Below are 86349 nucleotides of genomic sequence, written 5' to 3' on the forward strand. Positions count from 1 at the left end.
GGGACACACCGAGACGACCGAGATGGCCGTCATGATCGACACGTTCCGCCCGCTCGACCTCGGCCAGGCCGCCCTCGCGTGCGAGGACACCGACTACGCGTGGACGTGGGCGCGATGAGCTTCGGGCTCGACAACCTGCCGTACGGGGTGTTCTCCCGGCCCGGCGAGCCCCGCAGGGTCGGCGTCCGGGTCGGGGACCAGGTCCTCGACCTGGCGGCGGCCCTCGGCGGGGACGTCTACGCGGCGCCCAGCCTCAACCCGCTGCTGGCCCTGGGCCGTGCGGCCTGGCAGGAGACGCGGGCGCGGGCACGCGAGGCGGCGGCCACGGGCGACCACCTGATCCCGCTGGCGGAGGTGACCCTGCACCTGCCGGTCGAGGTGGCCGACTACGTGGACTTCTACGCCTCGCTTGAGCACGCGTCGAACCTCGGGCGGATCTTCCGCCCGGACGACGAGCCGCTGAAGCCGAACTGGCGGCACCTGCCCGTCGGCTACCACGGTCGGGCGGGCACCGTCGTCGTCTCGGGGACGCCGATCAGGCGGCCGTGCGGGCAGCGGCCGTCGTTCGGCCCCTCGCAGCGGCTCGACATCGAGGCGGAGGTCGGCTTCGTCGTCGGGACGCCGACGCGGCTCGGCGAGCGCGCCGGCGCGTTCGACGACCACGTGTTCGGGGTGACGCTCGTCAACGACTGGAGCGCGCGCGACATCCAGGCGTGGGAGTACGTCCCGCTCGGGCCGTTCCTTGGCAAGTCGTTCGCCACCTCGATGTCCGCGTGGATCACGCCCCTCGAAGCGCTGGAGCAGGCCAGGGTCGAGGGCCGGTCGCAGGAGCCCGAGCCGCCCGCCTACCTTCGCCGGCAGGCGCCCTGGGGGCTCGACCTCACCCTCCACGTCGAGCTGAACGGCGAGGCGGTCTCGACGCCGTCGTTCCGCGACATGTACTGGACGCCCGACCAGATGCTCGCCCACATGACCGTGAACGGCGCCTCGCTGCGCACGGGCGACCTGTTCGCGAGCGGGACGGTGTCGTCGGTCGGGCAGCCCGGCTCGCTCATCGAGCTGACCTGGAACGGCGCGGACCCGCTCAAGCTGCCCGGCGAGACCCGGACCTTCCTGGAGGACGGCGACACCGTCACGATCACCGCCTGGACCTCGCACGGGATCAGCCTCGGCGAGGTCTCGGGGAAGGTCCTTCCGGCGACTTAGCGTATTTCTGTCGTCACCCCTCGCTATCTTGGGTGCCCGTGAAGCCACGCACCCTGCCTCCCGCCGCCCGCGCCCTGCTCGCGGTGCTGCTCGTGGCCTGTCCCGCGCTCGCCGCGGGCTGCGCCGTACGCGTGCCGCCCGCGCCGCGCATCACGATGAGCCCGGCCTCCGGCGCGGCGGCGGTCCCGCCGGACGCGGGACTGGTCGTCAGGGCGGATGGCGGCAGGCTGACCAGCGTGCTGGCGTTCGCGGGACGCGACCCGGTGCCCGGCGCGTTCGATCCGGCCCACACGGTGTGGCGGTCGTCGTGGACGCTGCGTCCGGGCACCCAATATGTCGTCAACGCCGTCGCGACCGGGCCCCAGAGTGTCACCGCCCAGGTCGCGGGCCGGTTCCGCACGCTCACCCCGCGCCATGAGCTCGCCGTGGCCTCGGTCGTCCCGTCCGACGGGGAGACCGTCGGGGTCGGCATGCCGGTCATCGTGACGTTCACCGGTCCGGTCGAGGACCGCGCGGCGGTCGAGCGGGCGCTGGAGGTCCGGGGCCCGGCCGAGGGCGCCTGGCACTGGGCGAGCTCCACCCAGGTCGTCTACCGGCCGCGGAAGTGGTGGCCGGCCGGTGGCGAGGTGCGCGTCACCGCCCATCTCGCCGGCGTCCGCGCCGCCCCCGGCACGTACGGCTCCGCGGACCGGACCGTGGCCTTCACCGTGGGGCGGGCCATGGTCAGCACCGTCGACACCCGCACCCACCAGATGGTGGTGCGGCAGGACGGGAAGCCGGCCCAGCACATACCGATCAGTGCGGGCAGGGCGACCACCAGGGAATACACGACCACGAGCGGGATCCACCTGACGATGGACAAGGGCAACCCCGTCCGCATGGTCTCGCCGGGCCGCCGCAAGGGCGACCCCGGCTACTACGACAAGCTCATCGACTACGCCGTGCGGATCTCCAACAGCGGGGAGTACGTCCACGCGCTGGACAACGTGTGGGCGCAGGGCCGGGCGAACGTCAGCCACGGCTGCGTGAACGTCCGTCCCGACCAGGCACGGTGGTTCTACGACCACGCGCTGCGCGGCGATCCCGTCATCGTCACCGGCACCACACGCGAGCTGGAGTGGAACAACGGCTGGGGCTACTGGCAGCTCTCCTGGCCCCGATGGCTGGCCGGCAGCGCCCTCCGGCACGAGGGCGCCACGACCCCTTCCGCCGCCTCTTGACAGAGGTGGCCGCATTCAAGTCAGCGTTCTGCATTACGGTCGAGTCATGGCAGTAGCAATCGATCTGACCCTTTACTGCGAGAACGCGCGGCTCGTCGCCGAGTTCTGGAAGACGGCGCTCGGCTACGTCGACGAGATCCCGGCAGCCGGGCACGCGACCGGTGAGGAGTCGTTCGCGCTGCCGGCCGGCGGCGCGGAGGACGACGGCGCCTGCCTCCGCGACCCCGAGGGGGCCGGTCCCCGGCTCTCCATCTTCCGCGTCCCGGAGCGGAAGACGGCGGAGAACCGGCTCCACATCGACGTCCGCGTGCCGGGGGACGGCACGGCCGCCGACCGGTGGGAGCGGATCAGAGCGGAGGCCGCCCGGCTGGTGCGCGCCGGCGGCACGATTCTGGAGGCGTTCGACGACCACATCCTGATGGCCGACCCCGAGGACAACGAGTTCCGCGTCACCGCTTCCCCTGCGTGAGGCTCCGAGTCCCCTGGGTGAGGCCCGGCCTCTGGGACAACGCGACCTAACGCGTTAGGTTTGAGGAGGAACCCCACCCGAGCGGTGTTCGTTCATCGCTATGGAGGCGGCAATGGACCCGTGGATCATTTGGCTCATCCTGGCGGCGGCGCTGGGCGTGGCGGAGATCTTCACGCTGACCGCGTCATTGGGGCTGCTGTCCATCGCGGCGCTGCTCACGACCGCCGTCGCGGCCGTCGGGCTGCCGCCCGCGCTCCAGCTGGCCGTGTTCGTCATCGCCTCCGCCGCCGGCCTCGCCGGAGTGCGCCCGATCGCGCTCCGGCACATCAAGCAGCCGCCGCTGAAGCGCTTCGGGGTGTCCGCCCTCGTCGGCAAGTCCGCGTACGTGACCAAGGAGGTCACCGGCAGGGACGGCCGGGTGCAGATCGGCAGCGAGGAGTGGTCGGCCCGTGCCTACGACGAGACGCTCGTGATCCCACCGGGGGCCACGGTCGACGTCATAGAGATCGAGGGCGCCACCGCCCTCGTATATCCCCGGGAGTGAGCAATGGACGCTGCACTGATCGCCGGAATCGTCATCGCCTTCGTCGCGATCCTGACGGTGCTGCGAGCGGTCCGGATCGTGCCCCAGGCCAGAGCCGGCAACGTCGAGCGCCTGGGCAGGTACTACCGCACGCTGGGCCCTGGCCTGAACTTCGTCATCCCCTACATCGACCGGGTCCGCCCGCTGCTGGACCTGCGCGAGCAGGTGGTGTCGTTCAAGCCGCAGCCGGTCATCACCGAGGACAACCTCGTCGTGGACATCGACACGGTGCTGTATTTCCAGGTCACCGATCCCCGGGCGGCGGAGTACGAGATCGCGAACTTCATCCAGGGCGTCGAGCAGCTCACCGTGACGACGCTGCGCAACGTCGTCGGCGGCATGGATCTGGAGAAGACGCTCACCTCTCGTGACATGATCAACAGCCAGCTGCGCGGCGTGCTGGACGATGCCACCGGCAAGTGGGGCATCCGGGTCAACCGGGTCGAGATCAAGGCGATCGACCCGCCGAAGACCATCAAGGACGCCATGGAGAAGCAGATGCGCGCCGAGCGGGACAAGCGAGCGGCGATCCTCACCGCCGAAGGCCAGCGGCAGTCGCAGATCCTCACCGCCGAGGGCGACAAGCAGAGCGCGATCCTGCGCGCCGAGGGCGAGCGCACCTCCCAGATCCTCAAGGCCCAGGGTCAGTCGCAGGCGATCGACGAGGTGTTCCAGGCCGTGCACCGCAACGACCCCGACCCCAAGCTGCTCGCCTACCAGTACCTCCAGGTGCTGCCCCAGCTCGCCCAGGGCCAGGGCAACACGATGTGGGTGATCCCGAGTGAGGTCACCTCGGCGCTCAACACGTTGTCCAAGGCGTTCACCGAGTCGCTGCCCGCGAGCCGGGCCACCGTGACGGACGCCAGGGAGCACGAGCGGAGGACGGCGGGCAACGAGGCGGTCGCCGAGGCCGAGCGCGCCGCCGCCGAGGCAAAGGCGGCGGCCGAGGACAGCGAGCTGGGACCGCGCCAGATCGAGGCGGGCCGCCCCTCCCTCGGCACGGACGGCGTGCCCAACCCCGACCCGGCCCACGCCGTACGCCCGGACGAGCGGCCGTAGCTCCCGGACGGCTCGCCCCCTGCCCGGCCGCGGCTTCCCGGCCCCCGGGCGGGGCGCCGCCCCGGCTGTGCACGACCGGTCCGCAGCCCGGCGTCAGACCATGGCCAGGTAGGCGGCGAGCTCCTCGTTCGAGGACGTGGAGACTCCGACGTATCCGTCCGGGCGCACGAGGGTGTGCCGCTCGCCGCCGTACGGCTCGGCCGGCGCGTACGCGCGCACCTCGGGACCGCCGGGGACGTGCGGAGCGGGGTTGGGGGACAGCAGGGTGAAGTGCGGGCCCCGCAGCAGGTCGAACATGCGGGCCCGCGTCCCGCCCGCGAGCGTCAGCGGGCCGTCCGGCACCCGGTCGCCGCCGCGCCGGGCGAGCGAGCCGCCCCGATAGCTCAGCGAGAGCTGGTAGGTCTCCTCTCCGCGTTTGTAGGACTTCTTGCCGGCGAGATCCACGCTGAGGCCGAGCACCCGGGCGGCGACGGGCCTGCGCTCCTCCTCGTAGGTGTCCAGCAGCGCCTCCGGCGCTCCCGCGAGCACCCTGGCGAGCTTCCAGCCCAGGTTGTAGGCGTCCTGGACGCCGGTGTTCAGCCCCTGCCCGCCCGCCGGCGGGTGCACGTGGACGGCGTCCCCGGCCAGGAAGACCCGGCCGGACCGATAGCGGTCGGCGAGGCGGATGTTCACCCGATAGAGGGAGGACCACAGCAGCTCGGTCAGGCGCACCCCGCGCAGCATGGACCTCTCGGCGAGGATCCGCTGATACGCGGGCAACGTCTGCTCCGGCGCGGCCCCCGGCCTCAGCGAGGCGATCATCTGGAAGGTGTCGGCGCCGGCCATCGGGTAGAGCGCCACCATCCCCCTGCCCGGCCGCACCCAGACGTGGATGTGGTCCCGGTCGATCCCCTCGGCTCGTACGTCGCCGAGGGCCATCCGCTCCTCCTCGCGGGTCTCGCCGGTGAAGCCGATGCCGAGGGCCTTGCGCACCGGGCTCCTGCCGCCGTCCGCCGCGACCAGGTAACGCGCCCGCAGGCACTCTCCCGTGCCGAGCCCGGCGGTCACCCCGTCCGCGTCCTGCTCGAAGCCGGTCAACGCGCTGCCCTGCTCCACCTCCCCGCCCAGCTCGGCCAGGCGCTCGCGCAGCACCGCCTCGGTGCGCCACTGCGGATGCATCAGCACCGTCGGGTACGGCACGGCGTCCGTGGCCGCGGCGGACCTGTGCATGCGGGCCCGCCAGATCGGCACCGCGCCCATCCTGACCCGCAACGGCGGGTAGGGCGTCGCCGCGGCCAGGATCGGGCCGATCACCCCGAGGTCGTCGAAGACCTCCTGCGTACGCGGTTGCAGGCCCTTGCCCTTGGAGCCGGCCGCGGGCTCGGGCGCCTGGTCGACGATGCGGAAGGCGACGCCCCGGCGGGCCAGGTCCACCGCGAGGGTGAGCCCGGTGGGACCGGCCCCGGCGATCAGTACGTCCGTGTTCTCAGGCATGTCCCGACCGTGACAGGCCGCTCTGCCAAATCCCTGTCAGGCACCTGCCACGCCCTGCCGCCGCGTCGCCCCACCAAATTCCCGTGACGACTGTCGTCGCTGTAGGTGAGGAGGGAGTTGGCGGGTACCCGGTCAGGGGGACTACTGCTGCCGGACACATGGGGGAACGCTTTGACCGGGTGCGTGGACATCTCCGGGGAGGGTGAGCGGTTCCCCGCTGCTTCGCCGAGACGAGGTGCGCGCACCGGTGCCTGACCGGGTCAGCAGCGAGGTCCCCGCAGGTGGGACGCCCGGCAGGCAGGGGCAGCAGGTCGCCGACCCCCGCCGCTGGAAGGCGCTGACCGTCTGCCTGATCGCCGGTTTCGTCACCTGGCTGGACATCAGCATCGTCAACGTGGCGCTGCCCTCCATCCGCATCGCACTGAACGCCCCGCCGAGCGACCTGCAGTGGGTGGTGTCGGGATACGCGTTCGCCTTCGGGCTGCTGCTGGTGCCCGCCGGGCGATTCGGTGACACGCACGGCCGGCGCAACGTGTTCCTCTTCGGCGCGGCCCTGTTCACCCTGGCCAGCGCCGCAGCGGGAGCCGCCCCCGAATCGAGTTGGCTGATCGTGGCACGGGTCGCCCAGGGGGCGGCAGCCGGAGTGATCGCTCCGCAGGTCACCGGTCTGATCCAGCAGCTTTTCCAGGACGCGGAGCGCGGCCGGGCGTTCGGCCTGCTGGGTGCCACGATGAGCATCTCGACCGCGGTCGGCCCGCTGCTCGGCGGCCTGCTTATCCGGTTCAGCGGTGAGCGGGAGGGGTGGCGCCACGTCCTGCACGTCAGCATCCCCATCAGCCTCATCGCCATGATCTTGGCGTACCTGTACATCCCCGGGCGGCCGGCTGGGAAGCGGCGGCGGCGGGAAAGCATGGACCCTGTGGGAGTGCTGCTCCTGGCCGCCGGCGTCCTGCTGCTGATCCTTCCGCTCGTGGAGGGGCGCGCATGGCCGGGACCGAGCAAGTGGCTGCTGATACTGGCCGGGGCCGTCGTGCTCACCGGCTTCGTGGGCTGGGAGCGCTGGTACGGGAAGCGCCACGACCCGATAGTCGATCTCTCTTTGTTCCGCCGAGGCTCGTATGCCCTCGGAACCCTGCTCGCGCTGCTCTACTTCGGCGGATTCACCGCGATCTTCTTCATCATCACCCAGTATCTGCAGGAGGGCCTGCACTACTCCGCGCTGCGAGCGGGCTGGGTGAGCGCGGCGTTCGCGCTGGGATCGGCACTCAGCGCCGCGTTCGGCGGCCGGGTCGTCGTCCGGTTCGGCCGCCCGCTGGTCGTGTTCGGGCTGGTGCTGGTCACCCTCGGATTGGCCGCCACCGAACCCGCCATGCGGCTGGTTTCCGGCCAGAACGCGGCCTGGGCGGTCGCGGCGCCATTGTTCGTCGCCGGGGTGGGTAACGGGCTGATCGTCTCGCCCAACCAGACGCTGACCTTGTCGGCTGTGCCTGTCGCCGAGGCAGGGGTTGCCGCCGGCATGTTGCAGATGGGACAGCGCATCGGCGCCTCCATCGGTATCGCGGCGGTGGGCTCGGCTCACGGCATCTATGCGGCGTCGTTCCAGCAAGCACTGCTGGTCAACATCGTGTTCGTGCTGGCCGCCCTGGCCGCCGGGGTCGCCGACGTGTTCGTCGAGCGCCGCGCCGACCGGCAGCCCGGATGAAGCATTCGGGCAGGACGGCCCGTGGATAACCGGACGGACCATTGACCGGACAGGGCTTGTCCGCCTGTCCAACCGGACCATAGCGTCGTGAATATGTCGCCTCGTCGCTCGGTAGGCCGCCATGGACGCGCGTGCGGGTAGCCCCACGTCGAACGAACAGCCGGCGCTGATCGAGAGGGCACGGCGGATCTCGCTGCTGCTCGCCCGCATCGGCCTGGGCACCGTCTTCATCGCGAACGGGTGGGAGAAGTTCGCGATGTCCGGCATCGGCGGCACGGCGGCATTCTTCAAATCTCAGGGCGTGCCCTTCCCGTGGGTGTCGGCCCTGGGGATCGCGACCTTGGAGCTGGCCGGAGGCATCGCACTGGTGCTCGGGCTGCTGCTGCCGGTGGTCGGCACGCTGCTCACGCTCGACATGCTGGGAGCGATCGTCTTCGTTCACGGCAGCAAGGGCTTCTTCATCGCCGACGACGGCGTCGAGTTCGTCCTGGGTCTCGCGGCGGCCAGCCTCGCCATCGCCTTCAGCGGAGGAGGCGCCCTCGCCGCCGACAACCTGTGGCAGGGGCGCAGGGCGAAGGTCATGGAACACACGTCCCGATGACGCCCGTACGACGTGCCGAGGCTTGACGACGCTCGGGCTCACCGGCACCACCGCACGCCTACGGAAAGGAAGGCGACGTCGTGACCGAGCCCGTCTACCACAGGACCACGCCTGAGATCGCGAAGTGGCGCAGGCAACTCGCCCCGGACATTCACGAGGCGTTCGACGACTTCGGCCGTGCCGTGTTCGCCGACGGTGCGCTGCCGGAGAAGACGAAGCAGCTGATCGCGGTGGCGGTCGCGCACGTCACGCAGTGCCCGTACTGCATAGACGGGCACACCCGTCTGGCCCGTCGCAAGGGGGCCAGTCCGGAGGAGATCATGGAGGCGATCTGGGTGGCCGCGGAGATGCGCGCCGGCGGCGCCTACGCGCACTCCACCCTTGCCCTGCACGCGATGAGCGAAGCCGCGCCGGACAAGGGTGACTCCTCCGCCCGCTGAAGGGTCAGGAGGTGGCACGGGCGATGCGATCGGCGAAACGGGCGTAACGCGCCAGCTCGTCGCGTGTCGGTGCGACGATCAGCTCCCCGGCGACCTGTGCGATGCCGGCGCGCAACGCCTTGGCGGCTCTGCGGGCCCTGCGCCGCCCTCCGGCCCAGGCGAACACCCGGCACAGCGCGGCGATCACCACCCCCGCCAGCGCGCCGCCCAGCAGGAGCACCGTCGGCCACGGCGCGCGGCCGACCGTGGGGGTGGGAAGCCCGGGCAGCATGAGATAGTCCAGCGCGAAGCGCACGAGAAGCCAGAGCGCGCCGGCGACCATCGCGGCGACGGTCAGCCACTGCGCCGTCCCCGCCACACGCCACCACCGAGGGGCACCGGAGACACGGCCCGAAGTCGCCGCCGCGACCGTGCGGTCCAGGGCGTCCGTCAGCTCCTCCGACCGCGACCGCGCCGCGTGCCGTACGGCCGTCGCCCACGGCTCGGGCACCGTGGCCGAGGCGGCGGCCCCGACGTCGCGCAGGGCGGTGTCCACGGCCGAGACCTCCACGGCGGTGGCCGCGGGCAGCGAGGAACGGGCGCCCTTGGCCAGGTGGAGACGGCGCAGCGGGTCGGGCCGCAGCCTGCGCAGCCAGCGCGTCACCGGCCAGCCCGTCGCGGCGATCGAGCGGTGCCGATGCGACTTCGCGACCGCCTCGACCACGGCGGGCACCCCCGCCGCCCGGGCCAGCGCCCGCGTCAGCGCCCTGCTCACGGCGACCTCCGGCACCGCGACCTGTCCCGGCGCGGGCGGCGTGCCGGCCGCCTCCGGCTCCCGCGCGGCCGGCAGGGCGCCCGGAGGCTGCGCGTCCAGCGAGAGGGCGTCCGGGAGCTGCGCGTGCGGGGGCTGCGCGTGCGGGGGCTGCGCGTGTGGGGGCTGCGTGTCCGGGGAGAGGGCGTCCGGAGGCCGGGCGCCGGCCCATAGCGCGGCGGCGGCCGAGGCCACGTCGGCGGCGAGCCGGGACGACCAGGCGCGGCGGCGGGAGACCTGCCGGTCGAGCAGCGCCCGCAGCTCGGGGACGCCCTCGCCGGTGCGGGCGGAGACGCCGAGCACCGGCACCCCCTCGAGCCCGTCGGCCGCGAGCAGGCCGCGCAGGTCGTCGAGGCAGCGCTTGACCGACCGCTCCGGCAGCCGGTCGACCTGGTTGAGCACGACGACCATGACGTCGCGATGCCGGGCGAGCGGGCGCAGGTAGCGCTCGTGCACGGCCGCGTCGGCGTACTTCTGCGGGTCGAGGACCCAGACCAGCAGGTCGACCGCGGCGACCAGGCGGTCGACCTCCCTGCGGTGGGACAGCTCGATGGAGTCGTGGTCGGGCAGGTCGAGCAGGATCAGCCCCGACGCGTCGCCCTCGACCGTGTGACGCAGCGGGACGTCGAGCCAGTCGAGCAGCGGTCCCGAGCCGCCGGCGCCCCACAGGGCCGCCTGCGCCTTGGCCGTCGTCGGCCGGGTCACCCCCACCGTCGCCAGCTCGGTTCCCGAAAGGGTGTTGAACAGCGACGACTTGCCGCTCCCCGTCGCCCCGGCGAGGGCGACCGCGGTGTGCTCGACCGACAGGCCGCGCCGTACGCCGGCCCGGGCGACCACGGCGCGCGCGTGGTCCACGGCCTCCTGGCCGAGCCGGCCCTCCGCCAGGTCGCCGGCCTCCGCGAGCGCCTCCAGCCGGTCGTCCAGCGACACCTCCGTCTTCCTGCCCAGGAGCTTCACAGGAGGCCCCTCTCCTGCACGGCCTTGGCGGCCTCCCGCAGCCGGGCCGCCGTCTCCGGGGCCGGGCCCAGCCCCTCCACGAGGGAGATGAAGCGGGCGCGTTCCTCGTCGAGCAGCGCGCGGACGCGCCGCCGCAGGTCCTCGCGGGCCTCCTGGGTCAGCGTGCGCACGGCCTGGTCGCCGAAGACGGCTTCGAGCAGCTTCTGGCTGAGCACGCCGGTGCCACCGGCGATGCCCAGCTCGATGCCGGTGATCCCGCCGGTCGTGGAGAACACCGCCAGCATGATCAGCACGCCGAGGCTGTTCACGCCGAACGACGCCGCCCGGGCGAGCGTGCGCCGGTCGGCGCCCTCGGAGCGGACGAGGTCGAGCACGTGCCCCTGCCAGGCGCGTACGGCCGTGCCGGCCCGGCCGGGCAGGTCGGCGGACGCGCGGCCGAGCCGCCCGGAGACGGCGACGCCCGACTTCTCCAGCAGGTCGCGCCCGGCGGGAAGGGCCAGCCACGCCTCCACGGCCCGCTCCGCGGCGGCGTCGGCGGTGGCGCGGATCAGCGACTCCACCCCGCTTTCCAGCGCGATCCGCAGCTCCCTGTCCGGCGCGGGACGGCCCCGGAACGCGGCGACGAGGCGGTCGCGCAGCCAGCCGATGCGGGACTCCAGGGCCCGCATGAGGTCGCCGGTGCCGACGAAGTCCTGCCAGCGGGCCAGCACCTCGCCGCGCAGCAGCCTGCCGTCGCGCATCCCCTCGTCGAACGCCGACATCGCCACGTCGTACGCCCTGCCCGCGATGTCGCGCAGCTCGGCGATCCCCGCCCGCTGGCGCTCCACCCGGTCGGCCAAGTCGGGCACCCGGGTGCCGAGGCTGTCCAGTGCGCCGGTCAGGGTCCGCCGTACGACCTCGGCCCGCGCCTTGGCGTCCACGGTCAGATCGGCGAGCCAGGTCGCGATCGGCTGCACGACGTGGGCGGGCAGCCGGGCGCGCTCCGACGGCAGCTCCAGCTCGGGGACGGCGAACAGCGGTGTGCCGCCCAGGCCGTTCTCGTGCAGGAGCCGGGTCAGGTCGGCGGCCACGGGCTCGCGTGCCTCGGCCGGGACCCGCTGGAGGATCACCGCGAGCGCCGTGCTCCGCTCCCGGGCCAGGCGCAGAAAGCTCCACGGCACCTCGTCGGCGTACCGCGCGGCGGTCGTGACGAACAGCCAGAGGTCGGCCGCGGCGAGCAGCTGCGCGGCCAGTTCGCGGTTGGCCGTCACGACCGAGTCGATGTCGGGGGCGTCGAGCAGCGCCAGCCCTGGAGGCAGCGCGTCCACGGGGGCGATCCGCAGGGTGCCCGGCTCGCCGCGTCCCGCGCAGGCCGCCCCGCCCGTCACCCTGGCCAGCCCGGGCAGGACGGTGGCCGAGGTGAACCAGGCGACGTCGGCGGGGCTGCACACCAGGGTCGGCGCGAGCGTGGTGGGACGCAGCACCCCGGGCTCGGTCACGATCACACCGGCCAGCGAGTTGACCAGGGTGGACTTGCCCGCCCCCGTGGAGCCGCCGACCACGGCGAGCAGCGGCGCGTCGATGGCCGACAGGCGGGGCAGCAGGTAGTCGTCGAGCTGCCCGCGCAACTCTCCCAGGACGCGCCGGTCGGCCGCGGCGTCCCCGATTGCCAGGGGGAACAGGTCCTGATCGAGGTGACGCCGCAGGCTCTCCAGGGCGGCCCGCAGCCTGTCGTTCCCCGCCATACTTGCGACCTTCCCTGTGGAAGGCCGCCGAATCAACCGCTCCGGCTAGCTCCGGGTGGCTCCGGCCGATCTCGGGGTCAGCCGGTGGGCGCGGCTGTGGGCGTCGGGAGCAGCACCTTGCACTTGTCGTACGCCTTGGCCACCTTGGGGTCCGCCGTGGCCAGGCCGCGTACGCGCCCGTCGGCGGGCAGTTCGGCGCCGTTGTCCTTCATGCAGGTGCGGAACGCCTGCATGGCCTGGGGGTCGGCGCCGCGCCGGCCGCCGAACCCGCCCCGGCCGCCTTGCGGCATCAGGGAACGGCACGCCTCGAACGCCTTGCTCATGGCGGGGTCCATCGACCGGAACCCGCCGAATCCGCCGCTGGGCCGCCCGCTCGGCCAGGCGCTGGGCCTGCCGCTCGGCCGTCCGTCCGGCCCCCGGGAAGGACGCCCGGTGGGCAGCGTGACGCCGTTCTTGCGCAGGCACTCGGTGAACGCGGCCCGGGGGTCGGCGCTCGAACCACCGCCGGCGGCGGCCTGCGTGGTGGTCGTGGCGGCGGTGTCGTCACCGCCGCCGCAGCCGGTCACCGTGAGCGCCAGGGCCGCCGCGGCGACGGCGATGGACAGGTATCGCAAGGGGGATCACCCTAGCCTTTCGTCGGAGCCTCTTGTCGAGGGGTCTGTCTTCGAGGAGGGCACGCGGGGAGGCGGACGCGGAACACCGCGCCGCGGCCGGGCTCGCTGTCGGCCGTGATGGTGCCGCCGTGGGCATGCACGAGAGCGGCGGCGATGGACAGCCCGAGCCCCGTGCCGCCGGAGTGCGACCGGCTACGTGAGGGATCGGCGCGGTAGAACCTCTCGAAGACGCGCTCGGCGTCGCCGGGGCCCAGGCCGGGCCCGTCGTCGGCCACCTCGATCAGGACCTGCGATCCGGACACGATCCCCACACCGACGCGGAACGCGGTGCCCGCGGGGGTGTGCCTCAGGGCGTTGCCGACGAGGTTGCCGACGACCTGGCGCAGCCGCGCCTCGTCTCCGAGCACCCGCACCGGTTCGTCCGAGTCGTCCAGCCGCAGCAGGTCGATCTCCCGGTCCGGCGCGAGGGTCTGCGCGTCGAGCACCGCCCCCGCCGCGAGGCTGAGCACGTCGACCGGGCGGCGTTCGAGGGGGCGCTGCTGGTCGAGCCGGGCGAGCAGCAGCAGGTCGTCCACCAGCAGGCCCATGCGTACGGCCTGGTCCTCGATGCGGCGCAGCAGCAGGACGGGGTCCTGCGAATTCTGCTGCCGGTACAGCTCGGCGAAGCCGCGGATCGAGGTGAGCGGGGTGCGCAGTTCGTGGGAGGCGTCGGCCATGAACCGGCGCATCCGCTCCTGCGACGCCTCCCGCTCCCGGAAGGCCGTCTCGATCTGGGCGAGCATGCCGTTGATCGACCGGCCGAGACGGCCCATCTCCGTGCGCCGGTGCCGGAGCGGGACGCGCCGCGACAGGTCGCCCGCCGCGATCGCCTCCGCCGTCCGTTCGATCTCCCCCAGCGGGCGCAGGCTTCGCCGTACGAGCCAGTAGCAGGCGACCCCGAGCGCGACGAGCACCGCCAGGCCGACCCCGAGGACGATCACCGCCAACCGGGAGACCGTGCCGTCGATGTCGGCCAGGCTGATGGCCGCGACGCGGAAGCGGGTGCCGTCCTCCTCGCGTACGGCGATCGCCCGCCACAGCGCTCCCGAAGGGTCCTCGACCGTGAACAGCCACTGCCTGCGGTCCTGCCGGGGGGTGGGCAGCGCGGGCAGCGGGTCGGCGTTCGGCGGCTCCTGGACGGTGCGGACGACGGTGCCGTCCCGGTCGAGCAGGACGATGTAGAACGAGCCGAACTGCCGCGGCGGCCGGAACGCGTTGCCCATGACCTGGGGCGGAGGCAGTTCCGTCGGGCGCCGGCCGACGGCCGTGAGCTGCGCGTCGACCCGGTCCACCAGGTAGCCCCGCAGGAGCTGTACGGCGAAGCCGCCGGTGAGCGCGATCGCGAGAGTCACGAGCAGCAGCGTCCCCGCCACGAGCCGCAGCCACAGCGGGGTCCTCGCGGCCCGCCGCCGCAGCTCGCGGATGCTCAGCAGGCGCAGCACCTCGGCCACGCGCGGCAGCCGGGGCCACCGGCGGGCGCGCCCGGACTCACCGGCCTCCGCACTGTCCGCCGCTCCGGCTTTCGCGCCGGCCTCCGCACCGGCCTCCGCGCCGGCGTCGCCGGCCGGCCTACGGGCGTGGAGCAGGTCACTGACGCGGCGCACGGAGGACATAGCCCACGCCGCGGAGCGTGTGGATCAGTTTGGGCTCGGCGGTGTCGATCTTGCGCCGGAGATAGGAGACGTACGACTCGACCACGTTGTGGTCGCCGCCGAAGTCGTAGTGCCAGACGTGGTCGAGGATCTGCGCCTTCGACACCACCCGGCCCTGGTTGACCATGAAGTAGTGCAGCAGCTTGAACTCGGTGGGCGACAGCCGTACGGGGGCGCCCTCCCGCCAGACCTGGTGGGATTCCTCGTCGAGCTCCAGATCGCCGACGCGCAGCCGGGCGGGGGCGGCGTCGCCGCGTGTGCGCCGCAGCACGGCCCGGATCCGCGCGAGCAACTCCTCCAGGCTGAACGGCTTGGTGACGTAGTCGTCGCCGCAGCCGAGCCCGATGATCTTGTCCTCGTTCGCGTCTCTGGCGGTGAGGAACAGCACAGGGATCCGCCGCCCGGAGGCGTGGAGCCGGTCGGAGACGGCGAAGCCGTCCAGATCGGGCAGCATGACGTCGAGCACGATCAGGTCGGGGCGCACCTTGCCGGCGATCTGGACCGCGTCGCGGCCGGAGGACGCGGTGATCACCTCGAACCCGGCGTAGCGCAGGCTCGCCGACAGCAACTCCCTGATGTCGGGCTCGTCGTCGACGACCAGCAGACGGCCTTCCCCGATCACGACCCCGCCCTCCGGCCCATGGCCGCGCCCTCGGTGACGGACGTCGCCGCCACCTGGCCCTCCGCGTCGGCGGTCCCCGCGGCGGTGACGAAGCTGCCCGGCTTGAGGTCGGAGACCTTCCCCGAGCGGGTGACCCGCACCTTGGTGCCGCCCGAGGTCGTCACCGTGACCACGCCGCCGTTCACGGTCTGAACGTAGATCTTGTCGCCGTCGACCAGCTTGACCGTGCCGAAGGTCATGCCACCGGGCCCCGCTCCTGCCCCTGTGCCTGCCCCTGTGCCCGCTCCGCCACCGGCACGCCCGGCGCCACCGCCCGCGAAGCCTCCGGCCCCGCCCGCGCCCCGGGCGTACCCGCCGCCCGGTCCGCCGCCTCCCGCGGCCTGACCGGCGCCCGCGTACGCACCGGCGCCGGCCGCGCGGGACGGGAACCGGCCCGCCGTGGAGCCGCCCAGGAGCTTCTGCACCTGGATGCCGAGGAGCAGCCCGGCCACGAGCAGGACGCCTCCGGCCAGGGCCAGCGTCAGCTTCGACCCGCCCGCCCGGGCGGGACGCGCCCCCAGCACCTCCTGGAGGTCGTCGTCGTACGGCGAGGTCTCCAGAAGCTCCTCGGTGTCGCTCCTGCTCACATCCATCTCCCTTCCATGGGTCCGGCCATCACTCGAAGCGGAGGGCTTCGATCGGCCGCAGCCCGGCGGCACGGTTGGCGGGATAACTGCCGAAGAACAGGCCGATCGCGACCGAGACGCCGAGCGCCAGCACGATCGACGTGGGGACGATCACCGGCTGCACGCCCGCGATGGTGAACTGGGCGCCGACCACGGCGATCAGCACGCCCAGCAGGCCGCCGACGAGGCTGAGCATCGTCGCCTCGGCGAGGAACTGGCCGAGGATCGCGCCCTTGGGCGCGCCGATCGCCTTGCGGATGCCGATCTCCCTGGTCCGCTCGGTGACCGTGACGAGCATGATGTTGGTGATGCCGATGCCGCCGACGAGCAGGCTGATCGCGGCCACCGCGCCGAGCAGGACCGTGAACGTCCCGGTCGCCGCGCTGACCGTCTCCTGCAGGGTCGCCTGGTTGAGGATGCGATAGTCGGCGCTCGCCGAGCCGGTGATGCCGTGCCGCTGGTTGAGCACCTCGGTGACCTCGGTCTGCGCGGCGTCCACCGCCTCGGCGCTCTTGGCCTGGACGAGGATCTGTCCCAGCGGCCCGAATCCGGTCAGGCTCTGCTGCACGGCGGGCAGCGGGGCGATCGCCACGTCGTCGGCGTCCTGGAATCCGGACGAACCGGCCTCCTTGAGCACTCCCACGACGGTGAACGGCACGCCCGACACGGTGATCTGCTTGCCGAGGGGATCGACCGTGCCGAACAGGTCGTCGGCCACCGTCTGCCCGATCACCACGACCTTGCGCGCGGCGAGCACGTCGTCGTTGTAGAAGTACGCGCCCTTGGCCACCGGCTTGTTGGACGCCTCGAAGTAGCTCGGGTAGGCGCCCACGAGCTGGCTGATCGCGTGGCTCGCCCCCTCGTACGTCGCGGTCTGGGACTGGGCCGTCACGACGGGCGTGACGCTCTTGACCGAGGGGGCGTTCACCGGGTCGGCCAGCGCACGCGCGTCCTCGACGGTCAGGTTCTTCGCCTGGGTGCGCGGGCCGCTGTTCTGCCGTCCGGCCTGGCCGCCGCCTCCCCCGCCGAAGGCGCGGGCGAACCCGCCGCCGGGGCCGCCCCCGCCACCCGAGGTGGAGGGCGTGATGGTCAGCGAGTTGGCCCCGAGCCTCTGGATGTTCTGCTGGATCTGCCGGGAGGACCCCTCGCCGATGGCGACCAGCAGGATCACCGCGGCGACGCCGATCAGGATGCCGAGCATGGTGAGCGCGCTGCGCATCTTGTTGGCGGACAGGCCGCGCAGGGCGAACCTCAGCACCTCCACCGCGTTCACGAGGCCACCCCCGCGAGCCGCGGAGGCAGCCCGCCGACCGGCGTGGTGCGCACGTCCTCCACGATCCGGCCGTCCATGAGGCGGACGACCCGTTTGGCGTGCGCGGCGACCTCCTCCTCGTGCGTGATGACGACCAGGGTCCGGCCGCTCGCACTGAGGCGGTCGAAGATGTTCATGACGTCCTCGCTGGACTTGCTGTCGAGAGCGCCCGTGGGCTCGTCGGCCAGCAGCAGGGTCGGCGCGGTGACGAGCGCGCGGGCCACCGCCACCCGCTGCTGCTGGCCTCCGGACAGCTCGTTGGGCTGGTGGTGGACGCGGTCGGCGAGCCCGACCCGGTCGAGCGCGGCCAGCGCCCTGCGGCGCCGCTCCGCGGCCTTGACCCCGCCGTACGCCAGGGGAAGCTCGACGTTGGTGAGCGCGCTCATCCGGGGGATGAGGTTGAAGGACTGGAAGACGAAGCCGAGTTTGCGGTTGCGGACGATCGCGAGCCGCCGTTCGTCGAGCCCGCCGACGTCGGTGCCGTCGAGGTGGTAGGTCCCGCCGGACGGGACGTCGAGGCAGCCGATGATGTTCATCAGCGTGGACTTGCCGGAGCCGGAAGCGCCCATGATCGCCACGTAGTCGCCGCGCTCCACCCTGAGCGACACGCCGCGCAGCGCGCGCACCGCGGTCTCGCCCTCGCCGTACACCTTGGTGACGTGGTCCAGATCGAGCACAGGGGGGTCGAACACAGGGAGGCCATGAGCAGCGGGGCCGGGAACAGCGCGGCCGGGCACCGGCGGCGGGCCGGCCCTCATCGGCTGCCTCCGCGGCCGCCGCCACCACCGCCACCGCCGCCGCCGAAGCCGCGGCCGAACCCGCCTCCGCCGCCGGGGAACTGGATGCCGCCGCCTTCGCCGGTCGTCGACGCCTGTGGCCGCACCACCTGGTCGCCCTCCTGGAGTCCCGACTTGATCTCGGTGGTGGTGTCGCCCTTCAGGCCGACCTCCACCCGCTTCACGACCTGCCTGCCGTTCTCCAGCACGGTCACCGTGGTCTGGCCGCCCGCCGTCGTGACCGCCGAGGAGGCCACCGTGAGCACGTCGTCGGCCTTGCCCACGGCCACCTGGGCCGTGGCCGTCTGCCCGAGCCGTACGGTGGACGGCACGTCGGTCAGCGAGATCGTCACGGCGTACTGGACGACGTTGTTGTTCGTCTGCGGCTGCGGGTCGACCACCGTCACCTTGCCGGCGGCGGTGACCCCGGGGAGAGCGTCGAAGGACACGGTCGCCGCCTGGCCGACCTTGATCCTGCCGACGTCGGCCTCGGTGAAGTTCCCCACGATCCGCAGGTGGGCGGGGTCGGCGATCTCGATGAAGCCGCTGGACTTGCCGGTGCCGCCGGAGGCCGCGGAGCCGCTCTGCGACTGCCCCTGGCCGCCCTGGGAGGACCCGCCGGATCCGCCGGACGCGCCCGAGGAGCCGCCCACGGCTCCGTTGACCGCCGTAACGACCGCGGCGAAGGGCGCCTTGATCACCGTGCCCGCCAGCGCCCGCTTGGCCGATCGGTAGGCGTTCCTCGCGTTGATGTACTGCGAGTAGCCCGAGGCGGTCGAGGTGTCCGCCTCCTCGGCGGCGTCCAGGCTCGCCTGGGCCGCCTCCAGGCTCTCCCTGGCGGCCGTGTCGTCGATGCGCGCGAGCACCTGACCCTTCTTGACCTTGTCGCCGCTCTCGACCAGGACGGACTCGACGGTGCCGTTCGCGGCGAAATCGAGGGCGCGCGTCCTGGCGCTCTCGACGGAACCGGAGGCCGATACCGAGGCGAGCACGGTCCCGCGGGTCACCCGGGTCGTCAGCGGCGCGGCGCCGTCCCGGGAGGAGTCGCCTCCCACGGACGCCCAGGCCGCCGCGATCCCGCCGAGCAGCAGTACCACCAGGACACCGTTGATGATCAGTGTCCTGCGCTTCGTCGACAGCTTCACGACGTCGAACCATGGCAAACCCCGCTTCGGGCAACCTAGGCCGATGCTGAGGGTTTGCTGACAGTCCTCGTCAGGACCCGCATTTACAGACAACTCTCAGGTACGGCCAAGCCACCGGTCACGTGACGTCAGCAGGATGTCCGCCATGAGACCGAGCACTCCCCTCAGCGTCGGAGGGCTCGCGCTGGCGGGGATCGTCATCGCGAGCGTCGCCGTGATCTCCGCCACCGGCGGCGACACCTCCGTGGCCGACCGGATAGCGCTCGCCTCGGTCAAGCGGGGCACGGTCGAGTCGTACGTCTCGGCCGCCGGCAACACGATCGACACCGGAGTGCGCGATCTCGCGTTCGGAGCGGAGGGCACGGTCGAGAAGGTCTACGTCAAGGTGGGCCAGAAGGTCCGCCGCGGCAAGGTCCTCGCCCGGATCGACGACACCATCGCCACGGAGAACTACGAGGCCGCGAAGGCCGCCCTCGCCGCCGCCAAAGAGACCCTCGACGACGTCCAGAACGGCACCGCCGCCGGGAGCGGAGCCGCGGCCCCGAGCGCGGGTGGCTCCGGAGCCCGCACCTCAGGCGGGTCAGGCGGCTCAGGCGCGGGCGCGTCCACCGGCGGCGGGGCCCGGAACCCCGGCGGCGCGACGGGCGCGGGGGCGGGAAACGCGAATGGGGCCAGGGGCGGCTCCGGAGCGGGGAACGCCGGTGGAACCGGCTCGGGCCACGCGGGCGGCTCAGGCGGCGGAACCGGCTCGGGCCACGTGGGCGGGATTGGCGGCGGCGGCCCTGTCTCGTGCCCGACCCCCTCCGTCCGGCCTTCCGGACAGGGGTCCACGCGCCCCTCCTCGCAGCCCTCGTCGCGGCCTTCCCCGACCGCCCGGCCTTCGAATTGGCCGGCGGACGCCGCGGTGAACAAGGGTGCGAGCGCGGCGAGCATCGCGCTCGTGGCGTACCGGGGTGGTGCCCACAGCGGCCCCACGCCGCAGCCCAGTCCGGCCCCGACGGCCACGGCACGCCCGCACCCGCATCTACATCCGCATCCGTCCAAGACACACCGTCCGGCCCCCACGGACGGCGCGAGCGCGCCGAACCCCGAGGTGAGCGTCTCGATCCCGCCCTCGCCACCGGCGCCGCAGCCGTCCGCCACGCCGAGCCCCTCCTCCAGCGGTTCCTCCGCCTGCGCACCCGGCCAGGGCGGTCAGGGACAGAACCAGGGACAGAACTCGCAGGGACAGCCCGGGCAGGGGCAGGGCGGCGGCACGCAGGGACGTGCAGGGTTCGGCGGCGCGCAAGGACGTGCGGGCTTCGGTGGCCAGGCGGGTCAGGGCGCTCAGGGCCGCCAGGGGGGCGGCGCCCGGCTCACCGAGGCACAGGCCGAGGCACAGGTCAGCCAGGCGACGACCGAACTGGCCGAGGCCAAGGAGGCGCTCGACGGTGTGAGGATCAAGGCTCCGGCGGACGGCACGATCCTGTCCGTCGCGGGGACCGCCGGCTCCCGTTACACGTCGGGCACGTTCATCACCCTCGGCGACCTCGACGACCTGCAGGTGCAGGCGATGTTCACCGAGTCGGACATCCGCTTCCTCAAGGTCGGTCAGGCGGCCACCGTGACGCTGCCCGCACAACCGGGGCAGGAGTATCCGGGAACGGTCGCGCACATCGACCCGACCGCGACCACCAGCAACCGCCTGGTGCGTTACGGCGTGACGATCGTCCTGAACAAACGCCCCGCCCGGCTGCTGCTGGGCCAGAGCGCCACCGTGCGGGTGACGACCGGCGAGGCGGCCGGCGCGCTCTACGTTCCCTCCCAGGCCGTACGCGCCCAGGGCGACGGCACGGCCGTGGTCACGGTGGCCGACGGGGGGACCCAGTCCCGGCGGACGGTCCAGGTCGGCGTACGCGGCGACAGTTACGTGGAGATCACCGGCGGCCTCTCGGAAGGCGACCAGGTCGTGTTGCCCGGCGCCTCCACCGCCTTCCCCGACGAAGGCTTCCCCGCCGCCCGCTGAAAGTGAGGGTTCGAAGTGGCGCTGCCTAGAGTGTGGTCGTCTTCCACATCGGCACGCAGCGACATGAGCCGATATCGCGACGAACATAGGATCCCAAAGTGGAGCCGGAACACGGTAAACGCATTCCCGTAGCTCTCAGCGCATCCACGATGTTCCCGGCGGCCACCTCGTTGAGCTTGCCGTTGAAACATGCACGGGCCAGGAGCCAGATAGTGCCGTGGACCTCCAACCCGTGGGCCCTGCCTACCGCGACGGCTTCACGGTCGTCGGTGATGGCGACGCCCTGAAACAGGTCCGCCGCCGCGAACACACTGGCCTCCCCCCAGTCGCGTTCCGAACAGCCGATGCGCTGCGTCCATTTCGCGAAGCACCTGATCTCATCGATCGAATCGAGTCGCGCCAGGCCGAGCCAATCCGTGTCCAGCACCGTCCTCAGCAGGGGGTGCTCCTGCACCCCGGCGCGTAGTTCCTCCCTTACCACCTGAGTGGTCAGAGAGGTGTCGTCCGTCAGAAGGTCACGTAGCACGTCCAGGCGTTCCGCGCGGGCGAAGTGGTTGAGGCACATGGCATCGAACACGAAGACGCATGCCGACTCAGCGCTGCTCAAAGCTCGATATCCGCATCGTCTCGCAGCGGGAGGTCAGCCGGCACAATCTGGCCTCGCATGAGTTCGACGGCGCGGGACGCCGTGATGAGTGACCTCTTGTAGCACTCCACCACCGCATGGGCATAGCCGGGAGGCACCCGGACCGTTTCGAGATCGGGTTGTGGTGCCCAGCCGACCGCCTCCATCAGCTCCGCTCGCGTCGGATTCCTCCTGCGCATCTCTTTCGCGGCGCCACCGTCTACGGCTCCGGCCTCTACGGCCTGCCGGACCGTCAACGACCACGAGGTACGGAAACGCGCGGCGAGAATCACCAGGTCCTCTCGCCTCATCCTTTCGCCCGGACGACCGGTTGCGCGGAACGCCTCGACCGGGAGAAGAAGCTCCGCGGCGAAGGCGTCGATCATCGCCTCTCTGTCGTCGCGTGATAGGTGAACACCTATGTCCGTGGAGTACTCGTCGCCGAGAATGAGGTGCCCCAGCTCGTGGGCTGCAGTCGCGCGGCGGCGCCCAGGATCACCTCTCCTGCTCACGACCGCCACGGCAAGGTCGCCTTCGATCAGTGAAGCGCCCTCACCGGGCGCTTCGACCACCGCGACGAGTTGCCCCAGCCGCTCGCACACGCTCATGAGCGAGTCGATCGGCCCGGGTCCGAGGCCGAGGTGCTCCCTGACCCAGTGAGCCGCACGTCGAGCGCTCGGCCCGTCCTGAATCGCATCTGGATATCGCTCGGCTATCCGCGGGTGAAACATTCCCATGCCGATGAGCTGCCGAATATCGGCCAGCCAGGTGGTAAGAGCGACTTCCAGATGATAGGACTGCCGCGCCGCGTCGGTGAGGGTGTCGTCGGCCAGTTCGGTACGACGGGACACCACTTGCGGCGACGAGCTGAGGAAGTAGGTCAGAGGCACCTTGAACACCGAGGACAGCTTGGCGAGCTCAAGCGCGTCCACTCGACGCACTCCCCGTTCGATCTTGGCGATCATCGTCCGGTCGAGCCTCAGCGCCGCCGCCAACTGCTCCTGGGACATCTCCGCCGCCAAACGGCATTCGCGTACGCGCTCGCCAATATCCGCCCACTCCTCAGGCCCTCTCATGGTGCGATAATCGCACAGCGCCTCTCGTAAGGCGAGGTGACGAAGCTCATTCTAGGTAATCGTTATCTCAATTCACCTTTGTCCGCAGTGGCCGTTTCTCCAGGTCGCAGGCCTGCCTGACCAACTTCTGCAGGACCAGACGCCCTGGGCTTGAGGGCGAGGGGAAGGGGGCCGCGGAAGACGCCACCGGTAGGCGACGCCGTCGACCGTGATGAGCCGTGAACCCTTCCGGGGAATCGCCATGCGCACCTCCCGCCCCCCAAGCTCCACCGCCGAGGGCGCGTGCGTCAAACGGAAAACAGCGGTCAGGTGCGGGTTTCCGGGGCGAGGGGGAGGGTGACCCGGAAGGTGGCGCCGGCGCCGGGGGCCGTCTTCACGCCGACCTCGCCGCCGTGGGCCCGGACGAGGGACTCCACGATCGCGAGCCCGAGGCCGCTGCCGCCGGCCGGCCTCGTACGGGAGGGGTCGGCACGGTAGAACCGCTCGAAGACCCGGGCCGCCTGCTCGGGTGTGAGACCGGGCCCCTTGTCGGCCACCTCGATGAACGCCGCGCCGTCCAGGCTGCCGGCGCGCACGGTGATCGGCGTTCCCTCGGGCGTGTGGGTCGTGGCGTTGCTCATCAGGTTGCCCAGGACCTGCCTCAGCCGCACCTCGTCTCCCGAGACGATCAGCGCCACGTCCCCCTCGACCACCAGCGACACGTCGCGGTCGGGACAGAGGGTCCTGGCGTCGTGCACCGCGTCGGCCGCCAGGGCCAGCAGGTCCACGGGCTGCGTACGCAGCGGGCGCTGCTGGTCGAGCCGGGCGAGCAGCAGGAGGTCGTCCACCAGCAGGCCCATGCGGGCCGCCTCGCTCTCGATGCGCGACAGCAGGCGCGTGGCGTCGGCGTCCGGCACCTGCCGGTGGAACTCGGCGAAGCCCCTGATCGAGGTGAGCGGCGTACGCAGTTCGTGCGAGGCGTCGGCCACGAAGCGGCGCATGCGCGCCTCCGACTCCCTGGCCGCGGCCTCGGACGCCGCCCGGGCCTCGAACGCCGCCTCGATCTGGGCGAGCATGCCGTTCAGCGAACGGGCGAGCCGCCCGACTTCGGTGCGCGGGTCGCGGTCGGGGACCCGGCTGCCGAGGTTCCCCCGGGCGATGGCCTCCGCGGTCGCCTCGATTTCCGCCAGGGGCCGCAGGCTGCGCCGTACGATCACGACGCCGACGACGGCGAGCAGGACCATCAGGGCGCCGCCGACCAGCGCCTCGATGAGAGCGAGCCGGCCGGTGATCTGCCCGACCGAGGCCATGTCCACCGCGACGACGACCGTGCCGAAGCCCTCCACGGGCACCACCCGGGCCCGCCACTTTCCGTCACCCGACAGCGCCGGCACCGTCACGGGGGCGCGGGAGGTCACGGCGCCGGGCCCCGGCAGGGACTCCACGCTTACGCCCGCCTGCGCGAGCAACGTCCTGCCGGCGCCGTCGCGGATCTCGACCCGGCCCTCGGGCAGCACCCTGAGCTGCGGGAACGCCCCCGGGCCCCGGTCGAGCCGTCTTTCCGCCTCGTGTGCCAGCACGGCGACCTTCCAGTCGACCCGGGTGACCAGGTAGTCGCGCAGCACCGAGACGCTGCCCACGCCGATGACCGCGAGGGCGACCGCGACCAGCGCGAGCATGGCCGCGCTGAGCCGGATCCGCAGCGGCGTGCGCCCCGACACGGCTCAGGCGCCGCTGGGTGGTGTCCGCATGACGTAGCCGACGCCGCGCAGCGTGTGGATGAGCCGGGGGTGACGCCGGGAGTGGGCGTTGTCGAGCTTGCGGCGCAACACCGAGACGTACGACTCGACGATCCCGGCGTCGCCGCGGAAGTCGTAGTCCCACACGTGGTCGAGGATCTGGGCCTTGGACAGCACCCGGCCGGCGTTGCACATGAAATAACGCAGCAGCTTGAACTCCGTCGGCGACAGGGGTACGGCCCGGCCGCCGCGCCAGACCTCGTGGGACTCCTCGTCCAGTTCGATGTCGGCGAAGGTCAGCCGCGGCGGGGTGATCATCGGGTCTCCGGCGGTGCGGCGCAGCACGGCCCGGATCCGGGCGACGACCTCCTCGAGGCTGAACGGCTTGGTCACGTAGTCGTCGCCGCCGAGCGTCAGGCCCCGGATCTTGTCCTCGGTGGCGTCCCGCGCGGTGAGGAAGACCACAGGGGTGAGGGTTCCACCGCTGCGCAGCCTGCGCAGGATGTCGAACCCGTCCATGTCGGGCAGCATGACGTCGAGCACGATCAGGTCCGGCCGGTGCCGCTGAGCCGCGGCCACCGCTTCGCCGCCGTTGGATGCGGTGTGGACCTCGAATCCGGCATACCGCAGGCTGGCCGCGAGCAGCTCGAGGATGTTCGGCTCGTCCTCGACGATCAGCAGCCGGGCTTCGGGAGATTCAACGACCATGGCGGCAGCACTCTAGACCTAGAAAGTTAAGGGAACCGTTAAAGCGATGTGCCGCGCGATCGCCAGGCTGCTCGTCGCCGCAGGCGAGGGCGCGTTCCGCACCAGCACGATCCGCCCGCGGACGTCGATGACGAAGTCGTCGAGCAGCCTGCCGTCCCGCGCCACGGCCTGGGCCCGCACGCCGCCCTGGGCGCGTACGAGGTCGGCCGGGGCCAGCTCGGGCACATACCGCCGGGCGGCGGCCACGAAGGCCCGCTTGACCAGCGAGCCGTAGACCTCACGCAGGCCGGTGCGCCAGTGCTCGGCCGCCATGCGCCGGGCGCCCGGCCAGGCGACGATCCGCCGCAGGTCGCGCAGCGACGCCGACCGCCAGGAGTAGCCCTCCAGGGCGAGCGCGGGCACGGCGTTGGGCCCGACCAGCACCTCCCCGTCGATCCTGCGGGTCAGGTGAACGCCGAGGAAGGGGTAGCGGGGGTCGGGCACGGGATAGATGAGCCCTTTCACCAGGCCGCGTGCCGGGCCGGCGAGCCGGTAGTACTCACCGCGGAACGGGACGATCCGCACGTCGCCCCCGGCTCGCGCCAGGTCCGCCACGTGGTCGGTGCCGAGGCCGGCGCAGGAGACCAGCCGGTCGAAGGTGAGCCTCTCCGGCCCGGCCGCCACCGCCACGCCGTCGGTGGTCTGCCTGATCGCGCGCACGGGACGCGAGAGCCGTACGGACCCGCCGGCCTCGGCCAGGTCGGCGGCGAGGCGGCGCGCGACGGCGGAGAAGTCGGTGATCGCGGTGTGCGGTGAGTGGACGGCGGCGACCCCGACCGCGTGCGGCTCCACCTCCCGCAGGCCGATCGCGTCGAGCTCGGCGATGCCGGGCACGCCGTTCTCCCTGGCCCGCTCGGCGATGCGGCGCAGTCCGGGCAGTTCGGCCCGGGTGGAGGCCACGACGAGCTTGCCCGCCTCGTCGTACGGCAGGCCGTGCTCGGCGCAGTACTCGCGCAGCATGGCGGCGCCCTCCCGGCACAGGGTCGCCTTGAGCGAGCCGGGCTGGTAGTAGATCCCGGCGTGCACGACCCCGCTGTTGTGCCCGGTCTGGTGGGCGGCGATCCGGGACTCCTTCTCCAGGACGGTCACCTCGGCACCCGCCCGCGCCATCTGCCGGGCCACGGCCAGACCGAGGATCCCGGCGCCGACGATCCCGATCCTCATGTCCGCGTGGTTGTCGACAGCATGCCGGACATTGTCTCAGCCGGAGCCGCTCCACGGTGATCGAACCTGTGTTCGGTACGATGGCGGCGTGTACGTGCCACCCGGCTGGCCACCGGAGGTGCGCCCTCCTGGCAGCCCCGACTGGGAGGTCTCGGCCGTGTCGTGGCTGCTCGACGCGGTGCCCCCCGACTACCGCGCGTACGGCGTGCTGCGCCGGCACCCGCTCGCGCTCGCCCGGATGGCCCGCCAGCAGGTGGCGGCGTCGATCCAGGCGGCCAGGGAGGGATACCGGGGGGCGGCGGTGGACCTGAAGGAGCACCTGCCCCCGCACGCGATCGAGGCCGTCCTGGACGCCTACCGCCAGGAAGGCCCCCGGCTCGTACGGCTGGCCGAGTCGGTCGCGCTCGTGGAGCGGGCCCTGCGCGGCGAGCACTTCCTCCCTCGCCTGCGACCACGCTCTTAAATCCGGACATATGGGGCATATCACTCATAAAGAGGGAATCGGGGGTTAGCCATGACCACAGAAGGAGCGATGAAAACCGCCGGCCAGGTCATGCACGAGGGCGCCGAGTGCATCGGCGAGCACGAGAGCCTGCGCAGGGCCGCGGAGATGATGCGGGACATGAGCGTCGGCGCCCTTCCCATCTGCGGGGACGACGACCGGCTCAAGGGCATCATCACCGACCGCGACATCGTGATCAAGTGCTGCGCCGAGGGCAGAGATCTCGACCAGACCACGGCGAGCGAGCTCGCCCGCGGCCTCGTCTGGGTCGACGCCGGCGCCAGCGTCGAGGACGCCCTGGCGAAGATGGAGGAGCACCAGATCAAGCGCATGCCGGTGATCGACAACCATCGCATCGTCGGGATGATCACCGAGGCCGACCTGGCCAAGGAGCTACCCGACAGCAAGCTCGCGGAGTTCGTGCACCGCATCTACGCGCGGAGCTGACTCTCGCGGCGATCTCCGGGCCGGGTGTCGCCGGGAACGGCGGCCCGGCCCTCCGCATGCCCCGTTCCCCGAGGTCGCCCGAGGGCCTTCAGCGGCCCGTGCGGTAGGCCACGAAGGCGATGATCCCGATCGCCCCGACAGCGACCGCCAGCCATAACACCGGCATCGGCACGGCGAGGACTCCGTCCCCGGCGGCCGCCCCGCTCGTCGCCTTGACCGCCCTCGGCCGGGCGGAGGCCCGGGCCGGCGTGGGCGACGGAGCCGGCCGGGCGGCGGCGGGCAGCGGCACCCGGTAGACCGGGCTGTCCTTCCCCTCGCTCCCGGTGAGCAGGGCCAGGCCGTCCCGCGTGTACGCGATCGACTCGGCCTGGCGCAGCGGCGGCATCGTCACATGCGCGATCAGCGTGCCGGGCGAGCGGTAGACGGACGCCGAGAAGTACGTGCGGATGACGAAGCTCGACCCGTCGGGCGCGTACGCCGCGTCGGTGGCCATGAGGGGGGCGGACCCCACCCGGCGCAGGACGTTCACCTTGTCGGTGCGCAGCTTCGCGGGAGCGGCGTAGACGCCCCCGGAGAGCTCCTTGCTGACGACGTACAACCGGCCCGTACGGGGATCGACCATCACCCCCTCGGCGTTGCGGGGGCCGTCGGCGTAGCGGAAGCGATACCGGACGGCCCGCAGCGTGGCGTCCTCCATCGTCCTGGGCTCGACGACCTTGTAGACCGACACGTCCGGCCAGGCGCCGTCCATGTTGTCCCCGATGTCGGCGATCCACAGCACGCCGCGCCCGGTCGCGCGGTCGGTGGAGGCCGCGATGCCCTCCCAGTCCCTGGCCTCGGCGTTGCCGATCGTGAAGGTCGCCCGGGTGCGGCCGTCCGGTCCGATGGCGTAGACCTGGGGTCCGTTGCCGCTGTCGTTGTGCGTGTAGACGATGCCCTTGTGGGTGGGCGAGACGGCGAGGCCGCTCGACTCGCCGACACGCTCGTCCCTGATCCGGAACAGCAGCCGCTCCCGGTCGTCCGCCCGCGCCGCCGTCGTCGCCGTAGCCGCCCGGGCCGCCGTCACGGTCGTCGCCGTCGCCGGGAGCACCGCGCCGGTGCCCGCGACCGCGAGGAGAGCCAGGGCGGTCCGCGGAATCCTGCTCATCCGCGTTCGCCCCGTCATGCTCCCCATGCGGCCATCATTCCCGATGCCCGTCCCGCGTGCGGCGGGCGACATGCCCCGGCCGTCCCGGAATCAGTCTGGAGCGGGTATGCGGGCGGCCTGTCACCGCAGGGCCGCGTAGAAGTCGCGCAGGTCGGCGGCGAGCACGTCCGGCCGCAGGTGGGCGGCGTAGTGACCGCCCCCGTCGTAGGACCGCCAGTGGACGATGTTCTTGTGATCGCGCTCGGCGAAGGTGCGCATCGACACGAAGTCGCCCTCGAACATCGCCAGGCCGATCGGGACCGTCGTCGGCTCCTTGGGATGCTCGGCGCGCGCGTCCTCGTAGTAGAACCGCGTGGCCGAGGTGGCGGTGCCGGTCGCCCAGTAGAGCATCGTGTTGGTCAGGATGAAGTCGTCGTCGACGTCCTCACCGAACAACTGGGCGTTCCAGCCCAGCAGCCCGGCGGGCGAGTCGAAGATCCCGTACGACAGCGTCTGCGGCTGCTGCGAGTGGACCATGTTGAACGACATCTTGTTCTCGTAGAACCACTGCAGCACCTCCAGGCCCTTCCGCTCCTCGTCGGTGAGGTTCGCCATCTCCGCCGGGTCGCCGGAGGGGAAGGAGTAGATCTGCGTGACGTGGACGCCGGCGACGTGCTCGGGGTCCACCCGGCCCACCTCGGGCGAGACGAACGAGCCGCCGTCGTTGCCCACCGCGCCGTACCGGCCGTAGCCGAGCCTGCGCATGAGCTCCGCCCACGCCCGGGCCGTACGGAACCGGTTCCAGCCCCGCTCCCTCGTCGGGCCGGAGAAGCCGAAGCCGGGCAGCGACGGGATCACCAGGTGAAACGCCTGCGCCGGGTCCTCGGGGTTCGTCAGCGGTTCGACGACCTTGAGGTACTCCACGATCGAGCCCGGCCAGCCGTGGGTGAGGATCAGCGGAAAGGCGTCCTCGTGCGGCGACCGCACGTGCAGGAAGTGGATGTCCTGCCCGTCGATCTCGGTGATGAACTGCGGATACCGGTTGATCTCGGCCTCGTGGGCGCGCCAGTCGTACCCGTCGCGCCAATACTCGGCCAGCCGCTTCACGTACGCGACCGGCACGCCGTACTCCCAGCCGCTTTCCGGGATCTCGTCGGGCCAGCGGGTCCGGCCGAGCCGGTCCTTCAGGTCGTCGAGGTCGGCCTGCGGGACGTCGATACGGAAAGGCCTGATCTGCGTGTTCTCGCTCATGACGCCGACATTACGCACCCTTCCGGACAGCTTCTGTCCTGAAGTGACGCCAGACTGAGGACATGCTGGAAACCTCGGCGCGGCTGCTGCGCCTGCTGTCGTTGCTCCAGGCCAGACGCGACTGGCCCGGCGCGATCCTGGCCGATCGGCTCGGCGTGAGCGAGCGGACGGTGCGCCGCGACGTCGATCGGCTGCGCGATCTCGGCTATCCGGTGGAGTCCACTCGCGGCACGGACGGCGGCTATCGCCTGGTCGCCGGGACGGCGATGCCACCCCTGCTCCTCGACGACGACGAGGCGGTGGCCGTGGCGATCGGGCTGCGGGCCGCCGCCGGCGTGACGGGCGTCGAGGAGGCGGCCGAGCGCGCCGCCGCCAAGCTCGAACAGGTGCTGCCGTCACGCCTGCGCCGCCGCGTCGGCGCCGTGCAGGCGTACACCGAGCCGGTGCCGCCCGACCGGCCGGGTCCCGCGGTCGATCCCGCCGTGCTGAGCGTGCTGGCCGCGGCCTGCCGTGACCGCGAGCGGCTGCGGTTCGACTACCGCGGCCACGACGGCTCCTCCGGCGTCAGGCTGGCCGAGCCCTACCGGCTCGTGTCCTGGGGGCGCCGGTGGTACCTCGTGGCCTGGGACGTCGACCGCGACGACTGGCGCACGTTCCGGGTGGACCGCATCGCACCGCGCACTCCCACCGGGCCGCGATTTCCGCCCCGCGACCCGCCGGAGGGCGGCGCGGCGGCGTACGTCGCCCGCGGCGTGTCGTCGGCGGCCTGGCGGCACCACGCCCGGGTGCTCGTCCACGCCCCCGCCGAGGTGGTCGCCGCACGGATCAACCCGGCCGTCGGCGTCGTGGAGGACGTCGACGGCCACACCTGCGTGCTCGTGACGGGGGCCGACACCGTGAACTCGCTCGCCGTCCACCTCGGCCTGCTCGACCTCGACTTCGAGGTCACCGGCCCGCCTGACCTGGTCGACCATCTGCGCGCCCTGACCGCCCGCTACGCCCGCGCGACCGCCAAAGCGGCAGGGGGAGCGGCAGCGGCTTCGGCAGCGGGGTCAGGCTGAGGCGCCGCCGTCCAGCGCCAGATCGAGCCCCACCGCGAAACCGGCGTCGTCCGAGGCGAGCCAGAGCACGGTGCCGGTGATCTCGTCGAGGGCGCCGACGCGGCCGATCGGCAGCGTCTCCCGGAGCCGGGCGGCCCGGTCGTCCTCGGTCTCACCGGGGCGCAGGGACATGCCGGTGTCCAGCGGCCCCGGGCTGACCGCGTTGATCCGCACACCTGCCCGGATGTTCTCCAGCGCGGCCGTGCGGGTCAGCGCGCTCACCGCGGCCTTGGACGCGGCGTAGGCGCCCAGCCCGGGCATCCGGATGTGCGCCCCGATGTTCGAGGCGATGTTGACGATCACGCCGGAGCCCTGGGCGCGCATCGCGGCGATCTGGTGCTTCAGGGCGAGGAAGACGCCCGTCGTGTTGACCTGGAGGACGCGTGCCCAGTCCTCCTCCGGCATGTCCACGACGGTCCCTCCCGCGAGCGTTCCTGCGCTGTTGACCGCGACGTCGAGGCGGCCGAACCGGGTGACGATCTCCCCGACGAGCCCGGCCACCGCGGCCGAGTCGGTCACGTCGAAGGTGAGCGCGGCGGCACTTCCTCCCTCGGCCTCGATCAGCTCGACGGTCTCCTCCAGCGGCTCCCGTCGCCGCCCGGCCGCCACAACGGTGGCGCCCTCCCGGGCGAACCCACGGGCGACCGCCCGGCCGACGCCGGAACCCGCCCCGGTGACCAGCACGACCTTGTCCGCGAACCTCATCTATCGCTCCTTTGTCCATGCGAAAGCGGCGGCGACCACCGCCGCCGTGAGAAGGAAGGCCGGGGCCATCGCGGTGAGGGCGAACCCGTAGCCCTCCGTGATGGCCCGGGCGCCGCCGGCGGGCACGTCGCCCGCGCGGGCGGCGGCGAGTGCCACGAGCACGGCGAGGCCCACCGTCGGCCCCGCCTCCATGGCGGTGTTGACCAGTCCCCCGGCCGCCCCGGCGTCCTCCGCGCGTACGCCGTCGAGGGCCGCCACGGTGGCGCCGGAGAAGGCCAGCCCCGAGGCGACCGGGAAGACCAGCAGTCCGGCGAGCACGGTTCCCCCTGACGTGACACGGCCGAGCAGCAGCATCGACACCGCCGCGAGCAGCGATCCGGCGACCAGCACGTGCCGCACACCGAGGCGGCGCAGCAGGCGGCCGCTCACCGGGCCCATGACGACGACCAGGAGGAAGGGCAGGAAGGCCAGGCTCGTGTCGATCGGCGACAGCCCGCGCACCTGTTGCAGGTAGAGACTCAGCAGGAACGTGGTCGTCGCACTGGCGGCCGCCGTGAGGAAGACCACGAGCAGGGCCGCGCCCCTGCGGGGATGTGCCACCAGCCGGAGCGGCAGCAGCGGCCGCGGCGTCCTCGCCTGAAGGACGACGAAGCCCGCCGTCAGCACCAGGCCGGCGACGACGACGGCCGTCGCCCCCTCCAGCAGGCCGTAGGCGAGCGCGATCAGCCCGGCCGTAGCGAGCAGCGCGCCGGGCACGTCGAGGCGGGCCACCGTACGAGGCGCGGGCGGCAGCAGGACGATCCCGGCGGTCACGGCCGCGACGCCGACGGCGGCGGGCAGGAGGAACGACCAGCGCCACGAGGCCGCGGCGGCGACGAGGCCGGACAGCAGGCTGCCCGCCACGGCCCCGGTGACCGACAGGGTGCCCCACACCGCCAGAGCGCGCTCACGCTCCCGGACGTCCGGGCGGAGCCGCGTCACCAGCGAGACGGCCGCGGGAGCGGCCATCGCGGCGCCCACTCCCTGCGCGAAGCGCGCGGCCAGCAGGACCGGGTGGTCCGGAGCCAGCCCGCCCGCCGCCGACGCCAGTGCGAGCAGGGCCATCCCGGCGAGGAACATCTCCCGGGCGCCCCACCTGTCGGCGAGCCTGCCTCCGAGGAGCAGCAGCCCACCGAAGGTCAGCCCGTACGCCGAGGTCAGCAGGGCCAGGTCCCCCTGGCCGAGTCGGAACTCCCGCTGGATGGCCGGCAACGGCACGGTGAGAAGGGTGATCGCCGCGACGAGCGTGACCTGTGCCCCGCCGAGCACGGCGAACGCCGCCATATTTTTGGATCGATCGGTCAAGAATGAAGGCATAAAAAAGCGCACTCCTCTTCCCGCGGAGAGATCAGCGGAGCACCGCGAGGGCCTGTGCGGCGGCGTCGCGGAGGCGGGCGGGGTCGCAGTGCCCCTTCCCCATCACCCGCAGCCCCTGCAGGAAGACGAGCACGAACCGCGCCAGCGCCCGGGGATCGGACTCGGCGGAGATCTCCCCCTGGGCGCGGGCGCGGATGAGCGCCGAGGTCAGCGCCGTCTCCAGGCCCGTCCAACTGGTCTCGACGACCCGGGCGACCGGCTCGTCGTCCGGGAGGAGCTCGGTCGCCGCATTGACGATCATGCAACCGCGCCGGTCGCGGTCGCGGATCGAGTCCTCGGTGTAGCGCTCGACCAGCGTTCGTACGGCCGGCAGGGCGGGGCCGGGCTGCGACAGCAGTTCGACAGGGTTCGGGTCGCACGTCTGCGCGTAGCGCTCCAGCGCCTTCACATAGAGGTCGTGCTTGCCGCCGAAGGTGGCGTACAGGCTGGCGCGACCGATGCCGAGGTGCTCGACCAGGTCGGCCATCGAGGTGGCCTCGTAGCCGCGCCGCCAGAACAGATCGAGGGCGCGCTCCAGCACGACATCGGGGTCGAACTCCTTGGTTCTCGCCATGCGCTCGACCCTAGACCAATCGGGAACGATCGGTCAATTAAGCCGCGATGCGATCGTCCCAGGTGATCCGGTAGTCGTGCATCCAGGCCAGCGCGTTGCGCTTCTCCACCTGCCGCATGACCACGGGAAGGATCAGGTCGCGGACGAAGGCCCCGCCGGCGCCCGGCGCCTTGCCGTCCCCGTTGCGCTTGCCCTGCGCCACGACGCGCTCGACCCGTTCGCGCCGCAGCCGCTCGAAGGCGGCGAACGCCTTCGCGGTGTCCGGCACGTCGCGCAGGCACTTGCCGAGCACCACGGCGTCCTCGACGGCCATCGACGCGCCCTGCCCGGAGGACGGAGAGGTGGCGTGGGCGGCGTCCCCGACGAGGACCATGCGCTCGCCGGACCACTTCGGCACCTTCGGGAAGTCGTAGGTGTTCCAGCCGGGCAGGATGTCGGGGGTCGCCGCGATGATCTCCCGCATCGGCCCGGCGTCGCCCTCGAACAGATCCATGAGCCTGGCCCGCCACTGTTCGGGAGTGATCGCCGCGAGCTCCTCGGGGGGCATCTCCCTGCGGCTCGGCGGGTTGGCGAACCACCACACCTGCCCCTCGGGGTGGATCATGTACCCGAAGAAGCACCGCCTGCCGAAGATGAAGTAGCAGACCCCCGGCCTGCCCGGCGCCCGCACCCCCTCGGCGTAGCCGCCGGTGTTCAGCAGCCCGACGTAACGGGCGCGGGGGGCGTCGGGGTCGATCAGGGCGCGAGTGCGCGAGCGCAGCCCGTCGGCGCCCACCAGCAGGTCGCCCTCGGCCTCGCCGCCGTCCGCGAAAACCGCCCGTACGCCGTTCGCGGTGGCCGAGGCGCCGGTGAGCCGCTTGCCGTAGTGGATCCGCACGCCCCGCCGTACGGCCTCGTCGCGCAGCGCCTGGTAGAGGTCGGCGCGCCGGAGCGTGCGGCTCGGCTGGCTCGTGGTCGCCAGCAGCCTGCCGCGCGCGTTGCGGATCTCCATGACCGGCGTGTCCATGCCGAGGTCACGGACGAGGTCGTGCAGGTCGAGCAGGCGCAGGGCCTCCAGCCCGTTCACCGCGAGCGTGAGGAAGGCGCCGACGCCCTCGGCGCCCCGGTCGTAGGCCTCGAAGACCTCGCTGTCGATTCCGGCGCGTCGTAGCGCCATGGCCGTGACGGGACCCGCGATCCCACCGCCGATGATCAGAGCTTTCTTGGTCATGAGATGACTATACATATTATGACTATTCGACGACAAGGCCCCTATGATGGGCGCCATGTCGACACGGCGCTCTCCCCTGGCCGCGGCCGTGCTCGCCCTGGTCTGCGAGTCGCCGATGCACGCGTACCGGATGCAGCAGCTGATCAAGGAACGGCACCAGGACGACGTGGTCAACGTCGCGCAGCGCAACAGCGTCTACCAGACGATCGAGCGCCTGCTCCGCGACGGGCTGCTGGCGGTCCGCGAGACCACCCGCGAGGAGAACCGGCCGGAGCGGACGGTCTACGAGGCCACCGAGACGGGCCGCGAGACGCTCAAACAGTGGATGCGGACCATGCTGTCCACCCCGGCCAGGGAGTTCCCCGAGTTCCCCGCCGCGCTCGCCTTCCTGCCCGTGCTGACGCCCGAGGAGGCGCTGGCGGCGCTGCGGCAGCGGATCGCGGCGCTGGAGGCGCGGCTGTCCGCGCTCGACGCCGAGATGGCCGACAGCCTGAGCTTCGTGCCCCGCCTCTTCCTCGTGGAGTCCGAGTATCAGCGGGCCCAGGTCGCCACGGAACTGGAGTTCGTGCGCGGCCTCGCAGGCGACCTGAGCGAGGGCCGCCTCACCTGGGACTTCCAGATCTGACGCGTGCCCGGCTCGCCTGGAGTCCACTCCAGGTACCTAGGGTGGAGGGCATGGAATACGGACACCTTGGCCGCACCGGCCTGCTGGTCAGCAAGCTCTGCCTGGGGACCATGAACTTCGGTCCGCAGACCACCGAGGAGGACTCGTACGCGATCATGGATCGCGCCCACGAGCTCGGGATCAACTTCTTCGACACGGCCAACGTCTACGGCTGGAAGAAGGGCGAGGGGATCACCGAGAACATCATCGGCCGCTGGTTCGCCCAGGGCGGCGGCCGTCGTGAGCGTACGGTCATCGCCACAAAGCTGTACGGCGCGATGGGCGACTGGCCGAACGAGGAGAAGCTGTCGGCGCTGAACATCCGGCGGGCGGCGGAGGCCTCGCTGCGCCGCATGCAGACCGACTACATCGACGTCTACCAGGCCCACCACGTCGACCGGGACACCCCGTTCGACGAGTTCTGGGAGGCCATGGACATCCTCAAGCAGCAGGGCAAGATCCTGTACGTCGGCTCGTCGAACTTCGCGGGCTGGCACATCGCCAAGGCCCAGGAGTCGGCCCGTCGCAGGAACACCCTCGGCCTGGTCAGCGAGCAGTCCCACTACAACCTGCTCGTCCGCGCGCCCGAGCTGGAGGTCATCCCGGCGTGTGAGGACTACGGCCTCGGGCTGATCCCGTGGAGCCCGCTCGCGGGCGGCCTGCTCGGCGGCATCCTCCGGAAGATCGACAAGGGCCGCTCCGCCACCGACCAGATCGCCGCCCAGCTCGACAAGCACCGCGACAAGATCGAGCGGTACGAGGCGTTCTGCGACGAGCTCGGCGAGGACCCGGCCAACGTCGGGCTGGCGTGGCTGCTGCACCAGCGTGCGGTCACCGCGCCGATCATCGGCCCCCGCACGGTCGAGCAGCTCGACGGCACGATCCGGGCGCTGGAGATCGAGCTGAACGACAAGGCTCTCGCCCGGCTCGACGAGATCTTCCCCGGCTTCAGGACCGCCCCGGAGGACTACGCCTGGTGATCAGGCGTTGAGCAACGCCCCGACGATCACGATGAACACGAGCAGCGCGAGCACCGTGGGCAGCAGCCAGCGACGAGGACGATCCACGCCATGGAGCCTAGTCGCGGACTGCCAATGGGTACGCCTCGACCTGCTCGTACCGCACGCTCGCCCCTATGTGGCTGCGCACGAGGTGCACCGACGACACCTCCCAGCGCCGCCCGCCGAAGGCGCCCAGGGCGCCGACCAGGGGGCGCAGGTCGTCGCCGTGGCGTGACCGGGTCCTGGAGCGGGCCAGGGTGAGGTGGGGATGGAACCGCTTGCGGTCCGTCTCCGCCGCCCCGGCCCGCCGGGCGCCGGCCGCCACCGACCCGGCGAGCCTCGTCAACGCGGGCCCCGCCTCCAGGCCGACCCAGAAGATGCGTCCCCGGGAGGCGGAGGGGAAGGCTCCCGCGCCGCCGAACGACACCGTCTCGGGGGAATACCGGGCGGCCGCGCGGGCCAGCCGCACGCCGAGCTCGGGCAGGACCTCGTCGGGCACCTCGCCGAGGAATGCCACGGTCACGTGCCACAGCGCGGGATCGACCCAGCGCAGCTCCGACCACTCGGCACGTACGGCCTCGACCGCCGTGGCGATCTCCGCCAGCGCCTCAGGCGGCGGCAGGAGCGCCACGAACAATCTGCTCACGTGCCGATTCTTCCCTGCGCGCCACGCGCGCCGCGACCATCCGGGTCACCAGCACCGCCAGGCAGACGCCGCACATGCTCAGCACACCGGCCGCCACGACCGAGAGCCGGGGGCCGGCCAGTTCGGAGAGCCAGCCCACCAGCGGCGCCCCGATCGGCGCTCCCCCGGTGAAGACCAGCACGTAGATCCCCATGACCCGGCCGCGCATCTCGGGAGAGGCGCCGAGCTGCACCATCGTGTTCGCGGTCGTGTTGACCGTGATCATCGCCATGCCCGCGGGGACGAGCATCAGCAGGAAGGCCGCGTACGCGGGGGCGAGCCCGGCGGCGACCTGGAACAGCCCGAAGCACAGCGCCCCGGCGATCAGGAACCTGCGGCTCGGCTTGACCCGGCGCGCGGCCAGCAGCGCCCCGCCGAACGCCCCGACGGCGAACGCGCTGGACGCCACGCCGAAAGAGGACGCGCCCGCGCCGAACGCCTGCTTGGCCATCAGCGCGATGCTGGTCGAGAAGCTCTGGGCGAAGATCGCCATGAATGCCACGAGCAGCAGCGGCAGCAGCAGGTCGGGCCGGCCGCCGACGTAGCGCAGGCCCTCACGCAACTGGCCCTTGCCACGCGGCACGGGCTCCGGCGAGCGCAGCTCGGACACCCGCATGAGCGCGAGCCCGGTGATCACGGCGGCGAACGACACGGCGTTCAGCACGAAGATCGGGCCGGTGCCCATCCAGGAGATCAGCAGGCCGGCCACCGCCGGGCCGACGACCCGGGCGAGGTTGAAGGTCGAGCTGTTCAGCGCGATGGCGTTCGGCAGGTCCCGCCGGCCCACCATCTCGACCACGAACGACTGCCGCGTGGGCACCTCGACACAGGACACCAGGCCGAGCGTGAACGCCATGGCGTAGACGTGCCAGACCTGGGCGGTCCCCGTGATGACCAGCACGCCCATGGTGAGCGCCAGCAGCCCCATGAGCGTCTGGGCCACCATGAGGATCCGACGCTTGGGGTAGCGGTCCGCGATGACCCCGCCGAACATGCCGAACAGCATCGTCGGCAGGAACTGCAGCGCCACGGTGACGCCGAGCGCCGAGCCGCGGCCGTGCGCGAGGTCGAGGACCAGCCAGTCCTGGGCGGTGCGCTGCATCCAGGTGCCGACGTTGGAGATCACGCCGCCGGAGGCGAACAGGCGGTAGTTGTAGGTCCGCAGCGAGCGGAACATGCCGCCTACATCGTGGACAGCTTCTCCAGGATCGGCGCCGCCGCGCGCAGCGTCGCCCTCTCCTCCGGCGTCAGGTCCTTGAGCCGCTGCGCCAGCCAGGCTTCCTTGGTGAGGCGCTCCTCCTTCAGCAGCGCCGCTCCCTGCGGCGTCACGCTCACCGTCACCTGCCGGCGATCGGTCGGATGAGGTTTGCGCTCCAGCAGACCCCTCGCCTCCAGCTTGGCGATCACGCGGGTCATCGAGGGCGGCTGCACCTTCTCGTGCTCCGCGAGTTCGCCGGGGGTCATCGCGGTGTGGCGCTCGACGGCGACGAGCGTCGCGAGCTGTGTGGGCGTCAGTGAGTGGTGCGCGGCCTGCTTGCGCATCCGTCGCGTCAGCCGGGCGAGGGACACGCGCAAGGCGGACGCGAGAGCGGCGTCGCTGCGCAAGTTCTGGGCGTTCGTTAGCATGACTCATTACCTTTGCTAACTATATGGCGCATGTCCGTATTCCTCCAAATCGTCCTGCTCTGCAGGGTGACCGCGACACACCGTACCGGCGCGGTCCACGCCAGGGACGATCAAGGCCCGGCCCCCGCATGGGGGCCGGGCCTCGTACGCGCCTCGCGTCAGGCGAAGTCCTCCGGCGCGAACTCCCTGGGTTCGACCAGGACGAGCCAGTTGCCCTGATTGTCGCGGATGACCGCCTCCACCCCGTACGGCCGATCCGAGGGCTCCTGCAGGATCGTCACACCCTTGGCCGTGAGCTCCTGGCAGGTCTTGCGGCAGTCGTCCACGCGCAGCCCCAGGCCGCCGGCCTGGCCCTTGTCGAGCTGCCTGCGGTAGAAGTCGGTGCCCTCCTCGTCGAGCGGCGGCCCCGGCTTCATCAGCGTGATCTCGAGCTCCGGCTGGTCCGGGTGGTTGATGGTGACCCAGCGGAATCCGTCCAACTGGACGTCGGTGTTGGGGACGAAGCCGAGGACGTCCACGTAGAAGTCGCGGGCCTCGTCCTGGTCCTGACAGTAAAGCGTGATCAAGGAGACGTTCCGAATCATGCGGAAGACGCTACTGCGCCCCCTCCGACCTGGGCTTCTCCGAAATTGCACAATCGTCGTGCCGCTTCGGCGCGCCCTCGAGGTGGAGCACTCCGTTCATGAACAGGTAGCAGCCGGGGACGCGGGGGCCGCCGCGCGCCGCCCACCGGTCGCGGTATTCGCTCGGGCTCTCCCCCACCATCCGGCGGAACTTGGCCGAGAACGACCCCAGGCTGCTGAAGCCCACGGCCATGCAGATCTCGGTCACGGTCAGGTTGGCGAAACGCAGCAGATCCTGGGCGCGCTCCAGCCGCCGCCGGGTGAGGTAGCGCATCGGCGTCTCGCCGTACGCCGCCTCGAAGGAACGGACGAAGTAGAACTTGGAGACCCCGGCGACGGCCGCGAGCCGGTCGAGATCGAGCTCACTCCGGTAGTCGCGGTCCATGCGGTCCCTGGCCAGGCGCAGCCGCGGCAGCAACTCCGCCGGCACCGCCCGCTGTCCCCTCACGGCCACGTTTCGACCCTAGCCCGCCCCACCGACAGATTCCCGCACTTGCCGAGGCTTTCTAACAGCGTTAGATTGGTTCTAACGCTGTTAGAAAGGAACCGTATGAGCCCGGCCTCACGCATCGACACCGAGGGGATCGTCCGCGCCGCCTTCGACGTCCTGGACCGGGAGGGCTTCGCCGCCCTCTCGATGCGCACGCTGGCCGCGCGACTGGAGGTGAAGGCGGCGTCGCTCTACTACCACGTGCCGAACAAGGCGGCCCTGCTCCAGTTGGTCGCGGACCGCGTCGCGCGTCAGGTGACCGCGGCGTTCGCCCCCGGCCTGCCCTGGCGGGAACTGCTGCACGGCATGGCGCGCGACCTGCGCGAGGCCCTGCGGACCCACCCCGGGGCCGCGGCCGTCGTCGCCGTGCGGAACGCCTCGCCTGAGGTGTTCGAGGAGGCCGTTCCCCTCGTCCTGTCGGCCATGCACGAAGGGCTGCGCCTCACCGACGACGAAGCGCTCCATCTGGTGCAGGCGCTGTACGTCCTGGTGACCGGTCTCGCCCTGGCCGAGTTCGGCGAGACGCCGGATCCACCGGCCGCACCCGCCGCCTACTACGACGCCTGGTTCGACACCGCCGTCTCGACGTTCCTGGACGGAATCCAGGCGCGGCACGGCGCGTGACCCCTCGCCCCCCGCTCAGGAAGGACTCCCCGCCGTGTTACTCGCCGCGCTGCTCCTGGTCGTCGCCGCCGACGCCTACTTCGTCCTGACCACGCTCGCCGACCTCTTCCCGTTCAACAACGTGCGGGAGGCGAAGAGGTCGGAGAAGCTGACCGAGGTGACCGTGAACGCGCCGGTCCTGGCCCTCCCCGCCCTGCTGCTGGTCTGGGCGTCCGCGGCGGGCCTGCCCGTCCTCGCCTACGCCGGGGCGGCCGTCGAACTGCTCGCGCTCCTGAGCGGCCTGGCCCTGTGGTGGCTGCCGTACCTGGCGGGGGTGACCGTGCCGTGGGCGACGGCGGGCACGGGCGAGACCTGGGCCGCGCTGCACGCGCGCACCTACGCGAAGACCGTCATCGTGCTCCCCCGCCGGGGAGATCGTCCACGGCCCAATCTGGAGCACATGATCCTGCACATGCTCATGCTCCTGGCCACCGTCTGCGCGTTCGCCGCCGCCCGCGCGATCTGACATGCGAAGAGGCCGCCGCGGCGTCGCCACGGCGGCCTCCGTACCGCGCGGATCAACTCAGGCCGAGCAGGCTCTTGAGGGGCTCCAGCGCGAAATACACGACGAACAGCGCGCCCACCAGCCACATCAGGGGGTGGAGATCGCGCGCCTTGCCGCGGAACGCCTTGATGGCGATGTAGCTCACGAAGCCCGCGCCGATCCCGACGGTGATCGAGTACGTGAACGGCATGAGCACGATGGTCAGGAACGCGGGGATCGCGGTCTCGAAGTCGCTGAAGTCGATCTCCTTGACCTGGGTCATCATCAGGAAGCCGACGACCACGAGGGCCGGGGTCGCCGCCTCGAACGGCACGATCTCCGTCAGCGGGGCGAAGAACATGGCCAGCAGGAACAGCACGCCGGTGACGATGCTCGCCAGGCCGGTGCGCGCGCCCTCGCCGACGCCGGCCGCCGACTCGATGTAGGTGGTGTTGGACGACACGCTCGCCGCGCCGCCGGCCGCCGCCGCGAGTGAGTCGACGAGCAGGATCTCCTTTGTGCGCTCGACGGTCCCGTCCGCCTGGACCAGGTTCGCCTGGCGGCCCACGCCGACGATCGTGCCCATCGTGTCGAAGAAGTCGGCCAGCATGAGGGTGAAGACGAACATCACGGCCGCCAGACCGCCGATCTTGGCGAAGCTGCCGAACAGGCTGAACTGGCCGAGCAGCGACAGGTCCGGCAGCTCGATGAAGTTCTTGGGCCATGCCGGCACGTTGAGCGACCACCCGTTGGGGTTGCTCCCGTCCGGGATCTGCGGCCCGATCTTGCCGATCGCCTCGACGATCATGGCGAGCACGGTCGTGCCGACGATCCCGAGCAGGATGGCGCCCTTGACCCTGCGGGCCACGAGGAAGGCCGTCACGAGCAGGCCGACGACGAAGACGAGCGTGGGCCACCCGGTCAGCGAGCCATTGCCCAGCGCGCCGAGCTTGACCGGGACCGTGGTGCCGCTCGCGTCCGGCATGCGCCGGACGAACCCGGCGTCGACGAACCCGATCAGCGCGATGAACAGGCCGATGCCGACGCTGATCGCGGTCTTGAGCTGGGCGGGGATCGCGTGGAACACCGCCACACGAAAACCCGTCACCACGAGGATCGCAATGACGATGCCCTCCAGCACCACCAGGCCCATCGCGTCCTCCCACGACATCTGGCTGGCGATGCCGAAGGCGAGGAAGGCGTTCAGTCCGAGGCCGGTGGCCAGGGCGAACGGCACCCGGCCGAAGACGCCCATGATGATCGTGAGGATGCCGGCGACGAACGCGGTGGCCGCGGCGACCAACGCGATGTTGGGGTTGTTCCCGTCACCGAGGAACTGGCCCGTCTTGTCGGCTACGGTGCCGATGATGAGCGGGTTGAGCACCACGATGTAGGCCATCGTGAAGAAGGTGGCGAAGCCGCCGCGGACCTCCTGTCCGACGGAGGAACCACGGGCTGAGATGGAGAAGTATCGATCGAGGAAACCAGGGGCTTTCATGGGGTTCGCATTCACGCGCGCAGAGTCGCAGGCCCTTACCATCCGCGGAAAGAGCCAGGGGAGCAGCGTTGTCCTTTCGTGACTGGTTTGTCATGAAGATACCGGCTCGCTGCCGCGACCTTCTAAGCTGGCTGACGTGAGCGAGCGCCGGCCGGACCCCATGCCTCTCAGGACGAGGGACACCCTCACGATCCTGGTCGGGACGGCCCTGTGGGCGATCGCCCTGGTCGTCGTGCTGCTGGTGGTGAGACCGGCCGACCCACGGCCCGTCTGGGTCTGCGTCGCGGGGATCGGCCTCGGCCTGTTCGGCATCCTCTACATCCGCCGCCGCGACTCCCGCCTGCGAGAGCCCGTCCCCGCCGCCGAAACCGGCGAATCGGAACCCCGCCGCCCCTGAGCGGAGCAGCTTCAGCCGAGCCCGCCCTCCCTCGCGGGTTCCCACCACGTCAGGTGGCCGGTCGCCTCGGCCACCGGCTCGATGATCTCCCACGCCTCGGCGATCAGACCGTCGTCGAGCCGCCAGATGTCGACGACCGCGATCTCCGGCCCGGCGCCGGGCAGCCGGCGCAGCGAGTGCATCACGACGTGATCGCCGTCGGCCAGCAGGTGCCGGATCTCCACCCGCATGCCGGCGAGCGGGACGAGAGCGGCGCGGACGTCGGCGAGCCACTCCGCCTTGGTCCTCGTCCCGTCCGGCCGGTGATGGACGAAGTCGTCGCGTAGCGACGAGGCGAGCGCGTCGACGTCACCGGTCGCGATCAGTGCGGCGAGTGCCTGCCGCACGATGCTCCCGTTGTCTGTGCTCCCGTTGTCTGTGGTCATGTCCTTGGCTTGCATGATCGGCAGTGTTTCCGCCGCTCGCGTGGATTGTCGATGAAGTGGCATTTCATCGGCGTACGGCTCACCCGGGAGTAGCATCGGCGGCCATGCACACGGTCGGGGAACTGTTGCGGCGGTGGCGGCATCACCGGCGGCTCAGCCAGCTGGATCTCGCGATCGCCGCCGACGTCTCGGCCCGCCACGTCAGCCTGGTGGAGACCGGCAAGTCCCACCCGAGCGCCGACATGATCCTGCGGCTCGCCGAACAGCTCGACGTGCCGTTGCGCGAGCGCAACCGGCTGTTGCTCGCCGCCGGCTTCGCACCCCGCTACGCCGAGCGGCCGCTCGACGGAGACGAGCTGTCGGCCGCCCGCGACGCGATCGGGAGGGTCATCCGGGCGCACGAGCCGTACCCCGCGCTGGTCGTCGACCGCCGGTGGAACATCGTGATGGCCAACAGCGCCCTCGACCCGTTCCTCGCCCACGTGGCGCCCGATCTGTTGCGGCCGCCGATCAACATGGTGCGGCTCGGGCTCGACCCGCGCGGGCTCGCTCCGCACATCGTCAACCTGGCCGAGGTACGCGCGCTGCTCCGTATCCGGATCGGACGTCAGCTCGTCGTCGCTCCCAGCGCCGAGCTGACCGCGCTCTACGAGGAGCTGCTGGCACCGGGTGCGGGCCCCGAGGACGCGCGGCACCCGATCGAGGCCGAGATCGCCGTTCCGATGATCTTCCGCTTCGGCGGACGGGAACTGCGGCTGTTCTCGACCACCACCACGTTCGGCACCCCGATGGACATCACCCTGGACGAGGTCGCGATCGAGTCGTACTACCCCGCGGACGTGGAGACCGCCGCGTACTTCACCGCGTCCGGCCAGGCCTCCTGCGACGCCTAGATCGAGGCCGTGGGGTCGAGGTCGGCCTCGGCGAGCAGCAGGGGGACCCGGGCGGGATCGCGCAGGAGCGCCGCCACGGCGAGGCGGTCGCCCCACTGGCCGGCCGCCCACGCGAGTCCCCTGGCCAGGCCGTCGACGCCGGTCGCGTGCACCGCGCCCTCGAAGAACCGCCACGGCACCGGCCTGCCGTCCACGAGCAGCTCGTCGTGCTCGACGTACGTCGCGGGGGCGCCGGGCAGCAGCGACCGCACCTCGGGCGGCACGGGCTTCTCGGTTCCGGCCGAGGTGACCGCGCCGGTGACCACCTCACCGGCGAGCGGCAGGTCGAGCACCTCCGACAGCGCCTCGGCGAGGTCGAACGGCGCGAGCACGAGCGGCCGGTCCTCCACCAGGGCGAGCAGGTCGGGCGCCTCCACCACGACCGGGCCGTCCTCGACGTCCGCGACCGTGACCGTGCCCTTCAGCACGACCCGTACGGCCTCGGGCGGGCTCACCCGGGCGGGATCGACGGCCGCCAGCGCGATCCACAGGGACCGCAGCTGGGCCCGGTCGACCTCGAGGGACGAGTCGGCCAGCAGGTCGAGCAGCTCTTCCGGGCCGCCGTGCGAGTCGAGCAGCTCGGCGAGCGTGGACCGGACGCCGATCATCTTCAGCGCGTCCGCGTCGATCCCCGCCGGCGCCTCGCCGTACAGGCCGAACAGCAGCGGGTCGCCCGTCGGGAGCCGCAGCTCCGTCGGCCTGCGCCCGCCGAGCACCTGGTGCCGCGACAGCCACCAGGCCGTGTACGACGGCACCTCGACGGTCTCCCCCGCGGCGAGCACCCGCAGGGGCCGCAGGGCGGCGCGCAGCGGGGGCCGCGACAGCAGCGCGAGGGCGCTCGGCCAGTCGGCGACATACTCCAGGTCGCGTACGGCGGTGAACTCCCGGACCACCGGCGGCACGTCGAGATCGGTGTTCAGCAAGCCGGGCAGCAGGTCGAGCACGGCCTCCAGCCACTCGTCCTCGAGGTCGAGGTCGTGGTCGCACTCGGTGGGGTCGAGCAGCACGTCGGAATCGTTGACCACGGCGAAGCCGTCGAGCACCCCGGCCGCCGCCAGCACGTGCGGGCCGAACTTCTCCACCAGGTCGGGGGCGGCGACGCCGAACGGCACCTCGGGGTCGATGAGACCGGCCAGCGAGCCCTCGGCCAGCAGCAGCTCGCCCGCCGCGTACAGCTCGCCGTCGGCGCCGCGCAGCGCCAGTTCGGCCAGCCACGGGGCCTCCCCCGCGGTCAGGCCCGCCGCGTCGACCAGAGCCAGCACGGCCTGGGCCACCGGCTCGGGGTCGGTGCTGTTCAGCGACTCGGACACGGCCGCGTGGGTGAGCGGGTCCTCCAGCACCGTACGCGGGGTCGCCTCGGCCGCGCCCAGCCGCAGCAGCAGCGGGTGCGCGGCGTCCGGGTGGACGATCCGCAGCCCCAGCGGCGCCAGCAGGGCAGGGTCAAAGGTGCCCGACTCCTGTGACAGCACGAGCGTGCCGCGCGGGCCGCGCACCAGGCGGCCGTCGGCCAGCGGCACGGCGATCGCGCCGATCGCCTCCGGGTCGTCGGCGGGCAGCACCTCGTAGAGCGACCGCCACCACGCCGGGTCCTTGTCCTCCACGGCCTCGCCGGACAGCATGTCCACGACGTCGGCCAGGTCGACCCTGCGCACGCCGAGCGTGGTCAGGGCCGGGTTCCGGGAGGACCAGCCCGCGGGCAGCAGCCCGGGCACGATGCCGGCGATCTTCTCCAGGAACGCGGCCTGCCCCTCGACCGCCCGGGCCTGGTTTCCCGGCACGACGCCCTCGGAGATCGTCGGCAGCAGCGGCGTGTCCGGCAGCGCCTTGACGATCTCCCGCCTGATCGCCGCGTCGAGCGCGCCCTTGCCCATCAGGCCGGGCACGAGGTCGAGCAGGTCCGGAGTCGCGGGAAGCTCCCCCAGCAGCCGTACGTACGCCTCGGCTGCCCTGGCGACCAGGAAGTCGGTGAGCGGCCCGGGGGCGACGTGCCGCCGGTCGGTGGTCATCGGGAACGACGCGATCAGCAGCGCGGGCAGGTCGAGCGGCTCGTCGCTCGGTGTCGGCGCGTGCACGACCCTGTGCACAACCCCCCGGACGTCGCCGCGGCGGTCGCCGGGGACGGCCCAGCGGACCTCCCAGTAGGGCCGGGCCCGCTCCTCGGTCGGCCGGTCGGCGAACAACTCGGCCACCTGCTCGGGGCCGAACGTGCCCGACTCGGCGACCACGTGCCAGCCCTCGGCCGAGATCGTGCGGGTCCGCCCGTCCACCTCGATCTCGACGGCCTCCAGCGCCGGCATCGACAGCGGCAGCGCGGGCCCCGCCTCCTCAAGCATCCGCCGTACGGCCTGCTCGGCGGCCTCGTCACGCAGCGGGAGCCGGACCAGCGTGTCGAATCCCTCGGGGACCTCGGGCGAGTCGTCGGAGAACGGCAGCCGCAGCAGCGGGACGTGCCCCTCGCGGCCCTCCAGCTCGGCCGCGAGCTCCGGCCTGGCGGCGACCAGAGCGGCGGTCTCCTCACGCGACCACCGCACCCCGTGCACCTCGCCCGAGGGCAGCCGAGAGGCGATCGAGGGCGTGTCGGTCACCGACACCACGGCGGCGAAGCCGACGCCGAACCGGCCGGCCGCTCCCGCCTCGTCCTTCTTGCCTGAGACGCGGAGGGTGCACAGGCCCTCGACGCCGGTCTGGTCGAGCGGCGCGCCGACGTTGGCGGCCAGCAGCACGCCGTCGGCGAGCGTCAGCCGCAGGCGGCCCGGGATGCCGGCCCGCAGCGCGGCGTCGGCGGCGTTCTGGGCGAGCTCCACGACCAGCCGGTCGCGGTAGCCGCCGAGGGCGAAGTCCTCCTCGGCGTTGGCGTCCTCGCGGAAGCGGGCAGGGGAGGCCGTCCAGGCCGCGAGAACGGTGTCACGCAGGCGTGCGGTATCGAACATGATCAGGCGTGGCCCAGGGGTTCGGAGCCGGCCTCGTCCACGGAGCCCGACTCGATGAGGTCGTATCCCAAGTCGTCCAGGATCGGGGGCGCCGGATCCGTGACCATCGAGGGCACGGTGGTCGCCTCGGAGTGCGCCCCGCAGCCGTGGTCGGCGGACACCACGCGGCCGTCGTCCGGCGCGTACTCGTTGGCGCAGACGCCGAAGCCGAGGCCCAGCGCTCCGGCGAGCGGCCAGTAGAAGCCGCAGGTGGAGCATTGCGCGGGGGCGGCGTGCGCGATCGGGGTGTGCGGCCCGGCCTCACCGGCGCGCCAGCGCCGCGCGGCGAGGTCACGGCCGAGCACCGACAGGACGCGGGCGCGTCCCAGACCCAGCTCGAAGAGCATCTGCTTGTCGATGTCCTCGTCGGCGGAGGCGAACCCGGGCACGAGCCGGTCGTCGTCCGCCTCGACCGGCAGCAGGTCGCCCACGCCGAGGTCGCCCGGGCGCAGCCGCTCGTTCCACGGCACCCAGCGGGGAGCGAGCAGCGCGCCCGAGCCGGGCAGCAGCACGGTCTCGCTCACGGTGACGACGCGGGCGCGGGAGGCCCGGGTGACGGTGACCGCCCAGCGCCAGCCGCGGTAGGCGCGGTCGAGGCACTCGAAGTAATGGGCGACGACTCGGTCGCCCTCGTTGTCGAAGCCCAGGTGCTCTCCCACCTCCCCGGGGCGCGCGATGTCTTCCGCGGCCCGGCGGGCGAGGTCGACCGCCGCGGCACAGGCCTGGTCGACTGGAGTGCTACGGATTCGGGTACGACTCACACTCCATTTTCACCCACGCCGCGAGCGGACCGCACCGGCTCGATGGGCAAAACATGGAAGGACCCTCGGTGCCTATGGTGAAGATTTGGGCGAAAGTTACGCGTGTTGTGAGAGCACCGGCGCGCGCGACGCGCCGGTTGACGCACGCCCAGGGAGCGGGCCGCACCGGTCTCGGCCACCTCATCGAGGTGACGGCCGCCCATTCCGCCGGGGACGCACTGGTCACCGTGGCCCTCGCCGGAGCGCTGCTGTTCGGGCTGCCGGTCGGCCAGGCCCGCGGCCAGGTCGCGGCGTACCTGCTGATCACCATGCTGCCGTTCGCCGTGGTGGCGCCCTTCGTCGGGCCGGTGCTCGACCGGCTCCGATCGGGCCGCCGCTACATCATGGCCGGCACCCTGCTCGCGCGGGGCCTGCTGTGCTGGGGGATGGCCGGCGCCGTCCACACCTCCGACGCGGTCACGCTGTTCCCTTCGGCGCTCGCCGTACTGGTCCTGTCGAAGGCCTACAACGTGTCCCGGGCGGCGATCATGCCGAGCGTGCTGCCCGCCAACATCCCACTGGTGACGGCCAACGCCAGGGTCGCGTTGTTCGCGCTGGTGTCGGCCGGCGTCGGCGCCGGGGTGGCCGCAGGCCTGTCCGCCGCGGCCGGGGCCGACTGGGTGCTGCGCGCCGCCGTGCCGCTGTTCCTGCTGTCCGGGGCGTTCGCCGTACGGCTGCCGCGGCACGTGGACGCGCCCGACCTGGAGGAGGCCGGGCCGCGCCCCCGATGGCGCACCGTGCTCCACCTGGGCCCGGTGGTGAGCGAGGCCATGGGGGCCAACGCCGCGATCCGGGTGCAGTCGGGCTTCCTCGTGTTCTTCCTGCTGTTCCTCGTCCAGGACGGCCACCTGCGCGGCGTGGATCCGAAGGCCGCGCTGGCGCTGCTGGCCGCCGCCGCGGGCGCGGGCGGCCTGGCCGGGGCCGCCGCCGGTTCCTGGTCCCGCTCCCGGTCGCCACACCTGACCGTCATGGCCACGCTCGCGCTGGCCACGGTCGCCACCGTCGCCGCGGCCTTCTTCTTCGACGTGTGGACCGCCGCCGTCGTGGCCCTCGTGGGCGCGTTCGCCCAGGGCCTCGGCAAGCTCGCGTTCGACGCCATCGTGCAGCGTGAGATCGGCGAGGAGGTGCGCTCCTCCGCGTTCGGCGTCGCCGAGACGCTGCTTCAGATCGCCTGGGTCCTCGGCGGGCTGCTGGGCCTGGTGATGTCGCTGTTCGTGGCCGGTCCCGCCGGGCTCGGCGTGATGTCCGCCGCCCTCGCGCTCTCCTTCGGCCGCCTCGTCATGCTCCGCCGCCGCAGGCTCGCCGCGCGCACGGCCACGGCCACCTGAACCGGTCACCCACGCCCCAGGCCACCCGCGCTTCCGGGGCCGCCGCATCGTGCCCACCGCACGGCAGCGCATCACACGGCACGGCATCACACGGCACCGCATCCCGGCCGCGCCGCACCCTGCCGCCCGGGGCTTGGCCGGGCGGCGGAAAACGGATGCGGCAGGCCGGAGGATGGATCAGGCGTCGAGGTCGTCGGCGACGGCGCGCAGCACGGTAGCGATCTTCTTGGCGTGCGCGGCGTCCGGGTGCTTGCCCCGCTGGTAGGAATTCGAGATGTCGTCGAGCAGCTTGATCAGATCCTCGACGATCACGACCATCTCGTCGGGCTTCTTCCGCTTCGCCTTGCCCTTGACGGTCTTGGCCAGCGTCGGGGGCTGGTCGATCACCCGCACAGAGAGCGCCTGCTGACCGCGGCGGCTCTCGGCGACACCGAACTCGACCTTCTGCCCGGGCTTGAGCGCGTCGACCCCCTTGGGCAGGGCGGAGGAATGCACGAAGACCTCACCGCCGTCGTCGCGGGTGAGGAAGCCGAAACCCTTGTCGGCGTCGTACCACTTGACCTTGCCACTCGGCACAGGGGTGACCTCGTTCAGACTGTCGTGAAGGTGATGGATGTAGGTTATGCCCACAGACCGGCCCCGTGGACCCACCAAGAGGCGATTGAAGCGTCCCATGACCAGATTCGTGTGGATCTTCCTTCGCGGTGCCGGGAAACCGCGCGAAACCCCTGCCGTACGGGCGCTCCGGCGGCCGGATGAAGGCCCCGCCCTACCATGGAGAGAATGACGGGCACGGACTTCAACGAGTGGCTTCGCGGCCGTTCCGACGAGCGGCTGCGGGCGCTCGTGGCGACGCGGCCCGAACTCGTGACGCCCGTCCCCGCGCACATCGACGGCCTGGCCGCCCGCGCCTGCAGCCCCTCCGCCATCGGCCGGGCGCTGGACCGGCTCGACCGGTTCTCACTCGCCGTGCTGGAGACGCTGGCCCTGCGGCCCGGTCCCGCCGATCGCGAGGCGTTGCTGTCCCTGCTCCGCCGTGCCGTTCCCGGTGATCTGGGCGACGCGGCCCTCGGGTCCGCTCTCGACGCGGCGCTCGACGTGCTGACCACGCGCGCCCTGGTCTACGGGACCGACGACGCGCTGCTGCCCGCGCCGGGCGTGGCCGAGGCGCTCGAACCCCCGGCCGCCCTGGGGCCGCCGGCCGCCGAGGTGTTCCGCCACCACTCGCCGGAACGGCTCGACGTGCTCCTGCGTGACATCGACCCGGCGTACGAGGGCGGCGGCGGCCGGACGGACGACGGGCGGCCGGCCAGGGAACGGCTCGCGGCGCTGCTGGCCGAACCCGCGACGGTCGCGCGCCTCGTCGGCGAGGTCTCCCCGCAGGCGAGGACGGCCCTGAACGAGCTCGTCTGGGGCCCGGCGAGCGGACGGCTGCCGAACGCCCGCCGCGAAGTCGACGCCGCGAACGCCCAGTCGCCCATCGAACAGCTGCTGGCCCGCGGGCTGCTCGGCGCGACCGGGGAGGAGACCGTCGCGCTCCCCCGCGAGGTCGCCCTCGTGCTGCGCGACGGCCGGGTGCACCGCGACCTGTCCCCCGGCCCGCCCGCCCTGGAGGGGTCCGTACGCGACCAGGACCTGGCCGACCGGACGGCCGCCGGGCAGGCGTTCACGTTCGTGCGCACGGTCGAGGAGCTGTGCGAGCTGTGGAGCGTCGACCCGCCGGGCGTGCTGCGCGCGGGCGGCCTCGCCATACGTGACCTCAGGCGGACGGCCCAGCTCCTCGACCTGCCGGAGTGGGCGGCGGGGCTGGTGGTCGAGGTCGCGCACGCGGCCGGGCTGGTCGCGGCGGGCGAGGGGGAATGGCTGCCGACGGGCGCCTACGACGGCTGGCGGATCAAGGCCACCGAGGACCGCTGGGCCGTGCTCGCCGACGCGTGGGCCGCGATGGAACGCGCCCCCGGGCTGATCGGCGAACGCGACGACCGCGACCGTCCCCTGAACGCCCTCCACCCCGACCTGCGCAGGCCGGGGGCCGCCCAGACGCGGAGGCGCACGCTCGCCGTGCTGGAGCCGGCACCGCCCGGCCTCGCGCCGACGCCCGAGTCCGTGCTGGCCCGGCTCGCCTGGGAGCAGCCCCGCCGCCGCCCCGCGCTGCGCGACCGGCTCGTACGCTTCGCCCTGCGCGAGGCCGAGCACATCGGCGTGACCGGGCTCGGCGTGCCGTCCTCACACGGCCGCGCCGTGGCCCGGGGCGACGGCACGGCGGCTGGCCTGCTCGGCCCGCTGCTGCCCGAGCCGGTCGACCACGTGCTGCTGCAGGCGGACCTCACGGCCGTGGCGCCGGGCCCGTTGACCACCGACCTCGGCCGCAGGCTCGCCCTCATGGCCGACGTGGAGAGCAAGGGCGGGGCGACGGTGTACCGCTTCTCCGAGCAGTCGGTCCGCCGGGCGCTCGACGCGGGGCACTCGGCCGACGACCTGCTCACCGTGCTGGAGCGGCACTCGGCCACCCCGGTCCCGCAGCCGCTGAGCTACCTGATCACCGATGTGGCCCGCCGCCACGGGCGGATCCGCGTCGGCACGGCCTCGGCGTACATCCGGTGCGACGACCCGGCCCTGCTCGACGAGGTGCTCGCCGACAAGCGGGCCCACCTGCTGCGGCTGCGGCGGCTCGCGCCGACCGTGCTGGCGTCCAAGACGTCCAGGGCCGCGCTGGTCGACTCGCTGCGGGCGATGGGATACGCGCCGGTGGCCGAGTCGCTGGAGGGCGACGTGGTCGTCGCGCGGGCCGACGCCCGGCGCACCGAGGGACAGCTCGCCGCCCGGGTGACCGCGAACACCGCACCCGATCCCGAGGTGGTCGCCGCGGCCGTGCGGGCGATGCGGGCGGGGGACTCACGGCGGCGGCCCGCGGAGGCGCCCGAGGGCCAGGTGCCCCGCTCCCCCGCGACCGCCACGATCAGCGCGCTCCAGGAGGCCATCCGGCAGGGGTCGCGGGTGTGGATCGGCTACCTCGACTCGCAGGGACACGCCACCAGCCGCATCCTCGAACCGGCCCGGATGGAGGGCGGCTACCTCACCGCGTACGACGAGACCCGGGCCACCGTCCACCGCTTCGCCCTGCACCGCATCACGGGCATCGCCGAGATCGGCCGATGACACATCCGTGGTAAATCTTGAGGTCCTTCGTAGTAAAGGATTTCAGGATGACGACTCCGGAGCAGCCGGGGCAGGGACCCCAGGATTGGCAGACGCCGTCCAACCCCTATGGACCGCCGTCCGGCTCCGCCCCCCACGGACAACAGCAGTACGGGCCGTACGGCCCGCCGCCGGGCCCCGACCCCAGCCAGCAGTACGGGCAGCAGTACGGGCAGCAGTACGGCCAATACGGCCAATATGGCCAGTACGGGCAGCAGCAGTACGGCTACTACCCGCCCGGCGGTTACCCGCCGAGGCAGGAGGGCCCGCGCACGCACGCGATCGTGGCCCTCGTCATCAGCATCGTGCTGGCGCTGAGCTGCTACATCTCCCTGGGCGGCATCGCCGGGGCGATCCTGTCCGGGGTCGCGCTCAGCAAGGTGGACACCGCGCCGGACCAGGCCCGCAGACTGCTGAAGTGGACGTGGATCGCCATCGGCATCAACGTCGCGCTGTTCGTGATCGGGATCGGCGCGGTCATCTGGGCCGGGTTCAACGGCTACCTGGACTGATTCCCGCGACCGGGACTGATTCGGCCCGGCCTCGTGTTTGATAGGCGATAGCCGTACGAGGGGGAGCAGGCATTGAGTGACGGGCCTCTGATCGTCCAGTCGGACAAGACGCTGCTGCTGGAGGTCGACCACCCGAGGGCGGACGAGTGCCGCAAGGCCATCGCCCCGTTCGCCGAACTCGAGCGCGCGCCCGAGCACGTCCACACCTACCGGGTCACCCCGCTCGCGCTGTGGAACGCCCGGGCCGCCGGGCACGACGCCGAGCAGGTGGTCGACGCGCTGATCGGCTTCAGCCGCTATCCGGTGCCGCACGCGCTGCTCGTGGACGTCGCCGAGACCATGGCGCGGTACGGCAGGCTGCGCCTGGAGAAGCACCCTGTCCACGGCCTGGTGCTCACCAGCACCGACCGCGCCGTGCTGGAGGAGGTGCTGCGCTCCAAGAAGATCCAGCCGCTGGTCGGGGAGCGCTTCGGCGCCGACATCGTGGCCGTGCACCCCTCGGAGCGCGGCAACATCAAGCAGACGCTGCTCAAGCTCGGCTGGCCGGCCGAGGACATGGCCGGGTACGTCGACGGCGAGCACCACCCCATCGACCTGCGCGAGGACGGCTGGTCGCTGCGGCCGTACCAGAAGGAGGCGGCCGACGCGTTCTGGCACGGCGGCTCCGGTGTCGTGGTGCTGCCGTGCGGCGCGGGCAAGACGATCGTGGGCGCGGCGGCCATGGCGCACGCCCGCGCGACCACGCTGATCCTGGTCACCAACACGGTCTCGGCCCACCAGTGGAAGCAGGAGCTGATCAGGCGCACCTCGCTGACCGAGGACGAGATCGGCGAGTACACCGGGACCAAGAAGGAGATCCGCCCGGTCACGATCGCCACCTACCAGGTCATGACGACCCGGCGGCAGGGCACCTACCGGCACCTTGAGCTGTTCGACGCCCGCGACTGGGGGCTCGTCGTCTACGACGAGGTCCACCTGCTGCCCGCGCCGATCTTCCGGATGACCGCCGACCTCCAGGCCCGCCGGCGCATCGGCCTCACCGCCACGCTCGTACGCGAGGACGGCCGGGAGGGCGACGTCTTCTCGCTCATCGGGCCGAAGCGCTACGACACGCCCTGGAAGGAGATGGAGAACCAGGGCTACATCGCCCCCGCCGAGTGCGTCGAGGTGCGGGTGACGCTCGGCGACGACGAGCGGCTGGCCTACGCCATGGCCGAGAGCGACGAGCGCTACCGGTTCTGCTCGACCACGCCCGCCAAGACACGGGTGACCGAGGCGCTGGTGCGGCGGCACGCGAACGAGCAGGTGCTGGTCATCGGGCAGTACATCGACCAGCTCGACGAGCTGGGCGAGCATCTGAACGCGCCGGTCATCAAGGGCGAGACCAAGGTCAAGGAACGCGAGCGCCTGTTCCAGGCGTTCCGCGACAAGGAGATCCGGGTGCTGGTGGTCTCGAAGGTCGCCAACTTCTCCATCGACCTGCCCGAGGCGGCCGTGGCGATCCAGGTCTCCGGCACGTTCGGCTCGCGTCAGGAGGAGGCCCAGCGGCTCGGCCGGGTGCTGCGCCCCAAGGCGGACGGCGGCGGCGCGCGGTTCTACTCGGTGGTCAGCCGCGACACGGTCGACCAGGAGTTCGCGGCGCACCGGCAGCGGTTCCTGGCCGAGCAGGGATACGCCTACCACATCATCGACGCCGACGACGTGGGCGAGGAGGACCCGGCGCGCTGACCGCGGCTTCGGCGGGAGAACGTCGCAGACCCGGCCCGAACGACGAGGTATGGCCGCCGCGCGCGACCGGCTCAGCGCGCGCGGGCTGATCGACGACGGGGAGACGGGCCACCGTGGCGGGGCGGGCGCGGCGCGACCAGGTCGAGCGCATGACCGGCGAGCCGGTGGCGGGCTCGTTCCGGTCCTCGCGAAGCCCGCTCCGCTCCCCGAGCCCGGTGAACGTGCGCGGACAGCGCACCACTAGGTCCAGGAGATGCCCTTGGGCCGTGTCACCACATCACCCCCTCGCGCCTTTACCTTCACATGATGCAGTCGTGATGGCGGCAATACCCAGCAGACAAGGCGAATCACGCAATATACCCATTTTTCGTCTTACTTCTGGTTTCTCGCTGTCCATTGCCCCGCCCGCCGGCGAGCCGTTCGCGGCTCACCCAACGCGGCATATCAGGACAAATCACCCCACTACTGCATGTCGTTCGCCCGCCGGACCACCGATGGAGCGCTCCACCGTCTCCGCCGGAAAGCTTTCCGTGCCGATCATGGGAGGCGCGGTCACTGGGCGGTCAGGCCGCCGACGAACAGCACCCCCAGCGCGACGACCCAGGCCGCCACGGCGACGCCGTACAGGGACTCGCGCCGGGCGAACCAGGCGACCCCGGTGGCACACACCGCGACCACCCCGACCATCACGGACAGCGCGACCACCGAGGCGATCCGGTCCGCACAGCCCGGCGGCGGTCCCAGGCTCGTCGTGCAGAAGGCCTGGGTGCTCCAGTCGCCGAAGACCGCGAACCCCCACAGCGCGGCCAGCAACAGGCTGGCCGCCGCCGGGATCGCCGGAGGAACCACGGTGCGCGTCACCCGGGTACAGATACCCGCCTCGAGAAACGGCGACACGCGAGAGAAATACCGTTTCGGCATCGCGCCGCCCATCGCTAAGCTCTTGTGTTTCCCGCTTCCACCAGTCCTGTCCCCGTCATGCCCGGAGGAGCTTCCGCATGCCCGGAAATGTGCTCGAAGCCGAGCGCGCCCATCTCGCGGCCTCCCGCGCCGCACTGCGAGCGATGCGCGAGCACGCGCAGTCGCTGTCGGCGGACGCCGCCGGCGACTGGGTGTCGCAGCAGGTTCTGCAGGGCCTGCTCGACCAGCGGGTGGCCGCACTGGCCGACCACCCCGACGCGCCGCTGTTCTTCGGCCGCCTGGACCGTGCGGCCGACGACGACCTGCCGAGCACGGTCTACGTCGGCCGCAGGCACGTCCACGACGAGAGCAGCCGGCCCCTCGTGATCGACTGGCGCGCCCCGATCTCGCGTGCCTTCTACCAGGCCAGCCCCGCCGACCCCATGGGGGTGGCGCTGCGCCGCAGGTTCGGCTACCAGGGCGGCGATCTCACCGCGTACGAGGACGAACCACTCGACGGCAGGGCGCTCGGGCAGAGCAGGCTGCTGACCGAGGAGATCGAGCGGCCCCGCACCGGCCCGATGCGGGACATCGTGGCGACCATCCAGCCCGACCAGGACGAGATCGTCCGCGCCGACCTCGGCGTGACCGTCTGCGTACAGGGCGCGCCGGGCACGGGCAAGACGGCCGTGGGCCTGCACCGCGCGGCCTACCTGCTGTTCACCCACCGGGAGAAGCTGTCGCGCTCGGGCGTGACGATCGTCGGGCCCAACCGGGCCTTCCTCTCCTACATCTCCTCGGTGCTGCCGGCGCTCGGCGAGGTGAAGGTCGACCAGACGACGGTGGCCGGTGTCCTGGGCGACCACGCCCATCCCGAGGACCCCGCGGTGGCGGCCGTGAAGGGCGACGCCCGCATGGCCGAGGTCGTCAGGCGGGCGCTGTGGCTGCATGTGACCAAGCCGGTCGAAGGGGTGCTGTTCACCAAGGGCATCAACCGCTATCGGGTGCCCGATCACGAGGTCCGTGAGATCGTCGCCTCGCTGCGCGGGACGACGCGGTACGGCCCGGGCCGCGCCACCCTGGCCCAGCGGCTCGCCCACGCCGTGCTCGTCCAGATGGAACGGCGCGGCGAGTCGCCCGACGACCGGGTCCAGGACGCGGTGGCCCGGTCGAAGCCGGTCAAGGCCGTGCTGGACGCCGTCTGGCCGAAGCTCACCCCCGAGCAGGTGCTGTTCCGGCTGCTGTCGGACCCCGAGTTCCTGGCCAAGGCGGCCCGGTCGGACCTCTCGCCGGAGGAGCAACAGCTCCTCGTGTGGCGCAAGCCGTACAAGTCACACCGGTCGGCCAAGTGGACGGCCGCCGACGCGGCGCTGCTGGACGAACTCGGCGACCTGATCGAGCGGACCCCTTCGCGGGGACACCTCGTGGTGGACGAGGCGCAGGACCTGTCGGCGATGCAGTTGCGGGCGCTCGGACGCCGCTGCCGCAACGGCTCGGCGACCGTGCTCGGCGACCTCGCCCAGGGCACGACACCCTGGTCGGCGCGTTCGTGGAAGACCGTGCTCGACCACCTCGGCCAGCCGTCCGGCGAGGTCACCGAGCTCACGCTCGGCTTCCGTGTGCCTCGCGAGGTCCTCGACTTCGCCGCACGGCTGCTGCCCTCCGTCGCCCCCGAGCTCGCCCCGCCGCGCTCGCTGCGTCCCGGTGCCGGCTCCCTGTCCGTACGCCGCGAGACCGACGTCGCCGCGGCCCTCTCCGAGGCCGTACGGCAGGCCCTCGCGCAGGAGGGCTCCGTCGGTGTCATCGCCGCCGACTCCGCCCTTCCCGCGCTCTCAGCGGCCCTGGAGGCCACCGCGGTGCCGCACACGGTGCTCGGCCCGGACTCGACGGGCGACGACCGGGTGCTGCTGGTCCCCGCGACGCTCGCCAAGGGCCTGGAGTACGACCACGTGATCGTCGCCGAGCCCGCCGCGATCGTGGAGGCGGAGGAGCGCGGCCTCGCCCGCCTCTACGTGGTCCTCACCCGGGCGGTAACGTCACTGACCGTCCTGCACGGCCGCGATCTTCCCGAGGAGCTGCGATGACTTCGACCGGCGTAAGCGTCCGCCACGGAGCGCTCGACGACGTCCCGGCCCTCCTGCGGTTCTGGCTGGAGGCCGCGGAGAACACCGACAGGCACGACGACGCCGGCAAGGTCGTGGCCCTGATCGAGCGCGACCCCGAGGCGCTGCTCATCGCCGAGATCGACGGCCGCATGGTCGGCACGCTCATCGCCGCATGGGACGGCTGGCGCGCCCACCTCTACCGGCTCGCCGTTGATCCCGCCCACCGGCGGATGGGCATCGGATCACGGCTGATCGGGGCCGCCGAGGAGCGGTTCAGGGAGTTCGGCGCGTTCCGTGCCGACGCGATGGTCCTGCACGACAACGCCCTGGCGCACCACGCCTGGACGGCGGCGGGATACACGATGCAGACCGACTGCGCCCGCTGGGTCAGGCGCCTCACCTGAGGCGCACCACGGGAAAGGGCGGTTCCCCCGAGGGGGAACCGCCCTTCCGTTGAGACGAAGCAGGCAGATGGATCAGAAGTCCATGTCGCCGCCGCCGGGCATGGCGGGGGCCTTCTCCTTCTCGGGCTTCTCGGCGATGACGGCCTCGGTGGTCAGGAACAGCGCCGCGATGGACGCCGCGTTCTGCAGCGCCGAGCGGGTGACCTTGGCCGGGTCGATGATGCCGGACTCGAACATGTTGACGTACTCGCCGGTCGCGGCGTTGAGGCCCTCACCAGCCGGGAGGTTGCGGACCTTCTCCACCACGACGCCGCCCTCGAGGCCGGCGTTGACGGCGATCTGCTTCAGCGGCTCCTCAAGGGCCTTGCGGACGATCGCGGCACCGGTGGCCTCGTCGCCGTTGACCTCGAGCTTGTCGAACGCGTTGGCGCCGGCCTGCAGCAGAGCCACGCCACCGCCGGGGACGATGCCCTCCTCGACCGCGGCCTTCGCGTTGCGGACGGCGTCCTCGATGCGGTGCTTGCGCTCCTTGAGCTCGACCTCGGTGGCCGCGCCGGCCTTGATGACGGCGACGCCGCCGGCCAGCTTGGCGAGGCGCTCCTGGAGCTTCTCGCGGTCGTAGTCGGAGTCGGTGCGCTCGATCTCGGCGCGGATCTCGTTGACCCGGCCGGAGATCTGCTCGGCGTCACCGGCGCCGTCGACGATCGTGGTCTCGTCCTTGGTGATGACGACCTTGCGGGCGCGGCCGAGCAGGTCGAGGGTGGCGTTCTCGAGCTTGAGACCGACCTCCTCGGAGATGACCTGGCCACCGGTGAGGATGGCGATGTCGCCCAGCATGGCCTTGCGGCGGTCGCCGAAGCCCGGAGCCTTGACGGCCACGGACTTGAACAGGCCGCGGATCTTGTTGACGACCAGGGTGGCCAGGGCCTCGCCCTCGACGTCCTCGGCGATGATGACCAGCGGCTTGCCGGACTGCACGACCTTGTCGAGCAGCGGCAGCAGGTCCTTGTTCGCCGAGACCTTGGAGTTGACGATCAGGATGTACGGGTCCTCGAAGACCGCCTCCATGCGCTCGGGATCGGTCACGAAGTAGCCGGACACGTAACCCTTGTCGAAGCGCATGCCCTCGGTGAGCTCCAGCTCCAGGCCGAAGGTGTTGCTCTCCTCGACGGTGATGACGCCTTCCTTGCCCACCTTGTCCATCGCCTCGGCGATGAGGGCGCCGATCTCGGTGTCGGCGGCGGAGATGGAGGCGGTGGAGGCGATCTGCTCCTTCGTCTCCACGTCCTTGGCGAGCTTCGACAGCTCCTCGCTGACGCGCTCGACGGCGGCCTCGATGCCCTTCTTCAGCGCCATCGGGTTGGCGCCGGCGGCCACGTTGCGCAGACCCTCGCGGACCAGCGCCTGAGCGAGCACGGTGGCCGTCGTCGTGCCGTCACCGGCGACGTCGTCGGTCTTCTTCGCGACTTCCTTGACCAGCTCGGCGCCGATCTTCTCCCACGGGTCCTCGAGCTCGATCTCCTTGGCGATGGAGACACCGTCGTTGGTGATCGTGGGGGCGCCCCACTTCTTCTCCAGCACGACGTTGCGGCCCTTGGGGCCGAGGGTCACCTTCACGGCGTCGGCGAGCTGGTTCATACCGCGCTCGAGACCGCGCCGGGCGTCCTCGTCAAACGCGATCATCTTGGCTGCCATTAGGCTAGACCTCCCAGTAGCAGGGTGTCTTCAACGGACCGAGCCGACGCCCGCGACGGCTTGGACCCGCTATCCCTGCGCGGGCCCCATCGCCCCGATCCCGGTTGTTGTCACTCTCGACCTCAGAGTGCCAAACAAGTATTTAGCACTCTACCCCTGAGAGTGCAAGCGGAAGCCGTGCTGACCAGCTTGGACGGTATGTCCAGAGCGACCCTCCGGAGCGACGCGCCGCCGGTCAGGACCGAGGAGCCGAGCGAGAGCCGAGCGGGAGCCGCGAGGAGTGCGGCCCCGCTCCGGACCCAGCGGCCCATACCCGCCCGAGTGGCCGCAAAAGGGCCGTGGAAGGGCCGCGGAAGGGCCTTGAAAGGCCCGCAGTGGCCCGCAGGCGCCCGGAGTGGCCGTGCGGAGCGAGGCGGGTGGGACCGGCAAGCGGAAGGCCCGGTGCGCGAGTCCCGCGCGCCGGGCCTTCCAAGGTCGATGACGGGATCAGACGGCCCGTACGGCTTCCGCCTGCGGGCCCTTCTGACCCTGCGTGATGTCGAACTCAACCCGCTGACCCTGCTCGAGGGCCTTGTAGCCGTCCATCATGATTGCCGAGTAATGGACGAACACGTCCTTACCACCGTCTACCGCGATGAAGCCGTAGCCCTTGTCCGCGTTAAACCATTTGACGGTGCCCTGCGCCACTTCCGACTCCTCTTGCTGGGCTGGGGACCACACCCAAGAAGCCCCCGGTTTTGTCGATCGTCATCGACCATACCCGTGTCAAGCCGTAGGACAACAGAGTCAATCCGCAAACTACTACTTGGCGTTCGCTCAAAGCGGGACCGAAGAATATTCACTTTGCTGTTGAATAGTTGAGAGCTACACCATTTGCCACGGCTTCGTATGACTTCTTCACCGATAGAAGCGCATGTCAGATGCTCGGCTCCGGTGCGGCGGCTCAGCCTCCGGCGACGGCGGGGATGACCGAAATCTGCACCCCGTCCGGCGTGGCGGTGTCCAGACCGTCGGCGAATCGGACATCCTCTTCTCCGACGTAGACGTTGACAAAACGCCGGATCTTACCCGTCTCGTCCAGGATGCGCCCGCCGATGCCGGGGTAGTCCGCGTCGAGCTTCTGCAGGACCTCGCGGAGCGTTCCTCCCTCCCCGCTCACCTCCGCGGCTCCGTTGGTGTACGTCCGGAGAATCGTCGGAATCCGCACGGAAACGCTCATTGTTCGCTCGCTTTCGTTACTGCCGATGGGCTTTTTGAAACGCTTTCAGTTGGCGAATGCCGCACGGAACGCGTCGAGAGAGGGACGGATGACGGCGGCGGGACGGGCGTGCTCGGCCACCGCGTCGAGCGTCTTGAGCCCGTCGCCGGTGTTCAGCACCACGGTCTCGGCGTCGGGGTCGAGGCGGCCCTCGCGCACCAGCTTGCGCAGCACGCCGACCGTGACGCCGCCCGCGGTCTCCGCGAAGACGCCCTCGGTCCTGGCCAGCAGGCGGATCGCGTCGACCACTTCCCGGTCGTTCACGTCCTCCACGGCGCCGCCCGTCCGCCGCGCGATGTCGAGCACGTACGGCCCGTCCGCCGGGTTGCCGATGGCGAGGGACTTGGCGATGGTGTCGGGCCGCACCGGCTGCACCACGTCCTGCCCGGCCTTGAACGCCTGGGATACCGGCGAGCAGCCCTCGGCCTGCGCCCCGAAGATCCGGTAGGGCCGATCCTCGACCAGCCCCAGCTTGACCAGCTCGCGGAAGCCCTTGTCGATCTTCGTGAGCTGCGAGCCGGAGGCCACCGGGATGACGATCTGGTCGGGCAGCCGCCAGCCGAGCTGCTCGGCGATCTCGTATGCCAGCGTCTTGGAGCCCTCGGCGTAGAAGGGCCGGAGGTTGACGTTGACGAAGCCCCACTTCTCGCCGAGCTCGTCGCCGATGAGCTCGGAGCAGAAGCGGTTGACCTCGTCGTAGGTGCCTTCGATGGCGACCAGGCGGCCGCCGTACACCGCGGCCATGGTGACCTTGGCCGGCTCCAGGTCGGCGGGAATGAACACGCAGGAGTCCAGCCCGGCCCTGGCGGCGGCCGCGCCCACCGCGCCGGCGAGGTTGCCGGTGGAGGAGCACGACAGCGTGTGGAAGCCGAAGGTGCGCGCGGCCTCCAGCGCGATCGCGACGACCCGGTCCTTGAAGGAGTGGGTCGGGTTGCCGGAGTCGTCCTTGACGTGGAGCGACCGAAGGCCCAGCTCGGCCGCCAGCCTGTCGGCCTTCACGAGCTTGGTCCAGCCGGGCTGGAGGTTGGGCTTGGCCGCCACGCCGGCGGGAACGGGGAGCAGGGAGCGGTAGCGCCAGATGTTCGCGGGGCCGGACTCGATGTCCTCCCGGCGAACCTCGCCGAAGTCGTACGCCACCTCAAGGGGGCCGAAACACTCCGTACAGGCGAAAATCGGGCCGAGCTCATAAAGAGCGCCGCATTCGCGACACGAAAGACCGGTTGCGGGGCCGAACTCGACGGTGTTCGCGGCAGTGTTAGCGGCAGTGCTGGTGTGCGCCATGAAGCGAGGCCTTTCCCTCATCTTCGCTCGCGACCACCCTGGCCGCGAGCCGGAATTGGCACCTGTCCCGGCCGGGCCTCGTGGGCACGAGTTCGACACCGGGGAGGTTGCCGGGGCTTCGCAGGGCCGGTCCCTCCACCCCTCTGGATGAGCATGTTCAGTTGTAGGACCTTCAGAGGAAAGGTCCCTAGCACTGTACCCCGGCGTCCCCGGTGTCCGTTCTTACGTCTCACATCGCGAGACGATTTGTATCAGCCGTACGCCTCGCCGAGGGCGCTCTGCACGTACTTGCGGGCTTGGTGGATGCGGGACTTGACCGTCCCGAGGGGGATTTTCAGCTGGTCGGCGACCTCCGCGTAGTCGAGCTGGCAGATGTCGCGCAGCACGAGCGCCTGGGCGAGGTCGGGCCGCTCGGCCTCCAGCGCCTCCATCGCGTCGAGCAGGTCGAGCCGCGACCCCGCGATTACGCTCACCCGCTGGGGATCCGGCCGCTGCTCGGGCAGCTCCTCCACCTGCTCCGACGAGCGCCGCTTGAGCGAGCGGTAGGTGGTCCTGGCGCAGTTCACGGTCACGATGTGCAGCCAGGTGCTGAACTTGGCCCGCCCCTCGAACCTCGCGATGTTGCGCGCCACGGCGAGCAGCGTGTCCTGCGCGGCCTCCTCGGCGTCCTGCCGATACGGTAGAAGCCGCTCGCAGTGCCGCAGCACGTCGGGCTCGATGCGCCGCAGCAGCTCACCGAGCGCGCGGTGGTCCCCCCGGGCAGCCGATCGGGCCAGTTCCTCGGTCGTGTCGTCCAGTGCCATGCCGTATCCAGCCCTCCCGCGATCGCTTGACATCCTATTGACGGAGGTCGGCTTTTATTAATCTTCCGGCATGCGCGCCCGCTCTGATCGAGGGAACCCGAAGATGAGCAGCTCCGTCCTGATCGCGTCCAACCGGGGCCCCGTGTCCTTCACGCTGTCGGACGACGGCGGCCTGACCATGCGCAGAGGCGGGGGCGGGCTCGTCTCCGGTCTGTCCGAGGTGGTCAGGGACACCGACGTCCTGTGGGTCTGCGCGGCGCTGTCGGACGGCGACCGGGGCGCGGTGCGCCAGACCCCCGGCGGGCGGCTCGACCGGGCCTTCGAGACCGGGCCGATCCGCATGCTGGACATTCCGCCCGCGGTCTTCCACCGGGCCTACAACGCCGTGGCCAACTCGACCCTCTGGTTCGTCAACCACCTGCTCTACAACACGCCCTTCTCCCCCGAGTTCGGCACGCGCTTCCGCCGCGAGTGGGAGTCGTACCGCACGTACAACGGCGCCTTCGCGCTGGCCCTGGCCGAGGAGGCGGCCCACCGGGCGCGCGTCATGGTGCAGGACTACCACCTGACGCTGGCCCCGGCGATGCTCCGGGTCGAGCGGCCGGACCTGCGCATCGCCCACTTCTCGCACACGCCCTGGGCGCCGCCGGAATACTTCGCGCTGCTGCCGGAGGACGTCGTGGCGGAGGTGCTGACCGGCATCCTCGGCGCCGACCACGCGGGATTCCTCACCGCGCGCTGGGCCCGCGCCTTCATGGACTGCTGCGAAACCCTGCTCGGCGCCTGCGTGGACCACGCCGCCCGCACGGTGACGTACGACGGGCGGACCACCAGGATCGGCGTGCACCCGCTCGGCGTGAACGGCGAGGCGCTGCGGGTTCGGGCGGCCGAGCAGGACGTCGAGTCGCACATGACCGTGATCAGGGACCTCGTGGGCGACCGCAAGCTGATCGTGCGCATCGACCGCACCGAGCTGTCCAAGAACATCGTGCGCGGCCTGCGGGCCTACCAGGAGTTCCTGTCCGCCCATCCCGAGTGGCACGGCCGGGTCGTCCACCTCGCGTTCGCCTATCCCTCCCGCCACGACCTGCCGGAGTATCGCGAGTACACGGCGGCCGTGCAGCGCTGCGCCAAGGAGATCGAGGACGAGTACGCGACCGAGGACTGGGACCCGCTGATCCTCAACGTGAACGACGACTACCCGCGCTCGCTGGCCGCCTACCGGCTGGCCGACGTCCTGCTCGTCAACCCGATCAGGGACGGCATGAACCTGGTGGCCAAGGAGGGCCCGATCCTGTCGCCCCGGTGCGCGCTGGTGCTGTCGCGCGAGGCGGGCGCGGCGGCCGAACTGGGGGCCGACGCCCTGCTCGTCAACCCCTACGACGTGTCCGGCACCGCGGCGGCGCTGCACGAGGCGCTGACGCTGCCGGAGCAGGAGCGGCTCAGCCGCGGCCTGCGGCTGCGGGAGGCCGCCACCGCACTGCCGCCCCAGCGCTGGTTCGACGACCAGCTCGCCGCGCTGCACTGACTCCGGCCGTCACCACCCGTCCTCCCGGCGCACCGCGTCTACCGGCGCACCGGGCGAGAGCACGGTCAGTGCCAGGTCGCGTTCTTGAGGATCGTGCTCAGCTGCGGGTGGTCCCACTGGTCCAGGACCAGGATCTTCGACGTGGGCAGATACCACTCGCGCTGGTTGTAGTGCAGCTTCACCCGCCACTTCTTGTCGACGCAGGTCGCCGCCCACTTGTGGTAGTCCGCCTTGTGGCCCGGCCCGACCTGCCGCAGCCCCTTGTCCGCGACCTTCCACTCGCCCTTGTACAGCTTGTAGCTCCTGGGACAGATGCTGACGTCGGTCGCGGGGTCGTAGCCGTACTTCGGCTTGTACGCCTGGAACGTGCGGAGCCCGATCTTGAGCGCCTTCGGGCCCAGCACCCAGAAGCTGTGGCACCCCCAGTCGCGGAAGCCGAAGTCCTCGGTGCCGAAGGTGGGACACGAGCCCGTGATGACGCGCACCCAGTCCTTGTCGTCCTTGACCACCTTCCACGACGCGGGGATCGTGAGGGTCAGGCCGCTCCGCAGGTGGACCTGCTTGGTGGCGCGGCTCTCGCTCGCGGACGCCGCCGCCGGAGCGGTCAGGGTGGCCGCGAGCACGGCCAGGCCGGCCGCCGCGGCCGGGATCGTCTTTCTGAACATGCCGGGCACATTAGGCGTGTTCGCTTGCAGGCGACTTGCGGCCCGATGGACGACATGCGGCCCGGCAGGCGGAAGGTCACCGAACGCGGCGTCAGTGCCAGGTCGCGTTCTTGAGGATCGTGCTCAGGCCCGGCGTCCTCCACTGGTCGATCACCAGAATCTTCGACGTGGGCAGATACCACTCGCGCTGGTGGAAGCGGGCTCTCTGCCTGCCAGGGCCCAGGGGCGCGCACGTGCCCGCCCAGTCGCGGTAGTACGCCTTGTGTCCCGGCCCGACCTGCCGTAACCCCTTGTCCGCGAGCGTGGTCCTTCCGATGTAGAGGTTCTTCTTCACCGGGCAGGGCCCGACGTCGGTGGCCGGATAGAACGGGCCGTCCGGCGTGTACTTCTGGAACAGCTCGTGGCCGATCTCGATGGCCTTGGGCCCCATGATCCAGAAGCTGTGGCAGCCCGAGTCGCGGAAGCCGTACGTGTCCGTGCCCTTGGTGGGGCACGCGCCGGTGATGACGCGCACCCAGTCCTTGCGGCTGTCGTCGACCTTCCAGGACGACGGGATCCTGAGGGTGAGGCCCTTGCGCAGGTGCAGAGCCTTGGTCGCCGCGCCGTCGCTCGCGAACGCCGCCGCCGGAGCCGCCAGGGACGCCGCGAGCACGGCCAGGCCGGCCGCCGCGGCCGAGATCGTTGTCCTCATGCCCGGCACGCTACGCCCGGCCGCTTGCAGACGGCTTGCCGAGAGTCGCGACGAGGTCTCCGAGGAAGGCCACGACGCCGTCGGGCCCGTCCACCACCACGTCGGCGCGCTCCGCCAGGGCGGTCACCTCCGTGGACCCGCTGCACACCCGTACGCCGGGGATCCCGGCCGACTCGACCGCGTCGAAGGCCGCGAGGTCCCCCAGGTCGTCGCCGACGAACATGACCGAGCGGGCGTCCCGCTCGGCGAGGAAGGCCGACAGGGCCTTCCCCTTGTCCATTCCGGCCGGCCGCAGCTCAAGCACCATGCGGCCCGGCTCGACCGCCAGCCCGGCCTCCGCGGCCAGCGCCTCGACCGGCCCGCGCAGCGCCTCCAGCGCCCCCGCGGGGTCGGCGCACCGCCGGGTGTGCACGGCGACGGCGCGGCCCTTGTCCTCGACCCACGCCCCGTCGAGGCCCGCCGCGAGCCCGGGCAGCCGGGCGCGGACCAGGTCGAGTCCCGGCGGCGGTGGCGGGGCCGTCAGACGGCCGTCCTCCCAGCGCTCCAGCCCGTAGTGGCCGAGGATCACCAGACCGGGCACGTCGGCGAGGGACGGCCCGCCAGGGACCTCTCCGAGGGCGAGAGCCGTACGCGGCGGGCGGCCGGTGACGATCACGACGGCGCGCACCAGCGGGGCGAGGGCGGCCAGCACGCGGGGCACGCCGGGGTGCACGCGGGCGGCGGCGGGGTCGGGCACGATCGGGGAGAGCGTGCCGTCGTAGTCGAGCCCGATCACGGCGCCGCCCGGATCGGCGGCGATCGCGTCGAGTCCTGCGTGCACGGGCAGGGTCATGGCCTCACTCCGAAGGGGGTTCAGTGCGTACGCCTCGACGGCCTCATGCCCCGGCAGCGGGGCTCATGCGTGCGGAGGGGAGGGAAAGCTCAGGAGTTGAGCCCGAAGCGGCGGGCCGAGCGGTCGCGCCGCCTGCCGGCTCTCATCCGGCGCAGCCGCTTGACGAGCATGGGGTCGTGCTCCAGCGCCTCGGGCCGGTCGATCAGCTCCCCGAGTAACTGGTAGTACCGGGTCGCGGAGATGCCGAAGGCCTCCCTGATCGCCTGTTCCTTGGCGCCCGCGTAACGCCACCACTGGCGCTCGAACGCCAGCATCTCGCGGTCGCGGTCCGAGAGGTCGGGCCCGTCGCCGCCGGCCGGTTCGGTGTCCATCCGCTCCTCCTCGATCGGCTCGCGGGCCCGTCCCATGGTAATGCCAAGCCCGCGAGGCGAACCCGGGGTGTTCAGGCCGGGCAGGACAGACGTAATGTCACGTGGTGTGAGCTCTGTAATCACGCTTCTGACCGACTACGGGCTGGAGGACGGGTACGTCGCCGCGTGCCACGGCGTGATCGCGGGCATCGCCCCGCAGGCTCGGATCATCGACGTGGGTCATCTCGTCCCCGCCGGGGACGTACGACGCGGCGCGGCCATCCTCGCGCAGACCCTGCCCTACCTGCCGGCCGGCGTCCACCTGGCGGTCGTCGATCCCGCCGTGGGCGGCAACCGGCGCCCGGTCGCCGTGGAGGCGGGGGGACGGGTGTTCCTCGGTCCCGACAACGGCATCCTGTCGTGGGCCGTCCGCGCCGCGGGGGGCGCCGACGCCGCCTACGAGTTGACGAACAAGGACCTGTTCCTGGAGAACGTCTCGCCGACCTTCCCGGGACGGGACCTGTTCGCCCCGGTCGCCGCCCACCTGTGCACCGGACACGCGGTCGCCGACGTGGGGCCGCCGATGCCGGTGGACCGGCTGGTGACCCTGCCCGCGCCGACCTGCCGGTTGCGGGACGGCACGGCCGAGGGCGAGGTGCTGTCGGTGGACAGGCACGGCAACGTCCAGTTGTCGATCACCGCCTCCGACATGGCCGAGCTCGGCGTACGGCTCGGCGACACCGTCGCCGTGTGGCTCGGGCGCCGCCAGGTCGCCGTGCCGTACCGGGAGACGTTCACCGCCGTGCCGCCCGGCGACCTGGTCGCGTTCACCGACTCCGCCGGCCTGGTCGCGATGGCGATCAACGCCGGGGACGCCTCCGACCGTCTGGGTCTGCCCCCGGGCGCGCACGTACGGCTGTCGCCCGGGGGACGCTGACCCGGCCGGGTCCTACTGGGCGTTCACCACGTCGCGGGCCTCCGCGAAGTGGCAGGCGCTGGGATGGTCGCTGCCCGGGCGCGCCTCGAGCGCGGGCGTCTGCTCGGCGCAGATGTCCTGCGCCTTCCAGCACCGCGTGCGGAAGTGGCAGCCCGACGGCGGGTTGGCCGGCGAGGGCGGGTCGCCCTGCAGGATGATCCGCTGGCGGGTCTCCCGGCCCTCGGGATCGGGCACCGGCACGGCCGACAGCAGCGCCTGGGTGTACGGGTGCGTCGGGCCGTCGTAGATCTGCGCGTCGCTGCCCAGTTCGACGATCTTGCCGAGGTACATCACCGCGATCCGGTCGGAGATGTGGCGGACCACCGACAGGTCGTGCGCGATGAAGATGTAGGCGAGGTCGAACTCGTTCTGCAGCCGCTCCAGCAGGTTCATGACCTGGGCCTGGATCGACACGTCGAGCGCGGACACCGGCTCGTCGCAGATGATGATCTCAGGCTGGAGCGCCAGACCGCGGGCGATGCCGATGCGCTGACGCTGGCCGCCGGAGAACTGGTGCGGGTAGCGGTTGATGTGGTCGGGGTTGAGGCCGACCACCTCGAGCAGCTCCTGCACCCGGCGCCGCCGGCCGCCCTTCGGCACGACGTCCGTGTGGATCTCGAACGGCTCCCCCACGATGTCGCCGACGGTCATCCGCGGGTTCAGCGAGGTGTAGGGGTCCTGCATGACCATCTGGATGTTGCGGCGCATCCGCTTGAGCTCGGAGCCCCTGGCCGTGGTGATGTCCCTGCCGTGGATGCGCACAGAGCCCGAGGTGGGCCGCTCCAGCGCCATCAGCAGCTTGGCCAGGGTGGACTTGCCGCAGCCCGACTCGCCGACGACCCCGAGCGTCTCGCCCCGGTGCAGGTCGAAGGAGACCCCGTCGACGGCCTTGATCGCGCCGATCTGCCGCTTGACGACGATGCCCTGAGTGAGCGGGAAGTGCTTGACCAGGTCGCGGACTTCGAGGATCGACTCAGCGTTCGCCTTCATCGAGGACCTCCCTCCAGTAGTGGCAGGCGCTGCCGCGGGTGCCACTGATCGTGTACAGCGGGGGAACGTCGGTCACGCAGTTGTCCCGCCGGTAAGGGCACCGCGGGTGGAAGGCGCAGCCCGTCGGCATCTCCAGCAGGTTGGGCGGCAGGCCCTTGATCGCGTAGAGCTCCTGGCCCTTTTGGTCCACCCTGGGGATGGACTCCAGCAGCCCCTTCGAGTAGGGGTGGGCCGGGTCCCTGTACAGGTCGTGCACCGGGGCGTTCTCGACGATGCGTCCGCCGTACATGACCGCGATCTTGTCCGCGACGTCGGCGACGACGCCGAGGTCGTGGGTGATCAGGATCAGGCCCATGTTGCTGTCGCGCTGCAGTTCCGCGAGCAGACCCATGATCTGTGCCTGGACGGTCACGTCGAGCGCGGTGGTCGGCTCGTCCGCGATCAGGATCTCCGGGTCGAGCGCGATCGCCATGGCGATCATGATGCGCTGCCGCATGCCGCCGGAGAACTGGTGCGGGAAGTCGTTGACCCGTTCCTTGGCGGCCGGGATCCTGACCCGGTCCATCAGCTCGACGGCCATCTTCTTGGCGTCCGCCCGTGACGTGCCGCGGTGCATGCGGAACATCTCGGCGATCTGCCAGCCGACCGGGAATACCGGGTTCAGCGCGGACAGCGCGTCCTGGAAGACCATGGAGATGCCCTCCCCGCGGATCTTCCTGCGCTGGTCGTCCGGGAGCTTGAGCAGGTCGACGCCCCGGAAACGGATCTCACCACCGGTGATCTTCCCCGGGGGCATGTCGAGGATGCCCATGATGGTCTGGGCGGTGACGCTCTTGCCCGAGCCCGACTCGCCCAGCACGGCGAGCGTCTCGCCGGCGTCCACGCTGTAGGTCACGCCGTTGACGGCCTTGGCCACGCCCGCCCGGGTGCGGAACTCGACGTGGAGGTTGTCCACCTCCAGCAGGGCGCCGCTGTGGGAGCCTCTGCCCATCTGCTCGGAAAGCACTTCCGTCACTCGCTGTGCCTCCTCATCGAAGCTTCGGGTCGAGGGCGTCGCGTACGGCTTCGCCGAGCATGACGAAGGTCAGCACGCACAGGGACAGGAACGCCGCGGGGAAGAGCAACGCGTGCGCCCCGGTCCTCATGTAGGAAGCGTGGTCGGCGATCGCGATGCCCCAGGAGATGACCGGCGGACGCAGGCCGATGCCGAGCAGCGACAGCGTGGCCTCGGCGCCGATGTAGCTGCCGATCGTGATCGTGGCGTACACGAGGATCGGCGCCAGCGAGTTGGGCAGCAGATGCCGGAAGATGAGCCGCAGCGGTCCGGCTCCGAGCGCCCTCGCGGCCTGCACGTAGTCCTGGTGCTTGGCCTGGATGACGGCCGAGCGCGCGATGCGCATCAGGATCGGCCAGCCCAGCAGGGCCAGCACGATGATCACGACCGCCATGATCATCGCCTTGCCCGGGTTCGACTGGGCCGGTGTGACGGTGCCGAGGATGATGATCGCGCCCAGCACGTACGGCAGGCCGAGGAACATCTCGCCGACGCGGGAGACGACCGCGTCGATCCAGCGCCCGAAGTAGGCCGCCAGCACGCCCGTCAGGCCGCCGAGCAGGACGGTGGCGAGCGTCGCCAGCACGCCCACGATGATCGAGGTGCGGGCGCCGTACACGGAGCGGGCGAAGACGTCGCGTCCCTGCAGGTCGTAGCCGAACCAGGCGTCCGCGCTCGGCCCCTCCATGCTCTTGGCGAGCGTGGCGTACTCCGGGTCCTTGTGCGTGAACAGCGTCGGGAAGGCCGCCATCAGCAGGAACACGATCAGCATCACGAACGAGATCCAGAAGATCTTGCGTCGCTTCAGGATGTCCCACGTGTCGCGCCAGAGGCTGCGTCTGTCGCCCCGGACCGCGACCGGGCTCGCGGTCGGCTCGCCCGCACCCTTGATCAGATCTTGCGTCGCGGTCGGGTCACTCATAGCGGATCCTCGGGTCGAGCACGCCGTAGAGGAGGTCGACGAGCAGGTTGGAGACCAGGTACACGAGCACGAGCAACGTGGCCACGGGGACCACGATCGTGTAGTCCTGGCCGTTGATGGCCCGCCACAGCAGGCCGCCGATGCCGTGGATGTTGAAGATGCCCTCGGTGATGATCGCGCCGGACATCAGCGAGCCGACCTCGGTGCCGAGGAACGTCAGCACCGGGATGAGCGAGTTGCGCAGCAGGTGGATCGCGACCACCCGCCGGTTGCTCAGTCCCTTGGCCACGGCCGTCCGCACGTAGTCGGCGCGCAGGTTCTCCACGATGCTCGTACGGGTGAGCCGCGCGGTGAAGGCCATGTTGAGGCTGGCCAGCACGAGCGCCGGGACGATCAGCTCTTGGACCGGCGCCGCGTCCGACACGGTCGGCTCGATGATGTGCAGCTGCACGCCGAGGATCCACTGCAGCAGGTAACCGGTGACGAAGATCGGCAGCGACAGCAGGACCAGCGTGGAGACCGTCACCACGTTGTCGACGAAGCCGCCGCGCTTGAGGCCCGACAGCACGCCGGCGCCGATACCGATGATCGCCTCGAAGGCCACGGCCATCAGCGCGAGCCTGATGGTGATCGGCCAGGCGTCGCCCAGCTGGGTCGCGACGGACACACCGTTGAAGTCGGTGCCGAAGTTACCGGTGAGCAGATTCTTCAGGAAGTTCCAGTACTGCACCAGGATTGGCTGGTCCAGGCCGAACTGCTCGCGCATGGCCGTGACGTAGCTGTCCGGACAGGGCCGCTGGCCGCATCTGCCGGCGAACGGGTCACCCGGGAGCTGCCAGACCATGTAGTTGATGATGAAGGTCGTGCCCAGCACGACAGGCACGAGTTGCAGCAGGCGCCGGATCGCGTATCGGCCCATGCGCACCTCCGATCTGACGCTAAAGGTCGTACATGCGCCCCCCGTGGGTCAACACGGGAAGTCGCGAATGGACAGCCCACGAGGCCGGCCCCGGTTGGGGGAACCGGCCTCGGGGGTTCACCTTACGAGCTGTCCCTACGCTTCCTTGATCGCGATCGACAGCGGGTCGAGCACGCCGAAGGGAGTGACCTTCACGCCGGTCACCCACTTGGAGGTGCCGGCCTGCAGGCCGTACGACCACAGCGGAATCGCGGGCATGTCCTGCTGCAGCATAGCCTCGGCCTCCTGGTAGAGGGCGTTGGCCTGCGCGGGGTCGGTGGCGGTGTCGGCCTCGTGGAGCTTCTTGTCGAGCTCCTTGTTGCTGTAGAGACCGTCGTTGGAGGAGGCGCCGGTCTTGTACAGCGGGTTCAGGAAGTTCTCGATGTGCGGGTAGTCCATCTGCCAGCCGGTGCGGAACGCGCCCTTGATCTTGTGCTGGGTGATGGTGTCACGCAGCTCGGCGAAGGTGGGCATGTCCTTGTGCACGAACTTCACGCCGGCGTCGGCGCCGAAGGCCTGGTTGATGCTGTTGACCGTGGCCTCGATCCACTCCTTGTGAGTGCCGTCCGCGTTGGACCAGATCGGGAACTCGGCCGGCGGGGTGTAACCCTCGGCCTTGGCCTTGGCGAGGTACTCCTTGGCCTTGGCGGGGTTGTAGGTGCACAGGTCGCCGCAGGCCCCGTCCTTGAAGCCCTCGACGATCGGGGAGACCCAGCCGTTGATGGGCACGCGGCCCTTGTTGAAGATCTTGTCGGTGATCGTCTTCCGGTCGATCGCGTACGACACGGCCTTGCGGAAATCCGCGTTGCCGCCGAACTCCTTGTCGTACAGCGGGAAGGTGACCGTCTGGATGACGCCCTGCTGGCCGTCGATCGCGCGGTCGCCGAGGTCGCTCTTCCACTTGTCGCCGGCGAGGGCCGACGGCGGGATCAGCTCGGTGAAGTCGAGGTTGTTGGAGACCAGGTCCGCGTACGCCGCGTTGTCGTCCTTGTACATCTTGTAGACGATCTTCTTGACCTTGGGCTTCTCCGGCCCGGGGTAGTCGGGGTTCGCCTCGACGATGATCTGCGAGTTGTGGTCCCACTGCACGAACTTGAAGGGACCGTTGGTGACCGGCTTCTGCGCGAAGCCCTTCGGGTCCTTGAAGAAGGCGTCGGGCAGCGCCGAGAAGGACGAGTAGCCGAGCTTGGTGCGGAACACGGCGACGGGCGCGCTCAGCGTGACCTTGAAGGTGAGGTCGTCGACGACCTCCAGGCCCTCCATCTTGTCGGTCTCCGGCTTCGGGGCCTCCTTCGGCCCGTCGGGGCCGTCGGGGTCGGCGGTGTTGACCTTGTCGAAGCCCACGATGTCGCCGAACCAGAAACTGCCGAGCTGGGCGTTCGGCGAGTACGCGGTGTAGTTCCAGGCGTCGACGTAGTTCTTCGCGGTGACCGGCGTGCCGTCGGTCCACTTCAGGCCGGGCTTGAGCTTGATCGTCCACACCTTGTTGTCGGTGGTCTCGATCGACTCCGCCTGGTCGAGCTCGGGAGCGGCCGTGTCCGAGTTGTACTTGACGAGCCGGCTGTACACGAAGTCGTTGATCGTGCCGCCGCAGGTCTCGTTGATGTTGCCGGGGACAAAGCCGGTCTGCGGCTCACAACCGCGGATGTAGACGGTCCCGGTGGCGGCCCGGGGGTTGTCCCCGCCGCCGCTACTGGAGCCGCCGCCCCCGCCGCACGCGGCGACGCCGAGCGCAAGCAGCGCGGTGCCGGTGGCGATCTTCGCGCCCTTAGTCACGCGCATAGTGGATTGGTCCTCCCTCTAAGGATGGGCGTTCGCGCTGGTTAGCACCCGGTTTGCCGGGCATCGTCAAACCAGCTGACGTCCTGCCAGTCGTCCGGAGCATCCCTTACCGGACGCACCAGAGGAGTCTCCGGCACGTTGCAGTTCGGTCACACGTGCGTCAGTCGGGCGTCACACACATTCCTGCGAGCCCAACCTTAAATGCCCAGCACGGCATCAAACTCCCCTTTAGAGTACATATGACGACATACGGCCAGTCCTTTGACCGAGGCTGAGGGCGACACCCGTGCCCCGGTCTCCAGATCAGGATGTCCTGGGCTACCTTTGACCAGTCGCAGCCACGTTCGGTGCGACAGCCGTCCCACCGACCTCCATCCAATAGAGTCCATGCCATGAGCCAGCCGGAATCCGCGCTCGCGGAGGCCCAGGGTGGCGGCCGAGCCCCGGAGTCGCTGGCCGCGCTCGCCGAGCGTCACGGACTACGACGCGCCATCGCACGCCCCAGCATGCCCGCCTACCTGCGCCAACTGTGGGACCGGCGGCACTTCATCCTCACGTACGCCACTTCGCGCAACGTCTCCAAGTATTCCGAGTCGATGCTCGGCCAGCTCTGGCAGGTGCTGACCCCGCTGCTCAACGCCGCGGTGTACTGGCTGATGTTCGGCGTCATCCTCGGGCAGAGCAAGCACATCGACAACTACCCGGCGTTCCTCATCACCGGGGTCATGGTCTTCACCTTCACCCAGCGCACGGTGATCAGCGGGGCCAAGTCCATCTCGTCGAACCTGTCCCTCATCCGGGCGCTCCACTTCCCCCGGGCCGCCCTCCCGCTGGCGTACACCATCCAGGAGCTCCAGCAGCTCGGCTACTCCATGGCCGTGCTCGTCCTCCTGGTGCTCGTCACCGGAGAGCCGGTGAGCTGGCTCTGGCTGCTGATCCCCGTCGTGCTGATCATGCAGCTCGTCTTCAACATCGGCACCGGTATGTTCATGGCCCGCCTCGGCGCGTTCATGCGGGACATGAACCAGCTGCTGCCGTTCATCACGCGCACCTGGCTGTACGCCTCCGGCGTCTTCTACGCGATCGACGACCGCACCAAGGACCTGCCGGACTTCCTCCGATGGGCGCTGGAGTTCAACCCGGCCGCCGCCTACATCGAGTTCATGCGCGACCTGCTGATCTACCAGCGGTTCCCCGAACGCTGGGCGTGGGTTACCTGTCTATTCTGGGCAGTGTTCGCACTGATCGTCGGCTTCTGGTACTTCTGGCGGGCCGAGGAGAGGTACGGCCGTGGCTGAGCTGACCAAGGAGCTGTCGCAGGTGGCGCCCCAAACTTCAGAAACGCAGAACCACGAGACGCAGAACCCCAAGGCCGGAACCCCGACCGTCATCGTCGACGACCTCCACATCGTCTACAAGGTGTACGGCGCCGCCGGCGAGGCCGAGAAGGGCAACGCGGCCAGCGCGCTCATGCGCATCCTGCGCCGGCAGGGCCGGCCGCAGATGAAGGAGGTCCACGCCGTCAAGGGCGTGAGCTTCGTCGCCCACCACGGCGACGCCATCGGCATCATCGGCCGCAACGGCTCGGGCAAGTCGACGCTGCTGCGCGCGATCGCCGGCCTCCTGCCCCCGCACAAGGGCGCCGTCTACACCAACGGCCAGCCGTCCCTTCTCGGCGTCAACGCGGCCCTCATGAAGGAGCTGACGGGCGAGCGCAACATCATCCTCGGCTGCTACGCCATGGGCATGAACCCGGCCGAGGTGCGCGAGAAGTACGACGAGATCGTGGACTTCTCCGGCATCGGAGACTTCGTCCAGTTCCCCATGTCGACGTACTCGTCCGGCATGGGCGCCCGGCTGCGCTTCGCCATCTCCTCGGCCAAGACGCACGACGTGCTGCTCATCGACGAGGCCCTCGCGACGGGTGACCGCGAGTTCAAGAAGAAGAGCCAGCAGCGCATCAAGCAGATGCGCGACTCCGCCGGCACGGTCTTCCTGGTCGCCCACAACCTCGACGTGATCGAGGAGACGTGCAACCGGGTGATCTGGTTGCACAAGGGAAAGATCAGAATGGAAGGCGACCCCCAGGAGGTCCTGGAGGCGTACAACAAGGCCTGAGAGAAACGGAGGGGTGACCGTGCCGACGCCGCCACCGATCCCGTACGACCATCTGCCCGAGGTTCCCCCGCTGACCGTCGAGAGCGACGACGTGCACGACGGCGAGCGGCTCCCCGAGGCTCACGTGTTCAACGACTGGGGCATGAGCGGGCAGAACGCCTCCCCGCATCTGCGCTGGTCGGGTGCCCCCGAGGGCACCAAGAGCTACGCCGTCACCTGCTTCGACCCCGACGCGCCCACGGGCAGCGGCTTCTGGCACTGGGTGCTCTACGACATCCCGGCCACCGTCGCCGAGCTGCCGACCGGCGCGGGCAACGGCCCCGACTTCAAGGGGCTGCCGGAGGGCGCCAAGCACGCGCGCAACGACTTCAGCACGAAGGAGTACGGCGGGGCGGCGCCACCGCCCGGCTATCCGCACCGCTACCTGTTCGCCGTGCACGCCCTGGGTGTGGAGTCCCTGGGCGTGGACACCGACACGCCTCCGGCCGTGGTCGGCTTCAACATCACGGCCAACACGCTCGCGCGCGGTTATATCGCACCTGTGTACGAAACCTGATGCGGGAGGGCCGCTCGTTCCACTATGATTCGAACGGAGATTCGACATAGGGGAGGGTCGGATGAGCGACCTGGCGACGGCGATCGACAATCTGGCCTCCGAAGATCCCTCGGAGCTTCCCGTCGGGCTGATCGCGGAGCAGCTCATCGAGCTGCACTGGCAGATGGCCCGCCTGCAGGCCCAGATCGCCAGGCGCACCCACCTGCGCGCGAGTTTCGACTCGCCGGCCTCGCCCAACTGAGGGCCGGCTGAGCCCTGCCGCGTATGGCGGCGGGGGCGGCGGGTGGCCGCGTGCGCCCTGCGGCGCGCACTCTGGCATGACACCGGACGGCCGGCGCCCCTTGGGGGCGCCGGCCGCTTTCGTCATCGACGTCTTTCCGGTGGCCCTGCCATGCGCGCGGGACCGCAGGCAGGGCCGCCAGGTCGCCCTGACGGCGAGGGAGGCCTCAGGCGAGGGTCACTTGGTGTACCCGTTGTGCGTGGTCGGCGCGACGCCGGTCACCGCGTCCGGGGCGGACGAGACGGCGCTCGACGCGGCGGCGTCGGCCGTGGCCGACGCGGAGGCGGCGACATCGGCCGCGGCCCCCGCCGTCGCCGCGGCTCCCTGCGCCGGAGCGTCCGTGGTGTTCCTGACGGTGCCGGTGACCGCGCGGGTGCCGGCGTCGGCCTGGGCGGCGGCGTCCGCGGTCGTCGCCTGGGTGCTGCTCATGACGCCGTCCGCCGGAGTCTCGCACGGCACCAGCGCCAGCAGGCCGCCCGCGCTGCCGGCGGTCGCCGCGACGGCGCCCTTGAGGCTGAGCAGCGCGTTGAGCCGCGCGGTGACGTTGAGCCCGGCGTGAACGGCTGCGCCCGCGGTGGCGACGGCCGCCGCCGAGGCGTCCGCGGCGGCCGCGGCCTGGCCGGAGACGGCGACGACCGGCTTGCCGACCTGGGCGACGACGCCTGCGGCGACGTTCGCCTTGGCGACGAGAGCCGCGTTGACGTCCGCGACCGCGACCAGGGCTGCCGACAGGTGGGCCTCCAGCCGGGCGACGACGTTGGCGTCGACGGTGACGGCTGCGTCGGCCACGATGTCGGCCGCGATGTCGGCGGCCGCGCTGATCTGCGCGTTCGCGTCGGCGGACAGATTGGCGGTGACGGTGCCGGCGAGGTTCGCGACCGCGACGAGGTCGGCCCTGATGTCAGCGGTCAGGCTCACCGCCACCTCGGCGGCCGCGTCGGCCTGCGCGACGACGCCGGCCGTCGCCCCGCCGACGGCCGTGGCCTGCAGATCGGCCAGAAGCCTCGCCACTGTCGTGACCCGGTGCTCCGTGCACTTCTTGGCGCACACGTCAGCCTGCGCGGGCGCGGCCAGCATGCCGGCGATGCCGATCGTGACGGCGACGACGGCTGTCCTAACCACTCGTTTCATTGACTTGCCCCCGGTTCATATTCCTTTTCACGAGAGTGGGAATGACGAACCCAAGAACCCCCGTGCGTCGGCGAGCACGCCGACAAAGACGTCGGCATTTCTATCACTGCCGATCACGGGGGAAAGCCCTGCTGACCAGGGGATGCCCGGCAGGCGCCCCGCCCGGAAAGTCGGTATATCGAGCACCGGACGACCACTTCGCGGTCACCCCAATCCCGCCTCCGGAGAAAGCGACGGTAAACACCGCGCCCAGGCCCTGCGGCAGATCTTTCCGCTCACTTTTAGCGCCGCGCCGACAGAGGTCGCGACCCGATCGGCCGGGGACCGGCCACGAACCCGCCCTATCGCGACATATCTCGATAAGAGCTACGCTGGCGAGGTGACCTCCCTCACACCGTACGCGGGCGACGATCCCGCGCAGCGCGCCTCGGACGCCGACCGCGACCGGGTGGCGGCCGTCCTCGGCGAGGCGCTGGCCACCGGTCGCCTGACGAGCGTGGAGCACGCCGACAGGCTCGACGCCGCCTACAGCGCCGTGACCGTCGGCGACCTCGCGCCCCTGACCGGGGACCTGCCCGACACGGCCCATCCCCCGGCCACGCTCTCCACCGAGAGACACCAGGTCTCCGCGGTGTTCAGCAAGATCATACGGCGCGGGCGCTGGGTCGCCGGGCGGCACACCGAACTCAGCTCGGTCTTCGGCGCCCTGATCGTGGATCTCAGCGACGCGGTCCTGCCCGGCCGTGAGGTGACGCTGGAGCTGAACTCCTTCTGCGGCAAACTCATCGTCACCGTGCCGGCCAACGCCAGGGTGGTCGACGAGGGCAGCGCGATCTTCTCGAAGCGCTCGGTGACCGGAGGGGACGGCGACGGCGACGGCCCGCTGATCCGCGTCACCGGCAACGCGCGCTTCGGCAAGATCGTGGTCTACCGCGGGACCCGTCGCTGACGGCCTACGATGCGGCCATGCAGCCCGCCGGTCGTCCGCTGCCCGTGGCCCTCGACGCCATGGGCGGCGACAACGCGCCCGGGGAAATCGTCGCGGGAGCCGTACAGGCCGTTCGCGAGCGGGGCGTGCCCGTCGTGCTCGTCGGCCATCCCCGCCTGCTCTACCAGGAGCTGGCCCGGCACGACGCGGTCACCGAGATCCCCATCGTGCGGGCCGAGGAGGCGCTGGCGATGGACGAGGGCGCGCTGGCGAGCCTGAGACGGCCCCGCTCCAGCATCGCCATCGCCTGCCATCTCGTACGGCGCGGCGACGCCTGCGCGGTTGTGTCCGCGGGCTCGACGGCGGGCGTCGTCGCCACCGGCAGGCTGCGGCTGCGGGCCCAGCAGGGAGTCGTACGCCCCGCGATCGCGGTCGGCCTGCCGACCCTGCCACAGCCGACCGTGCTGCTCGACGCGGGCGCCACGGCCGACGCCAAGCCGGAGATGCTGGTGCAGTTCGCCCACCTCGGCGTGGCGTACGCCGAGACGGCACTCGGCATGCGGCGTCCCCGCGTCGGCCTGCTCACGATCGGCGCCGAGGCCGAGAAGGGCAACAAGCTCGCAAAACGAGCCCACGAGCTGCTCGCCGCCACGCCCGGCGTCGACTTCACCGGCAACATCGAGGGCCACGACCTGCTCACCCGGAAGGTCGACGTGGTCGTCACCGACGGGTTCACCGGCAACGTGGCGCTCAAGACCGTCGAGGGCACCGTGCGGTACGCCTTCGAACAGGTCAGGGAGACGATCGCGGAGAGCCGGGTGGCCAGGCTCGGCGGGATGCTGCAGCGCGCCCGGCTGCGGGAGCTGGCCGGCCGGCTCGACCCCGAGGCGCACGGCGGGGCCGTGCTGCTCGGCCTCAACGGCACCGTGGTGATCGCACACGGCTCGTCGCGGGCACGTGGCGTGGCCGCCGCCTGCGAGCTCGCGGCTCATCTGTCGGATCAGGGCATCATCGCCAGGATCGGCGAGCGGATCGCCTCCACCAACAAGTCGCACCGCCGCTGGTGACGCCGGATATGGAACGGCGGGCTGAAGGCGCACGCCGATAAGCTTGGTTCATGACCGACCCGCAGCTCGTGCTCACCGAGCGGGTCCAGCAGGCGCTGGGTTCCGCCTTCGGTCCGGAGCACGCCACCGAAGATCCGCTGATCAGGCCCTCTCAGTTCGCCGACTACCAGGCGAACGTCGCGCTCAGCCTGGCCAAGCGGCTCCGACGTGCCCCGCGGGAGGTCGCTCAGGCCATCGCCGACCACCTCGACACGGCCGACGTCAGCGTGGAGGTCAGCGGGCCCGGGTTCCTCAACCTGACGCTGCGCGACGGCTGGGTCGCCGAGCAGGCCGCACAGCGGCTGCTCGACGAGCGCATCGGCGTGCCGCAGCCGGCCCCGCAGACCGTGATCGTCGACTACTCGGCGCCGAACGCCGCGAAGGAGATGCACGTCGGCCACCTGCGCACCACGATCGTCGGCGACACCCTCGCGCGCACCCACGAGCACCTGGGCAACCAGGTGATCCGGCAGAACCACCTCGGCGACTGGGGCACGCAGTTCGGCATGCTCATCGAGCACCTCCTCGACATCGGCGAGGAGGAGGCGCTCGGCATGCTGGCCGCCGGCGACGGCAACGCCTTCTACCAGGCGGCGCGGCACAAGTTCGACAACGACCCCGAGTTCCAGCAGCGGTCCCGCCGCCGGGTGCCGCTGCTGCAGGGCGGCGACCCGGAGACCCTGCGCCTGTGGCGCGAGTTCATCGAGTACAGCAACCGCTACTTCCGCAAGGTGTACCGCACGCTGGGCGTCACGCTCACCGACGACGACATCGCGGGCGAGAGCATGTACAACCCCATGCTCCCCGACGTCTGCGACGAGCTGGAGCGCACGGGCGTGGCCGAGATCAGCGAGGGCGCGCTGTGCGTGTTCCCGCCCGGCTTCAAGGGCCGCGACGACCAGCCGCTGCCGCTCATCGTCCGCAAGAGCGACGGCGGGTACGGCTACGCCACGACCGACCTCGCCGCGATCCGCTACCGGGTGCGCGACCTGAAGGCCGACCGCATCCTCTACGTCGTGGGCGCCACCCAGTCGCTCCACTTCCAGATGGTCTTCGCCGCGGCGCGTACGGCCGGCTGGCTGCACGACGACGTCAAGGCGGAGCACGTCCAGATCGGCAGCGTGCTCGGCAGCGACGGCAAGATGTTCAAGACCCGCAGCGGCGAGTCGATCAAGCTCACCGACCTGCTGGACGAGGCCGTCGTGCGGGCCGAGGCCGTCATCGCCGACCGCGGCTACGACCCGGAGGCCCGCAGGCAGATCGCGCGTCAGGTCGGCATGGGCGCGGTCAAGTACGCGGACCTGTCGGTCAGCCACGACAGCGAGTACGTGTTCGACTTCGACCGCATGCTCGCCCTCACCGGCAACACCGGGCCTTACCTCCAGTACGCCACCGCCCGCATCCGGTCGATCTTCCGCAACGGCGGGATCGACCCGCAGTCGGTCACCGGCCCGATCACGCTGGGCCACCCGGCCGAGCGGGCGCTCGCGCTGCAACTGCTCGGCTTCGGCTCGGTCGTCGCCGCCGTCGCGCAGCTGTCCGAGCCCCACCGGCTGTGCAACTACCTGTTCGACGTCGCCCAGACGTTCACCTCGTTCTACGAGAGCTGCCCGGTCCTCAAGGCCGAGGAGGAGTCCGTACGGCAGTCGCGTCTGGCTCTGTCGGCGCTCACCCTGCGGGTGCTGCTGCGCGGGCTCGACCTGCTCGGCATCGAAGTCCCCGAGCGGATGTGAGCGGGGTGCCGGATTCCGCTTCGGCGGACTCGGGAGAGGGCGACACCGGCACCTCCCAGACCGGAGGCCTCGGCTCCGAAACCGGGGATGGCCTCCCTGATGCGGGAGCCGGCGTCCCCGGTCTTGGAAGTCGCCTCCGCGAGGCCGGCGATGGCGTTCCCGAGGCCGGCGCCCCCGCGGGAGCACGGCGGGCCGCCCGATTCAGGGCGGACCGTCCTTTCCGTTCCCGCGGGTCAGGCGCGTCCACGGCGCGCCTCGTCTGTGACTGTCACACCAAGCGTCTAGTCTGGCGCGGTCAAGGGAGTGCCAGCCGATCCCTCGGGGAGCGTTCCGCGTGAGCATGGACCTGACCACGAGTCCGGACCCTGGAAACCTGGCCGAGGCCACGGAGCTGCACCGCTACGCCGAGGCGCTGATCGTCAGCCTGGCGGCCGACGGCACGGCGCCCGGCCTGCCGCCGGGGATCGCCGACGTGCCGGGCTACTGGCTCGGGCCCGCCGTCGAGGCCCTCGTCCTCATCCTGTCCGGCAAGGACGCCCTGGAGCCGCTGGCCCTGGCCAACGAGTTGGACGAGCGGCGCACCGCCCTGTTCCTGTGCCTGGCCCTCGCCGTATGCGGCCACGGCGACCGCATTCACGCCTCCTGGCTCGGCACCGCCTTCGGCGACCTGTCGGAGGACAATCCGGTGACGCCCGGCCAGCGGGCGCTGTGGCTCGCCGCCGCTCGCGGGGCGTACGGGCCGGTCGGCAAGATCTTCGTGCTCCGCAAGCTCGACGCGGTGGACGTGCCGCCCACCGACGACCGGTGGCTCAAGGCCCTCGTGCCCGGCCTGCCGGAAACGTCCGTGCCCGCCTCCCTGGAGCCGTTCCCCGAGCTGGCGAAGGTCGCCGAGATCGAGCGGTCGCTCCGGGCGTCGGCCACCCTGCGCCGTCTGCGCGAGCGCTGCACCGAGATCACCTCCACCCGGCAGGCCGGGGAGGTCACCAGGGTCGTACGCGGCACCGTGTGGGCCGAGGACGAGCCGCTGGCCGTGCTCCGCGCCCTGGCAGGGCAGGGCGGCCAGGAAGGCCCGCTCAGCTCGCTCACCGGGCATCTGCTGCAGGACCTGGCTTCCGACGCCGATCTTCACCTGGCCGCGCTCGCCCTGCACGTGGCGGCGCCGGCGGTCAGGGCGGCGGCGGAGTCCCTCGTCGAGGTGGTGCGCGAGCCGCCGCCCGACACCCTGGACGTGCCGATCCTCGGCTATCCGATCAGGCTCAGGCCCGAGGGGCCCGACCAGGAGTCGATGGCGGCCGCCGAGCAGCTGCTCGTCACCGAGTGCGTGCCGAAGCGCACCCGCCCCTGGCCCGGATACGTCCTCCTGGTCCTCGCCGTCGGCGTCGTCGTCGCCGGGTTCGTGGTCTCGCTGCCGCTCGCCCTCGTCGGCCTGTTGATCGCCGCCGTGGGCGCGCATCTGCTGTGGCGGCACCGGGTCCGGGAACACTCCGACGTACGGTACGTCCAGACACGGGCGGGCAAGCTCACCGACCTCGCCGACAAGGCCGTGTGGGCCCTGCACGAGTACGCCAGAGAGTCGGAGGAGCGCGCCTCTGACGCCGCCCGGGACCTGACTGAGGTGTCCACGCTCCTGCGCCGGGGCCCTCGGGCCGCGTAGGAACGCCGACGCCGGCTTCTGCGGTCGCCAGTGCTCACCGTCGGTGCTGCCTGCGGACCGCGTGGGTGGGCTGCGTGGGTGAACTGTGCTGTGGACCGTGTGGGTGGGCCGGGGACCATCGCCACAGGTGCTGTGAGCGCGTGAGACTGTCGGCGTCTTCCGCCTGGGCTGCAGGGCGCTGAGGCGGACGGCGCCTTGTCCCTGGGCTGACGAACGCGTGAGGCGGTCGACACCTCGTGCCTGGGCTACAGAACGCGCGAGGCGTCGGCGCCGGGCCTGCTGATTGCCGAGGAACCGGAGCCAGGCACAACTGTGCCCGCCGACCGAATGGGCGGCGGGCACCAGATCAGGAGTCGAGCCGGGCCGATTCAGGCGGTGGAGACCTCCACCGTCGACGGAGTGATCAAAAAGACCTTGTCCGCGATCCGCTCGATACGTCCTTCACAGCCGTAAGCCAAGCCCGCTGCGAAGTCCACCATTCGTGTGGCCTCCGCCGTCGACATGCTCGCCACGTCCATGACCACCGTGTGGCCCTCACGGAAATGCCGGCCGATCGTCAGGGCGTCGTCATACTTCCGCGGGCGGACCATGACAATACGGGCCGGGTCGGCGTTGGGGTGCCAGCGCTTGGCGGCACGCTCTGCCGCCGGCATCCAGTCGTCCTCGTACTCGTCCTCGGCGTAGGCCTCGTCGTCGAACTGCTCTGCCCCACCCAGGCCAAGGTAGCTCGCCACCTTGCGCACAGCCCCCATCGGTTTGTCCTTTTCCGGCTTGTCCTTTTCCGGGCTCGTCCCGACACGCGGGACCGTATTCGACGATTCAGCGAACCCCCGCCGACACGCCCGGCCGTTTAAGTGTTGTTGGCTGGATAATGTGGAGGCCGGGTAAGTGTGTCTTCATCGTCAATTTCGTCAGCCCTTCCAGGGTAACTCGCGAACCCGTCTACCCCATGGAACCCTTCGCAAACATTTCTCACAGTCGCCTCGAACGACGGCATACCTTCAGTAGATCACAACGGACGCCACCGATGCCGGGTTCCCAAAATACGATCTTGCTGGTCGGGCCGGGTATGCCCCGGCCGAGAGCCACGAATCGAAGCGACGTCAATGAAGATCGAATTACGCATGGAGACGCCTCAAATTCGTGTTTCGAAAACTTTTTCGATTGCAGCCCGGTCGCCTGATCGCCGCTCTCAGGGCGGCGGACCGCGGACAGAAGAGCCCGCAATTGTGGGAGCGGCCAGGGAAAACTCTTTCCTGGCAGCGCCTCCCGGGGAACCGATATCGAGCACCATTTCGACCGGCCGCCGGTTTTCGAAGCCGCGCAGACCCCCGGCCTGCTCACCCTCCATGCAGGGAGCACAGAGGTACCTGAGAAGCGTGCCAGGCCGGTAGAGACGAAGGAGTCGGACCGTGTCTCCGAGCTCGCGACCGCGGGGAGGCAGTGGCCATGCCGCGGACCGATGGACGATGCCGGCTCGCCGCGAGTGAACCGTGCAGGACACCGCCCGACACAGTACGTCCAGTGTGACCAGTACGGCGAGGTGAGCGACCATCGCGGCCACTGGCGTCGCTTCGGCCGGTGGTGCCGCTGTGGTGGCCGGAGACGAGGACGGTGCGCATGAAGCGCCCGCGCGGTGTCAGGCCGGAAGCGATGTACCCACAGCCATGATCTCTCCGGAAGCACTCGCCGATTCTCTCGCGCGTGCACTGGGCCGGTCGATGCCCCCCGCCCTTGAATTTCGGGCTCAATAATCAGGCACGGCGGAGATCTTGATCGGCTGGGTTAGGACATGGCGCCTGGAGTGGGGGCTGTCGCGGTCCGTAGGCCGTTGGGGTCGAGTGGGCCGGAGTCGCTTCGCTCGAGGGCGGGTGGCTCCGACGCCGGGTGTGGCTCACGTTGGTATAGGTCAAGGTTAGGTCCGGCGGGGATCGGGTCAGGCGGGTCGAGGCCGGGGGTTACGGTCGGTTGGGTCGGGGTCGGGTGGTTGGGGTCGGGTGGTGGTTGGAGTCGTGTTGAGACGTCACTGCGCCGGCCGGAAGCTCCGGTCCTCGCGAAGCCCGCTCCGCTGGGCCTTCGCTGCGGTTCTCCCTCCCGCCCGCTCCGCTCCTCCCGCGCTGCCGCTCGCGCACCCAGCGTTCCCCTCATCCCACGGCTAGGGCGGCTCGCTCGCAATCACCCGGAGGCTCCCACCCCGCCTCGACCGGCGCGTACGGCTCCTCGGGGTCGAGCCGCTGCCGCAGGCCGAGCGCAGTGGCAGTGACGTGGATCTTCCGCCGGCCAGACGCCCGACTGGCTCCTCGCCCTCAGCGGACTGCTCCACCGCCTCCCAGGGGCTGGCTCCCGGCCAGCAGGTGAACCAGGGTGCGTAGTCGGTGAGCTCGTTGTCAGTGAGGTCGTTAACGGTGACGCTCGATGTCCCGGCTACTCACTCCGGCCCCAGCCCGCGGGGCCAGGCGGTCGCACCGCCGACAGCGTCACCCCGTGACACGAGCCGGCCCACACAACGAAGCAGCCAGGCAATCCCACACAACCCAGCGTAGGCCAGGGGGACGCCCCCTCCCCGCGTCCCTCAGCACCCCTTGCACGAGGCACCCCTTACACGAGTGCGCCCAGAAGACGGGCGCTCCGAAGGAACGGGCCTCTAGACAGGCCCCCGAAAGAACGGGCCCCGGACATGCGAAAGCCCCGGCCAACACGACCGGGGCACCACCCACAACACGCCACCCACCCCAGCAGGCGCGGGACACCACAAAAGCAACCCCCAGAGGGCAACCCCTGCGGGAACCCCGGAAGAAGGAAACACCCCCCGGAAATGCGGAAGGGCCACCCCAACCAGGATGGCCCTTCCAAAAGATTGTCCGGCGGCGTCCTACTCTCCCACACCGTCCCCGGTGCAGTACCATCGGCGCTGGCAGGCTTAACTTCCGGG

General features: G+C 71.2%; 83 protein-coding genes, 1 rRNA gene and 1 riboswitch (1 of these 85 running past the window's edge). Of the genes, 35 read left to right on the forward strand and 49 right to left on the reverse strand.

Translation table 11 applies throughout. The features are described from left to right. The 6 genes from ACIBK1_RS34190 to ACIBK1_RS34215 all read left to right on the forward strand — a co-directional run. Positions 1-118, forward strand: partial view of a homogentisate 1,2-dioxygenase gene (locus ACIBK1_RS34190; RefSeq protein ID WP_030509135.1) — the 3' end only. Its footprint begins 1049 nt before the window's first position; 118 of the gene's 1167 nt are visible here — the last part of the coding sequence; the start codon falls outside the window, past its left edge; its stop codon occupies positions 116-118. After that, positions 115-1206, forward strand: coding sequence for a fumarylacetoacetase (fahA, locus tag ACIBK1_RS34195; protein WP_030509136.1), 1092 nt, complete (start codon positions 115-117; stop codon positions 1204-1206). Before ACIBK1_RS34190 ends, fahA begins: the two co-directional genes overlap by 4 nt. Before the next feature lie 38 nt (positions 1207-1244). Further along, on the forward strand, positions 1245-2426 hold the full coding sequence (locus ACIBK1_RS34200; RefSeq protein WP_051761905.1) for a L,D-transpeptidase: 1182 nt from the start codon (positions 1245-1247) through the stop codon (positions 2424-2426). Positions 2427-2472: 46 nt separating this feature from the next. After that, complete coding sequence (locus tag ACIBK1_RS34205; RefSeq protein WP_030509137.1) at positions 2473-2895, forward strand: VOC family protein; 423 nt, start codon at positions 2473-2475, stop codon at positions 2893-2895. A 112-nt stretch (positions 2896-3007) separates the two neighbouring features. Then, positions 3008-3439: an NfeD family protein gene (locus tag ACIBK1_RS34210; RefSeq protein ID WP_030509138.1), complete on the forward strand. Its 432-nt coding sequence runs from the start codon at positions 3008-3010 to the stop codon at positions 3437-3439. A gap of 3 nt (positions 3440-3442) precedes the next feature. Continuing rightward, complete coding sequence (locus ACIBK1_RS34215) at positions 3443-4537, forward strand: SPFH domain-containing protein (RefSeq protein ID WP_051761906.1); 1095 nt, start codon at positions 3443-3445, stop codon at positions 4535-4537. Between the two features lie 93 nt (positions 4538-4630). On the opposite strand, the gene ACIBK1_RS34220 is transcribed toward ACIBK1_RS34215, so the two are convergent. Next, positions 4631-6010 (reverse strand): FAD-dependent monooxygenase, encoded by a 1380-nt coding sequence (locus ACIBK1_RS34220; RefSeq protein ID WP_030509140.1) that lies wholly within the window; start codon positions 6008-6010, stop codon positions 4631-4633. A gap of 247 nt (positions 6011-6257) precedes the next feature. On the opposite strand from ACIBK1_RS34220, the gene ACIBK1_RS34225 reads away from it, so the two are divergent. The 3 genes from ACIBK1_RS34225 to ACIBK1_RS34235 all read left to right on the forward strand — a co-directional run bounded on the left by ACIBK1_RS34225 (position 6258) and on the right by ACIBK1_RS34235 (position 8753). Continuing rightward, positions 6258-7712, forward strand: a complete 1455-nt coding sequence (locus ACIBK1_RS34225) for an MFS transporter (protein ID WP_051761907.1) — start codon at positions 6258-6260, stop codon at positions 7710-7712. Positions 7713-7833: 121 nt separating this feature from the next. Continuing rightward, positions 7834-8313, forward strand: coding sequence for a DoxX family protein (locus tag ACIBK1_RS34230; protein WP_051761908.1), 480 nt, complete (start codon positions 7834-7836; stop codon positions 8311-8313). 80 nt (positions 8314-8393) lie between these two features. Beyond that, positions 8394-8753 (forward strand): carboxymuconolactone decarboxylase family protein, encoded by a 360-nt coding sequence (locus tag ACIBK1_RS34235; RefSeq protein WP_030509143.1) that lies wholly within the window; start codon positions 8394-8396, stop codon positions 8751-8753. 4 nt (positions 8754-8757) lie between these two features. On the opposite strand, the gene ACIBK1_RS34240 is transcribed toward ACIBK1_RS34235, so the two are convergent. From ACIBK1_RS34240 to ACIBK1_RS34280, 9 genes are all read right to left on the reverse strand, one after another. Next, positions 8758-10500 carry a YfjP family GTPase gene (locus ACIBK1_RS34240; RefSeq protein WP_030509144.1) on the reverse strand — a complete coding sequence of 581 codons (1743 nt, stop codon included), beginning with the start codon at positions 10498-10500 and terminating at the stop codon, positions 8758-8760. Further along, the gene (locus ACIBK1_RS34245; RefSeq protein WP_030509145.1) at positions 10497-12224 is read right to left on the reverse strand and encodes an ABC transporter; all 1728 of its coding nucleotides are present in this window, start codon (positions 12222-12224) and stop codon (positions 10497-10499) included. Before ACIBK1_RS34245 ends, ACIBK1_RS34240 begins: the two co-directional genes overlap by 4 nt. Positions 12225-12301: 77 nt before the next feature. Further along, positions 12302-12838, reverse strand: a complete 537-nt coding sequence (locus tag ACIBK1_RS34250) for a hypothetical protein (RefSeq protein ID WP_051761909.1) — start codon at positions 12836-12838, stop codon at positions 12302-12304. 11 nt (positions 12839-12849) lie between these two features. After that, entirely contained in the window at positions 12850-14481 is a 1632-nt protein-coding gene (locus ACIBK1_RS34255; RefSeq protein WP_231513962.1) for a sensor histidine kinase, read from the reverse strand. After that, entirely contained in the window at positions 14465-15151 is a 687-nt protein-coding gene (locus ACIBK1_RS34260) for a response regulator transcription factor (protein ID WP_030509148.1), read from the reverse strand. Before ACIBK1_RS34260 ends, ACIBK1_RS34255 begins: the two co-directional genes overlap by 17 nt. Beyond that, positions 15148-15777 carry a hypothetical protein gene (locus ACIBK1_RS34265; protein WP_396739860.1) on the reverse strand — a complete coding sequence of 210 codons (630 nt, stop codon included), beginning with the start codon at positions 15775-15777 and terminating at the stop codon, positions 15148-15150. The genes ACIBK1_RS34260 and ACIBK1_RS34265 overlap by 4 nt, the downstream gene beginning before the upstream one ends. Before the next feature lie 28 nt (positions 15778-15805). Beyond that, positions 15806-17089: an ABC transporter permease gene (locus ACIBK1_RS34270; RefSeq protein ID WP_030509150.1), complete on the reverse strand. Its 1284-nt coding sequence runs from the start codon at positions 17087-17089 to the stop codon at positions 15806-15808. After that, positions 17086-17820: an ABC transporter ATP-binding protein gene (locus ACIBK1_RS34275; RefSeq protein WP_396739862.1), complete on the reverse strand. Its 735-nt coding sequence runs from the start codon at positions 17818-17820 to the stop codon at positions 17086-17088. The genes ACIBK1_RS34270 and ACIBK1_RS34275 overlap by 4 nt, the downstream gene beginning before the upstream one ends. 62 nt (positions 17821-17882) lie before the next feature. Continuing rightward, positions 17883-19049: an efflux RND transporter periplasmic adaptor subunit gene (locus ACIBK1_RS34280; protein ID WP_396739864.1), complete on the reverse strand. Its 1167-nt coding sequence runs from the start codon at positions 19047-19049 to the stop codon at positions 17883-17885. A 145-nt stretch (positions 19050-19194) separates the two neighbouring features. Between ACIBK1_RS34280 and ACIBK1_RS34285 the strand changes: the two genes are divergently transcribed. After that, positions 19195-21054, forward strand: coding sequence for an efflux RND transporter periplasmic adaptor subunit (locus ACIBK1_RS34285; protein ID WP_396739866.1), 1860 nt, complete (start codon positions 19195-19197; stop codon positions 21052-21054). A gap of 25 nt (positions 21055-21079) precedes the next feature. Here the strand turns inward: ACIBK1_RS34285 and ACIBK1_RS34290 are convergent, their stop codons facing one another. From ACIBK1_RS34290 to lhgO, 5 genes are all read right to left on the reverse strand, one after another. Continuing rightward, a complete protein-coding gene (locus ACIBK1_RS34290; protein ID WP_396739868.1) occupies positions 21080-21661 on the reverse strand; it encodes a hypothetical protein in 582 nt (193 codons plus the stop codon). Then, positions 21658-22755, reverse strand: coding sequence for a helix-turn-helix domain-containing protein (locus ACIBK1_RS34295; protein ID WP_036407295.1), 1098 nt, complete (start codon positions 22753-22755; stop codon positions 21658-21660). Before ACIBK1_RS34295 ends, ACIBK1_RS34290 begins: the two co-directional genes overlap by 4 nt. Before the next feature lie 305 nt (positions 22756-23060). Further along, positions 23061-24455 (reverse strand): sensor histidine kinase, encoded by a 1395-nt coding sequence (locus tag ACIBK1_RS34300; protein WP_030509156.1) that lies wholly within the window; start codon positions 24453-24455, stop codon positions 23061-23063. A 3-nt stretch (positions 24456-24458) separates the two neighbouring features. After that, entirely contained in the window at positions 24459-25181 is a 723-nt protein-coding gene (locus ACIBK1_RS34305; RefSeq protein WP_030509157.1) for a response regulator transcription factor, read from the reverse strand. A gap of 18 nt (positions 25182-25199) precedes the next feature. Continuing rightward, positions 25200-26384, reverse strand: a complete 1185-nt coding sequence (lhgO, locus tag ACIBK1_RS34310; protein WP_076439447.1) for an L-2-hydroxyglutarate oxidase — start codon at positions 26382-26384, stop codon at positions 25200-25202. An 88-nt stretch (positions 26385-26472) separates the two neighbouring features. Here lhgO and ACIBK1_RS34315 point away from each other — a divergent pair, with 88 nt between their 5' ends. Both ACIBK1_RS34315 and ACIBK1_RS34320 read left to right on the forward strand, forming a co-directional pair. Then, entirely contained in the window at positions 26473-26847 is a 375-nt protein-coding gene (locus ACIBK1_RS34315) for a hypothetical protein (RefSeq protein ID WP_030509159.1), read from the forward strand. 69 nt (positions 26848-26916) lie between these two features. Continuing rightward, the gene (locus ACIBK1_RS34320; protein ID WP_030509160.1) at positions 26917-27333 is read left to right on the forward strand and encodes a CBS domain-containing protein; all 417 of its coding nucleotides are present in this window, start codon (positions 26917-26919) and stop codon (positions 27331-27333) included. 88 nt (positions 27334-27421) lie between these two features. On the opposite strand, the gene ACIBK1_RS34325 is transcribed toward ACIBK1_RS34320, so the two are convergent. Both ACIBK1_RS34325 and ACIBK1_RS34330 read right to left on the reverse strand, forming a co-directional pair. Beyond that, a complete protein-coding gene (locus tag ACIBK1_RS34325; RefSeq protein WP_396739871.1) occupies positions 27422-28480 on the reverse strand; it encodes a hypothetical protein in 1059 nt (352 codons plus the stop codon). A gap of 120 nt (positions 28481-28600) precedes the next feature. After that, the gene (locus tag ACIBK1_RS34330) at positions 28601-29710 is read right to left on the reverse strand and encodes an epoxide hydrolase family protein (RefSeq protein WP_396739873.1); all 1110 of its coding nucleotides are present in this window, start codon (positions 29708-29710) and stop codon (positions 28601-28603) included. Positions 29711-29772: 62 nt separating this feature from the next. On the opposite strand from ACIBK1_RS34330, the gene ACIBK1_RS34335 reads away from it, so the two are divergent. Then, positions 29773-30771 (forward strand): helix-turn-helix transcriptional regulator, encoded by a 999-nt coding sequence (locus tag ACIBK1_RS34335; RefSeq protein WP_051761912.1) that lies wholly within the window; start codon positions 29773-29775, stop codon positions 30769-30771. Here the strand turns inward: ACIBK1_RS34335 and ACIBK1_RS34340 are convergent. The 4 genes from ACIBK1_RS34340 to ACIBK1_RS34355 are packed head-to-tail and all read right to left on the reverse strand — an operon-like array spanning position 30763 to position 34694. After that, positions 30763-31515: an SDR family NAD(P)-dependent oxidoreductase gene (locus ACIBK1_RS34340; protein WP_396739875.1), complete on the reverse strand. Its 753-nt coding sequence runs from the start codon at positions 31513-31515 to the stop codon at positions 30763-30765. The genes ACIBK1_RS34335 and ACIBK1_RS34340 overlap by 9 nt on opposite strands. After that, complete coding sequence (locus ACIBK1_RS34345) at positions 31516-32859, reverse strand: MFS transporter (RefSeq protein WP_396739877.1); 1344 nt, start codon at positions 32857-32859, stop codon at positions 31516-31518. Positions 32860-32902: 43 nt separating this feature from the next. Further along, on the reverse strand, positions 32903-33484 hold the full coding sequence (locus tag ACIBK1_RS34350) for a TetR/AcrR family transcriptional regulator (RefSeq protein ID WP_030509166.1): 582 nt from the start codon (positions 33482-33484) through the stop codon (positions 32903-32905). A 37-nt stretch (positions 33485-33521) separates the two neighbouring features. Continuing rightward, complete coding sequence (locus ACIBK1_RS34355; RefSeq protein ID WP_396739879.1) at positions 33522-34694, reverse strand: FAD-dependent oxidoreductase; 1173 nt, start codon at positions 34692-34694, stop codon at positions 33522-33524. Between the two features lie 55 nt (positions 34695-34749). Here ACIBK1_RS34355 and ACIBK1_RS34360 point away from each other — a divergent pair, with 55 nt between their 5' ends. Together ACIBK1_RS34360 and ACIBK1_RS34365 are read left to right on the forward strand one after the other, a co-directional pair. Beyond that, the gene (locus tag ACIBK1_RS34360) at positions 34750-35319 is read left to right on the forward strand and encodes a PadR family transcriptional regulator (RefSeq protein WP_036407348.1); all 570 of its coding nucleotides are present in this window, start codon (positions 34750-34752) and stop codon (positions 35317-35319) included. Positions 35320-35369: 50 nt separating this feature from the next. Next, on the forward strand, positions 35370-36338 hold the full coding sequence (locus ACIBK1_RS34365; protein WP_030509169.1) for an aldo/keto reductase: 969 nt from the start codon (positions 35370-35372) through the stop codon (positions 36336-36338). A gap of 97 nt (positions 36339-36435) precedes the next feature. Here the strand turns inward: ACIBK1_RS34365 and thpR are convergent, their stop codons facing one another. From thpR to ACIBK1_RS34390, 5 genes are all read right to left on the reverse strand, one after another. Continuing rightward, a complete protein-coding gene (gene thpR / locus ACIBK1_RS34370) occupies positions 36436-37005 on the reverse strand; it encodes an RNA 2',3'-cyclic phosphodiesterase (RefSeq protein WP_030509170.1) in 570 nt (189 codons plus the stop codon). Next, positions 36968-38221: an MFS transporter gene (locus tag ACIBK1_RS34375; RefSeq protein ID WP_030509171.1), complete on the reverse strand. Its 1254-nt coding sequence runs from the start codon at positions 38219-38221 to the stop codon at positions 36968-36970. Before ACIBK1_RS34375 ends, thpR begins: the two co-directional genes overlap by 38 nt. Positions 38222-38226: 5 nt before the next feature. Continuing rightward, positions 38227-38670: a MarR family winged helix-turn-helix transcriptional regulator gene (locus tag ACIBK1_RS34380; RefSeq protein ID WP_030509172.1), complete on the reverse strand. Its 444-nt coding sequence runs from the start codon at positions 38668-38670 to the stop codon at positions 38227-38229. 158 nt (positions 38671-38828) lie between these two features. Continuing rightward, positions 38829-39254, reverse strand: a complete 426-nt coding sequence (locus tag ACIBK1_RS34385; protein ID WP_030509173.1) for a VOC family protein — start codon at positions 39252-39254, stop codon at positions 38829-38831. A 10-nt stretch (positions 39255-39264) separates the two neighbouring features. Then, positions 39265-39747: a helix-turn-helix transcriptional regulator gene (locus tag ACIBK1_RS34390; protein ID WP_051761914.1), complete on the reverse strand. Its 483-nt coding sequence runs from the start codon at positions 39745-39747 to the stop codon at positions 39265-39267. A 96-nt stretch (positions 39748-39843) separates the two neighbouring features. Between ACIBK1_RS34390 and ACIBK1_RS34395 the strand changes: the two genes are divergently transcribed. After that, positions 39844-40407, forward strand: a complete 564-nt coding sequence (locus ACIBK1_RS34395) for a TetR/AcrR family transcriptional regulator (RefSeq protein WP_396739882.1) — start codon at positions 39844-39846, stop codon at positions 40405-40407. Between the two features lie 34 nt (positions 40408-40441). After that, on the forward strand, positions 40442-40912 hold the full coding sequence (locus ACIBK1_RS34400) for a hypothetical protein (protein WP_396739884.1): 471 nt from the start codon (positions 40442-40444) through the stop codon (positions 40910-40912). 52 nt (positions 40913-40964) lie between these two features. On the opposite strand, the gene ACIBK1_RS34405 is transcribed toward ACIBK1_RS34400, so the two are convergent. After that, positions 40965-42428 (reverse strand): NCS2 family permease, encoded by a 1464-nt coding sequence (locus ACIBK1_RS34405; protein ID WP_030509177.1) that lies wholly within the window; start codon positions 42426-42428, stop codon positions 40965-40967. Between the two features lie 136 nt (positions 42429-42564). Here ACIBK1_RS34405 and ACIBK1_RS34410 point away from each other — a divergent pair, with 136 nt between their 5' ends. Next, positions 42565-42825: a DUF2530 domain-containing protein gene (locus ACIBK1_RS34410; RefSeq protein ID WP_231513964.1), complete on the forward strand. Its 261-nt coding sequence runs from the start codon at positions 42565-42567 to the stop codon at positions 42823-42825. 11 nt (positions 42826-42836) lie between these two features. On the opposite strand, the gene ACIBK1_RS34415 is transcribed toward ACIBK1_RS34410, so the two are convergent. Then, the gene (locus ACIBK1_RS34415; RefSeq protein ID WP_030509179.1) at positions 42837-43265 is read right to left on the reverse strand and encodes a nuclear transport factor 2 family protein; all 429 of its coding nucleotides are present in this window, start codon (positions 43263-43265) and stop codon (positions 42837-42839) included. Between the two features lie 89 nt (positions 43266-43354). On the opposite strand from ACIBK1_RS34415, the gene ACIBK1_RS34420 reads away from it, so the two are divergent. Then, a complete protein-coding gene (locus tag ACIBK1_RS34420; protein WP_030509180.1) occupies positions 43355-44143 on the forward strand; it encodes a helix-turn-helix transcriptional regulator in 789 nt (262 codons plus the stop codon). Here ACIBK1_RS34420 and ACIBK1_RS34425 read toward each other — a convergent pair. Further along, positions 44140-47112, reverse strand: a complete 2973-nt coding sequence (locus tag ACIBK1_RS34425) for a sacsin N-terminal ATP-binding-like domain-containing protein (RefSeq protein WP_030509181.1) — start codon at positions 47110-47112, stop codon at positions 44140-44142. The genes ACIBK1_RS34420 and ACIBK1_RS34425 overlap by 4 nt on opposite strands. A 2-nt stretch (positions 47113-47114) precedes the next feature. Then, entirely contained in the window at positions 47115-47912 is a 798-nt protein-coding gene (locus ACIBK1_RS34430) for a DUF3027 domain-containing protein (RefSeq protein WP_030509182.1), read from the reverse strand. Between the two features lie 107 nt (positions 47913-48019). Here ACIBK1_RS34430 and ACIBK1_RS34435 point away from each other — a divergent pair, with 107 nt between their 5' ends. Beyond that, positions 48020-49279 carry an MFS transporter gene (locus ACIBK1_RS34435; protein ID WP_396739888.1) on the forward strand — a complete coding sequence of 420 codons (1260 nt, stop codon included), beginning with the start codon at positions 48020-48022 and terminating at the stop codon, positions 49277-49279. Between the two features lie 177 nt (positions 49280-49456). Here the strand turns inward: ACIBK1_RS34435 and ACIBK1_RS34440 are convergent, their stop codons facing one another. Further along, positions 49457-49855, reverse strand: a complete 399-nt coding sequence (locus ACIBK1_RS34440) for a cold-shock protein (protein WP_030509184.1) — start codon at positions 49853-49855, stop codon at positions 49457-49459. A 207-nt stretch (positions 49856-50062) separates the two neighbouring features. Here ACIBK1_RS34440 and ACIBK1_RS34445 point away from each other — a divergent pair, with 207 nt between their 5' ends. From ACIBK1_RS34445 to ACIBK1_RS34455, 3 genes are all read left to right on the forward strand, one after another. Further along, entirely contained in the window at positions 50063-52438 is a 2376-nt protein-coding gene (locus ACIBK1_RS34445) for a helicase-associated domain-containing protein (RefSeq protein WP_396739890.1), read from the forward strand. 47 nt (positions 52439-52485) lie between these two features. Continuing rightward, positions 52486-52989: a hypothetical protein gene (locus tag ACIBK1_RS34450; protein WP_396739892.1), complete on the forward strand. Its 504-nt coding sequence runs from the start codon at positions 52486-52488 to the stop codon at positions 52987-52989. A 72-nt stretch (positions 52990-53061) separates the two neighbouring features. Beyond that, entirely contained in the window at positions 53062-54717 is a 1656-nt protein-coding gene (locus ACIBK1_RS34455; protein ID WP_396739894.1) for a DNA repair helicase XPB, read from the forward strand. Positions 54718-55269: 552 nt separating this feature from the next. On the opposite strand, the gene ACIBK1_RS34460 is transcribed toward ACIBK1_RS34455, so the two are convergent. Next, on the reverse strand, positions 55270-55578 hold the full coding sequence (locus ACIBK1_RS34460; RefSeq protein ID WP_030509188.1) for a hypothetical protein: 309 nt from the start codon (positions 55576-55578) through the stop codon (positions 55270-55272). Between the two features lie 137 nt (positions 55579-55715). On the opposite strand from ACIBK1_RS34460, the gene ACIBK1_RS34465 reads away from it, so the two are divergent. Then, on the forward strand, positions 55716-57701 hold the full coding sequence (locus ACIBK1_RS34465; RefSeq protein ID WP_030509189.1) for a HelD family protein: 1986 nt from the start codon (positions 55716-55718) through the stop codon (positions 57699-57701). After that, a complete protein-coding gene (locus ACIBK1_RS34470; RefSeq protein ID WP_396739896.1) occupies positions 57698-58126 on the forward strand; it encodes a GNAT family N-acetyltransferase in 429 nt (142 codons plus the stop codon). The genes ACIBK1_RS34465 and ACIBK1_RS34470 overlap by 4 nt, the downstream gene beginning before the upstream one ends. Before the next feature lie 72 nt (positions 58127-58198). Here the strand turns inward: ACIBK1_RS34470 and groL are convergent, their stop codons facing one another. The 5 genes from groL to ACIBK1_RS34495 all read right to left on the reverse strand — a co-directional run bounded on the left by groL (position 58199) and on the right by ACIBK1_RS34495 (position 63163). Next, positions 58199-59821, reverse strand: a complete 1623-nt coding sequence (groL, locus tag ACIBK1_RS34475; RefSeq protein WP_030509191.1) for a chaperonin GroEL — start codon at positions 59819-59821, stop codon at positions 58199-58201. Between the two features lie 486 nt (positions 59822-60307). Further along, on the reverse strand, positions 60308-60508 hold the full coding sequence (locus ACIBK1_RS34480; protein WP_030509192.1) for a cold-shock protein: 201 nt from the start codon (positions 60506-60508) through the stop codon (positions 60308-60310). A gap of 256 nt (positions 60509-60764) precedes the next feature. After that, entirely contained in the window at positions 60765-61040 is a 276-nt protein-coding gene (locus ACIBK1_RS34485; protein ID WP_030509193.1) for a MoaD/ThiS family protein, read from the reverse strand. Between the two features lie 45 nt (positions 61041-61085). After that, entirely contained in the window at positions 61086-62360 is a 1275-nt protein-coding gene (gene thrC, locus ACIBK1_RS34490; RefSeq protein ID WP_030509194.1) for a threonine synthase, read from the reverse strand. Positions 62361-62374: 14 nt separating this feature from the next. Next, a riboswitch (SAM riboswitch) is annotated at positions 62375-62514 on the reverse strand. Positions 62515-62611: 97 nt separating this feature from the next. Then, entirely contained in the window at positions 62612-63163 is a 552-nt protein-coding gene (locus ACIBK1_RS34495; protein WP_030509195.1) for an RNA polymerase sigma factor, read from the reverse strand. Positions 63164-63266: 103 nt separating this feature from the next. Between ACIBK1_RS34495 and ACIBK1_RS34500 the strand changes: the two genes are divergently transcribed. Then, entirely contained in the window at positions 63267-64691 is a 1425-nt protein-coding gene (locus ACIBK1_RS34500; RefSeq protein WP_030509196.1) for an alpha,alpha-trehalose-phosphate synthase (UDP-forming), read from the forward strand. A gap of 65 nt (positions 64692-64756) precedes the next feature. On the opposite strand, the gene ACIBK1_RS34505 is transcribed toward ACIBK1_RS34500, so the two are convergent. From ACIBK1_RS34505 to ACIBK1_RS34520, 4 genes are all read right to left on the reverse strand, one after another. Beyond that, positions 64757-65356 carry a hypothetical protein gene (locus ACIBK1_RS34505; RefSeq protein ID WP_030509197.1) on the reverse strand — a complete coding sequence of 200 codons (600 nt, stop codon included), beginning with the start codon at positions 65354-65356 and terminating at the stop codon, positions 64757-64759. Positions 65357-65447: 91 nt separating this feature from the next. Continuing rightward, complete coding sequence (locus ACIBK1_RS34510; protein WP_156080983.1) at positions 65448-66047, reverse strand: hypothetical protein; 600 nt, start codon at positions 66045-66047, stop codon at positions 65448-65450. 10 nt (positions 66048-66057) lie between these two features. Then, complete coding sequence (otsB, locus tag ACIBK1_RS34515; RefSeq protein ID WP_030509199.1) at positions 66058-66879, reverse strand: trehalose-phosphatase; 822 nt, start codon at positions 66877-66879, stop codon at positions 66058-66060. Between the two features lie 89 nt (positions 66880-66968). Then, positions 66969-67250 carry a DUF3263 domain-containing protein gene (locus ACIBK1_RS34520; protein WP_076439551.1) on the reverse strand — a complete coding sequence of 94 codons (282 nt, stop codon included), beginning with the start codon at positions 67248-67250 and terminating at the stop codon, positions 66969-66971. A gap of 106 nt (positions 67251-67356) precedes the next feature. On the opposite strand from ACIBK1_RS34520, the gene ACIBK1_RS34525 reads away from it, so the two are divergent. Next, a complete protein-coding gene (locus tag ACIBK1_RS34525; RefSeq protein ID WP_231513965.1) occupies positions 67357-68166 on the forward strand; it encodes an SAM hydrolase/SAM-dependent halogenase family protein in 810 nt (269 codons plus the stop codon). Positions 68167-68178: 12 nt separating this feature from the next. Here ACIBK1_RS34525 and ACIBK1_RS34530 read toward each other — a convergent pair whose 3' ends face one another. The 5 genes from ACIBK1_RS34530 to ACIBK1_RS34550 form a co-directional block, all read right to left on the reverse strand. After that, positions 68179-69195, reverse strand: a complete 1017-nt coding sequence (locus tag ACIBK1_RS34530) for an ABC transporter ATP-binding protein (RefSeq protein ID WP_030509202.1) — start codon at positions 69193-69195, stop codon at positions 68179-68181. Then, positions 69179-70210: an ABC transporter ATP-binding protein gene (locus tag ACIBK1_RS34535; protein ID WP_396739901.1), complete on the reverse strand. Its 1032-nt coding sequence runs from the start codon at positions 70208-70210 to the stop codon at positions 69179-69181. Before ACIBK1_RS34535 ends, ACIBK1_RS34530 begins: the two co-directional genes overlap by 17 nt. A 13-nt stretch (positions 70211-70223) precedes the next feature. Next, positions 70224-71171, reverse strand: coding sequence for an ABC transporter permease (locus tag ACIBK1_RS34540; RefSeq protein ID WP_030509204.1), 948 nt, complete (start codon positions 71169-71171; stop codon positions 70224-70226). Beyond that, the gene (locus tag ACIBK1_RS34545; protein ID WP_030509205.1) at positions 71164-72090 is read right to left on the reverse strand and encodes an ABC transporter permease; all 927 of its coding nucleotides are present in this window, start codon (positions 72088-72090) and stop codon (positions 71164-71166) included. The genes ACIBK1_RS34540 and ACIBK1_RS34545 overlap by 8 nt, the downstream gene beginning before the upstream one ends. 135 nt (positions 72091-72225) lie before the next feature. Continuing rightward, a complete protein-coding gene (locus ACIBK1_RS34550) occupies positions 72226-73911 on the reverse strand; it encodes a peptide ABC transporter substrate-binding protein (RefSeq protein ID WP_076439516.1) in 1686 nt (561 codons plus the stop codon). A 392-nt stretch (positions 73912-74303) separates the two neighbouring features. On the opposite strand from ACIBK1_RS34550, the gene ACIBK1_RS34555 reads away from it, so the two are divergent. From ACIBK1_RS34555 to ACIBK1_RS34570, 4 genes are all read left to right on the forward strand, one after another. After that, positions 74304-75209 carry an ABC transporter permease gene (locus ACIBK1_RS34555; RefSeq protein ID WP_030509207.1) on the forward strand — a complete coding sequence of 302 codons (906 nt, stop codon included), beginning with the start codon at positions 74304-74306 and terminating at the stop codon, positions 75207-75209. A 22-nt stretch (positions 75210-75231) separates the two neighbouring features. After that, on the forward strand, positions 75232-76029 hold the full coding sequence (locus ACIBK1_RS34560) for an ABC transporter ATP-binding protein (RefSeq protein WP_396739914.1): 798 nt from the start codon (positions 75232-75234) through the stop codon (positions 76027-76029). A 19-nt stretch (positions 76030-76048) separates the two neighbouring features. Continuing rightward, positions 76049-76585 (forward strand): YbhB/YbcL family Raf kinase inhibitor-like protein, encoded by a 537-nt coding sequence (locus ACIBK1_RS34565; RefSeq protein WP_396739903.1) that lies wholly within the window; start codon positions 76049-76051, stop codon positions 76583-76585. 61 nt (positions 76586-76646) lie between these two features. Further along, positions 76647-76826 carry a hypothetical protein gene (locus tag ACIBK1_RS34570; protein WP_030509210.1) on the forward strand — a complete coding sequence of 60 codons (180 nt, stop codon included), beginning with the start codon at positions 76647-76649 and terminating at the stop codon, positions 76824-76826. A 216-nt stretch (positions 76827-77042) separates the two neighbouring features. Here the strand turns inward: ACIBK1_RS34570 and ACIBK1_RS34575 are convergent, their stop codons facing one another. Next, entirely contained in the window at positions 77043-77987 is a 945-nt protein-coding gene (locus ACIBK1_RS34575; RefSeq protein WP_396739905.1) for a hypothetical protein, read from the reverse strand. A 388-nt stretch (positions 77988-78375) separates the two neighbouring features. On the opposite strand from ACIBK1_RS34575, the gene ACIBK1_RS34580 reads away from it, so the two are divergent. The 4 genes from ACIBK1_RS34580 (at position 78376) to ACIBK1_RS34595 (ending at position 83417) form a co-directional block, all read left to right on the forward strand. After that, the gene (locus ACIBK1_RS34580; RefSeq protein WP_396739907.1) at positions 78376-78945 is read left to right on the forward strand and encodes a DUF1707 SHOCT-like domain-containing protein; all 570 of its coding nucleotides are present in this window, start codon (positions 78376-78378) and stop codon (positions 78943-78945) included. 17 nt (positions 78946-78962) lie between these two features. After that, positions 78963-79991, forward strand: coding sequence for a phosphate acyltransferase PlsX (gene plsX, locus ACIBK1_RS34585; RefSeq protein WP_396739909.1), 1029 nt, complete (start codon positions 78963-78965; stop codon positions 79989-79991). Between the two features lie 50 nt (positions 79992-80041). Then, positions 80042-81763 carry an arginine--tRNA ligase gene (gene argS, locus ACIBK1_RS34590; protein WP_076439526.1) on the forward strand — a complete coding sequence of 574 codons (1722 nt, stop codon included), beginning with the start codon at positions 80042-80044 and terminating at the stop codon, positions 81761-81763. A 340-nt stretch (positions 81764-82103) separates the two neighbouring features. Then, a complete protein-coding gene (locus ACIBK1_RS34595) occupies positions 82104-83417 on the forward strand; it encodes a hypothetical protein (protein ID WP_363423951.1) in 1314 nt (437 codons plus the stop codon). Positions 83418-83785: 368 nt separating this feature from the next. On the opposite strand, the gene ACIBK1_RS34600 is transcribed toward ACIBK1_RS34595, so the two are convergent. Beyond that, positions 83786-84169 (reverse strand): cell division protein SepF, encoded by a 384-nt coding sequence (locus ACIBK1_RS34600; protein WP_030509216.1) that lies wholly within the window; start codon positions 84167-84169, stop codon positions 83786-83788. A 2107-nt stretch (positions 84170-86276) separates the two neighbouring features. Beyond that, positions 86277-86349: ribosomal RNA gene (gene rrf, locus ACIBK1_RS40635) — 5S ribosomal RNA — on the reverse strand; the annotation flags it as partial.

Source organism: Microbispora rosea, from assembly GCF_044460045.1.
Lineage (GTDB): Bacteria > Actinomycetota > Actinomycetes > Streptosporangiales > Streptosporangiaceae > Microbispora > Microbispora rosea.

What these genes read in the sequence shown, in the direction of transcription:
- fahA (WP_030509136.1), top strand. Translation starts at nt 115, where the DNA reads ATGAGCTTCGGGCTCGACAACCTGCCGTACGGGGTGTTCTCCCGGCCC.
- ACIBK1_RS34205 (WP_030509137.1), top strand. Translation starts at nt 2,473, where the DNA reads ATGGCAGTAGCAATCGATCTGACCCTTTACTGCGAGAACGCGCGGCTC.
- ACIBK1_RS34210 (WP_030509138.1), top strand. Translation starts at nt 3,008, where the DNA reads ATGGACCCGTGGATCATTTGGCTCATCCTGGCGGCGGCGCTGGGCGTG.
- ACIBK1_RS34215 (WP_051761906.1), top strand. Translation starts at nt 3,443, where the DNA reads ATGGACGCTGCACTGATCGCCGGAATCGTCATCGCCTTCGTCGCGATC.
- ACIBK1_RS34220 (WP_030509140.1), bottom strand. Translation starts at nt 6,010, where the DNA reads ATGCCTGAGAACACGGACGTACTGATCGCCGGGGCCGGTCCCACCGGG.
- ACIBK1_RS34230 (WP_051761908.1), top strand. Translation starts at nt 7,834, where the DNA reads ATGGACGCGCGTGCGGGTAGCCCCACGTCGAACGAACAGCCGGCGCTG.
- ACIBK1_RS34245 (WP_030509145.1), bottom strand. Translation starts at nt 12,224, where the DNA reads ATGGCGGGGAACGACAGGCTGCGGGCCGCCCTGGAGAGCCTGCGGCGT.
- ACIBK1_RS34285 (WP_396739866.1), top strand. Translation starts at nt 19,195, where the DNA reads ATGAGACCGAGCACTCCCCTCAGCGTCGGAGGGCTCGCGCTGGCGGGG.
- ACIBK1_RS34295 (WP_036407295.1), bottom strand. Translation starts at nt 22,755, where the DNA reads ATGAGAGGGCCTGAGGAGTGGGCGGATATTGGCGAGCGCGTACGCGAA.
- ACIBK1_RS34305 (WP_030509157.1), bottom strand. Translation starts at nt 25,181, where the DNA reads ATGGTCGTTGAATCTCCCGAAGCCCGGCTGCTGATCGTCGAGGACGAG.
- lhgO (WP_076439447.1), bottom strand. Translation starts at nt 26,384, where the DNA reads ATGAGGATCGGGATCGTCGGCGCCGGGATCCTCGGTCTGGCCGTGGCC.
- ACIBK1_RS34320 (WP_030509160.1), top strand. Translation starts at nt 26,917, where the DNA reads ATGAAAACCGCCGGCCAGGTCATGCACGAGGGCGCCGAGTGCATCGGC.
- ACIBK1_RS34325 (WP_396739871.1), bottom strand. Translation starts at nt 28,480, where the DNA reads ATGAGCAGGATTCCGCGGACCGCCCTGGCTCTCCTCGCGGTCGCGGGC.
- ACIBK1_RS34330 (WP_396739873.1), bottom strand. Translation starts at nt 29,710, where the DNA reads ATGAGCGAGAACACGCAGATCAGGCCTTTCCGTATCGACGTCCCGCAG.
- ACIBK1_RS34335 (WP_051761912.1), top strand. Translation starts at nt 29,773, where the DNA reads ATGCTGGAAACCTCGGCGCGGCTGCTGCGCCTGCTGTCGTTGCTCCAG.
- ACIBK1_RS34340 (WP_396739875.1), bottom strand. Translation starts at nt 31,515, where the DNA reads ATGAGGTTCGCGGACAAGGTCGTGCTGGTCACCGGGGCGGGTTCCGGC.
- ACIBK1_RS34350 (WP_030509166.1), bottom strand. Translation starts at nt 33,484, where the DNA reads ATGGCGAGAACCAAGGAGTTCGACCCCGATGTCGTGCTGGAGCGCGCC.
- ACIBK1_RS34355 (WP_396739879.1), bottom strand. Translation starts at nt 34,694, where the DNA reads ATGACCAAGAAAGCTCTGATCATCGGCGGTGGGATCGCGGGTCCCGTC.
- ACIBK1_RS34360 (WP_036407348.1), top strand. Translation starts at nt 34,750, where the DNA reads ATGTCGACACGGCGCTCTCCCCTGGCCGCGGCCGTGCTCGCCCTGGTC.
- ACIBK1_RS34365 (WP_030509169.1), top strand. Translation starts at nt 35,370, where the DNA reads ATGGAATACGGACACCTTGGCCGCACCGGCCTGCTGGTCAGCAAGCTC.
- ACIBK1_RS34375 (WP_030509171.1), bottom strand. Translation starts at nt 38,221, where the DNA reads ATGTTCCGCTCGCTGCGGACCTACAACTACCGCCTGTTCGCCTCCGGC.
- ACIBK1_RS34380 (WP_030509172.1), bottom strand. Translation starts at nt 38,670, where the DNA reads ATGCTAACGAACGCCCAGAACTTGCGCAGCGACGCCGCTCTCGCGTCC.
- ACIBK1_RS34385 (WP_030509173.1), bottom strand. Translation starts at nt 39,254, where the DNA reads ATGATTCGGAACGTCTCCTTGATCACGCTTTACTGTCAGGACCAGGAC.
- ACIBK1_RS34395 (WP_396739882.1), top strand. Translation starts at nt 39,844, where the DNA reads ATGAGCCCGGCCTCACGCATCGACACCGAGGGGATCGTCCGCGCCGCC.
- ACIBK1_RS34405 (WP_030509177.1), bottom strand. Translation starts at nt 42,428, where the DNA reads ATGAAAGCCCCTGGTTTCCTCGATCGATACTTCTCCATCTCAGCCCGT.
- ACIBK1_RS34415 (WP_030509179.1), bottom strand. Translation starts at nt 43,265, where the DNA reads ATGCAAGCCAAGGACATGACCACAGACAACGGGAGCACAGACAACGGG.
- ACIBK1_RS34420 (WP_030509180.1), top strand. Translation starts at nt 43,355, where the DNA reads ATGCACACGGTCGGGGAACTGTTGCGGCGGTGGCGGCATCACCGGCGG.
- ACIBK1_RS34425 (WP_030509181.1), bottom strand. Translation starts at nt 47,112, where the DNA reads ATGTTCGATACCGCACGCCTGCGTGACACCGTTCTCGCGGCCTGGACG.
- ACIBK1_RS34445 (WP_396739890.1), top strand. Translation starts at nt 50,063, where the DNA reads ATGACGGGCACGGACTTCAACGAGTGGCTTCGCGGCCGTTCCGACGAG.
- ACIBK1_RS34450 (WP_396739892.1), top strand. Translation starts at nt 52,486, where the DNA reads ATGACGACTCCGGAGCAGCCGGGGCAGGGACCCCAGGATTGGCAGACG.
- ACIBK1_RS34465 (WP_030509189.1), top strand. Translation starts at nt 55,716, where the DNA reads ATGCCCGGAAATGTGCTCGAAGCCGAGCGCGCCCATCTCGCGGCCTCC.
- ACIBK1_RS34470 (WP_396739896.1), top strand. Translation starts at nt 57,698, where the DNA reads ATGACTTCGACCGGCGTAAGCGTCCGCCACGGAGCGCTCGACGACGTC.
- groL (WP_030509191.1), bottom strand. Translation starts at nt 59,821, where the DNA reads ATGGCAGCCAAGATGATCGCGTTTGACGAGGACGCCCGGCGCGGTCTC.
- ACIBK1_RS34485 (WP_030509193.1), bottom strand. Translation starts at nt 61,040, where the DNA reads ATGAGCGTTTCCGTGCGGATTCCGACGATTCTCCGGACGTACACCAAC.
- thrC (WP_030509194.1), bottom strand. Translation starts at nt 62,360, where the DNA reads ATGGCGCACACCAGCACTGCCGCTAACACTGCCGCGAACACCGTCGAG.
- ACIBK1_RS34495 (WP_030509195.1), bottom strand. Translation starts at nt 63,163, where the DNA reads ATGGCACTGGACGACACGACCGAGGAACTGGCCCGATCGGCTGCCCGG.
- ACIBK1_RS34500 (WP_030509196.1), top strand. Translation starts at nt 63,267, where the DNA reads ATGAGCAGCTCCGTCCTGATCGCGTCCAACCGGGGCCCCGTGTCCTTC.
- ACIBK1_RS34505 (WP_030509197.1), bottom strand. Translation starts at nt 65,356, where the DNA reads ATGTTCAGAAAGACGATCCCGGCCGCGGCGGCCGGCCTGGCCGTGCTC.
- ACIBK1_RS34510 (WP_156080983.1), bottom strand. Translation starts at nt 66,047, where the DNA reads ATGAGGACAACGATCTCGGCCGCGGCGGCCGGCCTGGCCGTGCTCGCG.
- otsB (WP_030509199.1), bottom strand. Translation starts at nt 66,879, where the DNA reads ATGACCCTGCCCGTGCACGCAGGACTCGACGCGATCGCCGCCGATCCG.
- ACIBK1_RS34520 (WP_076439551.1), bottom strand. Translation starts at nt 67,250, where the DNA reads ATGGACACCGAACCGGCCGGCGGCGACGGGCCCGACCTCTCGGACCGC.
- ACIBK1_RS34530 (WP_030509202.1), bottom strand. Translation starts at nt 69,195, where the DNA reads ATGAAGGCGAACGCTGAGTCGATCCTCGAAGTCCGCGACCTGGTCAAG.
- ACIBK1_RS34540 (WP_030509204.1), bottom strand. Translation starts at nt 71,171, where the DNA reads ATGAGTGACCCGACCGCGACGCAAGATCTGATCAAGGGTGCGGGCGAG.
- ACIBK1_RS34545 (WP_030509205.1), bottom strand. Translation starts at nt 72,090, where the DNA reads ATGGGCCGATACGCGATCCGGCGCCTGCTGCAACTCGTGCCTGTCGTG.
- ACIBK1_RS34550 (WP_076439516.1), bottom strand. Translation starts at nt 73,911, where the DNA reads ATGCGCGTGACTAAGGGCGCGAAGATCGCCACCGGCACCGCGCTGCTT.
- ACIBK1_RS34555 (WP_030509207.1), top strand. Translation starts at nt 74,304, where the DNA reads ATGAGCCAGCCGGAATCCGCGCTCGCGGAGGCCCAGGGTGGCGGCCGA.
- ACIBK1_RS34570 (WP_030509210.1), top strand. Translation starts at nt 76,647, where the DNA reads ATGAGCGACCTGGCGACGGCGATCGACAATCTGGCCTCCGAAGATCCC.
- plsX (WP_396739909.1), top strand. Translation starts at nt 78,963, where the DNA reads ATGCAGCCCGCCGGTCGTCCGCTGCCCGTGGCCCTCGACGCCATGGGC.
- argS (WP_076439526.1), top strand. Translation starts at nt 80,042, where the DNA reads ATGACCGACCCGCAGCTCGTGCTCACCGAGCGGGTCCAGCAGGCGCTG.
- ACIBK1_RS34595 (WP_363423951.1), top strand. Translation starts at nt 82,104, where the DNA reads ATGGACCTGACCACGAGTCCGGACCCTGGAAACCTGGCCGAGGCCACG.
- ACIBK1_RS34600 (WP_030509216.1), bottom strand. Translation starts at nt 84,169, where the DNA reads ATGGGGGCTGTGCGCAAGGTGGCGAGCTACCTTGGCCTGGGTGGGGCA.